General features: G+C 35.5%; 116 protein-coding genes and 1 pseudogene. 98 read left to right on the top strand and 19 right to left on the bottom strand.

All coding sequences use genetic code 11. From position 1 onward, the window contains the following. Positions 1-187: 187 nt before the first annotated feature. Positions 188-1129: an aldo/keto reductase family protein gene (locus DFR57_RS02695; protein ID WP_114351612.1), complete on the bottom strand. Its 942-nt coding sequence runs from the start codon at positions 1127-1129 to the stop codon at positions 188-190. A gap of 81 nt (positions 1130-1210) precedes the next feature. Further along, on the bottom strand, positions 1211-2512 hold the full coding sequence (locus tag DFR57_RS02690; RefSeq protein ID WP_114351611.1) for an APC family permease: 1302 nt from the start codon (positions 2510-2512) through the stop codon (positions 1211-1213). 185 nt (positions 2513-2697) lie between these two features. On the opposite strand from DFR57_RS02690, the gene DFR57_RS02685 reads away from it, so the two are divergent. Genes DFR57_RS02685 through DFR57_RS02675 form a run of 3 tightly spaced genes read left to right on the top strand, consistent with a single transcriptional unit; the run spans position 2698 to position 6016 of the window. Then, positions 2698-3630: an ABC transporter ATP-binding protein gene (locus DFR57_RS02685; RefSeq protein WP_114351610.1), complete on the top strand. Its 933-nt coding sequence runs from the start codon at positions 2698-2700 to the stop codon at positions 3628-3630. An 11-nt stretch (positions 3631-3641) separates the two neighbouring features. Beyond that, the gene (locus DFR57_RS02680) at positions 3642-4916 is read left to right on the top strand and encodes an ABC transporter permease (RefSeq protein ID WP_114351609.1); all 1275 of its coding nucleotides are present in this window, start codon (positions 3642-3644) and stop codon (positions 4914-4916) included. Further along, the gene (locus DFR57_RS02675) at positions 4913-6016 is read left to right on the top strand and encodes an ABC transporter permease (RefSeq protein WP_114351608.1); all 1104 of its coding nucleotides are present in this window, start codon (positions 4913-4915) and stop codon (positions 6014-6016) included. Before DFR57_RS02680 ends, DFR57_RS02675 begins: the two co-directional genes overlap by 4 nt. A gap of 104 nt (positions 6017-6120) precedes the next feature. Here DFR57_RS02675 and DFR57_RS02670 read toward each other — a convergent pair whose 3' ends face one another. Together DFR57_RS02670 and DFR57_RS02665 are read right to left on the bottom strand one after the other, a co-directional pair. After that, positions 6121-6855, bottom strand: coding sequence for a TspO/MBR family protein (locus DFR57_RS02670; protein ID WP_114351607.1), 735 nt, complete (start codon positions 6853-6855; stop codon positions 6121-6123). Beyond that, entirely contained in the window at positions 6848-8296 is a 1449-nt protein-coding gene (locus DFR57_RS02665) for a cryptochrome/photolyase family protein (RefSeq protein WP_114351606.1), read from the bottom strand. The genes DFR57_RS02670 and DFR57_RS02665 overlap by 8 nt, the downstream gene beginning before the upstream one ends. Before the next feature lie 119 nt (positions 8297-8415). On the opposite strand from DFR57_RS02665, the gene DFR57_RS02660 reads away from it, so the two are divergent. From DFR57_RS02660 to DFR57_RS02650, 3 genes are all read left to right on the top strand, one after another. After that, positions 8416-8877, top strand: a complete 462-nt coding sequence (locus tag DFR57_RS02660; protein WP_114351605.1) for an SRPBCC family protein — start codon at positions 8416-8418, stop codon at positions 8875-8877. 16 nt (positions 8878-8893) lie between these two features. After that, positions 8894-9355, top strand: a complete 462-nt coding sequence (locus DFR57_RS02655; protein ID WP_114351604.1) for a DUF1722 domain-containing protein — start codon at positions 8894-8896, stop codon at positions 9353-9355. Between the two features lie 382 nt (positions 9356-9737). Then, the gene (locus tag DFR57_RS02650) at positions 9738-10709 is read left to right on the top strand and encodes an EAL domain-containing protein (protein ID WP_114351817.1); all 972 of its coding nucleotides are present in this window, start codon (positions 9738-9740) and stop codon (positions 10707-10709) included. Positions 10710-10778: 69 nt separating this feature from the next. Here the strand turns inward: DFR57_RS02650 and gdhA are convergent, their stop codons facing one another. After that, positions 10779-12140 (bottom strand): NADP-specific glutamate dehydrogenase, encoded by a 1362-nt coding sequence (gdhA, locus tag DFR57_RS02645; RefSeq protein WP_114351603.1) that lies wholly within the window; start codon positions 12138-12140, stop codon positions 10779-10781. Between the two features lie 235 nt (positions 12141-12375). Next, positions 12376-13647, bottom strand: coding sequence for an MFS transporter (locus tag DFR57_RS02640; protein ID WP_245937379.1), 1272 nt, complete (start codon positions 13645-13647; stop codon positions 12376-12378). Between the two features lie 169 nt (positions 13648-13816). Between DFR57_RS02640 and DFR57_RS02635 the strand changes: the two genes are divergently transcribed. From DFR57_RS02635 to treR, 4 genes are all read left to right on the top strand, one after another. Further along, a complete protein-coding gene (locus DFR57_RS02635; protein WP_114351601.1) occupies positions 13817-14167 on the top strand; it encodes a hypothetical protein in 351 nt (116 codons plus the stop codon). Between the two features lie 354 nt (positions 14168-14521). After that, positions 14522-15955 carry a PTS system trehalose-specific EIIBC component gene (gene treP / locus DFR57_RS02630; RefSeq protein ID WP_114351600.1) on the top strand — a complete coding sequence of 478 codons (1434 nt, stop codon included), beginning with the start codon at positions 14522-14524 and terminating at the stop codon, positions 15953-15955. Between the two features lie 73 nt (positions 15956-16028). Beyond that, positions 16029-17717: an alpha,alpha-phosphotrehalase gene (gene treC, locus DFR57_RS02625; protein WP_114351599.1), complete on the top strand. Its 1689-nt coding sequence runs from the start codon at positions 16029-16031 to the stop codon at positions 17715-17717. Positions 17718-17727: 10 nt separating this feature from the next. Continuing rightward, positions 17728-18441 carry a trehalose operon repressor gene (gene treR, locus DFR57_RS02620; protein ID WP_114351598.1) on the top strand — a complete coding sequence of 238 codons (714 nt, stop codon included), beginning with the start codon at positions 17728-17730 and terminating at the stop codon, positions 18439-18441. Positions 18442-18471: 30 nt separating this feature from the next. On the opposite strand, the gene DFR57_RS02615 is transcribed toward treR, so the two are convergent. Then, complete coding sequence (locus DFR57_RS02615; protein WP_114351597.1) at positions 18472-19488, bottom strand: FecCD family ABC transporter permease; 1017 nt, start codon at positions 19486-19488, stop codon at positions 18472-18474. Beyond that, positions 19485-20510, bottom strand: coding sequence for a FecCD family ABC transporter permease (locus DFR57_RS02610; RefSeq protein ID WP_114351596.1), 1026 nt, complete (start codon positions 20508-20510; stop codon positions 19485-19487). Before DFR57_RS02610 ends, DFR57_RS02615 begins: the two co-directional genes overlap by 4 nt. A gap of 188 nt (positions 20511-20698) precedes the next feature. On the opposite strand from DFR57_RS02610, the gene DFR57_RS02605 reads away from it, so the two are divergent. The 25 genes and pseudogenes from DFR57_RS02605 to DFR57_RS02495 all read left to right on the top strand — a co-directional run bounded on the left by DFR57_RS02605 (position 20699) and on the right by DFR57_RS02495 (position 37454). After that, on the top strand, positions 20699-21682 hold the full coding sequence (locus DFR57_RS02605) for an ABC transporter substrate-binding protein (RefSeq protein WP_170132885.1): 984 nt from the start codon (positions 20699-20701) through the stop codon (positions 21680-21682). Positions 21683-21912: 230 nt separating this feature from the next. Then, positions 21913-22920: a ketoacyl-ACP synthase III gene (locus DFR57_RS02600; protein ID WP_114351595.1), complete on the top strand. Its 1008-nt coding sequence runs from the start codon at positions 21913-21915 to the stop codon at positions 22918-22920. Between the two features lie 380 nt (positions 22921-23300). Beyond that, the gene (locus DFR57_RS02595) at positions 23301-23537 is read left to right on the top strand and encodes a hypothetical protein (protein WP_114351594.1); all 237 of its coding nucleotides are present in this window, start codon (positions 23301-23303) and stop codon (positions 23535-23537) included. 30 nt (positions 23538-23567) lie between these two features. Further along, a complete protein-coding gene (locus DFR57_RS02590; protein ID WP_114351593.1) occupies positions 23568-24380 on the top strand; it encodes an aminoglycoside adenylyltransferase domain-containing protein in 813 nt (270 codons plus the stop codon). A gap of 99 nt (positions 24381-24479) precedes the next feature. Further along, the gene (locus DFR57_RS02585) at positions 24480-25142 is read left to right on the top strand and encodes an HAD family hydrolase (RefSeq protein WP_114351592.1); all 663 of its coding nucleotides are present in this window, start codon (positions 24480-24482) and stop codon (positions 25140-25142) included. 147 nt (positions 25143-25289) lie between these two features. Further along, positions 25290-25826, top strand: a pseudogene (locus DFR57_RS02580) (DinB family protein). A 108-nt stretch (positions 25827-25934) separates the two neighbouring features. After that, positions 25935-26114, top strand: a complete 180-nt coding sequence (locus tag DFR57_RS02575; protein WP_114351591.1) for a hypothetical protein — start codon at positions 25935-25937, stop codon at positions 26112-26114. Between the two features lie 368 nt (positions 26115-26482). Further along, complete coding sequence (locus tag DFR57_RS02570; RefSeq protein ID WP_114351590.1) at positions 26483-26818, top strand: hypothetical protein; 336 nt, start codon at positions 26483-26485, stop codon at positions 26816-26818. A gap of 95 nt (positions 26819-26913) precedes the next feature. Continuing rightward, a complete protein-coding gene (locus tag DFR57_RS02565) occupies positions 26914-27477 on the top strand; it encodes a nucleotidyltransferase family protein (RefSeq protein WP_170132884.1) in 564 nt (187 codons plus the stop codon). A gap of 133 nt (positions 27478-27610) precedes the next feature. Then, positions 27611-28042, top strand: a complete 432-nt coding sequence (locus DFR57_RS02560; protein WP_114351589.1) for an NUDIX hydrolase — start codon at positions 27611-27613, stop codon at positions 28040-28042. A gap of 128 nt (positions 28043-28170) precedes the next feature. Beyond that, complete coding sequence (locus DFR57_RS02555) at positions 28171-28818, top strand: uridine kinase family protein (protein WP_114351588.1); 648 nt, start codon at positions 28171-28173, stop codon at positions 28816-28818. A gap of 59 nt (positions 28819-28877) precedes the next feature. Then, entirely contained in the window at positions 28878-29537 is a 660-nt protein-coding gene (locus DFR57_RS02550; protein WP_114351587.1) for an HAD family hydrolase, read from the top strand. A 235-nt stretch (positions 29538-29772) separates the two neighbouring features. Beyond that, positions 29773-30168 carry a hypothetical protein gene (locus tag DFR57_RS02545; protein ID WP_114351586.1) on the top strand — a complete coding sequence of 132 codons (396 nt, stop codon included), beginning with the start codon at positions 29773-29775 and terminating at the stop codon, positions 30166-30168. 111 nt (positions 30169-30279) lie between these two features. Next, positions 30280-30741, top strand: coding sequence for a GNAT family N-acetyltransferase (locus tag DFR57_RS02540; protein WP_114351585.1), 462 nt, complete (start codon positions 30280-30282; stop codon positions 30739-30741). Between the two features lie 673 nt (positions 30742-31414). Beyond that, positions 31415-32437: a serine hydrolase domain-containing protein gene (locus DFR57_RS02535; RefSeq protein ID WP_114351814.1), complete on the top strand. Its 1023-nt coding sequence runs from the start codon at positions 31415-31417 to the stop codon at positions 32435-32437. 132 nt (positions 32438-32569) lie between these two features. After that, positions 32570-32863, top strand: coding sequence for an inner-membrane translocator (locus tag DFR57_RS02530; protein WP_114351584.1), 294 nt, complete (start codon positions 32570-32572; stop codon positions 32861-32863). Positions 32864-32956: 93 nt separating this feature from the next. Further along, complete coding sequence (locus tag DFR57_RS18640) at positions 32957-33244, top strand: TIGR04104 family putative zinc finger protein (RefSeq protein ID WP_170132883.1); 288 nt, start codon at positions 32957-32959, stop codon at positions 33242-33244. A gap of 583 nt (positions 33245-33827) precedes the next feature. Next, the gene (locus DFR57_RS02520; RefSeq protein ID WP_114351582.1) at positions 33828-34607 is read left to right on the top strand and encodes an alpha/beta fold hydrolase; all 780 of its coding nucleotides are present in this window, start codon (positions 33828-33830) and stop codon (positions 34605-34607) included. Between the two features lie 121 nt (positions 34608-34728). After that, positions 34729-34983 (top strand): hypothetical protein, encoded by a 255-nt coding sequence (locus tag DFR57_RS02515; protein WP_114351581.1) that lies wholly within the window; start codon positions 34729-34731, stop codon positions 34981-34983. 304 nt (positions 34984-35287) lie between these two features. Beyond that, the gene (locus DFR57_RS02510; protein WP_114351580.1) at positions 35288-35557 is read left to right on the top strand and encodes a hypothetical protein; all 270 of its coding nucleotides are present in this window, start codon (positions 35288-35290) and stop codon (positions 35555-35557) included. A 20-nt stretch (positions 35558-35577) separates the two neighbouring features. Then, positions 35578-35826 (top strand): hypothetical protein, encoded by a 249-nt coding sequence (locus tag DFR57_RS02505; protein ID WP_114351579.1) that lies wholly within the window; start codon positions 35578-35580, stop codon positions 35824-35826. 223 nt (positions 35827-36049) lie between these two features. Continuing rightward, on the top strand, positions 36050-36493 hold the full coding sequence (locus DFR57_RS02500; RefSeq protein ID WP_114351578.1) for a YrvL family regulatory protein: 444 nt from the start codon (positions 36050-36052) through the stop codon (positions 36491-36493). A 106-nt stretch (positions 36494-36599) separates the two neighbouring features. Then, positions 36600-36761 carry a hypothetical protein gene (locus tag DFR57_RS18190; protein WP_170132882.1) on the top strand — a complete coding sequence of 54 codons (162 nt, stop codon included), beginning with the start codon at positions 36600-36602 and terminating at the stop codon, positions 36759-36761. A gap of 158 nt (positions 36762-36919) precedes the next feature. After that, positions 36920-37090, top strand: coding sequence for a hypothetical protein (locus DFR57_RS18185; protein WP_170132881.1), 171 nt, complete (start codon positions 36920-36922; stop codon positions 37088-37090). Positions 37091-37163: 73 nt separating this feature from the next. After that, positions 37164-37454, top strand: a complete 291-nt coding sequence (locus DFR57_RS02495; protein ID WP_114351577.1) for a hypothetical protein — start codon at positions 37164-37166, stop codon at positions 37452-37454. 143 nt (positions 37455-37597) lie between these two features. On the opposite strand, the gene trhA is transcribed toward DFR57_RS02495, so the two are convergent. Then, the gene (gene trhA / locus DFR57_RS02490; protein ID WP_114351576.1) at positions 37598-38245 is read right to left on the bottom strand and encodes a PAQR family membrane homeostasis protein TrhA; all 648 of its coding nucleotides are present in this window, start codon (positions 38243-38245) and stop codon (positions 37598-37600) included. Between the two features lie 132 nt (positions 38246-38377). Between trhA and DFR57_RS02485 the strand changes: the two genes are divergently transcribed. Beyond that, on the top strand, positions 38378-38959 hold the full coding sequence (locus DFR57_RS02485; protein WP_114351575.1) for a DUF1836 domain-containing protein: 582 nt from the start codon (positions 38378-38380) through the stop codon (positions 38957-38959). 65 nt (positions 38960-39024) lie between these two features. Here the strand turns inward: DFR57_RS02485 and DFR57_RS02480 are convergent, their stop codons facing one another. Continuing rightward, positions 39025-39276, bottom strand: a complete 252-nt coding sequence (locus DFR57_RS02480) for a hypothetical protein (RefSeq protein ID WP_114351574.1) — start codon at positions 39274-39276, stop codon at positions 39025-39027. 75 nt (positions 39277-39351) lie between these two features. Beyond that, positions 39352-40152, bottom strand: a complete 801-nt coding sequence (locus DFR57_RS02475; protein ID WP_114351573.1) for a DUF2268 domain-containing putative Zn-dependent protease — start codon at positions 40150-40152, stop codon at positions 39352-39354. A gap of 131 nt (positions 40153-40283) precedes the next feature. On the opposite strand from DFR57_RS02475, the gene DFR57_RS02470 reads away from it, so the two are divergent. The 3 genes from DFR57_RS02470 (at position 40284) to DFR57_RS02460 (ending at position 43362) form a co-directional block, all read left to right on the top strand. Continuing rightward, positions 40284-40781, top strand: a complete 498-nt coding sequence (locus DFR57_RS02470; protein ID WP_114351572.1) for an Lrp/AsnC family transcriptional regulator — start codon at positions 40284-40286, stop codon at positions 40779-40781. Next, the gene (locus DFR57_RS02465; RefSeq protein ID WP_114351571.1) at positions 40778-41944 is read left to right on the top strand and encodes an aminotransferase; all 1167 of its coding nucleotides are present in this window, start codon (positions 40778-40780) and stop codon (positions 41942-41944) included. The genes DFR57_RS02470 and DFR57_RS02465 overlap by 4 nt, the downstream gene beginning before the upstream one ends. Positions 41945-42201: 257 nt before the next feature. Beyond that, positions 42202-43362 carry a family 43 glycosylhydrolase gene (locus DFR57_RS02460; RefSeq protein ID WP_114351570.1) on the top strand — a complete coding sequence of 387 codons (1161 nt, stop codon included), beginning with the start codon at positions 42202-42204 and terminating at the stop codon, positions 43360-43362. A gap of 58 nt (positions 43363-43420) precedes the next feature. Here DFR57_RS02460 and DFR57_RS02455 read toward each other — a convergent pair whose 3' ends face one another. Next, positions 43421-43711 (bottom strand): HesB/YadR/YfhF family protein, encoded by a 291-nt coding sequence (locus DFR57_RS02455; protein ID WP_114351569.1) that lies wholly within the window; start codon positions 43709-43711, stop codon positions 43421-43423. Positions 43712-43927: 216 nt separating this feature from the next. Between DFR57_RS02455 and DFR57_RS02450 the strand changes: the two genes are divergently transcribed. After that, positions 43928-44251 (top strand): MerR family transcriptional regulator, encoded by a 324-nt coding sequence (locus DFR57_RS02450; RefSeq protein WP_114351568.1) that lies wholly within the window; start codon positions 43928-43930, stop codon positions 44249-44251. Positions 44252-44280: 29 nt separating this feature from the next. On the opposite strand, the gene DFR57_RS02445 is transcribed toward DFR57_RS02450, so the two are convergent. Further along, complete coding sequence (locus DFR57_RS02445) at positions 44281-44511, bottom strand: Fur-regulated basic protein FbpA (RefSeq protein ID WP_114351567.1); 231 nt, start codon at positions 44509-44511, stop codon at positions 44281-44283. Positions 44512-44843: 332 nt separating this feature from the next. Between DFR57_RS02445 and DFR57_RS02440 the strand changes: the two genes are divergently transcribed. Next, positions 44844-45656, top strand: coding sequence for a glycosyltransferase family 2 protein (locus DFR57_RS02440; protein WP_114351566.1), 813 nt, complete (start codon positions 44844-44846; stop codon positions 45654-45656). A 16-nt stretch (positions 45657-45672) separates the two neighbouring features. Beyond that, on the top strand, positions 45673-47019 hold the full coding sequence (locus DFR57_RS02435; protein ID WP_114351565.1) for an MATE family efflux transporter: 1347 nt from the start codon (positions 45673-45675) through the stop codon (positions 47017-47019). A gap of 117 nt (positions 47020-47136) precedes the next feature. Here the strand turns inward: DFR57_RS02435 and DFR57_RS02430 are convergent, their stop codons facing one another. Further along, positions 47137-47736, bottom strand: coding sequence for a hypothetical protein (locus tag DFR57_RS02430; RefSeq protein WP_114351564.1), 600 nt, complete (start codon positions 47734-47736; stop codon positions 47137-47139). Between the two features lie 142 nt (positions 47737-47878). Here DFR57_RS02430 and DFR57_RS02425 point away from each other — a divergent pair, with 142 nt between their 5' ends. Beyond that, positions 47879-48850 (top strand): Gfo/Idh/MocA family protein, encoded by a 972-nt coding sequence (locus DFR57_RS02425; RefSeq protein WP_170132880.1) that lies wholly within the window; start codon positions 47879-47881, stop codon positions 48848-48850. Between the two features lie 383 nt (positions 48851-49233). On the opposite strand, the gene DFR57_RS02420 is transcribed toward DFR57_RS02425, so the two are convergent. Both DFR57_RS02420 and DFR57_RS02415 read right to left on the bottom strand, forming a co-directional pair. Beyond that, the gene (locus DFR57_RS02420; RefSeq protein WP_114351562.1) at positions 49234-50142 is read right to left on the bottom strand and encodes a S66 peptidase family protein; all 909 of its coding nucleotides are present in this window, start codon (positions 50140-50142) and stop codon (positions 49234-49236) included. Positions 50143-50738: 596 nt separating this feature from the next. Continuing rightward, the gene (locus DFR57_RS02415; protein WP_114351561.1) at positions 50739-51410 is read right to left on the bottom strand and encodes an HAD family hydrolase; all 672 of its coding nucleotides are present in this window, start codon (positions 51408-51410) and stop codon (positions 50739-50741) included. 296 nt (positions 51411-51706) lie between these two features. On the opposite strand from DFR57_RS02415, the gene DFR57_RS02410 reads away from it, so the two are divergent. From DFR57_RS02410 to DFR57_RS02265, 30 genes are all read left to right on the top strand, one after another. Next, positions 51707-52018 (top strand): hypothetical protein, encoded by a 312-nt coding sequence (locus tag DFR57_RS02410; protein ID WP_114351560.1) that lies wholly within the window; start codon positions 51707-51709, stop codon positions 52016-52018. 189 nt (positions 52019-52207) lie between these two features. After that, on the top strand, positions 52208-52900 hold the full coding sequence (locus DFR57_RS02405; RefSeq protein ID WP_114351559.1) for an aspartate/glutamate racemase family protein: 693 nt from the start codon (positions 52208-52210) through the stop codon (positions 52898-52900). A 366-nt stretch (positions 52901-53266) separates the two neighbouring features. Continuing rightward, positions 53267-53815, top strand: coding sequence for a class I SAM-dependent methyltransferase (locus DFR57_RS02400; protein ID WP_114351558.1), 549 nt, complete (start codon positions 53267-53269; stop codon positions 53813-53815). Positions 53816-53914: 99 nt separating this feature from the next. Then, entirely contained in the window at positions 53915-54373 is a 459-nt protein-coding gene (locus DFR57_RS02395; protein ID WP_114351557.1) for a GNAT family N-acetyltransferase, read from the top strand. A 118-nt stretch (positions 54374-54491) separates the two neighbouring features. Then, complete coding sequence (locus DFR57_RS02390; protein ID WP_114351556.1) at positions 54492-54962, top strand: GNAT family N-acetyltransferase; 471 nt, start codon at positions 54492-54494, stop codon at positions 54960-54962. A gap of 65 nt (positions 54963-55027) precedes the next feature. Next, positions 55028-55330, top strand: a complete 303-nt coding sequence (locus DFR57_RS02385; protein ID WP_114351555.1) for a hypothetical protein — start codon at positions 55028-55030, stop codon at positions 55328-55330. Between the two features lie 145 nt (positions 55331-55475). Further along, positions 55476-56174, top strand: a complete 699-nt coding sequence (locus DFR57_RS02380) for a CAP domain-containing protein (RefSeq protein ID WP_114351554.1) — start codon at positions 55476-55478, stop codon at positions 56172-56174. A 106-nt stretch (positions 56175-56280) separates the two neighbouring features. Continuing rightward, positions 56281-56715, top strand: a complete 435-nt coding sequence (locus DFR57_RS02375) for a MarR family winged helix-turn-helix transcriptional regulator (protein ID WP_170132879.1) — start codon at positions 56281-56283, stop codon at positions 56713-56715. Positions 56716-56726: 11 nt separating this feature from the next. Further along, complete coding sequence (locus tag DFR57_RS02370; RefSeq protein ID WP_114351552.1) at positions 56727-57698, top strand: ATP-binding cassette domain-containing protein; 972 nt, start codon at positions 56727-56729, stop codon at positions 57696-57698. A gap of 1 nt (position 57699) precedes the next feature. Then, entirely contained in the window at positions 57700-58530 is an 831-nt protein-coding gene (locus DFR57_RS02365; protein ID WP_114351551.1) for an ABC transporter permease, read from the top strand. 208 nt (positions 58531-58738) lie between these two features. Further along, positions 58739-59890, top strand: a complete 1152-nt coding sequence (locus tag DFR57_RS02360) for an MFS transporter (protein WP_114351550.1) — start codon at positions 58739-58741, stop codon at positions 59888-59890. Positions 59891-59920: 30 nt separating this feature from the next. Beyond that, positions 59921-60826 carry an AEC family transporter gene (locus DFR57_RS02355; protein ID WP_114351549.1) on the top strand — a complete coding sequence of 302 codons (906 nt, stop codon included), beginning with the start codon at positions 59921-59923 and terminating at the stop codon, positions 60824-60826. 195 nt (positions 60827-61021) lie between these two features. Next, the gene (locus DFR57_RS02350) at positions 61022-61801 is read left to right on the top strand and encodes a basic amino acid ABC transporter substrate-binding protein (RefSeq protein ID WP_114351548.1); all 780 of its coding nucleotides are present in this window, start codon (positions 61022-61024) and stop codon (positions 61799-61801) included. A gap of 232 nt (positions 61802-62033) precedes the next feature. Then, a complete protein-coding gene (locus tag DFR57_RS02345; protein ID WP_114351813.1) occupies positions 62034-62690 on the top strand; it encodes an amino acid ABC transporter permease in 657 nt (218 codons plus the stop codon). Beyond that, entirely contained in the window at positions 62687-63409 is a 723-nt protein-coding gene (locus tag DFR57_RS02340) for an amino acid ABC transporter ATP-binding protein (protein WP_114351547.1), read from the top strand. The genes DFR57_RS02345 and DFR57_RS02340 overlap by 4 nt, the downstream gene beginning before the upstream one ends. A gap of 218 nt (positions 63410-63627) precedes the next feature. Then, positions 63628-64545 carry a fumarylacetoacetate hydrolase family protein gene (locus tag DFR57_RS02335; protein ID WP_114351546.1) on the top strand — a complete coding sequence of 306 codons (918 nt, stop codon included), beginning with the start codon at positions 63628-63630 and terminating at the stop codon, positions 64543-64545. A 280-nt stretch (positions 64546-64825) separates the two neighbouring features. Beyond that, complete coding sequence (gene argC / locus DFR57_RS02330; protein WP_114351545.1) at positions 64826-65875, top strand: N-acetyl-gamma-glutamyl-phosphate reductase; 1050 nt, start codon at positions 64826-64828, stop codon at positions 65873-65875. 13 nt (positions 65876-65888) lie between these two features. Further along, positions 65889-67127 carry a bifunctional ornithine acetyltransferase/N-acetylglutamate synthase gene (argJ, locus tag DFR57_RS02325; protein ID WP_114351544.1) on the top strand — a complete coding sequence of 413 codons (1239 nt, stop codon included), beginning with the start codon at positions 65889-65891 and terminating at the stop codon, positions 67125-67127. A gap of 13 nt (positions 67128-67140) precedes the next feature. After that, positions 67141-67947, top strand: coding sequence for an acetylglutamate kinase (gene argB / locus DFR57_RS02320; protein ID WP_114351543.1), 807 nt, complete (start codon positions 67141-67143; stop codon positions 67945-67947). After that, positions 67937-69115 (top strand): acetylornithine transaminase, encoded by a 1179-nt coding sequence (locus DFR57_RS02315; RefSeq protein ID WP_114351542.1) that lies wholly within the window; start codon positions 67937-67939, stop codon positions 69113-69115. Before argB ends, DFR57_RS02315 begins: the two co-directional genes overlap by 11 nt. A gap of 284 nt (positions 69116-69399) precedes the next feature. Further along, positions 69400-70299: a formyltetrahydrofolate deformylase gene (gene purU, locus DFR57_RS02310; RefSeq protein ID WP_114351812.1), complete on the top strand. Its 900-nt coding sequence runs from the start codon at positions 69400-69402 to the stop codon at positions 70297-70299. 150 nt (positions 70300-70449) lie between these two features. After that, on the top strand, positions 70450-71445 hold the full coding sequence (locus DFR57_RS02305) for an acrylyl-CoA reductase family protein (RefSeq protein WP_114351541.1): 996 nt from the start codon (positions 70450-70452) through the stop codon (positions 71443-71445). A gap of 233 nt (positions 71446-71678) precedes the next feature. Beyond that, positions 71679-72374: an L-ribulose-5-phosphate 4-epimerase gene (gene araD, locus DFR57_RS02300; protein ID WP_114351540.1), complete on the top strand. Its 696-nt coding sequence runs from the start codon at positions 71679-71681 to the stop codon at positions 72372-72374. Between the two features lie 18 nt (positions 72375-72392). After that, positions 72393-74060, top strand: coding sequence for a ribulokinase (locus DFR57_RS02295; protein ID WP_114351539.1), 1668 nt, complete (start codon positions 72393-72395; stop codon positions 74058-74060). Between the two features lie 18 nt (positions 74061-74078). After that, the gene (gene araA, locus DFR57_RS02290) at positions 74079-75563 is read left to right on the top strand and encodes an L-arabinose isomerase (protein WP_114351538.1); all 1485 of its coding nucleotides are present in this window, start codon (positions 74079-74081) and stop codon (positions 75561-75563) included. Positions 75564-75859: 296 nt separating this feature from the next. After that, entirely contained in the window at positions 75860-76978 is a 1119-nt protein-coding gene (locus DFR57_RS02285) for a GntR family transcriptional regulator (protein WP_114351537.1), read from the top strand. 381 nt (positions 76979-77359) lie between these two features. Continuing rightward, on the top strand, positions 77360-78484 hold the full coding sequence (locus tag DFR57_RS02280; RefSeq protein ID WP_114351536.1) for a GntR family transcriptional regulator: 1125 nt from the start codon (positions 77360-77362) through the stop codon (positions 78482-78484). Positions 78485-79034: 550 nt separating this feature from the next. Beyond that, complete coding sequence (locus DFR57_RS02275; protein WP_114351535.1) at positions 79035-80657, top strand: type 2 periplasmic-binding domain-containing protein; 1623 nt, start codon at positions 79035-79037, stop codon at positions 80655-80657. Between the two features lie 176 nt (positions 80658-80833). Further along, positions 80834-81691 (top strand): ABC transporter permease, encoded by an 858-nt coding sequence (locus DFR57_RS02270; protein ID WP_245937378.1) that lies wholly within the window; start codon positions 80834-80836, stop codon positions 81689-81691. A gap of 41 nt (positions 81692-81732) precedes the next feature. Continuing rightward, a complete protein-coding gene (locus DFR57_RS02265; protein WP_114351533.1) occupies positions 81733-82647 on the top strand; it encodes a carbohydrate ABC transporter permease in 915 nt (304 codons plus the stop codon). A 215-nt stretch (positions 82648-82862) separates the two neighbouring features. Here the strand turns inward: DFR57_RS02265 and DFR57_RS02260 are convergent, their stop codons facing one another. Next, complete coding sequence (locus DFR57_RS02260; protein WP_114351532.1) at positions 82863-83486, bottom strand: YesL family protein; 624 nt, start codon at positions 83484-83486, stop codon at positions 82863-82865. A 446-nt stretch (positions 83487-83932) separates the two neighbouring features. On the opposite strand from DFR57_RS02260, the gene DFR57_RS02255 reads away from it, so the two are divergent. From DFR57_RS02255 to larC, 9 genes are all read left to right on the top strand, one after another. Further along, complete coding sequence (locus DFR57_RS02255) at positions 83933-85264, top strand: glycoside hydrolase family 27 protein (protein WP_114351531.1); 1332 nt, start codon at positions 83933-83935, stop codon at positions 85262-85264. A 21-nt stretch (positions 85265-85285) separates the two neighbouring features. After that, entirely contained in the window at positions 85286-86776 is a 1491-nt protein-coding gene (locus DFR57_RS02250; protein WP_114351530.1) for an alpha-N-arabinofuranosidase, read from the top strand. 79 nt (positions 86777-86855) lie between these two features. Next, a complete protein-coding gene (locus tag DFR57_RS02245; RefSeq protein ID WP_114351529.1) occupies positions 86856-88067 on the top strand; it encodes a sn-glycerol-1-phosphate dehydrogenase in 1212 nt (403 codons plus the stop codon). A 386-nt stretch (positions 88068-88453) separates the two neighbouring features. After that, positions 88454-90004, top strand: a complete 1551-nt coding sequence (gene arfA, locus DFR57_RS02240) for an arabinosylfuranosidase ArfA (protein ID WP_114351528.1) — start codon at positions 88454-88456, stop codon at positions 90002-90004. A 46-nt stretch (positions 90005-90050) separates the two neighbouring features. Further along, positions 90051-90983, top strand: a complete 933-nt coding sequence (locus DFR57_RS02235; RefSeq protein ID WP_114351527.1) for a carbohydrate ABC transporter permease — start codon at positions 90051-90053, stop codon at positions 90981-90983. Next, positions 90983-91828: a carbohydrate ABC transporter permease gene (locus tag DFR57_RS02230; RefSeq protein ID WP_114351526.1), complete on the top strand. Its 846-nt coding sequence runs from the start codon at positions 90983-90985 to the stop codon at positions 91826-91828. The genes DFR57_RS02235 and DFR57_RS02230 overlap by 1 nt, the downstream gene beginning before the upstream one ends. A gap of 26 nt (positions 91829-91854) precedes the next feature. After that, positions 91855-92493: a YesL family protein gene (locus DFR57_RS02225; protein ID WP_114351525.1), complete on the top strand. Its 639-nt coding sequence runs from the start codon at positions 91855-91857 to the stop codon at positions 92491-92493. 406 nt (positions 92494-92899) lie between these two features. Continuing rightward, positions 92900-94231, top strand: coding sequence for an ABC transporter substrate-binding protein (locus DFR57_RS02220; protein WP_114351524.1), 1332 nt, complete (start codon positions 92900-92902; stop codon positions 94229-94231). A 281-nt stretch (positions 94232-94512) separates the two neighbouring features. Further along, the gene (gene larC, locus DFR57_RS02215; protein WP_114351523.1) at positions 94513-95358 is read left to right on the top strand and encodes a nickel pincer cofactor biosynthesis protein LarC; all 846 of its coding nucleotides are present in this window, start codon (positions 94513-94515) and stop codon (positions 95356-95358) included. Between the two features lie 321 nt (positions 95359-95679). Here larC and DFR57_RS02210 read toward each other — a convergent pair whose 3' ends face one another. Both DFR57_RS02210 and DFR57_RS02205 read right to left on the bottom strand, forming a co-directional pair. Next, a complete protein-coding gene (locus DFR57_RS02210) occupies positions 95680-97962 on the bottom strand; it encodes an AraC family transcriptional regulator (RefSeq protein WP_114351522.1) in 2283 nt (760 codons plus the stop codon). Between the two features lie 40 nt (positions 97963-98002). Then, positions 98003-98662, bottom strand: a complete 660-nt coding sequence (locus DFR57_RS02205) for a YesL family protein (protein ID WP_114351521.1) — start codon at positions 98660-98662, stop codon at positions 98003-98005. Positions 98663-99046: 384 nt separating this feature from the next. Between DFR57_RS02205 and DFR57_RS02200 the strand changes: the two genes are divergently transcribed. The 16 genes from DFR57_RS02200 (at position 99047) to larC2 (ending at position 115224) form a co-directional block, all read left to right on the top strand. After that, positions 99047-100591, top strand: a complete 1545-nt coding sequence (locus tag DFR57_RS02200) for an extracellular solute-binding protein (RefSeq protein WP_425450934.1) — start codon at positions 99047-99049, stop codon at positions 100589-100591. A gap of 368 nt (positions 100592-100959) precedes the next feature. Further along, the gene (locus tag DFR57_RS02195) at positions 100960-101871 is read left to right on the top strand and encodes an ABC transporter permease (RefSeq protein WP_245937377.1); all 912 of its coding nucleotides are present in this window, start codon (positions 100960-100962) and stop codon (positions 101869-101871) included. Between the two features lie 29 nt (positions 101872-101900). Beyond that, entirely contained in the window at positions 101901-102785 is an 885-nt protein-coding gene (locus DFR57_RS02190; protein WP_211315335.1) for a carbohydrate ABC transporter permease, read from the top strand. 24 nt (positions 102786-102809) lie between these two features. After that, complete coding sequence (locus DFR57_RS02185; RefSeq protein ID WP_211315334.1) at positions 102810-103907, top strand: hypothetical protein; 1098 nt, start codon at positions 102810-102812, stop codon at positions 103905-103907. Between the two features lie 23 nt (positions 103908-103930). Then, positions 103931-105145: an MFS transporter gene (locus tag DFR57_RS02180; RefSeq protein ID WP_114351519.1), complete on the top strand. Its 1215-nt coding sequence runs from the start codon at positions 103931-103933 to the stop codon at positions 105143-105145. Further along, positions 105146-105460, top strand: coding sequence for a cupin domain-containing protein (locus tag DFR57_RS02175; RefSeq protein WP_114351518.1), 315 nt, complete (start codon positions 105146-105148; stop codon positions 105458-105460). Positions 105461-105471: 11 nt separating this feature from the next. After that, positions 105472-106977, top strand: coding sequence for a glycoside hydrolase family 28 protein (locus DFR57_RS02170; protein WP_114351517.1), 1506 nt, complete (start codon positions 105472-105474; stop codon positions 106975-106977). Beyond that, positions 106974-108542: a glycoside hydrolase family 43 protein gene (locus tag DFR57_RS02165; protein ID WP_114351516.1), complete on the top strand. Its 1569-nt coding sequence runs from the start codon at positions 106974-106976 to the stop codon at positions 108540-108542. Before DFR57_RS02170 ends, DFR57_RS02165 begins: the two co-directional genes overlap by 4 nt. Before the next feature lie 14 nt (positions 108543-108556). Next, complete coding sequence (locus tag DFR57_RS02160; RefSeq protein ID WP_114351515.1) at positions 108557-109651, top strand: glycoside hydrolase family 88/105 protein; 1095 nt, start codon at positions 108557-108559, stop codon at positions 109649-109651. A 10-nt stretch (positions 109652-109661) separates the two neighbouring features. Next, positions 109662-110333: a rhamnogalacturonan acetylesterase gene (locus tag DFR57_RS02155; protein WP_245937376.1), complete on the top strand. Its 672-nt coding sequence runs from the start codon at positions 109662-109664 to the stop codon at positions 110331-110333. A 14-nt stretch (positions 110334-110347) separates the two neighbouring features. Then, positions 110348-110992: a bifunctional 2-keto-4-hydroxyglutarate aldolase/2-keto-3-deoxy-6-phosphogluconate aldolase gene (locus DFR57_RS02150; RefSeq protein ID WP_114351513.1), complete on the top strand. Its 645-nt coding sequence runs from the start codon at positions 110348-110350 to the stop codon at positions 110990-110992. Then, positions 110989-111996, top strand: coding sequence for a sugar kinase (locus DFR57_RS02145; RefSeq protein WP_114351512.1), 1008 nt, complete (start codon positions 110989-110991; stop codon positions 111994-111996). Before DFR57_RS02150 ends, DFR57_RS02145 begins: the two co-directional genes overlap by 4 nt. A gap of 23 nt (positions 111997-112019) precedes the next feature. Beyond that, a complete protein-coding gene (gene kduI / locus DFR57_RS02140) occupies positions 112020-112850 on the top strand; it encodes a 5-dehydro-4-deoxy-D-glucuronate isomerase (protein WP_114351511.1) in 831 nt (276 codons plus the stop codon). A 14-nt stretch (positions 112851-112864) separates the two neighbouring features. Further along, complete coding sequence (gene kduD, locus DFR57_RS02135; RefSeq protein WP_114351510.1) at positions 112865-113647, top strand: 2-dehydro-3-deoxy-D-gluconate 5-dehydrogenase KduD; 783 nt, start codon at positions 112865-112867, stop codon at positions 113645-113647. A gap of 188 nt (positions 113648-113835) precedes the next feature. After that, a complete protein-coding gene (locus DFR57_RS02130; protein ID WP_114351509.1) occupies positions 113836-114678 on the top strand; it encodes a sugar phosphate isomerase/epimerase family protein in 843 nt (280 codons plus the stop codon). Positions 114679-114744: 66 nt separating this feature from the next. After that, positions 114745-115224: a nickel pincer cofactor biosynthesis protein LarC2 gene (gene larC2, locus DFR57_RS02125; protein WP_114351508.1), complete on the top strand. Its 480-nt coding sequence runs from the start codon at positions 114745-114747 to the stop codon at positions 115222-115224. Positions 115225-115343 lie beyond the last annotated feature (119 nt).

Raw genomic sequence — 115343 nt, 5'->3', positions numbered from 1 at the left:
CTAATCGATTTATAAAAATCAATATACTAAATAGCGCAAACTTTGTATTTTTACGTGGTGATTTCATCCAAATTCGAATTTCAGCAATCCATAATTAACGATATACATAAAAAAGAGACCAAACCACACGTGATTTGGTCTCCATATTCGTAAAAATGCCTAATCAAGACGACAATGTCTATTCCTTTTAATTTAAAATATCTTCAATTTTAGCAAGGGTTTCTTGGGACAATTGAACACCAGAAGCTGCTACGTTTTCTTCTAGCTGTTCTGGTCTGCTCGCACCAACTAGTGCGCTTGCTACATTTTGTTGACGTAAGATCCAAGCGATTGCAAGCTGCGCGATGGTTAAGTTTTCATTGGCCGCGATTCCTTTTAAAGCCTCGACGCGATCAAGATTACCTTCTGTTAATACACGAGAAAGATCTAAATCCTTCTGAGCAGCACGACTACCTTCAGGTGGTGCTTCACCTTTTTTATATTTTCCTGTCAGCACCCCTTGTGCTAATGGAGAAAATACAACTTGTCCAATCCCATGCTTTTCACTAACTGGAATGACTTCCTTCTCAATGTACCGGTGAAGCATGCTATAGTTTGGCTGATTGACAACAATACGATCTAATAACCTTTTATCCGCAAGATTCACCGCTTCAGTCATTTGCTCTGCTGTCCATTCGCTTACACCGATATAGTGAACTTTCCCTTGTCGAACTAAATCATCTAACGCACGTAAGGTCTCATCTAATGGTGTGTCTTTATGGAATCGGTGGCAATAATAGATATCGACATAATCCATACCTAAACGCTGCAAGCTTGCATCTGCCTGCTCCATAATATGCTTGCGAGACAAACCACGATCATTTGGACCATCACCCATATCACCAAACACTTTTGTTGCAAGGACATAAGAACTTCTTGGGTATTTGCGTAAAGCTTTTCCGACTACTTTTTCTGCTTCCCCGCGCATATAAACGTTCGCAGTATCAAAGAAATTAATTCCTAAATCATATGCTTTATCAATGGAGGCAGTGGCTTTTTGTTCTTCAACATATCCACCGTATGTTAGCCAGCTACCAAGACTAATTTCACTTACTTTCAAGCCTGTATTGCCGAGTCTACGATATTCCATTTTGTATTCACTCCTTCTTTTGGATGAAAAATAAGCGTTTTCATAACAACTATACTACAGGAAAACGTTCTGTTCTATTAATTAAGCTTCTTGCTGCCGCTTGTTTAAGAAGAAATATTCTCCAGTAAAGACGAGGACAATCGTAATAACAGAAACAATTACGATCATTGGGTCACTTGTGAGTTTTACCCACATAAACGCCGCAAGTACGATTCCGTCAAAAATAAGGGCAGTCATTACGATAACGGGATTTGCTTTTACGGTATCCCTTAGATGTTTAAATACTCCCCAATGGATCATCATGTCCATTACAAGATAGAGAATTGCCCCCATGGACGCTATTCGACTTAAATCAAATAACACGGTTAGAATTAAAGCGATCACAATCGTATAAACAAGGGTATGCTTTTGAATACTTCCAGGCATACCAAAATGCTTGTGTGGAATTAATTCCATATCTGATAGCATGGCAAGCATTCTGGATACCGCGAATACACTCGCTATAATTCCAGTAATGGTTGCAATAATCGCGATGATTACAGTAAACCATAAACCAAAGCCACCTAAAAGTGGACGTGCTGCTTCTGCTAATGCATAGTCTCTAGCTTCAATAATTTCTGTTAAAGATAAATTGCTAGAAACAGCCCAAGCTAACAGTAAATAAACAATTAAGCTAATAGAAATTGACCAAATAATTGCTCTTCCCACATTTTTCTTTGGTTCTTTTATTTCCCCACCACTATTTGTGATCGTTGTAAAACCTTTAAAGGCTAAAATAGTTAAGGCAATTGCTGCAATTGAGCTTGTAAGACCCGTTTCAGGTGGGTTGTTCCCAGCTTCAGCCGGTTCAAAGGTAAATCCAACAATCCATAAAGCGCCTATTGCAAAAATAAGTAGACCGATAATTTTCACCAAAGATGCAATCGAAGTAAACGATTGGATAAAACTATTTCCTGAAATATTTACAAGAAAAGCAAAAATAAGAAGTCCTACACCTAATAGTGGAACAAGAAAGCTAGTAGCTTCCATATCAAATAATTGAAGCGTATACGTACCAAACGTTCTTGCCACCAAACTTTGGTTGATTACCATCGATAACGCCATTAAAAGCGCAGCACCTGCTGTAATGGTACTTTTCCCATAAGCTTTAACAAGAAACATACCGATGCCACCTGCTGATGGGTATTGCTGACTCATTTTTGCATAGGAGTATGCACTGAATCCAGTAACGATCCCACCTATAATGAAAATGAGTGGAAACCATTTACCTGAGAGCTCTGCTACCTGCCCTAAAAGAGCGAATATACCAGCACTAATCATGACCCCTGTCCCAAGTCCAACGGCTCCTGTTAGTGTAATACTATTTTTATTATAATTTTCCAAGTTTAAAGCTCCTTTCTTCAAAAATAAGACTATGCTTTTGTTATTCCTCAAAAAAATAATTTAAAACACCAGACTAGGACTTCTTTTCTGGGAAAAACATGCTATATTTAAATTAAATGGATATTTTTGAATATTGCGTTTATTAGAAAACAACATTGCTCATTATTAAACAAGGAGGGATTGAATTGCTAGAAACGATCGGCTTGAAGAAGACGTTTAAAAGGCATGTGGCGGTGGATGATGCAAATCTTCTATTAAAAAAAGGGGAATCAATTGGTTTATTGGGACCTAACGGCGCGGGTAAATCTACCTTGATTTCGATGATCGAAACCTTGATCAAACCAACAGAAGGAGACGTTACCTGGAATGAAAAGAGTATTATAAAGCAGCCAGATTTATTGCGTCCAGTATTAGGTGTAGTACCCCAGGAAATAGCATTATATAAAGAGTTATCAGCCTATGAAAATGTGAAATTTTTCGGAAAAATTTATAAGCTTACAGGAAAGGAATTAGAGGAACGAGCCGAGGCAGTGCTGAAATTAGTAGGTTTAAGTGACCGCCAAAAGGATTTAGTTAAAACTTTTTCAGGCGGAATGCAGCGCAGACTTAATATTGCAGTAGCACTTCTGCATGAACCTGAAGTCATCATCATGGATGAACCCACGGTAGGAATTGATCCGCAATCTAGAAATTACATATTAGAAATGGTGCGAGATTTAAATAGAGAGCAAGGGTTGACTGTTTTATATACCTCCCATTACATGGAAGAAGTAGAACGCCTATGTGACCGCATTTATATCATGGATAATGGAAAAGTTATCGCAAATGGTACAAAAGAAGAATTAATTGCTATTTTGTCTGAAGAGGAAAGTATTGAGCTTGTCTTAGAGAAACCTATTTCCACTTTTAAAGAAGCTTTAGAAATGGAGCCTTCCATTTTGCGTGTCACACAAGAAAGTAATGGCTTAAAATTAATCGTACCAAAAAACAATAGAAAACTAACACGAATTTTCCAGCTTGCTGAACAACATGATGCTTCTATTACGAATGTGAATATACAAATTCCGTCGCTTGAAGATGTGTTTTTACATTTAACAGGTAAGAAGTTGAGGGACTAGGGGGGATAGAAGTGTGGAATTTTTTTGTGAAAGATGTAAAAGTTCTGTGGCGTGATAGAACAGAATTAATGGTCATGTTTTTAATGCCGTTTGTCTTAATGACAATCTTAGGCTTTGCGTTGCAGGGTGTAATGGGTGGCAGCTCAGAAAGCTTTGAAATGGAAGTTGCACTTGTGGTGCAGGATGAAGAAGAAGAGGGAAAAGAGAAGCTTGAAATCGACCTAAGTGAAAGTCAGCTCCCAGAACAAGCTAGAAGCGCCCTTTTAGAAGTAAGCAATAATTTTTCGCCTGCTAGCATTCTTGACGAACTCTTAACAGAAGATTTACAGGATCAATTAAGTGTCACGCAAATGAGGGAGGAAGAAGCTAAAACGGCAATTGATCAGCAAGAAATAGATGCGATGCTTATCATTCCAGATGATTTTACCTATGATACGTTAAAAAATATGCTTCTAGGTGAAGAAGTATCGAGTACACTTAAAATTGTAAAAGGTCCACATGCCAATTTTTCTGCTAGTATTTTTCATACGATTATAGAGCAATTTAGTGAAAGTTTTAATTTAGAAGCAGCAATTACAAAAGCAACAGGTACACAGGTGGCATCCAGCCCCTCTGTTGAGATGGAAGTGAACGGGGAGACGTTGTCAGTGACAGAGCGTGATCCGGTAAGCTCAATGGAGTATTATACAATTGGGATGGCAGCTATGTTTGCATTTTTCACCGCTTCTACCATTGCTAGTAAAGCTTTTACCGAAACCCAACAGCAGGTTTTCTCAAGAATTTTAATCTCAGGTAAACGCCCAAGTGCTTATTTAAGCGGGAAAGCTTTAGCTGTGTTTCTTACTGTTTTACTCCAATTGGGGGTCTTATTTAGTCTATCAAGTATTATATTTGGTTCTTTTCGGCCTTTATCTATAGAGGATATGATAGGCATGACAACCATTAGTATTTTTTATGCGTTAGCTATCGCAGGTATAGGTGCATTGCTAACAACCTTAACGGTAAAGTATCAATCGAATACCATTGCTGGTGTTTTTTCTGGTGCGATTGTTAGTATATTTGCACTTCTTGGAGGAAGCTTTATTCCTACGGCCGGTTTTCCGGAAGCTGTGCAGAAATTAGGTGATTGGACACCGAATGGGATGGCGATGAATGCCTATATGCAAAGCATGCAGGGACTTGGTGCTGATTACATCATTACAAACATTTGGAAGCTTAGTGGATTTATTTTAATCATGGTCCTATTAAGTCTCGTCTTATATCCAAGAAAGAAGGTGGGCGCATGAGAGCGATCTTTCTGTTACAGTGGCAGCGCTTAAGAAGAGAACCTTTTCTGCTTCTTTCCATGTTTGTTTTAACCGTTGTATTCGTCTTGTTTATGGGCGGGACCAATCCAAACGGGGAAGCAACCATTCCGACTACATTTTCACAATCTATGACAGAGAATGAAAAATCGGACTTATTAGATGAATTAAATCAACTTGAGGGATACAATTTTGTAGAATCAAATGAACAGAACGTAATCGAAGAGAAGATAGCCCTTGGGGAAGTAGCTTTTGGTTTATCCTTAAAGACAGACGGATATACTTTTTTGATTGCTACGGATAATCCGAACCAAGCTATTGTTGAACAACATTTACAGTCCATCTACCGGGAAAAAGTAAGGATAGTTCAAGTAATGCAAAATTCATCCGATCAAGATATAGCACCCAAAATCCAAGCCAATCTTGAAAGTCCGCCTATTTTGGTAGAAGCGCAAGTCGGAGAAACGAACGAGGATTTCTTCGTATTTGATAACCAGCTACAATCTCTGTTTGGTATGACGTTATTTTTTGTTATTTACACCGTGGTCTTTAGTTTAAGTAAAGTGGCAGAGGAAAAACAACTTGGTAGCTGGAATAGAATCATTATTTCTCCAACAAAAAAGTGGCAGGTGTATGGTGGGTACTTGTCATATGCTTTTATCATTGGTTTTCTTCAGATCTTTGTTATCTTCTTCATGTTCGATAATTTACTGAATTTTGATTTAGGGAACAATTGGTTGGGGCTTATCATGATTATGATTGCCTACACATTTACAATAGTGGCACTTGGTTTATTGTTATTAGCATTTGTTTCTAAAACATCTCAATTAAATGCTGTCGTACCAATCGTAGCAGTAAGTATGGCGATGATCGGTGGTGCATATTGGCCAATTGAAATTGTAGACAATCCAATTGTTTTACAGCTAGCTAACTTCATGCCAATTAAGTATGCTATGGAGGCCTTAAAAGAAATAACGATTTACCAAGGAGTAATAACAGACATCATTCCAGAAACACTTATTCTATTTGCGATGGGTATTGTAATGATGGGGGTAGGGATTCCGCTTATGGAAAAAAGATAATAAGAAACCGCGACATTTTTCCAGAAAAATTGTCGCGGTTTTTTCATCTTTTTTTGATAGTGAAGCCCCTTCATGTATTAGAAAATGAGCTCTCCCTACTAAAATCAAGGTCGAGCGAAGACTTTTTTAAATCCAAAAATCAAGATAACGATAGCTAGAAAAACAGAAAGGCCGTAAGCAGTATAACTAACGCTCGTAGTTTCAGGCATGTTTCTTACACCAACTCCGATAAGTGCCCAAATAATAACAAGTGGGAAAACTAAATCCTTCTCTTTTAATACAAAAATTACTCCTAATAAAATAGCCACAAAAAGCATGATAATAGTCCAAGCGACCTGAGATATTCCAATGCCATTCCAATCGATTTTGACTAGGTAATAACTAATGTTGGCTATCGTTGCTACGCTTATCCAGCCTAGATATACAGAAAAAGGAAGCCGGTCATAAAACGTTTGATGTAGACGCTTCGCCGTTTCGTAAATTTTGATTAACGTCAGTAACAACCCTAGCATAATAACAATGGAAATAGCGGTAAACTCATAATGCCAGCTTAATAACCAACTTACATTTAATAAACAACTTAACCAAAACCAAGGATTGACCGCGTTATAAAGAGCAGAATCTTTTCGGTTGGATGTAAATCCAATGATTACCCATATTGATAATAAGATATAAATAACTCCCCAAATGCTAAAAACATAACCAGCCGGTGTAAATAAAACATCGAGCTGATTGGATATTTCTCCCGTAGTTTTATCGTTAATAGGAAGAATGTTTGCTAGGGCATTTACTACAATAACCAATAGTAATGCGAGTAAATTTATTACGGCATTACGCATTTTTATTTTCCTCCTTCATTTGTTGATAAGCAGAAAGAGCTCGTTTTCTAGCGAAGTCATGTTCCACAATGGGTTCAGGGTAATCTACTCCAATTTTAATATTAGCATTTTCCAATATTTCTGTGGGAGCTTTCCATGGTTCGACTAAATATTTCCCGGGCAATAATCTAAGCTCCGGCAACCATTTTTTAATATATGTTCCATCCGGATCAAATCTTTCCGCCTGTTTTATTGGGTTAAATATTCTGAAAAATGGAGATGAATCAAATCCTGTTCCTGCCACCCACTGCCACCCCATGGTGTTATTAGCTAAATCTGCATCTACTAACGTATCCTCAAACCAAGCAGATCCTTCTTTCCAATGATATAAAAGGTGTTTTACTAGGAATGATCCCACTACCATTCTTACGCGATTATGCATCCAGCCTGTTTCCCATAATTCTCGCATGCCTGCATCGATTAATGGATAACCTGTTTGTCCTTTTTTCCAGGCTTCTAGGGTATCTTCTTCCACCTTATTCCACGGGAAGGAGAGGTATGCCTGTTGTAAAGGTTTATCAACGATGTGAGGGAAATCAACTAACTGGTGATATGCAAAATCCCTCCACACCAGCTGTCTCAGGAAACCCTCTACACTTTCCTGCTGTTCCTCGTTAAGATTTTCTATTTCACTTAGCTCCTCTAATTCTTTACTCTCATGCCAAATGAGTCGAGGGCTTATTTCTCCGAAGGCAAGATGTGGAGATAATAACGAAGTGGCATCTAGTACGGGATCATTGCGATAAGTTAAATAATCGTGGATGTCTACTTCAGCAAAGGTACGCCATTTTTTAAGTGTAGCGTCCTCACCAGGCTCCCAGTATTGTTCCAATTTTTGATGCCAATTTGTAGCAGAAACTAATTCTAGCTCCTCTAATTTACATGATTCTATCTTATTTTCATCCCAGTTTATATTAGCTGGTACGGGTAATGGTGCTTGTACCGGAATTTGTTTGCATGTTTTCCAAAAAGAAGTGAAAACCTTATACGGGTTACCTTGCTTATTTCGAATAGAGCCAGGTTCAAAAAGTAAATTCGTATGAAAAGTATTTACGTGAACGCCGTGTTCTTTTAGTTCTGTAATCAAAATTTTATCATTTTCCAAGTGGTGAGGTTCATACCGGTTATTAAAGTAAACAGCAGTTGCACCAGTACGAGATGCAAGTTCTTTCAACACTTGATGTGGATTACCTTTTTTGAGTATTAAATTTGCTCCTAAACTGTCCAATTTTTCTTTAAAGGAGCGAAGAGATAGATCGAGCCACCAAGCGCTGGCACTCCCAATTTGATCTTCTTTTATGTACACAGGAATAATGACACCATCTTGGGAAGCTTCATACATAGCTGGGTTGTCTAAAAGCCTTAAATCCTGTCTAAACCAAACGATAATTTTATGTTTCAACTGGAATTCACGTCCTAACTACAGATGTATTTGTCTAATTCTCTTATACCCTAATGATGATTTTATAAGCCCTAAAGAAGATGAATGTGCTAAAATATAAAGAAAGGAGTTGGCTTTAGATGGAATGGGATAAAGCGATTTTAATAGATGCTCCTATAGAAGTAGTATGGAATTTATTTAGCGACGAAAACATACAACGAATTATGCCGAATATTATTGAACATACATTATTAGAAAAAAAGGAAAATGAAATAGGGTCAACATATAAACAGAAATATCGAGAAGGAAGAAGGATTGAGACCTATATTCTTGAGATTACTGCTTATGAAGACCAGCCCACCTACAAATACAAGACGACTCAATTTGTGTTAGCTAAATCTTTTCGAATTGAAACAACGTATAGCTGTGAAGTAGTTGAAATAAACAAAACCAAGCTTGAATATAAAGGCAAAAATGAAGGCTTAAATATATTTATTCGAGCTCTTTTAAAGTTATCTAGTCTTAGAAAAAATCAAAAAGTTGTTGATGATTTCTTGGAAAAAGTAAAAGCTGAAGCGGAAAAAGATAGAACTACTATTTAGTTGGAGGACCAAGAAAATGGATGAGCGTCTACAAACATCTCTGAAAAAAATAATACGAGAAGAGTACGCCTTCATCATGTTCAATCCTTCGATATCGAAATTAATTATTTTTCAAAAATATCATAAATATGCCTTAATGGCCTTTCAGCCTGCCTTGCAAAAAGAACTCGGACAACTGGTGGCAAACAAAGGCAAATTAGAAGTCCGATTGGTTGTAAATCATTATGAAGCAGTATTAGAAAAATTATTAGCTACTCCGATTTCAAAAGGGAAAATAACGAATGCCCTCATGCACATCTTTGGATACTTCAAGGATAAGATCACAGCGCAAGAAAAGGAAATATTTTTAAAAGACATAGATGCCTTTTATAATGGTAAAAACAATTATGAAAGAATTACGGAAAAATTAGTAGAATGGGCAAAGGAATATAATGTTGAATATATTGAAGGCCAATCCATGTTAAAACTTTTTCGTTAAATTTTCTGCATTTGAAATAGACTTTCCCTCAGCAGATCCAAGCATATCAGGATGCTGCAAATCAAAAATCGTGACACCATATGGTATTTCCTCTCTTAATAGCTTTTGAAAAATTTATTAACATATTACCCCCAAAGAGAACTCCCTAGTCATCATTAATTTTTCGTATAGTAACTACCTTCTGTTTTAAGTGAAGAATCAAAGCTTTATTATGCTTCAAACTTAAGTTTTAGAAAAAAGTGAGAAATGATGATAAAAAAGTCTCATATATCGCAAAAAAAGACAAAATATGATAAAATTAATAAAATACTTTTTGATTTATAGTGATAATTACCTAAAATAATTGAAGGTGGGGACTTTTTTGCCTTGTGAGAATTGTTCGATGAAAAATCAGCAAATTAAAGTAAAAGTTGTAGATGATAATAAAAAGATAATGGAAATGATGGAAAAATATCTAATAAGATTAGATATTCCTGTAGAAAAAGATAAAAATATTCTAAAAGTGAATGAAATAGGAGCGAGCGATTTATTAGATTTCAGTCAAGATCATCTGCAGGATGAAACGGTTGAATTTCAACTTTTAGATCGTGAGTGGAAGTCAATAGATGAGATTAATGATTTTTTGGAAGCAGAATGGATAGATGAGGTAATTAATAACAAACATATTCATTGTCACTATCAACCAATAGTGACACGACACAAAGAAATATATGCGTACGAATTACTCGCCCGTTTTAAAAATGAGGATGGTACGATTATTTATCCAAATGAAATATTTGAAGCAGCTAATAATCGAGGAAGAATTTATGCGCTAGATCGTTTATGCAGAATGACAGCAGTTCGTCATGCTACGAAAATTGTTAATGGTGCGAAAGCATTTATTAATTTTATTCCAACTTCTATTTATGCGCCGGAATTTTGTTTGCGTTCGACTACCTCGCTTGCTAAAGAGTTAAATATTGATACGGCTGACTTAGTATTTGAGGTGGTGGAAACAGAGCAGGTAGAGGATGTTAAACATTTAAAAAGTATTCTCCATTATTACAGGGAACGGGGCTTTCAGTATGCCCTAGATGATGTAGGTGCTGGATATAATACAATAGACTTATTAGCAGATCTTTCCCCTCGCTATATGAAGTTGGATATGCAATATGTTCAAGGTGTAGCAGAAGACAAGGAAAAACAGATAGTAGCACTAAAATTTTTAGAAAAAGCAGAAGAACTAGGTGCGACTTCTTTAGCAGAAGGAATTGAGAATGAGCAAGATTTTATTTGGTTGAAGCAAAAAGGATATCAATTATTTCAAGGTTATTATTTTGGAAAGCCTGAAGCAGAACCGAAGTTAGTTATCTAATCACATGTAATTAACAGAAAAAAGGTGTTAGCAAAAAGTTGCTAACACCCTTTTTATATAGATTTAATCTTAAATGACACCTTGTGCAACCATTGCGTCTGCTACTTTTAAGAAACCTGCAATGTTAGCTCCGACAACTAAGTTGCCAGGGTGACCATATACTTCTGAAGCTTGTACACTGTTTTTGTAAATGTCCTTCATGATCTCTTGAAGTTTTTCATCAACTTCTTCAAATTTCCATGATAGGCGACCACTATTTTGAGCCATTTCAAGTGCTGATACAGCAACACCACCAGCGTTAGCTGCTTTGGCTGGGCCAAATAGTACTTTTTTGTCTAAGAAGATATCAATTGCTTCTAATGTAGAAGGCATATTCGCACCTTCACCAACAGCTTTTACGCCATTAGCTACAAGTGTTTTAGCTGATTCTTCGTTTAACTCATTTTGTGTAGCACATGGAAGAGCGATATCACAAGGAGTATTCCAAATGCCTTCAAATCCTGCAGTATATTCTGCTTCAGGATGCTCGTTAACATATTCTTTAATACGTTTACGTTCTACCTCTTTTAAACGTTTAACTGTTTCTAGATTAATTCCGTTTTTGTCATAGATATATCCGCTAGAATCACTACAAGCTACTACTTTAGCGCCTAGTTCAGTTGCTTTTTGGATAGCATAGATAGATACGTTTCCAGAACCAGATACAACTACTGTTTTACCTTCGAAGCTATCACCGTTACCTTTAAGCATTTCTTGTACAAAATAAACAGTACCATAACCAGTTGCTTCTGTACGAGCTAAGCTTCCACCAAAGTTTAAGCCTTTACCAGTTAAGACACCAGCTTGGTATCCACCGCGCATTTTTTTGTATTGACCAAATAGGTAACCAATTTCACGAGCACCAACACCGATATCACCAGCTGGTACGTCCGTATCTGGTCCGATGTGTTTAGAAAGCTCACTCATGAAGCTTTGGCAAAAACGCATAATTTCTCCATCAGATTTACCTTTTGGATCAAAATCAGATCCACCTTTACCGCCACCGATTGGTTGGCCAGTTAAAGAATTTTTGAAAATCTGTTCGAAACCTAAGAATTTAATAATACTAGCATTTACAGATGGATGGAAACGTAATCCGCCTTTATAAGGTCCAATTGCACTGTTGAATTGAACGCGGAAACCACGGTTTACTTGTACTTTACCTTCGTCATTAACCCATGGTACACGGAACGAGATAATGCGTTCAGGCTCAGACATTCTTTCTAGAATACCTTGCTCCATGTATACGGGGTGTTTTTCAAATACTGGAACAAGTGAATCGAAAATTTCTTTGACAGCTTGATGAAACTCACTTTCGTTGGGGTTACGTTTAGTGACTGTTTCGTACACTTCATCGACGTAATTTCTTGCAACTTGATTTGCATTTGTCATATCTTATTTTCTCTCCTTACTCAGATTTGTTATATGTTAAGCATAAGCGTGACACCTAAATGAGATAATTATCGAACAATTTCGATAAAACAATCATCAACTATTAGTTTAGTATAGCGAATTGATCTAAACAATATTGATCTGAGAACAAACCCATATCGATTTTAGATCAATCTTTTTTAGGCATCATAATTATCACGGTGCTAAGTGCGCTGTGAGAGACTGTTCGTCAGTGTTACGCGCTTTGTTCTTGATCTAATAATTTATCAGAGGGTACAAATTTTAGTATAACCATCCCGATGAAAAAAAGTACAATTAGACTTAAGATTCCAGCATTGGATCTACCTGTTAGCTGGGCAGTGACCCCTAAGAGTAGTGGCCCGGTGATTGACGCAAATTTGCCGAAAATATTGTAGAAACCAAAAAATTCATTTGCGTTATTTTTGGGAATTAATTTAGCAAAGTAAGATCTGCTTAATGCTTGAATACCACCTTGAGAAGAAGCTACAAGCATAGCAAGCACCCAAAAATCAGCAGCAGTCTCTAAAAAGTATCCATAAATACAGACAATAATATAAACAGAAATACCGACATATAACATCGACTTCGCCGAAAAACGATCTGCTAATTTTCCGTAAATAAGTGCAAAAGGTGCGGCGACTATTTGTGTGACAAATAAAACCACCAACAATAACGTACTGCTAAGTCCAACATCTGTGCCATACGCAGTAGACATCGCAATGATAGTACCAACGCCATCTATATAGAAGAAATAGGCAATCAAAAATAATGTTAAGGATTTATATTGCTTGATATTTTTCATGGTTTTTAACAGTCGTTTAAAGCTCTGTCTAATAGGCTGCTGGTCAGGCTCTACGTAAAACTTTTGCGTCACATGCCTGATTAATGGAATAGAAAAGACTCCCCACCATACACAGGTAATAAGAAAAGCAATCTTACTTGCGAAAACACTTGATATCGGAAGAATACCTTGCTGTGCTAATAAAATAATGGCGATACTAATGAAGAAAGGAATCGTACTCCCAATATAGCCTAAACTAAAACCGCGTGCCGATACCTGATTCATTCGCTTATCAGTGGTCACATCTACTAAGAAGGCATCGTAGAAAATATTAGCACCAGTGGAGCCTAAGGAGGCTAATGTGAAGCAAATAAGTAGAAAAAGCCATTGGCCCTCTGGGATGAAAACAAGAAATCCAGTTGAAATAAGTCCGAGTCCCAGAAAAAAGAGAAAGAACCGTTTTTTCAAACCACGATAATCCGCAATAGTTCCAAGAATCGGTCCAAGCATTGCTAAAATAAAGGTGAAAATAGAAATAGTATATCCTAGGTAAGCTGTGGAATTCGCAGCTGAAACTCCTGCTTCTGTCGCTTGTGCTTTGTAATAGATCGGGAAAATAGCAGTAGTAATAATAATTGAAAAAGCAGAGCTTCCCCAATCATAGACCATCCAACTTTTTTCTTCCTGCTTAAATTTACCCATTATCGGCCACCTACTTTAAAGGAATAATTACTTTTAGATTAACATCAGTGTAATTGATTTCCTTTATATAAACTAGCTTTCGTATATAAAATTAACTTTTCGTTTACATTGGTTTATTTTTTGAAGGAAGAGGGTACATTATAACCAACAAAACAGAAAGGATGATCGCAGTATGACTAAACACGTACAAGCATTCTTTAAAACTGAAAATGACGCAGAGGATGTAAAATCCCATCTTCAAACCCTTAAGGTTGATGATGCACGCGTTGATACTTTACCAGACGCTGATAATAAAATGATTCTTACCCCTCTCGCTTTTTCTGGAAATAATACACATGGCATGGGAGCAGGCGGTGGAATTGTAGCTACATTTGATGCAAAAGACGGGACGCCAGCAGACGATTCTCCGCGTCCAAATTCACTAGAATTTTCCGTTGCAGATGATGATTATCAAGAAGCATTGAAGATTATCATGGAAAATGATGGACACGTAAGTAAAGAAATTTACGATGAAAATAAGTAGAAGCGTAGACAAAGGATTATACTTTCCTTTGTCTTTTTTTGATTTCGTATATAAAGGAACCCAGTTCGTCATATTGATTAGTAAGAGAATTTAGAAGTGTTGTGTTAGAAGTTCCTCACTCGATGGATAGGTGAAAGAGTTTAAACAACCATCTTTTTTACTCCAGATCATAACTGGATAATACATTCTGTTTTCCTCTATAACAGTGCCATATAAAAAGAGGATTTTAAATAAAATATAAACAGTTGACAAACTTGTATATACAAGATAGAATGAAAACGTAATCATTAACTTGTATATACAAGTTTGTTGTGTTTTATTAGTAAATTTCAACAATGAAGGAGGAGAAAGTGGATGAGTAAGTATACAGATCAAGCCAAAGAGCTACTTGAGCATGTTGGTGGAAGTGAAAATATTTCGGTTGTGACACATTGTGCAACTCGAATGCGCTTTGTTCTGCATGATACAGATAAAGCTGATGTGACAGCAGTGGAAGATATTGATTTAGTCAAAGGAACTTTTACACAAGCAGGTCAATTCCAAGTCATTATTGGAAACGAAGTAGCTTCCTTTTATAATGAATTCACAAAAATTGCGGGTGTAGGTGACACTTCTAAGGATGAAGCGAAACAGGCAGCAAAGCAAAACATGAATATTTTGCAACGTCTTGTCTCCCATTTAGCTGATATATTTACACCTATTATTCCGGCACTAGTTGTTGGGGGGTTAATCTTAGGTTTCCGTAATGTTATTGGTGACATTGAGATGTTGAATGATGGTACACAAACTTTAGCTGAATCTTCGCAGTTTTGGGCTGGAGTTTATTCCTTTCTATGGTTAATAGGGGAAGCTATATTCCACTTCTTACCAGTCGCCCTCACCTGGGCCATCGCTCGTAAGATGGGTACGACTCAGGTTCTTGGTATTGTTCTAGGTATTACACTAGTATCACCACAATTACTGAATGCTTATGGTGTGGCAGGTGCCGATAGTATTCCTGTGTGGGATTTCGGATTTGCACAAGTTGATATGATTGGTTATCAAGCACAAGTAATTCCGGCTATCTTAGCAGGTTTTGTATTATCTTATTTAGAAATATGGTTGCGTAAGATAATTCCACAAGTTGTTTCGATGATATTTGTACCTTTCTTTGCCTTAGTACCAGCGGTTTTAATTGCACACGTTGTATTAGGTCCGATTGGTTGGGAAATTGGTTCTTGGATTTCTAATGTGGTATATTCTGGTTTAACCTCTGCATTTGGCTGGTTGTTTGCCGCATTATTTGGTTTTGCGTATGCGCCGCTCGTTATAACCGGTCTGCACCACATGACTAATGCGATTGATTTACAGCTCATGAGTGAGTTTGATGGAACAAACCTCTGGCCAATGATTGCACTTTCCAATATTGCGCAAGGTTCAGCCGTTGTTGCGATGATATATTTAAATAGAAAAGATAAAAAAGAACAACAGGTTTCCGTACCGGCAGCTATCTCTTGTTATCTCGGTGTAACAGAACCAGCGATGTTTGGGATTAACCTAAAGTACCTGTTTCCATTTCTCGCAGCGATGATTGGTTCATCCATTGCAGCAGTGATTTCAGTTGGTACAGGAGTAATGGCCAATTCCATTGGTGTCGGCGGTATTCCGGGAATTCTATCAATCCAAGTTGCAGATATGCTTATGTTTACGGTATCAATGCTTGTAGCGATTGTTATTCCATTTACGCTAACGGTTATTTTAGCCCGTACGAAAATGGGTAAAGATGCATATGAGCGTTTAGGAAAATAAAAAGCAGAAGAGGAGTGATCGCTCCTCTTTTTGCTATTAAAAAAGCCAATAGATAAAGAAGGAGGTCAAACATATGCAAGAAGCTTGGTGGAAAAAATCAGTTGTGTATCAAATTTATCCAAAAAGCTTTCGCGATACGACAGGAAATGGTGTAGGCGATATTCAAGGAATCATTGAAAGGTTAGATTATTTAAAAGAATTAGGTGTTGATGTGCTGTGGTTAACTCCTATTTACGCTTCACCACAAAAAGATAATGGGTATGACATTTCAGATTACTTTTCCATCCACCCGGAATATGGAACAATGGAAGATTTTGAACAACTATTAGAAGAAGCGCATCAACGTGACTTAAAAATAATCATGGATATTGTGATAAATCACACGTCAACTGACCATAAATGGTTTCAAGAATCCCGCAAATCCATGGATAATGCTTATCGAGATTATTATATTTGGAAGGATGGAAAAAATAATGGTCCTCCAACGAATTGGCAATCAAAATTTGGTGGCAATGCGTGGGAGTTTGATGAAAAAACAAAGCAATACTATTTGCATTTATTTGATGTCACCCAGGCTGACTTAAATTGGGAAAATGAACATGTAAGAACAGCGGTTTACGATATGATGAAATTCTGGCTGGATAAAGGTGTAGACGGTTTTCGCTTAGATGTTATTAATCTTATTTCTAAAGATCAACGTTTTCCAGATGATGATGGCTCCGTCGCACAAGGGGATGGTCGGAAATTTTATACAGATGGCCCCAGAGTGCATGATTTTATGCATGAGATGAATGAAGTGGTATTTAAAGGCCATCAAACGTTAACCGTAGGGGAAATGTCCTCTACAACAATTGAGGACTGTATTAAATATACAAATCCAAATGGAGAAGAGCTCGATATGACCTTTAATTTCCATCATTTAAAAGTTGATTATCCAAATGGTGAAAAATGGACAAAGGCTGATTTTGATTTCCAGCAATTAAAGCAAATTTTATCAAAATGGCAGGTCGAAATGCACCGGGGTGGAGGCTGGAATGCACTATTTTGGTGCAATCATGACCAACCTCGTATTGTCTCACGCTTTGGAGATGATCAAGAATATCACAGGGAATCGGCAAAAATGCTAGCGACAACGATTCATATGATGCAAGGGACCCCGTATATTTATCAGGGAGAAGAGTTTGGTATGACTAATCCTGGCTTTGATTCGATTGAAAAATATCGAGATGTAGAATCTTTAAATATGTACAAAATGAAAAAGGAAGAAGGAATGGATGAAGCGGAAATACTAGAAATTTTAAAACAAAAATCCCGTGACAATTCCAGAACGCCTGTGCAATGGAATGATTCCAAGCATGCTGGATTTTCAGACGGAACACCTTGGATTGAGGAAGCACCTAATTACAAAACAATTAATGCAAGACAAGCTTTAAAGGATAAATCTTCTATTTTTTATCATTATCAGGCTTTAATTAGCTTGCGAAAAAAATATCAGGTGATTACAGATGGAGATTTTAAGATGCTGTCTTTTGATGATCCAAATATCTTTGCCTATATTCGTGAAAATGACCGGGAGCAACTATTGGTCGTCAATAATTTCTATGCACAACAAGTAGACTTTACGTTGCCAACAGATAGTGGTATAACAGAGAAACAGGGTGAAATGCTGTTATCTAACTACCCAGATGCAACGAGGGATACTCACGATATGACTTTGCGTCCCTATGAGTCACGAATATTATATATAAAAAAAGATAAATGAGGATTTTGACATGCGTACTAAATATTTAACGATCTATAATGAGATCGTAGAAAAAATGGAAGCAGGTATTTATAAACCAAACTCACTTTTAGCATCTGAGCATGAATTAAAAGAGCAATATGATACCTCTAGGGAGACAATTCGAAAAGCATTGAATCTACTTGCGCAAAATGGTTATATTCAAAAAATACGTGGTAAAGGCTCGATGGTTATTGATCGGAATAAATTTGATTTCCCTGTTTCAGGTCTAGTTAGCTTTAAGGAACTAGCTAGTAGTATGGCTGAAAGTCCAGAAACAGAGGTTCATACGTGCGAGCTCATTACTTCAAGTAAAGAGCTAGAGCAACAATTACAGTTGAAATCTAGCGACAATGTTTGGGAAATCATTCGTACCCGCTCTTTTTCAGGCTCTAAAATTATTTTAGATAAAGACTATTTACTAGAAAAATATGTGCCAACCATTACACGTGAACATGCGGAAGATTCTATCTATGCTTATTTAGAAAATGAGCTTAAGCTAGCTATTAGTTTTGCCAAGAAAGAAATAGTTGTCGAGGAGCCGACCGAAGAGGATCGTGCATTATTAGATTTAGAGGGATTTCATAATATTGTCGTGATAAAAAATTATGTCTATCTAGATGATGCCAGCTTATTTCAGTATACAGAATCTAGACATCGACCAGATAAATTCCGATTTGTAGATTTTGCTAGAAGACAGCACTAAACGTGGAGAGGTCATCTCTCCACGTTTTTTTCATGCTTTCATTAACAAATAAATAAAATAAGGTGTACTTAAAATGGCTATAATCACACCAACCGGTAACGCTGTTGGTGAAAGTAAATTGTTCGCAATCATATCTGCTGTGATTAATATGAAGGCGCCAATAAGTGTGGTCAAAGGGATCATATATTGATGAAGCGGTCCAATCATTCTTCTCGCAATATGTGGCGCAACTAAACCTAAAAAGGCAATTCCTCCACCAGCAGCAACCGAAGCACCAGCTAATGCGACGGCAAAAATGAGTAATATTCGGCGTTCCACTTCCACATTTGACCCTAATCCAGAGGCAACTTCATCACTCAAGTGCATAAGGTTTAATGTACTTGCTTTTAATAGAACAAGTGGCACTAAAATAATAATCCATGGAGCTAATGCATAGACAAAGCTCCAATTGGCATTCCAAATATCACCTGTTAGCCACACGGTGACTTGACGAAAGTCCTGGGGGTCCATCTTTAATTGAAAAATTATCAAAATAGCATTAAATCCAGCATTTACCCCAATACCCACTAGTATCAGTCGAATTGGACTAACCCCGCGTTTCCAGGATAGGATGTAAATCAATATTGCGGCGGTAAAGGCTCCTAGTAATGCAAATAGGGGCATAATAAAGATAGAAAGCCCTTCTGACATAGACATCGTATTTTGAAAAAAGAAGATAAATAATACAATGGCAAGACCAGCACCAGCGTTAATTCCCAATATTCCAGGCTCAGCTAGGTCATTTTGTGTGATACTTTGCAAGACCGCACCTGAAACAGCTAAGCCAATTCCGATTAATATGGCAAGTGTAATCCTAGGTAACCTGAATTGGAATAATACAAGCTCCTGTTGCTCTGTGCCATTTCCAAGTATCGTTTGCCAGACTTCTAACGGCGAAATAGTTATAATGCCAAGGTTTAAGCTTAAAAGACTACTACAGACGATCGCTATAAGAAGTATGATAGATGATAAAATAAATTTTTTTCTTAGCTTTGCTTTAGCTGTCATGCTTTAGCTACCCCCTTTCCTCTAGCTAGATATAAGAAGAAGGGCACGCCTATAATGGAGGTGATTGCTCCGACTGGTGTTTCAAATGGTGCATTAATCATTCTTGCTACGATATCAGCATTCACAAGTAAGATACCGCCTAACACACCAGATATTGGAATGATCCATCTATAATCATTTCCGATTAAAAATCGAGTAATATGTGGAATAATAAGTCCAAGAAACCCAACTGCACCGGCTGTCGTTACTGCTGCGCCAGTGAGCATAAATACCGCAATAATCGCGACTATTTTAATAAGGGTGTTATTTTGCCCAAGCCCGGTAGCAATGTCTTCACCAAGACTTAAGATTGTAAGTGATTTTGAAATCGTTAAAGCTAAAACAACGCCAATAATTCCAGCTATAAACAAGATATAAACAGCATTCCATGTCGTATTAGCAAGTCCACCTGCAATCCAAAAGCTTAATTGCTTTTCAAGCTGAAAATGTAGTGCGAAAATAGAAGAGAGTGATTGAACCAGTGTTCCAATGGCAACACCGGCAAGTGCTAATTTAACTGGTGTTAAGCCTGTTTTTGAAGCGGAGCCAATAGCAAATACAATGATAACGGTAAGCCCAGCTCCAACAAAAGCCGCTAGTGTTTGCGTTAAAGTTGTAGCCATTGGTAAGAATGCAAGTACCATAACTATGCCAAATGCTGCACCATCTGTTACACCCATAATCGAAGGCGAGGCTAGCGGATTTCTAGTCATGCCCTGCATAATAGCGCCTGACATAGCTAAAAAAGCCCCAACAAGTGCGGAACCAAGTCCTCTTGGTAACCGAATTTCTTGGATCACTTGATGGGAGGTATTAGCTGAATCAAAATTAAATAAGCTTTGCCATACCGTTAAAAGATCTATATCTGTTGCACCATAAGCAATTGATACACCAATCGAAAAAACCAATAAAAAAAGTCCGCCAAAAAGCAGTGCCGAGCTTCTTTTATGCTTAGTCTGAATCGTATTATCCGTACGTTCCATTAAAAAGTTCCTTTCGTAGCAAAAAAGAATTTTTCATCTATTTAAAAATAGTGTGTTTTAATTTCGCTATAAGTATATAGGAAAGTATATCGGTTTAATCTTAATACATCAATATTTTCAGAATGCTTGACATCATAATTGAAAATGAATATCATCATCATTAGAGAGAACACCAAGGAGGCAATCAAATGCGTACAATTAAACAATCGATTTTTCTTCTAGCCTTATTTGCATTATTATTTCTTGTTGCATGTGGAAACGAAGAAAATAACGAAGAGAATACTAGTAATGAAGAAACAAATGAAGAAGAAAATGTTGAAGAAGGGGAAGCTGAAAGCAGCGAGCCAGTAACTATGGAAGATGCAAACGGAGAGGTAGAAATCCCGGCTAACCCTGAGAATATTATTGCACCATTTATGGAAGATGCTTTAGTGGCATTAGATGTAACACCAGCAGCGCAATGGGCAATTGGTGAAAGTGTGCAGGATTATCTACAAGATGATTTAGAAGGTGTCGAGAAAATCGAATGGAATTTACCTGTAGAACAGGTATTAAGTTATAATCCAGATTTAATCATTGCAAGTACACTTGATTCAATGGAAGGTCAGCTTTCTGATTATGAAAATATTGCACCAACCTATGTTTTTAAACCTGAAGATCATGCGGATTTCCGCACCCAATTAACATTAATTGGTGAAATGTTAGGAAAAAAAGCAGTAGCTGAAGAAAGACTTGCAGCTTATGACGAAAAGGTAGAAGCAGCTAAAGAAGAAGTTTCTGAAGCGGTAGGAGACGAGACAGTTGCAATTATCTGGGTGACAGGTGATCAATACTTTATGCTTGAAGAAGATCGCCATGCTGCCAGAGTTGTTTATGAAGGTCTAGGCTTAGCACCTTCAGCTCTTACAGAAGAATTAGGAGAAGCGGGTGAAACATGGGATCCGATCTCTCTTGAAAAATTATCAGAATTAGATGCAGATCATGTTTTCTTACTAGGAGAAGATGGATCTGAAGGGCTAGAAACCTTAAATAACAGCTCTGTATGGCAAGGAATTAATGCGGTAGAAAATGATCAAGTATATCGTTATACAGATGCAAGTAACTGGACAAATAAAGGTGTCATTGCATTTGAAAAAACGATTGATGAAGTACTCGAGTCATTAGTGGAATAGAAATAGATAATAACAGGTTTCTCTAGTGCTTATATAAAAAAATGACCACTAAATTGCATAGCAGTTTAGTGGTCATTTTTTTGATTGAAGCAATATACTTTTATTAAGTAGCTATAATTAATCTACAGTTCTTTTCAGTTTATTAAATGGAAATATATTGATTTATACCTCCCGTTTTAGATATAATTAGTACCAGATAATAACACCAACCATAAAAAGGGGTGGAATGAATGATTGGAACAAGAATAACGGCTATTGGGACATATGTTCCAGAAAAAAAGTTAACAAACTTTGACCTTGAGAAAATGGTGGATACAAATAACGACTGGATTATTCAAAGAACAGGAATTAAAGAACGTAGAATAGCTCGTCCTGATGAGTTTACAAGTGATTTGTGCATTTCAGCTGTAAAAGATCTAATGCAAAGATACAATAAAAATCTTGATGACGTAGATATGATTATTGTGGCAACTAGCACACCAGATTTCCCATTCCCATCTGTCGCAAGTATCATACAGGAGAATTTAGGTATAAAAGAAGCAGGCGCCATCGATTTAAGTGCAGCTTGTGCTGGGTTTGTTTACGCACTACACACAGCACACAGTTATATTGCAGCTGGGCTTCATAAAAAGGTTTTGGTGATTGGGGCAGATGCACTTTCAAAAATCACAGATTATACGGATAGAAGTACATGCATCATATTTGGAGATGGAGCAGGTGCAGTATTAGTTGAGAAAGACGAAAGTTCCAAATCTTTTATTGGTTTCCATTTAGGAAGTGATGGAAGTGGAGCGCAACATGTATATCGCATCGGGCTATCAAAAAAGGTAAATGATACAGAACTATTAGATACACAATACCTTGTCCAAAACGGTAGAGAAGTTTTTCGTTGGGTTGTAAGGAATGTTCCTGATAATATTAGAAAAATGTTTAAAAAAACTAAAACGAGTTTAAATGACGTGGATTGGTTTATTCCTCACAGTGCAAACCTACGATTAATAGAGCCAATATGTGAAAAATTGGATTATCCAATGGGGAAAACATTATACAGTTTAGTAAACTTTGGAAATACCTCTGCCGCTACAATCCCTTTAGCGCTTGATCTTGGTATTCGTGAAGGGAAAGTGAAAAATGGGGACAGAGTTCTAATGTACGGTTTTGGTTCTGGTTTGGTTCACGCTGGGCAACTATTAGAAGTGAATTTTGATGAAGTGAAGAATGAATCAAGATTTCTATGATTTTTTAAACAAGAATATTCTACGAGAATAATGAATTAAGCTTTATTTCTTATTTAGCTAAAGGTAGTTTTAGTTGAATAGAAAAAGATAAGAAGCTAAATTTCAATAACGGGTTCTTATATCTATCGCTAACATATAAAATACGGCTTTAAATGACTACTAAATTTAAAATCAGGTTAGTAGTCATTTTTATACCTTCATTTCGTTTTTAATTAATATTCATCAGTAAAAAAATAAATAACTGTTAAAAGACCATATGGATATTTATGTTAAAATTATAGTGAAAATTGAAAAGAAATATACTTAGATTAAAGTCACAGGTTAATGGAAGAGTCCACATTTTAACATTAAACTAATATACGAGATAAGGAGGAGGTTTGATGTTATCTTGGGTTTCTTGGATTGCATTGGGACTTATTGTAGCTGTATTAGTTTATGCAATTTTTAACATGTATTTTAAAAAACAGATAGGCATGTATATTGCTGCGGTCTGTCATCTTGTTTTAGGGATTTTGTCACTTCCATCAATTGGATTATATGTCTTAGGATTAGCGGTTCTTGAATTAATCGTAGGAATTGCAATGACTGTAGAATATCGTCGTACACAGACTAATTAACGGTGTGTTTCTTCAAAAGGGGGATCTTAAATGAGTAACAATCGGAATACGTATTCCTCTAATATAAAAGTTATTATTACTCAACTTCAAAAGGAGATTACAAGAATAATAGAAGAAGATTTGGTTGGTTTTTATATTCACGGTTCTTTGGCGATGGGAGGATTTAACCCAAAAAGTAGCGATATTGATTTATTGGTAATCACAAACAAGCCTATTACAATTCAAACTAAAAGGAAATTAGCAAAGTTTCTTTTAATGTGTTCTAATTCCCCATATCCAGTTGAAATTAGTTTTCTATATAAGGAACAATTAAAAGACTGGAAACATCCTTGTCCATTTGATTTTCATTTCAGTGAATTCTGGAGAGAAAGGTATGAAAATGATCTATTAAAGGGAACATACAAATTTCTTAATGGAGATATTAACACTGATACAGATTTAGCAGCTCATATTACTATAATTAATAATAGAGGAATATGTGTAGTAGGTACACCAATTAGTGAGGTTTTCCCACTAGTTCCACAGTCGGATTATACATCCTCAATAATGGGTGATTTTAAGGATTGTTTAGAAAATATTGAAGATGACCCAATATACTGTACATTAAATATGATCAGAGTGTTTTGGTACCTAAAAGAAAGAGTGATTTCTTCAAAGCTAGAAGCTGGTAACTGGGGTGTATTAACATTCCCCAAAGAGTTGAGCATTACTATTGAAAAAGTGGTCAATTGTTATTCTAATTGCAAAGATGCTTATGACTTTGAGAAGGATGAACTTCTGTTGATAAGGAATTATATTTTGGAAAATATTCAGAAGTTATTAAACGAGAAGCGTTTACTTTAACAGGGAGTCTTCGATAAATTTTGAATTTGAAAATGTAAACTAGCGATTGTTTACATAATTCGAGAAAGGCTGTGAAATTCTTTGAGAGGTTCAAAAGCAATGCTATTTGATTTAGATGATACCTTACTTAATAGGGGTAATGCAGTAGATAAAATGTTTTTCATTATTTTAGAAAAGTGTTATAGCGATGTTAAAGATTCAAAGAAAAGTGAAATGCTACAAAAATTCAAAGAATATGACAATAGAAGCTATGGAAATGGTGATAAAGCAAAAGTTTTGGAGTCGTTTTTTGATGAATTTCCACCAGTATATAGACTGCCACGCAGTGACCTTCAGGGTTTTTGGAACGTTAATTTCCCCCATTGTTTTTCAGCAGACCCAAATACTATAAAAATCGTAAATGGTATAAAGAGGCATGTTAAAGTTGCAATTATTACAAACGGTTCAACTCAGAGACAAAAGGCTAAAATTATAAACACTAATTTAAATAGTTTGTTTGATAATATCATTATTTCTGAGGAAGTAGGATGTAGTAAACCTAATAAACGCATATTCGAATTAGCCTTAACTAAGATTAATGTGTTACCAGAAGACACTTTATTCGTTGGAGATGACATAGAAAAGGATATTGGTGGTTGTCAAAATGCAAATATAAAGGGAATATGGTTTAATCCTCATAGGGTAAAGAATGATACCGAAATAAAACCATATGCCGAGATCAATACTTTTGATAGATTATTAAGTTTTTTACATAATAAGTAGTTGTTTTAATTCACGATTTTTTAAATGGACTATCAAAAATAAATATACATTTTTGATAGTGATTACATGGTTTCACTTCAATTCTCCAGTTTTCTGTACTGCGTAAAGGATTGATTATATAAATAAAGCTAGAGAGGAAAATCAGATATGTTTAAAGATTTAAAAGGTGAAGCAGATATGTCACCAATGGTAGGAATATTTTATTCTGCTGTGATTGAAAATAGCCAACGATTAAGGTTTATTACTGCGGGGATGTCATAAGAAGAATTAGATTATAAAGGACCAACTAACAACTTTAATAGTACCGCCCAGTTAATTAGACATATCATGTATGTTGACCTTAATTGGGTTTATAGAATAAAAAAACAGCCAATTCCTGATTCTCTAAAAGATCAATATGGACCCATGATAGATACAAATAATAGACTTCCAATAATCAAAGGGAAGTCTTTAAATACCCTTATATCTGAATATGAAGGAGTATTAAATAAATTTGAAGATATATGTAAACAATTAGCAGATGCCGCACTAGATAAAGTTGTCACTTTTGGCCATGAAAACGAAAAGCAAGCTACGATTCGATGGGGAATATGGCATATGGCTGATCATAGCCGCTACCATCAAGCTCATATTAATCAGCTTAGAAAGTGGTATAAAGAAAAAACCTTTCAAACGAAGGTGTAAATACTACAAAATAGGCTTTGTGTTTTTTCAATTTAATTCACCAAAAATCTAAGATGAATTTTAAAAATTTAGCTTCATTTTTGCCTATGTATAGAAGTGGTATTAGGTATGAAAAAATTTTTATCCAATTTAATAAGTGCTGTTTTTATAGCAATTTTGGCATTTCTTGTTTTGCAAATTTTAATCACTATAATCCTCAATATGGTAACTGAAAATGAGCACGAAAAAGAACATAGAGGTGGACAGCAGCAAATTGAGGAAACTAAGGAAGTAATCACCTTTTATTGATAAAATTTAAATGGAATTTCATCCTAACGAAGCAGCCTATTCAATGAAGAACATTGTTCGTGAATAAGATTTGACGGTGGGAAGTGAGTTTGTTGGAAATCTTAATCAGTTTTAGTATAGGGATTTTGTTTTTAGCGGTTGGTTTTATTGATTTCTTCATTCGTTCTAAAATGAATCGGATCATTAGATTTATCATAAGATTTATTATCATATTTATCGGTACGGGATTTTCTTTATATGCTTTATTAAGGCTTTTCGTATTAGTCTCTTTTTAAAGTAAACAGGTACGAATACTGAAAAAGGGTATTCGCCTTTTCTTGTTGAAGTTAAGAAGAGTTAAAAAATGAATAGGAAAGGTGAATGCTAAAATGTTAAAAAGCAAGGCACTCTTTATTGTAGCCTTAATGCCTGTTCTGATAAGTTGTTCACAAACGGATGAAGAGTATTTGATAGAAGGAATTATCATAGAAATCAACGAAAACTCTGGAAATGTTGAAGTAGAAGGATCGATGACTTTGATTAAATCAGCAACTTCAAAAGAGGCAGTTGGTAATAAAACGGAGTCAATGATACATACAATTCGGGTTTCAAATCCAGAAGAGTATAATGTAGGGCAAAAAGTTAAGGTAAATGTTTTCAGTAACTATGATGAAGATGTTTGGGATGTAAATCGGTTAAAATTCGAAGTAGAAGAGGTTGGTTAGATTTCGCAATTTAACGGGTACACCCTCTTGATGAAGACTTCCACCTAGAAGATAAAAATTTTATAATTTCTTAGTTCATGAAGGGGTATATTATTATGTTTAATGAGGATGAAATCACGACTCTTATAGATGAAGATGATTGGATGATGGAAATATTAAAAGCTGCTAAGTCATTAAATTTATCAGATTGGTGGATCTGTGCGGGCTTTGTTAGATCAAAAGTTTGGGATATTTTACATGGTTTTAGTGTAAGAACACCGATACCTGATATTGATGTAATCTATTTTGATCCGACAACACTTAGTGAATTAGAAGAAAAGAAGTCAGAAGGTAAACTCAAATCTCTTTTACCAAATATTCCTTGGTCGATAAAGAATGAAGCCAGAATGCACCTTAGAAATAATGTTGAACCATACTCTTCTTCTGTTGACGCCATTTCAAAGTTTCCAGAAACAGCAACCGCATTGGGAGTAAAGTTAGATGACTGGAATCAAGTTATATTAACAGCTCCTTGTGGAATTAGTGATGTTGTCAGCTTGATAGTAAAACCGACTCCATATTTTCTTGAAAACACAGACCTATCATTAATTTACAATCAGCGTATTATTAAAAAAGATTGGAAGGCTACTTGGAATAAGTTAATCATTCATCAAATATAAACCTTGATCTTTAACTGAGGGTGAGATAGAGCAAGAAGCTAGGTGCTTGCCCTTTCGCACCTACTTATTGTAATACCGGGCAGGATTGTTAAAAAAGAACTGAAAATTAGTCATTAAAAAGAGGAGGAATTTTATGGGGAGAAGTGAATCACAAATTTACACACCACCAAAACACATAGTTTCGGCTGCCACTATTGTTCTCAATGAGGATAAGGAAATTCTATTAATCAGGGGACCCAAAAGAGGCTGGGAAATGCCAGGTGGGCAAGTTGAAGAAGGTGAGTCTTTAAGCGATGCAGCAATAAGAGAAACTAAAGAGGAGTCAGGTATTGATATTACAGATTTAATATTTTGTGGAATATTTCAAAACGTGAAAAAATCAATTTGTAATTCATTGTTCTTAGCTAAACCAGTTGGAGGGAAATTAACGACTTCACCAGAGAGTTTGGAAGTTGGGTTCTATCCTATTGAGCAGGCTTTGGAAATGGTAACTGTGGGGAATTTCAGACAAAGAATTGAATATTGTTTGGATGAAAATACTCACCCTTTCTATATAAAATTTTAATATTTTGAAATTCTTTATAGAATGAGTGATGGGAGTGTTGATGAGATTAGAGTTCCTATGCTTATTAAAGTAACAGTGGGAATTCTTTAAGAAAGATATTAAATAAGTTAACAAAAAGGCAGGGAATTATGGACAAGATATTAAATAAGATAGCTAGATTTGCCAGCAGTAAAAAAAGGAAAATCATAATTGGTATCTCGGGGCATGGTGCTTCTGGAAAGACAACGTTTGCAAATAACCTTATAAAATTATTAGGACATAGTGATGTTAATTATATTAATACTGATCCATATATTATCGGCTCATCTAATATTAGAAATTACTCTATGATTAATTATGAATATAAGAATGAAAATCACCAGGGTAAGATGACAGCTTGTCACCCAGGGGCACATAATATACAAGCTTTAGAACGAGACATACATATGATTAGAGATGGATTAGATATTTATACAATAGGTACCCACTATAAAAAGAGTAATTTAATCTCTTCTAAAAACAATGTAAATATTATTGAAGGGATGAGTGTAGCATTTGCTAATCCTAATTTATTAGATTTAAAAGTATACTTATATACGGATGGCGAAACTGAATTTACAAGAAGGTCTTATCGTGATGTTGCTGAAAGAGGAAGAAATATAGATTTTTTAAGACAATCTCATGAAGAGCGTAGAATTCAATATGAATTATTTATGCATCCTTATCATCGAAATTTTAATATTGTATTAAAAAATTCCGATGAAGAGTATTTTCTAGAAAAAGATGACTTAATTTAAATTGTAATTTTTACTATTAAATTAAAAGGTGCATCACTTTAATAGGGAGAGAAAAAATAATGTCTCAATCATTAATTTTTGATATGGATGGAACGCTATTTCAAACGAATAAAATTTTAGAAGTATCTCTTGAAGATACTTTTAACCACTTACGTTCACTAGAAAAGTGGGATGCAGTGACTCCTATTAATAAATACCGTGAAATTATGGGAGTGCCTCTACCAAAAGTATGGGAAACTTTGTTACCTAATCATTCGGCAGAAGAAAGAGAGCAAACAGATGCTTATTTTCTAGAAAAACTAATTGAAAATATAAGAAGTGGAAAAGGTTCTTTATATCCTAATGTAAAAGAAGTTTTTAGTTGTTTGAAAAAGAGTAATTGTTCAATATACATAGCGAGCAATGGTTTAAGAGGTTATTTAAAAGCGATTGTCAATTATTATCATTTGGATAAATGGGTTACGGAAACATTTAGTATCCAACAAATTAAATCTTTGAATAAATCGGATTTGGTCCAGAGTATCATAGAAAAATACGATATCACTAATGGAGCAGTGATTGGAGACCGAATTTCAGATATAAATGCAGCCAAAGATAATGGGTTAGTTTCTATTGGATGCAACTTTGATTTTGCACAAGAAGATGAACTTTCTCAAGCCGATATCGTAATTAACGATTTGAAAGAGCTACAAACAATATTCCCTATATTACAGAAATAGATTATGGAACTAATGATACCTCGTATTTAATAATACAAATACCACTTTGTGCTACTAACTTAGCGTTAGAGTTTAATAAGAAGGCAGACGAAAAGTCAGTCAATCTTTACTCGGAATCTAATTAATGCAAATTGGAACATTATGTTAACATTAAATGTAGATATTGAACCAACCCATCAGATTTCTTAATTAAGCATGCTGTTAATTTCATAGAGAGTGAAGGGGATTGATATAGGTGGATAAAGTTAATATATCTAAAATTTTAGGCGGTCTTTGTGTATTAGTATTATTAGTTTTGATAATTCCGAAATATAATTATTTAGAAAATGTTAGTGGGGAAAGTGAGCTGTTGTTTTTTGGTATAGGTATATTATACTTTTTATTTGGGGTTTTATTGGAGTTAGATAAGTTGTTAGGTGTTCTAACTTCAAGGAAGCTTAGATTTAATTGGAGTATTTTGATACCCACAGTTATTCTAACTCTATTAGTATTTATACCGACTACCAATTGGATTAAATGGTTTGGTACAGGTTCTCATTTTCCTTATAATCCGTTTATCTATTCAGAATTGAGAGCAATACTGACTGTCGTTTGTGGAATTATATTCATTCGTTCATTTGAAAGAGACTAAATTAATAATCTTCAACAAACCGTTAGCTTTCCACGAATAAGGAATGGTTTTCATGTTCAACGATGCAGTTTAGCAGAAACAGCAACAAATGATTAAGGAGAGGAAGTAAGCGTGAATATTAGGCTTGCAGAAATAAAAGACATTAAGCAATTAATAGAAATGAGATGGGAATTTACTATTGAATATGATGAAAGTAAGAGGAAGTCATCATTTGATGATTTTGAAAAGGAATGTCAATCTTTTTTAGAGAATGCAATTGAAAGTGATCAATGGTTTATTTGGGTTGCTGAGGAAAATGGAAAAGTTGTATCACACATATACATAGAGTTAATACAAAAAGTACCAAGACCAGGTAAAGTAACATATCCATTTGCTTATATGACCAATGTATATACAGTTCCAAAAATCCGAAATATGGGTGTCGGAAGTAACATACTTAAAACAGTAAATAAATGGATTGAACAAAACAATTATGAATTTGTCATTGTATGGCCAAGTGATGATTCTATTAATTATTATAAGAAAAACGGTTACGTACATTGCACAGAACCTATGGAATATTTCCCTTCTTGAACGAAAGGGTTGCGAGAGTGCAAGAAGCTAATCGCTTGACCTTTAGCACCTAATTCCTATTGGATAATACATGCAACAATCAGGCGCAATTCTCTAATAAGAATCGCGCTTTTTTTGTGGGTAGAGGTAGATTGCAGAATAAGTAGGTTATTGAAATTTGAAATTAAATTGGAAAATTTATGTTAATATGATAATAAAGAACCTGAGAATTTGTGATTTTGACAATCAAATTAATGTAGCGGATTATCTATTAAGAACTGGAATGGATAAAAATTTCTAAAGAAAATAAACAACTATATTTAAATATGGTTATTGGTTCAATTGCGATGGTTATGGTTGGGTTAGGTATTTTGAGGTATTTCTCATTGATGTATGATTCGCAAGGGTTCGGATTATCGCTCATAGGTATTACATTTCTTAATAGTTATGTGTTCTATTTAGAAAAGAAAGCTGGAGTTAGTAACAAATTATTGTGGATAAAGCAATCTATAATTGTTGTAGCTTTTGTAATTTTATCCTACATTTTATATCTATAATAATATAATTATTAAACAAAGCGCTTAGCAATAGTTGAATAAGATGTGGCTGCTGTCATGGTTTAAACGGGAACAATCCAGACCACTTCAATTAAGGAGTAGCTAAAATGAAAAAGCAAAGTAATGGAGGGATTTTATTGAAAAGCAACATTCTAAATCGTATAGCCAGTATACAAGAAGAGTTTAATTTCTCCGGAAGCGTTCTTGTCAAAGAAGATAATAATATTTTAATAGAGTTAAGCCATGGTTTCGCTAATCGTTCTGAGCAAATTTTAAATAGTACCCAAACAAAATTTGGCATAGCTTCTGGTTGCAAACTTTTTACGGCAATTGCAATATGTCAACTTGTAGAAACAGGGGAACTTTCTTTTGACGCAAAATTAGAAGATTGCCTTGACGAGCTTTTCCCATACTTTGATAAAGAAATAACTATTCATCATCTTTTAACGCATACATCTGGAATACCAGATTATTTTGATGAAGAGGTTATGCAAGATTTTGAAGAATTGTGGGTTAAAAAACCAATGTATCTTATTAGAACCTTAGAAGACTTTCTACCCCTTTTTCAGGACAAACCAATGAAATTAAAAGCTGGAGAAAGATTTCATTATAACAATGCTGGTTATATTTTACTTGGTTTAATTGTAGAACGAGCGAGCAAGCTTGAATTTTCAAAATACATAGAAGAAAATATTTTCAAAAAAGCGCAGATGTATAACTCTGGCTACTTTGAATTTGATTCTCTCCCCAAACATACAGCACTTGGTTATATTGCCCTTCCAAATGGTAAATGGAAAACAAATATCTATTCATTGCCTGTAAAAGGCGGTTCAGATGGAGGAGCCTTTGTAACTGTAAATGATATGTCAAACTTGTGGGATTCCCTCATCCATAACCAATTACTTGATGAAAAACACACTAAAATGTTACTAACTCCGCATGTTCGAACAGGGGAACAAAATGGTTTTTATGGTTATGGAGTATGGATAGATAAAAATGAGGATGGAATTTTCAAATTTCATATTATGGGTTATGACCCAGGGGTTAGTTTCCATTCTGCTTTCTATCCCAAAACATCAATAAAAACAGTAGTATGCTCAAATAAATCCCAGGGTGCATTTGATATTATGAGTGAGATTGAGGAAGTAATTTCACACTAAATTAATCTTCTTAATAAAGGAACTGAAATAATCAAAAAATGAATCGTCGAAACCTTATCAAAATAATGTAGCAGAATTAATTAATAAGTTTTAGTTGTTTGTATAAATTCAACCGATAAAAGGGGATAAGTTATGGAAGGATTAATTTTGACATTATTTATCATAGTTTTATTAATTCTTAATGTTATTTCTTTTACTTTGTTTAAAAAGGATAAATTAAATCTTATAGTATTAGGCACCATTATGATGGTGCTTGCTCCAGTGTTTGGCTTTTTAAGCGGTGCATTATTTCTTCATTTTTATTATTGGAGTTCGGGAGGTACAGGAGAAGGTGCAGGTTATGGTGGAGCGTTTTTAGGACTTATAACATTAGCTAATGGTTTTCTTACTGTTGTGGTTGGAATGATAAGGTGGGTTCTAAATTAAGTGAAAAAATAATTGTCCTTTCTTATTAAGATAGCAAGAGCTTAAATACATAATTACATTATTCAAGATACTCTAATAACGAGGTGTTTTATTTTGCAGAAATGCGATAAATGTAATACTCCATTTAGCTGGAGTAAAATCTATAAATCTTTTGTATTGAAATACAAACCAATTACGTGTAATAAATGTGGAACGGAACATAATATAACCAAATTGGGGAGGTTAGCTTTTGTTTTTTGCACAATTGTGCCTTTCTTTATATTTGTAAATTTCCTGGCCTCTTTTGAAAATTTCATTCTTACTCTTGTAATAGGGTTAATTATACTCTTGCTAGGTTCGCTATTAGCCCCATTTTTTATAAAGTATAAGGGTATATTATGAGGCTTTTCAATTAATTTAATGGAAGCGATTCATCAATTAATCATTGGGTAAATCCGGCTGTTTTCATGATTCAATCGAATTCTTAAATTAGACAAGAACTCACGTTTATATACTCTCAAATATAGACCGTTCAGATATTTTGGCAGTTATCAAACTTCATCAGTTATCGGTTAAGGATGTAATTACAAGTGAGGACGTGAAGTCATATAAGCCTCATCCAAAAATGCTTGATATTCTTTAAAGATTGGTGAGTTGACTCCACTTTTAATTCCCATTTTATTTGAAACAGCAATATCACTACATAACGAGTCACCAACATATGGCTTAATAGAAATCAGAGTGAAATAAAGGGCAACGTTAAACCGGATTATGAAGTCATAAATTTAAAAGAGGTATTAAAAATTCAAACCTTAGTCAATGATTAAGCAAACATATAAACCTGAAAAATACTGGCAAACATTCAAACTTCTGTTATTTATCTAAAGGGTACAATAGTGGAACAAGAAGCTGAGGAGTCTAAGGTTCCTATGCTTTTTCAGCGGACAGTTACTTTTATAACAAATCAAATTAAGAGGTGAAAGAGTTGGTTTTAAATTATCAAGAGTACGGAGATAAGAATGCTTCATTACTAGTGTTTTTACACGGAGGTGGCGTAAGTAGCTGGATGTGGGATAGACAGGTTGAATATTTTAGTAATTATCATTGCATTACAATAGATTTACCCGAACAAGGAGATAGTGAAGATACAGAAGAATTTTCAATTCAATTAAGTGCGGAAAAAATAAATGATTTAATAGAAAAAATAGCTAACGATAAAAAAGTTACTGTTGTTGGTTTTTCTTTAGGTGCACAAGTGATCATTCAAATGTTGAGTCTTAATTCCAGTTTAGCTGATTATGCGATAATTAACAGCGCACTGGTAAGACCAAACTCTATTATCAGAAAAATTATAAAACCGTCGATAAAAATATCTTACCCCTTAGTAAAAAATAAATCATTTTCAAAACTTCAAGCGAAAACCCTCTATATTGGAGAGGAATATTTTGATACATATTACAAAGAAAGTTCCCAAATGAAACCAGATACACTTATTAGAATATTAGAAGAAAATATGTCTTTTAAAATTCCCGAAACCTTTAATAAAGCTAAATGTAAGATATTGGTTACTGTTGGAGATAAAGAAAAATCAGTAATGAAAAAATCAGCGATAGATTTAGTTTCGAGTAACTCTAATTGTACTGGGATTATTATTCCTAAAGTTGGACATGGAATCAGTTTAGTAAATCCTGTTTTCTTTAATCAATTGATAGAAAATTGGATACAAAAAAATACAATAACTGAAGATGTAATAACAATACAGTAAAATGTTTTAAAACAAACGAATGTGAGTATTCAAAAAGATAGAAATCTGTTCTTATGCTAAAGACATAGATATGTATAGCAAGGTATAATTTTAAATCAAAAAATAATGGAGGTGGAATATAATGAGAAGGAAAATAGGCTCATTTTCAAGCATTCTATTTTTCATTGGATTATCATCCTACCTTATTGCTCTTGTATTTGCTATCGATATTTTTATGATATGTGGAGTCATTGCATCTGGAATTGGTTTTATATTAGCATTATTTGCAGAAAAAGGCGTATCTAGAAAGAATGGATTGATTGGAAATGGTGTCCTTATATTTATAACAGTTGTTCTTCCTTTCTTAGTGAGAACATTATATTGGACTGGACCATAACATAATTGTGACAAAAATAATTAAAGCAACCATGCAATTTCTTTAATAAAGGTGAAGCGTGTTTTGCCTATTTACATACCAACGATAGAAAAAAATATTATTAAAATTTGTTGTTCAAGTGATATGTATGGTCATGAAAAGGTTGTTATATTAGTGAATCTTATTCTATTTATATTCGTATGAAATTATTAAGAGTAAAAATGATTGTGTTGAGGTGAAATATGGCTGATCTACAAACTAATAATCAAGAGGGACTGTTGCTAGTCAAAAGAATGTAAATATAAAGTTTTCAAAAATAATAAAAATGATAGCTATAATTATTTTCAGTTTATGTGCTAGTGTGTTAATTGGTTTATGGACTAGAGTTCACCAGGTAGAAGTTGAGAATACTGAATTACTTGAAAAATATAAAGGTGAACACAGAGATGAGTATTTTGTGAATATTGATGGTGAAGAGATACATGTTGAAAAGCATGTGTGGTATTTAGTCGAGGCTAATGAAACATATAATATAGAATATAAATGGTCTCATTATCATGGGGCTAAACTAATACACATTGAAAAATCAGACTGAACCAACTGAGGAGGGGTTAGTTGGAAATTAAAAAACTCCACTATCTATTTGCTGTGGTGTCATATATTTTCACAATTTTTCATTTTATTTTTACAGATTACCCTAAAGAATACTTTATCTCAGGCATAGTATTTTTTTCTGTTGCTTATGTTGTTTACATTTTATTTGTGTATTTATATTTTAAAAATAACAAAGGTGAAAAAGTTGTAATATTAGGGCTTTTCTTATTGTTTATATGTTTTGTAATACTTTTTTTCATAACAATTTAAAGAATGTGAACAATTATATTTAATCAAATGGATGCAATAGTGGAACAAAATGTGAATGCTATTATATCGAGGATGGTTTAGTAAGAAATTTCAGCACTTACTGGTGGCTCTTTTCAGAAGTGAGATTAAAAGTGTCTATCGTAACCTTACTAATCTTGTTTAATTTTAATAAGCAGGAGTTCTTTTTCGTTAATGAAGTACTATTTAAAGGAGAAACAAGCCTATGCCAGAACATAAAAATGATGCATTTCGTGATATGAATATAAAAGGAAAGATAGCAACAGTTGCGGGAATAGCACTTCTCATTATCCTGGTAATAGGCTTTGTATTAGGGTTTTATTTCTTTGGCATGGTGGGAATTTTTGAACTGTTGGGAGTTCAGTATAAATCTATTTGGTCATTGGTTGTTTTTGTTGTCAGTTTCTTTTTTCTAGGTCTTATTGTCGACTTGATTTCGAAAGTAATTTACAAGCTGTTTGTTAGAAATATAACAGCGAAAGTAAAGATGTTTCTTATCCGATTCAGTATAGAAAGTGCATCGAACTGGATCCTCCTTTTCACAGTGGATGAGTTTATGAATAGTATTGCACTTTCCTTGAAAATAGAAATTGTTATTGCATTGCTTCTGGCTGTTCTAGAAACAGTTTTCGATAGTGATAAGGATTAAGCTACCAATATTGATTGTCTCCTTCACGTAATAAAAGTTTAAGTATTGAATTAATACGTTAATGAAGGGAGGACCTAAATCTAAATAAGAAAGGAGACTTTAGATTATGGAGAATCAATTTTTTGTAGGATGGGGTACGCTAGCGTTGATAAATGCTGGACTTGCTCAAGGAAAGAATAGAAGAGGAATTAACTGGTTTTTACTATCTCTTTTGCTAGGTCCACTAGCAACACTAATTTTGTTATTTGTTGAAAAGAGAGAACGGTAGTCTTATGATTCAACATAATAAAAATAAGTTAATAAAGTAGGAGATTTAACAACTTAAGAATCTAGCTTTTTAAGCTTACAGGGTACTTTTCCTTGAATGAAGAGTTATCGTATATTCTTTTAATTGCCTATTAAAATGATTTATAAAGGATGAGCTAAATGAAAAAAACAAGAATCTTATTTTTTGCTGGTTTGCTATTATTGATGCTTGGAATATACTTATCCAGTTTATTATTGACTCATTGGGTTATAATCGGAACATTACTTGGAGTATCGGGTGGATTGTTAATGGGTGCTAGCTCATATTTCTTGCCGAAACCAAAAGAATAATATATTTACTAGGGAATTTTCAACTGTACATATTCTTGATGTTTTCGTACAGAAACAGAGGAGGAATGAATTAATGGAATACATATTTATAAGTATTGCTTTACTCGTAGCATTTGTAGTTTATTCTTTAATGATTAAGGTGGATAAATTAGAGGGCCGAATAAAATTGATGCAGCACACGTTAGATCAAGTGGCAGATCATCTAAAAATACCTGAGCATCCAATTAATAATGAATTACGTAAACTAATAAAGGAAGGTGAAGATATAAAAGCTGTCAAAAAAGCAAGAGAAACTTTAGGTCTGTCTTTGTTAGAAGGAAAACAATATATTGATAAGCTAAAAATTGAGATAGATAATACGTAACTTATTTAAATTAACATAGTGACTTTAATTTTAGAAAAATATCACCAAAACAACCCAGTTCTTTCCAAACTGGGTTATTTTTGAGTGAAAATAACGCTGCAAAATGTTACCTGCAGCGTTAAATGAATTTTTACGATCGATAATCAAATAACATACAAATATACACTCAAGAAGTGTGCGAGACTACCTAATAAAATGAATATATGAAAGATCTCATGAAATCCTAACCATCTGGATTGTAAAAATGCTGGTTTTGCTCCATATATAACACCGCCGATTGTGTATAGAAGCCCCCCTGCGATTAACAAAACAAATCCTGTCGTATCCATTAGATTGCTAAGCGGAAAAGAAAAAAATACAATTAACCATCCCATTCCAATGTAAATCCCAGTTGATAACCACCTCGGAGAATGAAACCACACCATTTTAAAAATAACCCCGCTGATAGCCATAGCTGTAATGATAAAAAACAAAATCCAGCCAGTCGTTCCGTTCAATGTAATCAAACAAAATGGTGTATATGTTCCTGCAATCAGAATATAAATCATCGAATGGTCTAACTTTCGTAACCATGCAATGACGTTACTTTTTGAAATAACCCAGTGATAAGTAGTAGAAGCGCTGTAAAGTAAAAGCATGCTCAATCCAAAAATGATCACAGCTGTAATATCTATTGTTGAAGCGGTATTGTGTGTTGTTTTAATGATCATGGCAATTAAGGCAATAATAGAAAAAACAGCACCGGCCATGTGGGTTAATGCGTTTATTGGTTCGCGAATGAAATGTTGCATTAAATGTTTCCACCTCTTTATGTAGTTTTTAATACTATGTATTATAATACTACTACATTGTTATGTAGTCAATGTTTACTTAATCTGTTATTTTAGCTATACTATAGGAAAATGGAAATGGGGTAATTAGAGATGGACAAGCTAGCAGAGATGTTAAAATCGTTGGAGTTAGATCAACAACTTAATATAGAAGAAATCCCTACCATTGACCTTTATATGGATCAAGTGACACAATTATTTGAACGCGCATATGGAGAGGGCAAACGAAAGCCTGATGATAAAATTTTAACCAAAACAATGATAAATAATTATGCAAAAGGAAAATTATTGTTTCCGATTAAAAATAAGAAATATTCCAAAGAGCATGTAATGTTAATTAATATGATTTACCAACTTAAAGGCACTTTGTCCATTAATGATGTAAAAGATGTGTTAGATCCACTAAATACACAAACAGAAGCGGAACCAGAAAAACTTTCTTCGGTATATGAGGATTATTTGTCTGTTGTTCATAAGAGTCATGAAAGATTAATGAATGAGGTAGACATTCTAGTTCAGGATGTACAAGACAAAAAGAAGGATAATAGTGACCTTAACAGTGACTATTTAGAACAATTTTTGTTGATCGCTTCCTTTGCACATATGAGTAATAGCTACCGAAAAATGGCAGAGAAATTAGTGGATGAATTAGAAGAAAAGCATGAAAAAAAATAACAGAAGATCCCTGTTCGCTAAGGGATCTTCTTTATTTTACTTTAAGAAAATATTATTTTTTCACTCTAAAAGAAAAACGGTAGAAAAGCGATGGTAGCAATGGCACCAAGTGCTATTCCGATACCTAGACCGCTTCCGTATCCGGGGAATCCCCAGAATCCCATCCCAAATCCACCAAAGCCAGTGTTAATTGGATCAATGAAGACGTGAGAGCGATCAACGTGTCTAATATATCCGCGGTGAACTTCCCCGTTAGAGGTAATTATTTTTGCTGGTTTTCCGATATTTTGACAGCACAAATCATAATGTGAAGACATAACGAAACTCCCTTCTATTCTAGACTGATAATAGTGTATGTCTATAGAAGAGCATGTGGTTGGATGTTTGTCCGTTTATGAAGAGAGATTCCGGAAAAATTCTTGCGTAGGAGTTGCAATGAGTTTCTCTATTGTAGTTGGTCTATATTTGCACACAATAGAATAACCAATTTTATATCCTAATAGTAAGGGGACTTGTTTCCCTCCATACATCAGCTGATGGGCTATAAGCTCTGTTGATGCATGGTTTTGATAAGGCTGGATCCATTTATGGTAAAGATAAAAGAGCATTTCATCTTCTAACATTTGAATATTTTTATTACCATAACTATCCCCACAAAGCTCTCTCACCGTGTATTCTGCCGTCCCTTCTAATATGATACTGTCCAACAATGAAAGGCTCGTTTCTAACGGATGCAGTAAATGAAGGCGACAGATATGATGGTATTCGTGGGTGAAGAGTGCTTTCATTCGTTTGTGCTCATATTTCATCGGTATAAATAAGAAGCATTTATCGTGAAAAGACAGACCACTGTAACCGTAGAAATCCCGTTGTAAGATGTTATTTTTCTCATGAGATGGCAGGATGAAAATAGGAATATCAGGGCCGTTCCATTCTTTTTTAAAATTAGAAAACAGAGTAAAAAAATCAATGTTTTCCATCATTTTTACCCACTGTAGAAGCTTAAAGGAATCGTCTTTTTCAGGAAGGAATAGTCCATAGCCTTGTAAAAGAATTTGAATGTCCTTTGCGCTAGCATTAGGGAAATAAGGAACAATTGGTTCTATGATCGATAATCGTTGGGATATTAAGGGATCACTTTCAATTGAATCGAGGTATTTTTTTATGCTAATCTCTGTATCTATGATGTTCATAGGACTTGCCTCCCTTTAAGACATGCGAAAAATAATAGTTCTGAGGTTTATATTTGATATGGTTTGTAGTAAGATAAAGTATAATTGTCTTTCAAATATAATATACTGACGTATTAGAGAAGGTGAAGGAATTGGAAGAAAAAGAGATTGAATTATTAAAATTGTTAGAAAAGAATGGCAGATTAGAATCAGAAACAATTGCGAAAATGATCGAGCTTACTACCGAACAGGTGGAAGAGATGATCGCAAAATTAGAAAAAGAAAATAAAATTATGGGTTACTCTACACTTGTAAACTGGTCAAATGTGTATGAGTACGAAGGTGTAACAGCAATGATCGATGTAAAAGTTACACCGATGCGTAGTGTCGGCTTTGATAATATCGCATCACGTGTCTACCGTTTTCCGGAAGTAAAAGCTGTCTATCTTATGTCGGGAGCATATGATTTAAGCGTTTCAGTGGAGGGGAAAACGATGATGGACGTAAGTCGCTTCGTTTCCGAAAAATTATCAACCCTAGATACTGTTATTTCAACGACTACCCACTTTGTGTTAAAGAAATATAAACATGATGGTATTATTTTTAGTGATGACGATGATAAAGATAAAAGGATTATGGTTTCGCCATGAGTTCGTCCTATATTTCTTCCAACGTGCAAACACTAAAACCATCGGGTATTCGTAAATTTTTTGATTTAGCTTCCAAAATGGATAATGTTATTTCTTTAGGTGTAGGAGAACCGGATTTTGTGACACCGTGGAATGTGATTGAAGCGAGCTATCATTCTTTAGAGCAAGGCTATACTGCTTATACGGCTAACGCAGGATTACTAGAACTTCGTGAGGAAATTAGTATTTATCTTAATGATAAGTTCCATGTGACATACCATCCGGAAACCCAAGTGCTTGTTACAGTAGGCGCGAGCCAAGCAATTGATTTAGCACTTCGGGCAGTTTTAGATCCATTAGACGAGGTTATTGTAGTAGAACCGTGCTTTGTTTCTTATGCACCAACAGTAAATCTTGCTGGTGGAAAAGCGGTAACGGTTCAAGCAAAACCTGAAAATGAATTTAAAATTTTACCGAGTGAAGTAGAGGCGGCAATAACAGAAAAGACAAAGGCTATTATTATATGTAGTCCCAATAATCCAACAGGTACAGTTCTAAATAAAGAAGAGTTAACAGCTATTGCTGAAGTTGTGAAAAAACATGACTTACTGGTTATTTCAGATGAAATTTACGCAGAGCTTGCTTATGACGAAAGAGCTACAAGTATTGCAGCTGTTGAAGATATGATCGATCGTACCATCTTAGTCTCTGGATTTTCAAAAGCATTTGCGATGACTGGCTGGAGATTAGGTTATGTAACCGGACCAAAAGAAATTATTCAAGCGATGACTAAAATTCATCAGTATACCATGATGTGTGCGCCGACAATGGCTCAACATGGTGCACTAGAAGCACTTCGAAATGGAAATGAAAGTGTGCTAGAAATGAAGGTAAGTTATCGTCAACGTCGTAATTTTGTCGTAGATGCCCTTAATGATATGGGTCTTTCCTGTCACCTTCCTGGTGGAGCATTTTATGTGTTCCCTTCTATAAAGGAAACAGGGATGAATTCAGAAGAATTTGCAGAGCGCTTATTGGAGGAACAAAGAGTAGCTGTTGTTCCAGGCCATGTATTTGGAGAAAGCGGAGAAGGGCATATAAGATGTTCGTATGCTACTTCGATGAAACAATTGGATGAATCAATGAAACGATTACGAAAATTTGTTGAAAAATATACTGATTAAAGCCAGAGTAACTTACTCTCGGCTTTTTTCTATGTTTAAGCTTGTATTGTATCAAAATATCTAGCTATAAAGTGGCTTTCAATAGGATAAACTAGTTAGAAAGCACATTGTCTATGAAGAAAAATTGTAAACATTTTATGGACAAAGAAAACTTATTAGTATGAGTTTAGTTATTTCTAGCTATAAAACATTGCTTGTAAGTACAAATATAATTATACTATAATTAAAGCTAGAAGATAGTAGAGAGGATGTCTAAAGTGGAAATAAAGCGAGTACATGAAGTTGAAATCGCAACAGAAGTAAATCAAAAACCATCTTTACCTAAACGTGTAAATGTTGATTTGGAGGATAACATTACTGCTGAATTCACGGTGGAATGGGATGATATTGATCAAGCGAAGCTACAAGAAGCTGGAACGATAGAAGTTGAGGGTAACGTAAAGCATAAAAATTATCCGCGTCCCTTTATCGAAAAACGTGCCGATCCATATCTATACAAACATACTGATGGGTATTATTATTTTACTGGGTCTTATCCTTTATATGATCGTGTAGTGCTTCGTCGTGCTAAAACAATTGATGAATTACCACAGGCTGAAGAAAAAGTAATTTGGGAAAAGCATGAATCTGGAATCATGTCAGAGCATATTTGGGCACCAGAACTCCATCATATTGATGGTAAATGGTATGTGCATGTTGCTGCTGGTGACAAAGATGACGTCTGGGCAATTAGACCATATGTCTTAGAATGTGATGCAGAAAATCCTCTTGAAGGTGAATGGGTAGAAAAAGGTCAAGTTAATACTGAATTTCAAAGCTTTTCACTAGATGCTACAACGTTTGAGCATAATGGAAAACGTTATCTCGTTTGGGCGCAAAAAGTGGAGAATGATACTATTTCAAATCTATATATTGCAGAAATGGAAAATCCTTGGACAATTAAGAAGCAAATCTTTTTATCCACACCTGAATATAAGTGGGAAATTCAAGGGTTTGATGTCAACGAAGGCCCGGCTATGATTACACAGGGAGATAAAATTTTTATAGCGTTCTCCGGTAGTGCTACGGATGAGCGATATGCGGTTGGTCTGTTGCATGCGGATATTAACGCGGACTTATTAGATCCTGACGTGTGGATAAAAGAAGAGCAACCAGTATTCGTGTCCAGTGATGAAACAGGCGAATATGGCCCAGGTCATAACAGCTTTAGCGAGGACGAAGAAGGGTATGACTTGTTAGTATATCACGCACGTCCTTATAAAGGCTTTGAAACCGAAAATCCTTTATATGATCATAATCGCCATGCAAGAATTCAACGTCTATTCTGGACAAATGATGGCATGCCGTATTTTGGGAAGCCAGGTTATCAATTAGATTTCACGAATCATAAGGCAAAAGCAATTGTGACAGTTAAATAATTTAGCATCAAAAAACACCGATAAAAGGTAATTTGTAGCCTTCTATCGGTGTTTTCATTTAGTTGGCAATGATAAATTCAACCTCTTCATTTTTTCTGGAAAATTTAATATGAAAGTTTTGGTTATCAAAATACCATAGATCTGTTTCTTCTACAAAAAAAGTAATACCCATTTCCTTTACTTGCATTGCTGGTTTATCTGGCGTGTCTACAGATAATGCCAATGAAAAGCCACTTTGAACACCACCGTGACCACCGTATCTTACATAAAACCTTACAGCATCACCTTTTTTCAAGGAAAGTTCGTTCATATACCATTTTGCAGCTGGTTGCGTAATTGTCATTTCCATCGAACTACCTCCTTTTTTCCACTATAGCAAATACAAATGTACTTGCCTACTTATACCCTATATTCATCCTGTTAAAAAGTTTGTAAGATTATCTTACATCCTTTTTCGCTTTCATCTAAATTTCTGTATAATAGTGAGTAGGTAAAGAATTCTGACAATATTAAGGTGCTATTTTTTAAGAAAAGTTATGCGTTAAAAAATCGGGCGGTGAAGAAAATGGCGGATATTCCTTCCTACAAACAACGAAAAGTAATCACAATTGGTGTAGTAAGTGAATTAACGGGACTTTCGGAGAGACAAATTCGTTATTATGAAGAGCGAAAGTTAATCTTTCCAGAACGCGCACCAAAAGGGAATCGAAAATATTCCTTTGCAGATGTGGAACAACTAATAGATATTGCAAACAAGCGAGAAGAGGGCGTACAGACCTATGAAATAAGACAGGATATGCTAAGAGCAGAACGGAAGAAAGAAAAGCGCATGCGTAGAGATCTTCTACGTGGTGAAATTAATGCGCGATTCGGAATTCAAAAGGAATAATTTTATATGTAAAAGAAAAACAGAGAAGCCTAGTGTAGACCAGGCTTCTCTGTTTTTTGCGGTTCCATTACCCGAGTGAATCGTAAAACATTATTACTACTTTTTTCAATATCTAGACAATACCTTTCATAATCATGAACAATTTCGCTGATTGATTTTTGGTAAAGTTCTTCTTCCGTGCCATCGACAACACCTTTGTTAATCAACTGTTGGATTAAATAGACTTTTTGTCTCTCCACCGCTTCACGTAAAAAAGCCATACACATTGCCTCCTTAGAATTGTTTTCGTCTTCGCCTTCAGCAGCTGCTAGTTTAAGTATTTCCAACTTTTGTTAAAGGTAAACCATATAAGTGTATGCAGGTCTTCTAGAAAACGTTCCAACAATCTGAAAAGGTTTTTAAGAATAGTGAAAGTAAGAATACTGTTACGATGAATGACTATGAGATATAATGTGGCATAGGTTCATTGGCGTGTTGACATTTGGTTGGAAGGCTTCGAACGATTTAATTACCTTTAGCTTACCTGCCTTATGTAAGGATGTCAGCCGTTTTGTTATATAATCTAGCACACTTTTTGATAGGAGATTAGAAAATGAATCCCAAAATATCTATTTTAACCCCAACTTACAACAGAAAAACTGCATTAGCAGAACTTTTGGAAGCTTTACTATCACAAACCTTTCAGGATTTTGAAATCATTATTGTCAATGATGCTGGGGAAGAAGTAGAGAGCATCTGTGCACTTTATCCTGAAATTAAATCTAAAGTGATCAACTTAAAAGAAAACCATTATCATGTATATGCAAGAAATCGTGCATTAGAACAAGCAGAAGGAGAATTTATCATGTTTATGGATGATGACGATTTGCCTTTGCCGACGCATCTAGAAAGAATGGTAGACGCAATTCAAAGTGCTGATCTTGTATATTCCGATGTGGAAATTGTTGATTATGAAGAAAATCCAGGGCGCAGAATACCTAAGAAAAGGTTCCTATTTGCTTATGATAGTGATCTTGCCGCCATGCGAAAGTTCTCTACCTATGTACCGTCTGGAAGTATGTATCGTAAGTCGATACATAAAAGGTTAGGAGAATTTGATGAATACGTGAGGAATTATTGGGATTGGGACTTTTTCTTACGTGTAGCATCTTCCTATCGTGTGAAAAGAGTTCCAGTTGCAAGTGTATTATATGAATTTTCCTCGAGTGGTAACAATCAATCGAAGGATTTAAATAAGATGCGCAAGTATTTAGATAGATTAGCTCATAAGCATAATCTCGGTGAGTTACCCACAAAAAACTTTTTTGTTTTATTAGAAGAACCTGAAATTAAAAAAAGAGAAGCACAGACAGAGAGAATCTGGGACGGCAAAATACTGCAGTCTCGTTTTTACAAATCCCTCTAAGGAAGGAGAACATCCTTTGAATAACCAACGAGATTTCACAACAGGTAGTATATGGAAAGCTTTATTTTTCTTTTCAGGACCAATTATGTTAGCGAACTTACTTCAGGTAAGCTACCAAGTGATTGATAGCTTGTGGGTAGGAAATTTAATTGGTGCAAATGCGTTAGGGTCTGTAGCCGTATCGGGAACTGTAATTTTTACGATACTATCTTTTATCATTGGTATAAATAATACGACGTTAACCGTCTTGTCTCAGCAAAAAGGTAAGAAAAATGAGACAGGGTTGAAACGATATTTAAATGCCTTTGTCGTAACATTGTTAGTGATGGGGCTGGTGATGGGATTACTTGGATACATACTTGCAGAGCCAATACTTCGACTGTTGGGAACTCCAGAAACGATGCTAACGGATGCGGTCTCTTACTTAAGAATTAATGCGATAGGTATTGTGTTTTTAGTAGGATATAACTTTATCAGTACAGTAATGCGGGCAATGGGTGATAGTAAAACACCACTAAAATTTGTCGCACTTGCCGTAATCTTAAATATATTCTTAGATCCATTGTTTATCGCTTATTTTGACTTAGGGGTAGAAGGTGCTGCCTATGCAACGATAGTTTCTCAGGGTTCTGCCTTTTTATATGGGCTAATATTTATTTTAAGGAAAAAATTAGCACCGTTTCAGATGCCATTTTTACCTGCTTTAGAAGAAGTGAAATTAATCTTACACCTCGGGATACCATCTGGTTTGCAAATGTCAGTCATTGCAGCTGGTTCAGCAGCAATTATGAGTGTAGTTACCTCGCACGGGGAAGCGGTAGTGGCGGGTTATAGTGCTGCTCAGAGGCTAGACAGTTTATTCTTATTACCTGCTCATGCCTTAAGTACGGCAGTCAATAGTATGGCCGGGCAAAATATTGGTGTGAATCAATGGGATCGTGTAAAGAAAATCGCCTTATATGGTGTCTTGTATAATAGTATTGTAATGCTTTCCTTTACTGTGCTGATTGTTTTATTTGCACCTTTTGGTATTAAGCTTTTTATCCAAGAGGAAGCTGCCGTATCATTCGGAGCAGAATATTTAATGATTATCGCATTCTTCTATCCGTTCTTAGGGATCAATTTTGTTTTAAATGGTGTGGTTCGAGCGTCCGGGGCAATGTATCAGATCTTAATTTTGAATATCCTCTCATTTTGGGTGTTGAGGTACCCGCTTACCTATCTATTTTCCGAGTTATTTGGGGAAAAAGGGATAGGCATTGGAATTGGTGTCAGCTTTGTTATTAGTAGTTTGATAGCATTTTTATATTACCGTTTTGGAAAATGGAGAGAGAAGCGAATTTTTAAGAATAAGGAAGATTAAGTGTCATTGGTTAATTGGGAGTATGCGATCGAATAGAATTTCACTTTTTATTATGAATTATTGATATGACCATAAGGCTAAGTTTTCATCTAGTGACTCATGAAAACTTAGACTTAGCTATTTTGTCATCAAATCTCTTATTTCATCTACTCCAAAATAATAAGAATCAAACGCGCCATTTTGAACTGAAATCATCGTTGGTGTACCTACTATTTCTAATTCTTCAGTGGATTTCGGAGCAGTTTTAGGGTATGGTGTGTTATGGCTTGCGATGATTTTTTTATCTTCTGTTTCTTCTATACTCCAATTGATTTCTGCATCATTTGTATAATCTGCTAAATCGATTCCGTCTTGATATACTTCCTTACCATCTTTTATTTTTCCGATTACAACATCAAATTTATCATGATGGAATTCCCAGTCATACCAAGCATGAAAATTCGCTTCTTTTTTCATATCTACCACATAAACAGGAATAGAACTGTCATTGGCATAGGTTACTATATCTGGTTCAACTTCGATACAATACTTACATCCTTCTTGCCAAAAATAAACAAGGTAATTTTGATCACTTTGAGTAAATACATCCTGTGCTGGGATTTTTTGAATATCTTCGAAGGTTTTCGTGGAAGAAGAGGTGAAGGCGAATAGGACAGCGGAAAAGACGATAACAAAAACTAATAACAAAATGAGTTTAAACAATGCTTTGGTTTTCACAAATAATCTCCATTCTACTTTTAATGATAGTAAACACACTAATTATAATGTGAAAATAATCACAAGTAAAGTTTTTTTGAAGCAGGAATCTGACACTTTTACGTCGAAAGGGTCGTGTAGAAAGAAAAGGAGCTGAATGAAATTGACATTAAATATAGGTTTTATAGGGACAGGTGGTTTCACAACACATCATTTAAATATACTAAAGAAGAGAGATGATGTGAAAATAGTTGCTTTCTTAGGTACAAGCCAAGAAAAAGCAGATCGATTTGCCGAGCAGTATGCTGACGCAACAGGTTATACAGTATTAGAGGATATGTTGGAAAATGAAACCTTAGATGCGGCCTACCTTTGTGTACCACCAATGGCACATGGAGCATATGAATTAAAGCTAATAGAAGCTGGAATTCCTTTCTTAGTAGAAAAGCCATTAGGCGTGGATATGGAAACTGTTAAATCGATCGAAGAAGCATTGAATAAGAAAAAAGTGATTACGTCTGTGGGGTATCATTTTCGCTACCAGGATATTGTGGAAAAATGGAAGGGAATGCAGGATGAAGCTCAAACAGGTCTTGTTATTGCTAAATGGATGGGTGGATTACCGGGTGCTCCTTGGTGGAAAAACCAAGCTCAATCAGGTGGACAATTTAATGAACAGACCACACATTTAGTTGATATGATCCGTTACTTATACGGGGAAGTTGCAACGGTTTATGCACAGGAATCATCAAGAATATTAGCCAAGGAAAATGCTGATGTAACAGTCGCTGAAGCGGGATCTTTCACGTTAACGATGAAAAGTGGAGTCGTAGTACAAGTGGCGAATACTTGTCTTTTACCAGACGGTGTAGGAGAAGTAGAAATAACCGCTTATACCGATCAAGGTATAGAGAAATGGACTCCTAGTTCACTTTCGTTAGATCGTGTGCAGGAAAAGGTAGAAATTAAAGTGAAAGACAACCCGTATGAAAAAGAAACAGATGCTTTTTTACATGCTATCAAAACAGGTGATGAATCTAAAATATTATCCTCCTATCAAGATGGTGTGAAGTCGTTTGAAATTGCCGTTCTTGCATGGCAGTCGTTAGAGGAAAAAAGAGCTATTCATGTATAAAGAATGATCTTTCTAAAAGAAATGAATAAAACTACGCAATATTATGAAGATGATTCCTGTTGACCAGGGATCATCTTTTTTAAAATATAATTACCACAAGGAGTAAAAGAAATAGAATTACTGTTAACAAAAAACGTACGAATATGGGCCTTATTTCATTTTCGCTTATTGCTTTCTTCATATCTTTTTTGTATTTCCTCCAATCGAAAAATAATGAAATTATAAATAATATTAATACTAAATATTCTAATTTCATCGTCATTCCTCCCTCACCTCTACATACTATCATAAGAACTTTTTCCATTCTAAGTTAGATATAGAGAAGTACTAAATACTAAAACCTCTTCAAAGTAACCCTTCAAACTTAAAGCTTATTAAGGGATTCAGGTCACACCAGATTCGATCATCAATCGAGGTGGTGACGTTGTTAGTTTTGCCTGTACTCCGAGTGGCACGCCATAATTAGGCTTACAATGGCCGATTGGAAAATTCTCCACAACAGGAAAAGGCGCTTCCGCAAACAAATCCTGTAGCACTTTTTTAATCTTTGGATATTGGTCTGGCTCTACCTGGAGGGTGCCGATAACCAATCCTTCGAGATTATCAAATAACCCTGCCTGTTTGAGCTGTGTTAGCATCGCATCAATCCGGAACGCCGGCTCTGCCACCTCCTCAATTAGCAGAATGTTTCCATCCGTATTAATTTGAAAAGGCGTTCCTAACCCATTGGTGAGGAGAGTGAGATTCCCTCCAACCAACTGTCCTTCTCCTGTGCCGTGGGCTAATGCAATGAGAGGTGATTTGCTAGAATCAAAGTTTAAATCTTCCTTGGTGAATAGTTCGAAAAAGGAGGATTCCGTCTCAACTGTTCTTTGTTCGTCATGCAAATCTGAGGCAATCATTGGTCCATGGAAGGTAACCAAGTTACTAAAGTTTTGAATGGCGTTAAGCAGATAAGTAATGTCACTGTACCCCCAGAATATCTTAGGGTTTCTTTGAATCTTTGCATAATCAATCATAGGAGCAATTCTTGCTGACCCAAATCCTCCATTAGCACAAAAAATTCCACGGATAGAAGGATCACAAAAAGCCTCATGTAAGTCAGCAACTCGTTTTTGATCTAGAGCTGCTAGATCTCCCTCCCCATCGAACACGTATCGACCAATGCTGACCTCAAGTCCCATTTTTTCTAATACACGTTTTCCCTCTATCAACTTCTCTCTATCAGGTGGACCGGCAGGGGCAATAATTGCTACCCGATCCCCTTCTTTTAACGCGCATGGTTTAATCATAAGTTTTGTTCCCCTTTTTATAATTAAGAGATGACTTATTTTCTAACTTTATTTTAACTGTAATTTTTTTGAACTAGTTCTAGAATAATTTTCAACTATTAAAATATATTTTGGATAATCATCTTTAATACAAAATAGATAGCAATTCCTGCTAGAAATCCTAGAAGAGTTATCCTATGTTTCCTTTTCATAGAAATCCTCCTTGTATTTATATGATTTAAACAAACCGTCAAAATGGTAAAAATCTTTATTATCTTGCTCTGACTGCTGAAATGCATTTTTTCATGATTTGTTTGGAAATAGTTTAATACCTATTAAATAACCAATAAAAGCAGATAATCCAGAAAATGCAACTCTGATAACAAGACTTGTCTCAGGGATTAAATACTCCATTAAAAAACTATAAACTCAACAAATATACCAGTAAACAAAGCCACTCGTGTGATTGCTGTTTTCAAAAAATAATCTCCAAGGAAAAACTTAAAAATTATATAACTATTATTTTTACGACTAATGCTGTTAAAATGATTCATTTTCTATAAAAAGTTACGCTATCCGTAAGCTGAGAAACAAGTGATAGATGAATGAAAAAAACATCAATTTAGTATTGGAACTAGCTCCTCGAGATTATGAATAACTTTTATATCCTGGTGTGTTGCGTTATTTTTTCGATTTAACCATATTCCAATCATCCCTGCTTCTTTACTCCCTAAGGCGTCTGTTTCAAGTCTATCGCCTATATAATAACTTTTATGCACTTGGACATTTGCTTCCTTGCATGCTTTTTGAAAGATAATAAGGTTTGGTTTAGACACACCTATTTCACTTGAAGTGAAAATACAATCAAAAAAATTATGTATTCCTAGGCTTACTAATTTTTCTAGCTGTTGCTTATAATCACCGTTACTAATAATGCCAAGGCGATGTCCTAGTTGCTTTAACTGCTCTAAGCAAGTAATTACATCGTCGTATGGCCCCCAATTTCTTTTGTACAAATTCAAGTAACTTTTGAATTTGCTGTCTGCGTGTTCATTGCTTAATTGATGTCCAAACATATCTTTCATTCGCATTCTTCTTTGGTCTTGAAAGGAGAGTTCTTTTGTTAAGAATTTTTCGAAATATTTTATGGATAAGTTATACCATATCTCACCAAATTCAGCTTCACTATATTCTAATTCTTGTCCAAAAGCCTTATAAAAATCGATAGCTGCCATTTTTTCTGCTTCTTCATGGTCAAGTAAAGTTCCATCTATATCAAAAAATATCACGATTCTACTCTCCCTCTGTTCCATTTCTAGACAAAAGATTATTTTTTATTTTTTTAAATAATATTACGATGCTTTATATTATTATATTAGCATAAATTTGAAGTTTTCCTAAAATTACCATAAAATATAAATTGAGAGAAATATATTTTTGATGTGAGATTTCTACTAGAATTGTTTCTATTGAAAAACGTTTTGTACTCAAGAAACCACCTGAGTTTTTGCGGATTCCAAATTGAATCTTTTGAAACTTATGATTCAATTGTTGAAGAATGAAGAAAAAATAAAGGGGATTAGATATGATTGGTTGGCTAAATGTTGGCAGTCTCGTTCTTGGTCTAATTGCTTGGATACTTCCTATTGTTAATCTTAAGAGTTTTACGAAGCATTTTCATAATAATTGGGTTGCTCTTTCCATGATGAGCATGAGTGCTTGTGCTATTTCGCTATTTTTCCAAATATTAAATAGTTATAATCGTGTGAAAATGGAGGACTTTTCTGCTCTTATGGACATAATGGGCGTTAGGGTGTTCGTCGTAGCAATACTTCTCATCGGTACTATTATATTGAACGTAATGACTCTAATTGTATATCGTAATAGAGTAGTATAATGGAAGATTGTTAGAGAGTGTAGTTAAATTTATTGGTGTTTAACTGTAATAACCAAATAGGCTTCTTCAAGTGATTGAAGATCTAATATTGAATAAATTATAAATATGGAATTTTTAATATTTATACAGAGTTATAAAAAATAAGATTAGTAACATTTGATAATAGGTAATTGTGAAGGGGGAAAAGGGATGAAAACTATTGGACTAATAGGTGGAATGAGCTGGGAATCTTCAGCAGAGTATTACCGAATAATAAATGAAGAGGTAAAAGGAAAGTTAGGTGGTCTGCATTCAGCGAAGTGTCTGTTATATAGTGTTGACTTTGACGAGATTGAACGCTATCAAGCTGGAGGCGATTGGCAAAGTGCGGGTAAAGCGTTAGGCGAAGTGGCAGCATCATTAGAAAAAGCAGGTGCAGATTTCATAGTGATTTGTACAAATACGATGCACAAAGTAATTAATTATATCGAAGGAAAAATAAACATTCCTGTCTTACATATTGCTGATGCAACAGCGAATCAAATCCAAAAATCCAATATAAAAAAAGTTGGCTTACTTGGAACGAAATATACAATGGAGCAAGACTTTTATAAATCCCGCATCGAATCTAACAGAATTAACGTGTTAGTTCCAGATAAGGAAGAACGAAATAATGTTAATAAAGTTATTTACAAAGAATTGTGTTTAGGACAAATTAAACAATCATCCAAGGATTATTATAAAAGTGTTATTCAACATTTGGTGGATAAAGGGGCTGAAGGAATCATCTTGGGTTGTACAGAAATTGGGTTATTAGTTAAACCCGAAGATTCAGAAGTCCCATTATTTGATACAACAGCTATTCATGCAATTGAAGCAGTAAATACTGCTTTTAAAAAATAATACTTATAGAATGATGTTCTATGCAAAACGGTTCTAAAAATTGATTTCACTTATTTGCGAATAAATGAGGGGATTTCTATGCTTATTTTTGGATTTCTTGCGTTGTTTATAACTCTTTTTTCTATTGAATCACAACTTAGAAAATCAAATAAACAGAATGATGAAATAATAGATTTATTAATGAAATTAAATGAAAAACATTAGCTGCAAATTATACTTTTACTTAATAGTCAGTAGCACTTTCTTTAAGTAATAAAAATAACCGGCTGAATAAAATACAGAGTAAAATTCATTGATTTCAGAAGTTATATATAGTAATTGATAAGATTTTTAGCAAAATAACTAATTGTTAGAAGGTGCATTTGATTGAATAACATTAAGGTAGTTATCGGGGCTGGTGAATATGTTAATAATCCTGGCTGGACACATACACAGGAAGAAGAATTAAGCTTATTGTACGAAAATATGTGGAAAGAAAAGTTTAATCCGAATTCAATAAAAGCTATTTTGGCTGAACATGTCTGGGAGCATCTTACATATGAAGAAGGTACTAAAGCGGCAAGACTGTGCTATAAATACTTAAAAAAGGATGGATATATTCGCTGTGCAGTACCTGATGGTTATTTTCCAAATGAATCCTATCAAAATATTGTACAGGTAGGAGGGCCTGGTCCATTAGATCATCCAGCCGCTAGTCATAAAATAGTATTTAATTATAAAACCTTAACTAAAATGTTCGAAACAGTAGGGTATGAGGTAAAATTACTTGAATATTGCGATGAAGAAGGAAAATTTCATCAAAATGAATGGAATGGCGCTGAAGGTGTTATATTTCGTTCCAAGAAATATGACCCAAGAAATCAAGGAGAAAAACTAATTTTTCCTTCACTTATCATAGATGCTGTGAAGTTATAGCTTTAGAAGCCTATAAGAAGGTTAATTAATGCTAGAAAGTAAAGGTAGTCAATTAAAATTAGCAATATCTACTATTCGATAAAAAGAAGGAATAAGAAAATGGCTTTGTATCAAATAAAGAAATTAAATATAAATGATTATGATAAGTGCAGTAATATTTGGGATATGGATAAGAACCCAAAGATGACTAAATTGTTTTATGAAGAGTTAGTAAGTGGAAACAGGATTACCTTTATTTATTCAGAAAATGATGAGTATATAGGAGAAGGGTCATTGGTTTTTACGCACTCTGATCCTGATTATAGAGTTGAGGATAGAAGGATTTATTTATCTCGTATGATTGTTAAAAGTGAACATCGAAATCGTGGAATAGGCGGTATTATGCTTGATTATTTAATTACTTACGCACAACAAATGGGGTATGAGGAAATTTCGCTTGGTGTAGATACAGTAAATTCACCTGCAAGACATCTATACGAAAAGAAAGGTTTTACAAAAGTATTATATTTTGGGAAAGATAATTATGGTGAATATGTAAAACTGCTTAAGATATTATGATAAATTCACCTCGAATATGTGCAAATTAGTGAACTACTTGAGGTTTTTACTAAATTAATAAAACTTCGCAAAAAAATAAATGAGTGTTCAATTAAAGTTGTTAAGGTTGGTGAAGTTAATGGAGGTACGGTTGGAAAAAGCACTTGAAAATGATGCGCAATCAATACTTGATATTCAAATTAAAGCGTTTAATCCTTTACTAGAAAAGTATAAAGATTATGAAACCAATCCAGCAAATGAAACAATCGAAAGAGTAATTGAGAGAATAAATAATTCTAATGGTGCATTTTATAAAATATTAGCTAACAACACATTTGTAGGAGCTATCTATGTTTTTTGGAAAGATGACATTCATTATTGGATAAGTCCAATGTTTATTCTTCCTATATATCAAGGGAAAGGTATAGCCCAGAAAGCTATAACTTTAATTGAAGAGATGTGCTCTAAAGCACTCACATGGGAACTAGCTACCATATTGGAGGAAGAAGGTAACTGTCACGTATATGAAAAAATGCGCTATTCCAAAACAGGATTCAGCAAAAAATTGAATGATAGTGCAACTCTTATTTATTACAAAAAGGATACATAATGATTATATTTGATCCAGCTAAATAAATATAAAAGAATTTAAAAGTAAACTCTAGGTGGGTTATTATGAAAGGCAATATTAATTTTATACTGGGTATTTTGGTTGGTCTATTGTTAGCAGTATTTTTGTATGATGATTTTGGTGTCTTTTATATTAAATTTGCACTTAGCTTAATTGGGGTCTTTGTCTATGCTGTATTGGTCTTCAAAAAAGGATTCAGCATTAAAAAATTAGTACTCGGTCTCACGGGGATTTTAGTAATACAAATCATTCTAACGTTTATTGCTGATATGGATTTCGCTTTGATAGGTTTATTTCTTGCAATTTTCTTAGTTGAAGCAATGAACAAAAAGAAAGAAGCTAAATAACTTTTATACATAAGCTTTAAATGCGTTTTCGCGGAACAAAGTTTAGGTTTTTATTTTCCCCAATTCTCATAAAAATATTTAAGTATGAAATGAACGAAGTTTGGAAAACTACAGGTACATCCCAGTTTAAAATGGAGGTACCTAAATGAAATATATTTATCGCTTGGTGTTTTTAGTTATTTTGTTTGCGTTTATTACCGCTTGTAACCAAACTGAAATGGGGCGCGATAAGGATGTGGATCAACTAGGACAGTCACACCCTCTTTCGTATCCAAACAACGTAAATTATCAAGAAGATCAAAGAGAAGATCGGATACCAGTGAATCCTGGTCGAGAGCAAAATATTTTTGAAGAAGAACGAGAGCTAACAGAAGATCGAATTCCAGTTAACCCTGGCGAAGAGCAAAACAATTTTAAAGAAGATGAAGATCTCACAAATCGTCCCAAGGTAACGAATCAAAATGGTAACCAGGATTATCTTGAGCGGATTGTGCAGCTAACAAATCAAGAACGTGAGCTCGAAGGCTTACCTCCGTTAAAGATAGATCCTTCTTTAGAAGAAGTGGCAAGTGTAAAAGCAAAGGATATGCAGGAAAAGAATTATTTCTCACACACTTCACCAACCTACGGCTCCCCCTTTGATATGTTAAAGGAGTTTGGTGTGTCCTACACAAAGGCTTCTGAAAATATCGCAAAAGGTCAACCGACACCTGGTGTGGTAATTGAGGCTTGGATGAAAAGTGATGGACATCGCAGAAACATAATGGATCCTGAAATGACTCATATTGGTGTTGGCTACGATACAAAAGGAGATTATTGGACACAGTTTTTTATTCGCAAATAGAAGAAAAGGATGCTTCGTAAAAAGTTACTGGGCATCCTTTTTTTAATGTGGTAAAATAGTTCGTATACGAATAATTCGGATGCGAATAGATTGGGGAATTTGCAGAATGGTACAGGATAACGGAAGAGAAATAGCTAATTTAATCAGGAGAGTTAATGCGGATTTGAATCGTCATATTCGAAAGGCGTTCAAGGATACGACTATCACTCCCCCACAAATGATGATCATTTTAATGCTGCTTGAAGAAACACGGATGACTACGAGTGCGATAAGTGAAAAAATGCATTTAGCCAAAAGTACGGTCTCAGGTATTTTAGATCGTTTAGAACAACAAGATTTAATTGTTCGGGAGAGAAGTAAGGAAGATAAGCGAGTTGTTTGGATTAAAATTACGGAAAAAACGAGAGAATTAGCAGAGTATCACCATAGTACGGTATCAGATCTTTTAAATGAATTAGTTGGGGACGCAGAACATAAAGAAGTAAAAGAGATTGTACAAGGTCTCAGCTTGTTAAGTGAACGATTAAAGCAGGAAGAATAGGGGGGAAGAAGATGAACGCTATACTAGAAGTAAAAGGATTAACGAAGAATTATAAGGATTTTCAAGCGGTAAAAGGCATTGATCTTGAAGTAGAAGAAGGTGAAATATTTGGCTTTTTGGGGCCGAATGGTGCCGGAAAAAGTACGACCATTAACATGCTTTCTACGATAATTAAGCCTTCTACAGGCTATGCAAAGGTAAATGGCTTCGATAATGTAAAAGAGAAAAACAAAGTGCGAGCAAGTATTGGCTTGATTTTTCAAGAATCAACGCTTGATGAAAAATTAACCGCTAATGAAAATCTGATGCTGCATTGTAAGTTCTATGGTATTGAAAAAAGTATTCGAGAAGAACGCATTGTAGAAGTATTAGAAATTGTAGATTTAGTTGATAAACGCAAAAATATTGTAGAAACTTTTTCAGGGGGAATGAAAAGGCGTTTAGAAATAGCTAGAGGACTTTTACATTATCCGCGTGTCTTATTCTTAGATGAACCTACTGTTGGGCTTGACCCACAAACAAGAGCCCATATTTGGGAATATATTTTGAAATTAAAAGAAAAGGCAGGCATCACTATCTTCTTAACCACGCATTACATGGATGAAGCTGAGATTTGTGATCGTGTAGCTGTAATGGATCATGGGAAACTGATTGCGCTCAATACACCAGAAGCACTAAAAGCAAAGGTTGGTGGGGATATTATTGAAATTACTGCTGAAGATTTACCTAAGGCAAAAGAAATTATTGAGAGCAGCTACAATTTAGAGGTTCAAAAAAAGGATGACAAATTAAGCTTCCAAGTAGAAAAGGGAAGTGAATTCTTAGTTCAATTAGTAAGAGAAATGGATATTGCCATAACAAGTGTAAACCTTCGAAGACCCACATTGAATGATGTATTCCTGCATTTAACTGGTAGAGAAATTCGCGAAGAATCTGTATCGAAAAAAGATATGATGCGAAAAAGTATGAGGGGGCCACACTAGGATGGAAGGTATATTAGCTGTTTGGCAGCGTGATGTTATTAAATTTTTTAGAAATCGAGCGCAATTAATTGGTTCATTTGCAATGCCGTTTATGTTTCTTATCCTATTTGGAAGCGGAATGAGCGGTGCGATGTCCTCGATGCTTGGAGGTGGAGGAGAATCAGGAGCGCTTGCTGAGTTCGACTTTGTTCAATTTATGTTTCCAGGTATCATAGGAATGACCGTATTTAATACAGCAATTTTTTCAGCTTTGTCCGTAGTGCAAGATAAAGAATTTGGATATATGCGAGAAATATTAGTTTCACCAATGTCTAGAGTTTCCGTTGCGATTGGAAAAGTCCTTGGTGGAAGCACAGTAGCAGTATTTCAAGGCTTAATGATGCTTATATTTGTGCCATTTATAGGTGTGTCCATTACAATCAGTATGGTGCTACAATTGATCCCAATCATGTTTTTGGTCGCATTTGCTTTATCTTCGATTGGATTATTAATTGCTACAGCTTTAAAGACAGCACAAGGCTTTCAAATGGTTATTCAAGTATTAATTTTTCCGATGTTATTTCTTTCAGGTGCGTTATTTCCGTTAAATGGATTGCCAACTTGGATGGATATATTAGTGAAAATTAATCCACTTACCTACTCAGTTGATATGTTCAAAAAAATTATTTTAGAGCCGGAAAAAATGGATCCAGCATTAAGACAAGCGATGGGACTTGATATTGAAGTCTTTAATCATGTTATCACTTTTACAGATGAAATCATTGCTGTTTCTATATTGAGTATTGTATTCGTCGTACTAGCCACGATAAGATTTAATAAGGCCGAGGCTTAAAGAAGAAGCATCACGTTTGTGGTGCTTTTTACTATTTTTGAAGAGGAAAAGGTTTCTTTCTAGAAATGATAATCGTATAATATAGAATTAGAGTCTAGATGTACGGATAAATTTATTCATAGTGCGAATACAATCAGTGAGAGCAGATGCTGATAACAGTCTCACATTATTGATTTTACATAAGGCTTCACGAGAGGAGGCACCATAGATGTCAAAGGGACCATCAATATTACCACTTAAAATGCTTTTGTTTTGTTTTCACGGAGCAAATACAATCATTGTTAGCTTCTTACCTTTATATTTACAGCACAAAGGGTTAACGGGAAAAGAAATAGGCTGGGTTATGGCAATTGGACCGTTAGCTGCTATTTTTTCTCAACCCTTCTGGGGATATATGAGTGATAAATACCAAACCGTTAAAAGGATTTTGATGATCTGTATCGTCGGAATCATTATTACGAGTGTTATATTCTTGCAGATGTCAGTCTTACCGCTACTTCTAACCTTTGGGGCAACCTTCTTCTTTTTTGCGGCGCCTATTGGTGCACTTGGAGATAGTTTGTCTCAAAGACGTGCTGATTCACTAGGCATTTCATTTGGATCGATTCGTATGTGGGGATCGATTGGATTTGCAACCTCTTCTTTATTAGTGGGAGAATTACTTTCCTATACTGGTATTGAATACATTATGTGGCCATATTTAGTACTAGCTATCGCTGCTTTGATTGTCACTACACAACTAGTTGATGTGAAAATCGAAGCACCACCCATTCAGTTGGGGGATATAAAAATACTGGCTCGAAAAAAGCCTTTTATTATTTTCTTAGTTTTAATCACGTTTATTACGATCGCACACCGGGCTAATGATAGCTTTATTGGTATTTATATAGCGCAGCTCGGTGGTTCAGAAGACTTAATTGGGTATGCCTGGTTTGCAGGTGTTGCTAGTGAAGCGATTGTTTTTGCTACAGCTGGACTATGGTTTAGAAAATTTCATCCACTTATTTTTATCATTGGAGCGGGGCTTTTGTATTCGATTCGTTGGTTTTTATACTCTAGCTTTGAGGATCCAATTTTCATAGTGGCACTTCAATTTTTACATGGTTTAACATTTGGGATTTTTTATTTGACCGCATTTCAATATGTAACACGATTAATTCCACGCGTATTGCAATCAACAGGGCATCTTGTCTTTGTTTCCGTGTTTTTTGGGATTTCTGGAATTATCGGTTCTCTTATTGGAGGATCCTTGATTGACTCGATGGGTGGCGGTTCCCTATACTTCTTTATGGGTTCTTTAACCTTACTAGGTTCGATCTTTTTAACTGTTTATCATCTACTTCCTTTTTGGAAATCATAAATGAAATAGCTCATTTCAAGGAGATGCATCATGGGTTTTATTCAAGTACTATTGCCAATCTTTAGTATCTTTGCGGTTGGATTTATTGGAATCAAATTTTTAAAGTTTGAGATTAAGACGATTTCAACGATGGCGCTTTATTTAATGTCGCCATTTTTGGCATTTCAAACATTTTATCAAAATGAATTAAATATGGACTACGTATACTTAGGGGCTTTTTTACTTGCACTTAGTGTGATTAGTATTGGCTTTTGTTACCTTATTAGCTTTATTAATCGCTGGGATAAATCTGTTCGAAGCGGATTTATGCTAGCTTCCGTTTTTATGAATAACGGTAATTACGGAGCACCGCTTGTGTTATTAGTGTTTGGTGAAGAAGGGTTTCGATATGCAGTAATTCTTATGGTGTTGCAAACACTAATTATGAGCACGATTGGCATTTATATTGCCGCATCAGGTTCTACTATTAGTAATAAAATGTCGTTTTCCCCTATCAAAGAAGTGCTCAAAGTGCCTATAGTGTATGGTGCGTTATTAGGGATTTTATTTAATGGCATGGAAATTGAAATTAACGATCAGATGATGACGGCAGTGGGAATGATAGCAGATGCCGCTATTCCTACCATTATGATTGTGCTAGGTATGCAATTAGCACTGATTCGTTTAGGGGATATTGAAGTTGGCAAATTATCATTAGCACTTGTATTTCGTTTATTAATCGCTCCTGTCATTGCTTATTTTCTAGTTATGCCTATTCCGATGGATGAAATGGTAAAGGATATATTGATCTTGATGGCGGCTATGCCAACTGCTGCTAATACAACGATGTACGCCCTGCAGTTTGGTGCAAGGCCGGGATTCGTCTCTAGTGTGACATTAATCAGTACCTTGATGAGTATTGTGACACTACCAATTTTAATGTGGATTTTATTATAAGGACGTCTCATTCCTCTTCATTTATTTAAAAAATGGAGAGGATTTTTAGTGCATTATTCGAAATAATGTATAATATACATAATTTTCAGAACAATTTTAATAAATAGATTTTTTGTAAACCACTTGTACATAAGGGATAATTAATATATGATTAGTTTCATGAAAATGTATAAATACTAATTGGAGTGAATAAATATGAATAAATTATTAAAATTACTAGTCTTAATGAGCATCATTCTTTTAGCAGCGTGTGGCACAGATTCAAAAGATAAATTAACAGTTGCAACAGACGCAGCCTTTGCCCCTTTTGAATATATGGATAAAGGTGAAATGGTTGGATTTGATGTAGATCTTCTAGCAGCAGTGATGGAAGAAGCGGGATTTGACTATGAGCTTAAAAATACTGGCTGGGAGCCAATGCTAGCTTCAGTGCAAGGTGGCGATGCGGATTTAGCTATTGCAGCGATTACAATTAATGATGATCGTAAAGAATCGTATGATTTTTCTTCTCCTTATTTTGAATCAACACACATGGTTGTCTTTCCAGAGGGGGAGAACATTACAAGTGCTGAAGATATTAAAGGATTGAAAATTGGCGTGCAAACTGGCACAACCGGAGCGGACGCTGCTGAGAAAATCGTTGGAAAAAATGATGAGAGTATTTCAAAATATGAATCCAATTCATTAGCGTTTATGTCTTTAGGTAGTGGAGATGTGGATGTAGTTGTTACAGACAATGTAGTGGCTTCTGAATACGTAAAAAATAATCCGGAAGCTGAAGTAGATATGATTAATGATCAAGAAGCTTTTGAATCTGAATTTTATGGGTTAATGTTTCCTAAGGATAGTGAAGTTAGAGCTGAAATAGATGCAGCTCTTCAAACAGTAATTGAGGACGGAACCTATGCTGAAATTTATGAAGAATGGTTTGGGACTGAGCCTAATCTTGATGCATTAAAATCTGCTAGTAAATAATAATATCAAATAAAGGAGCGTAGCATTCGTGCTACGCTTTCAATCTTGTACGGCAGGAAAGCATTAATTTTTCACGCAGAAGTCTAATCGATCTAGTGAAAATTTATCCCAACAAGTATAATGAAAATTAACACGCTTGTTAAAGGAAAAGCGAATACGAGTTTTACTAATTTTGAAAGCTTACTTTATGGGGAATACTAACGCAAAAAACGGAAGAAGGAGAATAGATATGATTGATTTTCGTTTTGAAATTATTATAGAATACCTACCTTTTTTTATGAAAGGGATGCTTTGGACCATTATGATGTCTCTTATAGGGGTTTTGATGGGGACGATCCTTGGCTTTTTTATCGCTTTAGGGAAAATGCTTCCATCAAAGCTTTTACGTCTTCCTTTTATTTGGTATATTAACTTCTTTAGAGGTACACCTTTACTCGTGCAATTATTCTTATTTCATTTTGCAGTCTTACCTGCTATTTTAGATTCTGTTAATCCGATTGTATCGGTCGTTGTTACTTTATCTCTAAACTCAGCTGCTTATGTAGCAGAGATATTTAGAGCGGGAATCCAGTCGATTGATCGTGGACAAGCAGAAGCTGCTCATTCACTAGGGATGAACAAAATACAAGTAATGCGTTATGTTATTTTGCCACAGGCATTTAGAAGAATGATCCCGCCACTTGGCAATGAATTTATCGTTTTATTAAAAGATTCTTCATTAGGAGCTATTATTGCAGCTCCTGAGCTGTTATATTGGGGAAGAGCAGCAACAGGTCAATACTACAGGGTATGGGAACCATATCTTACGGTTGCGCTCATTTATTTAATATTAACGCTCACATTAACATACTTACTTAATTATGTAGAAAGAAGGTTTGCAACGACATGATTTCTGTTAAAAATTTAAAAAAATCATTTGGTGATCTTGAAGTATTAAAAGATATTAATGTGGAAATCAAACCGAAGGAAGTGGTAGTTGTGATCGGCCCATCTGGGTCTGGTAAATCTACTTTTTTACGTTGTTTAAATCTTATTGAATCCATAACAGGTGGATCGGTTGAAATTGAAGGAAAAGATATTACCGCTAAAAAAACAGATATTAACAAACTAAGAGCAGAAGTGGGAATGGTGTTTCAGCAATTTAACCTTTTTCCACACAAAACAGTGATAGAAAACATAACGCTGCCAATGATGACAGTACGAAAATGGAAAAAGGAAGCTGCCATCCAAAAAGCGAAGGAATTATTAGATAAGGTTGGATTGAAAGAAAAAGCCGATGTATACCCAGACTCATTATCTGGTGGACAAAAGCAAAGAGTAGCCATCGCAAGAGCGCTTGGAATGGAACCAAAGGTGATGCTTTTTGATGAACCAACGTCTGCACTTGATCCTGAAATGGTCGGAGAAGTACTGGAAGTAATGAAACAACTTGCTTTAGAAGGAATGACGATGGTAGTTGTAACCCATGAGATGGGCTTTGCTCGTGAAGTTGGTGACAGGGTTTTATTTATGGACGAAGGATACATTGTGGAGGAAAATGAACCACAAGCTTTATTTGGTAATCCGCAACATGAAAGAACACAGGCCTTTTTAAGTAAAGTTTTATAATAGAAGACGTATTATCCGCGATTATTTAAATATTTCCGCGGTAATGCGTCTTTTTTCGGTTGAATATCTTATATATCCGTAAAACTTTAAATAAATCCGCTAAAAAATCTTTATATCCGCGATTCACTCCTCAACTCATAAAAATGAAGGTTCAAATGAGAGCGTTTTATTCAAGGTTTTGGTAAACTAGAGATAATAGTCTACAGAGGAGGGTTTTCATGAAATTAGTTAATTACAGCTTAAAACACCCATTTGCCGCAAACCGAATAGGATTTATTTTATATGATAAAATTGTAGACCTTCATGCTACATACGAAGAAATGATAGCTACTGATACTAAATTAGGAGGAACGCATGTCACCTCAAATCCTGATGCATTTTATGCTTTAGGGAGTAAAGGGATAGAATTAGCACAAAAAGTAGAGCGTTATGTAAAGGACAAGGGAGCGACAAATAGCTTTTCAAGAGAAGAAGTGATCCTTCACACCCCGATTCCAAACCCATCTAAAATAATATGCATTGGGACAAATTATGCGGACCATGTGGCTGAAATGAAGGGTGAAATTCCTGAATTCCCGGTGCTTTTTGCTAAATTTAATAATGCATTAATTGGACCAGAGGATACGATTCAAAAAGCGAAATTAACCGAGAAATTGGATTATGAAGTGGAATTAGCAGTAGTGATTGGCGAGCGCGCAACAAATGTAGCAGAGGCAGATGCTTTTGATTATATAGCAGGCTACACAATCGGAAATGATATATCTGCACGAGATTTACAAAAAAGAACGCCGCAATGGCTCCAAGGAAAATCTTTAGATAAAAGTACACCTGTTGGTCCATGGCTTGTGACCAAAGATGAAATTACAGATCCTGCAAATTTAACAGTTAGGTCTTATGTAAATGATGAATTAAGACAATCATCGAATACTGAGAATTTGATTTTTAATATACCGCATTTGATTTCTTTCATTTCGAATCTGATTACATTAGAACCTGGAGACATCATACTTACAGGTACTCCAGACGGGGTAGGTTTAGCAATGGATCCTCCGAAATTATTGCATGATGGAGATGTTGTGCGCCTAGAAATTGAATCAATTGGTACATTAACAAATACAGTTAAAGACGAAAGGTAACACTTAAATCCTCCTCTTATTTAGAGGGGGATTTTTTATACGTTATGAAAGCAAGTTCTTCTAATGGTTAAAGATAATTATAAATATTCATCCTTATGCATATAAAAGGTTGCAGGGGTATACACCTATTTTATAAAGGGAATAGTGCATAAAACATACAATTATAAATAATGAAAACAAAGAAAAAAGGATATTTTTTTGAAAAAAACGAAAAAGATTATTGTATAAACATGCAAAATAAAGTATAATAATAAACTAATCCCATTCGGAATTATTAGGAGTGAATATAATCGTGAAAGTAGCAATTGTTGGTGGAACTGGATACGGCGCAGTTGAATTAATACGACTTTTAAATAATCATCCACATGTAACAGTGGAAAAAATATTATCTCATTCTAGTAGCGGCACGAAACTATCAGAGGTTTATCCGCATTTATCAGATATAATAGATTTAGAAATGGATGCTTTGGACGTGGAAGCACTCAGTAAACAGGTAGATCTTGTCTTTTTCGCTACCCCTTCTAATATAAGTAAAGATTATATTCCAAAGTTTTTTGAGCTTGGAATAAGGTGTATTGACTTATCGGGTGACTTTCGTTTAGAAGATGAAGCGGAGTACCGTTTATATTATGAGGATAGCCTTGCAGATGAAAAGTATATTAAAGAAGCTGTATACGGATTACCTGAAATAAATAAAGAAAAAATTAAAGACACAAAGATTCTTGCAAATCCTGGATGCTATCCGACTGCAACGCTTTTAGGGTTATTACCAGCATTTAAGCATGATTTAGTGGAACAAGATAATATCATTATTGACGCTAAGACTGGTGTCTCAGGAGCGGGACGTGGGTTATCGTTAAATGTTCATTTCTCCGAGATGAATGAAAACTTTAAAGCATACAAATTGGGTTCACATAAGCATATACCGGAAATTGAGCAAGAATTAACCACAGCAGCAGGTGAAACGATTCAGGTAACTTTTACACCACATATCGTGCCAATGACGCGTGGAATCATGAGTACGATATATGTTAATTTAAAAGAACATCATTCGAGTGAAGAGATTATCTCGTTATATCAGAAATATTATAAAGATCATCCTTTTGTGAGGGTGCGAAATGAGGGGATTATCCCTTCTACAAGAGAGGTATATGGAAGTAATTATTGTGATATTGGCATTTTTTCAGATGAGCGAACAGGTAAACTAACGATCGTTTCAGTGATAGATAATTTAGTAAAAGGAGCATCGGGGCAGGCGATTCAAAATATGAATCTTATGTGTGGCTGGGACGAAACAACAGGCATTACACAGCTTCCGATCTATCCATAAGGGGGATTTTAAAATGGTAGACACGAATCAAGAGTTGAAGGCAGGGAGCTTTCAAACGATACAGAACGGAAATATAGCAAGTGCAAAAGGGTATAAAGCAGGGGGGTTACATTGTGGTATTCGTAAAAAGAAGCTTGACTTAGGCTGGGTTTACTCCGATAAACCAGCAGTAGCTGCAGGGGTCTATACTACGAATTCCTTTCAGGCACCACCACTAAAGGTTACACAAGAGAGTATAGCAAAAGAAAGTAAGATTCAAGCAATCTTGGTTAACTCGGGGATAGCCAATGCGTGTACAGGAGAACAAGGATTTACTGATGCGTATGACATGCGTCAGGCTTTTGCAGAATCAATTGGTGTGGAAGAACACTACGCAGCTGTTGCTTCTACTGGATTGATCGGTGAACTTTTACCAATGGATAAAATTCATGCCGGTATCAGCCAATTAAATGATGCGACTCATGCTGGAGCGGAGAAATTTGAGTCAGCGATTTTAACAACCGATACGCGTGAAAAAGGAATTGCTATTTCGCTTACCATTGATGGGAAAGAAGTAACGATTGGTGGAGCTGCAAAGGGCTCTGGAATGATTCATCCGAACATGGCAACGATGCTTAGTTTTATTACAACCGATGCAGAAATTGAAGCAGAGGAACTCACAAAAGCGCTTAAATCGATCACGAATAAATCCTTTAATATGATCACCGTTGATGGAGATACAAGTACGAATGATATGGTGCTAGTCTTGGCCAATGGCTTAGCTGGAAATCATACCTTAAACGGGTCCCACTCGGAATGGGATAACTTCTATCAGGCACTCACGTATGTATGTGAATACCTTGCAAAAGAGATTGCGCGTGACGGTGAGGGTGCAAGTAAATTAGTAGAGGTTAATGTCTCAGGCGCAAGTACAGAGAAAGCTGCACAGGCTATTGCTAAAGCCATTATTTCTTCTAATCTAGTAAAAACAGCGATTCACGGTGCTGATGCTAACTGGGGTAGAATTATAACGGCAATTGGATACAGTGGAGAAGAACTAAATCCAAATGAAGTAGGCATTTCATTGGGGGATATCCCGGTTGTGAAAAAAGGGGTTCCATATCCATTTGATGAGGATGAAGCAAAAAAATATTTACTTCAGGATAATATTTCAATAAATGCAACACTTGGTGACGGTGACGGTGTATCGAAGGCTTGGGGCTGTGATCTCTCTTATGAATATGTCAGAATTAACGCTTCATATCGAACGTAAGGAGGAAAAAGCGATGAAATATGTCGTGATTAAATGTGGAGGTAGTGTATTTGAAAGACTTCCACAATCTTTTTATCAAACTATTGTGGATCTGAAAAATACGGGAAACTATCATCCGATCATTGTTCATGGTGGTGGACCGCTTATTTCTCAGCTTTTAGATCAAGCAGGAGTAAAATCCCAATTTGTAAATGGCTTACGAGTAACAACAGATGAAGTGTTAGACGTCGTAGAAATGGCTCTAAGTGGATCGATGAATAAAAAAATTGTAAGATTTCTTGCGAAAGCTGGTGGAAAAGCAGTTGGTATTAGTGGCGTTGATGGCAATTTATTAACAGCTGTTCCAGCAGATCCTTCAGGGAAATTAGGGTTTGTGGGAAAAGTAGCAAACGTTCAAACATCGATGCTTAACTTGATTGCGAATGATGATGCTATTCCGGTGATATCCCCCTTAGCGATGGATGAGACTGGTCAACGCTATAATATTAATGCAGATATGGCAGCTTCAGCTGTTGCAGAGGCGTTAGGTGCGAAGCTGTGCTTTATCAGTGATATACCAGGCATTTATGAAGAAATTGATGGAGAGAAAAAGGTTTTTCATCAGTTAAATGAATACGATATTAATCAGTTGATTAAAGAAGAGGTTATTTTCGGTGGTATGATTCCAAAAGTAGAATCTGCACTAAGTGCTCTTAATAAGAATGTTCCAGAGGTTTCGATTGTAAATGGAATGGATCCTTCCGCATTTCTTTCCTTTATGCAAGGGAAGGAAGTAGGAACAAGAATACTATTAGAAAAGGAGATGCCATATGCCAAATGAAACAATGACAGAAAGCGTCATGCAAACTTATAATCGTTTTCCATTAACCTTAGTAAAAGGAAAAGGAAGCTATGTGTGGGATGATGCAGGTGAGAAATATTTAGACTTTTCCTCTGGTCTTGCTACTTGTAATTTAGGCCATGTACCGGAAAAGGTAGAGCAAGCTGTGAAGGAGCAATTGGGTGAGCTTTGGCATTGTTCCAATTTATTTCACATTCCTTCTCAACAACAATTAGCAAAATTATTAGCAGATAATAGCTCTTTAGATCAGGTTTTTTTCTGTAATAGTGGTGCAGAAGCGAATGAAGCAGCGATTAAAATTGCTAGAAGATATGCACAAGAAGAAGCTAAAAATGGACGCCATGAAATTGTGACATTTACACAGTCCTTTCATGGAAGAACACTTACAACACTGTCTGCTACGGCACAAGAGAAAATTCAGCAAGGCTTCGCACCATTAACCCCAGGATTTCACTATTTACCTTTTAATGATTTCGATGCAATTAAAGAGGTTGCTGATCGTAAACCATGTGCAATTTTAGTTGAAATGGTACAAGGGGAAGGTGGAGTAAATCCAGCTTCAAAGGAATGGATGCAGGCATTAGCACAAACCTGTAAGGAAAATGATATTTTATTTATGATAGATGAAATTCAAACAGGATTTGGAAGAACGGGTACGTTATTTGCTTATGAGCAGTATGAAGTCGATCCAGACGTGATTACCTTAGCAAAAGGCTTAGGATCAGGCCTCCCAATTGGAGCAATGCTCGCAAAGGAGCAGGTTGCTAAAGCATTTAGTCCCGGCACACACGGAAGTACTTTTGGTGGTAATCCTATTGTGACAACTTCTGGGCTAGCTACGTTAAAAGAGATTGCTGAAACATCTCTACTCTCAGATATAAAGCCCTTAATTGATCAATTATGGCAAGGCTTAGAGCAGATTGCTTCTAAATACGATGTTATTAAAGAAGTACGCGGGAAAGGCTTCTTGATTGGTGTGGAAGTTGAGGGTCAAGCAATTGATTATATTACAAAAGCAAGAGAAGAATACCAAACCTTGATTATTGTAGCGGGACCAAATGTTATTCGAATTCTTCCACCTTTAACAACGAATAAAGAAGAAATAGAAGCATTCTTAAATACATTTGAAAAGTTATTTGCTGAATAAATAAGAAAACGGTCGCTAAACCTCCTGATGAGTTTTGCTGAACATCAGTGAAAAAAACCTTCACTGATGGAAGTCTCACTTTATCACAGCGTTAAGCGTCCGTAGTTTTAAGGTAAGATGATAATGTTACGCCAAGAAAACGGTCGCTAAACTTCCTGATAAGTTTCGCTAACCATCAGTGAAAAAAACCTTCACTGATGGAAGTCTCACTTTAATTAAGCTATCTTTTGCGCTATAATTTATCGAGGAAGTCAAATATGTATAAGAAACAAAGAGGGATTAACATGAAAAGCTATATAAAAGAAAAATTAGATTCCTTTCAATCAGAGAATAAGAATCGTGCAAGATTATTAATTAACTGTGCAGACCAGCCGGGTATTGTCGCAGCTGTTTCAAAGTTTTTGTTTGATCATGGGGCGAATATTATTGAGTCAAATCAATATTCAACCGACCCTCATGGTGGAGAATTTTTCATTCGAATCGAATTTGAAATTCCTAATTTAAAAGAGAAAGCGAAAGAGCTGGAGTCTGATTTTACAGCTATTAAAGAACAATTCGCTTTAGAAGCAACGTTCAAATATGTGAGTGAAGTAAAAAAGATAGCTGTTTTTGTATCAAAAGAGCCACACTGCTTACTCGAGTTGTTATGGGAATGGCAAAGTGGAGATTTAATGGCAGATATTTCTCTAGTGATTAGTAATCATGAAACATCTAGAGAGATGGTGGAGTCGCTAGGCATCCCGTATTACTATATTCCTGCTAACAAAGAAATTAGAAGAGAAGTAGAAGAGAAACAAAAAGAACTTATCGAAAAATATCAAGTTGATGTTTTGATCTTAGCAAGATATATGCAGATTTTAACACCTGATTTTGTTAAAACGTATCAGCATCAAATTATAAATATTCACCATTCCTTTTTGCCAGCATTCATCGGGGCAAAGCCTTATGAACGCGCCTATAATCGAGGAGTTAAATTGATTGGCGCCACCTCGCATTATGTAACGAATGATCTTGATGAAGGACCAATCATAGAGCAAGACATCAGTAGAGTAGATCACAGAGACAATGCAGAAGCAATGAAAAAAATTGGGCAATCAATCGAAAGAAGTGTTTTAGCAAGGGCTGTTAAATGGCACCTTGAAGATCGTATTATTGTATATGGGAATAAAACCATTGTTTTTTAACGGTTTTATGAAAACTTGATTCACATTTGAATCAAGTTTTTTTCATTTTCTTCACCTCTACATACCTTCTGTGTTACATTTTAAAATAAGAAGAAAATTATCGGATTTAATCTAGAAATAGAAATAAATGAACTGAAGGAGCTGTTTTTAATGGAAGCAATTAATCGTGCTTTTCAATTATCAGAAGAGGGTGACAACGTAACCGGAAGTTACATTAATAAGGAGAAAATTGGTTTAAAAGACAACGAAGTTCGCGTACAGGTGAAATATTCTAGTGTGAATTATAAAGATGCATTGGCAAGTGAGAAAAGTAGTAGAGTAGTGAAAAGCTATCCAATTATTCCAGGAATCGATCTATCTGGAGTAGTAACAGAATCAAAACATCCCTCGTTTCAATCTGGAGATAAAGTTGTAGCAACTGGGTTTGGATTAGGTGTTTCGCGTGACGGCGGATATCAAATGGATGCTGTGTTGCCAGGAGATTGGCTTGTATCTTTACCGAAAGACTTGTCTTTGAAAGAAGCAATGGTGTATGGGACGGCTGGATTTACTGCGGCATTGTCTATTGAAGCAATTTTAGAAAAAGGAATCAAACCAGAGGATGGAAAGGTATTAGTCACGGGCGCAACAGGAGGGGTAGGCTCTCTTGCGATAACGATGTTGAAAGAAAAAGGATTTCAAATTGTTGCTAGCAGTGGAAAAGGAGACGAAATAACTTATTTAAAAGAGCTTGGAGCAAGTGAAGTAATTAGTAGAGAAGATGTATTATCGGATAAAAATAGAATGATTGATAAGAGCACTTATATAGCTGCTGTTGATCCAGTTGGCGGAAATACGCTAGCATCTATTTTAAGTCAGATAAGTTATCAAGGGGTAGTTGCATTAAGCGGCTTAGCAGGAGGCACGAATGTCGATACAAGCGTTTTTCCGTTTATTCTAAGAGGCGTATCTTTAGTGGGAATTGATTCTGTTCAATATCCTATTGAAAAAAGAGCGTACATTTGGAAACAAATTGAGACCTATGCTAAAAATGCTAATCTAAAAACCTTGACCAAAGAAATTGATTTAACAGAAATAGAAGAAGTCTTTACAAAGTTCAAAACTGAGAAAGTCGTTGGAAGGTATGTCGTGAAAGCTAATGAGTAGCGCGTTGTAAAATATATTAATAGCAAAACTTTTTCATCATTTTGCTTAATGAAAATAAATTATTAGGCGAAATGGTGAAAAAAGTATAAATTTTTAGTGCAAGTATACAATATTTTATGAATATTTATATTCTTATTGAATGTACGTACGAATTGTATTATTATAAAATTAAACACGTTTACACATACGTACAAGGATAAACCTTGTAAATTTTTAGAAAGGTTTGGTGACGCATGCTTGAAAAGCTGAAGCAAGAAGTACTTGAAGCAAACTTGGCACTGCCAAAATACGGTCTAGTAACATTTACTTGGGGTAATGTAAGCGGTTACGATAAAGAGAGTGGTTTAATGGTTATTAAACCAAGTGGAGTGGATTATGACCAACTAAAAGCGGAGGATTTAGTCGTTTTAGATTTAGATGGAAATATTGTAGAGGGTGATTTAAAACCTTCATCTGATACACCAACACATCGATTACTTTATCAAAAGTTTCCAAATATCGGTGGTGTTGTGCATACACATTCTCCATGGGCGACTAGCTGGGCTCAAGCTGGTAAAGGTATTCCAGCTTTAGGTACAACGCAAGCGGATTACTTTTACGGAGAGATCCCTTGTACGAGAAGAATGACAGAAGAAGAAGTAACAGGAGAATATGAATGGGAAACAGGTAAAGTGATTGTAGAAACATTCCAGGCTATAGATCCAAATCGAATCCCAAGTGTACTCGTGCATAGTCATGCACCGTTCAACTGGGGTAAAGACCCCAATGAAGCGGTTCATAATGCAGTAGTAGTGGAAGAAGTAGCTAAAATGGCACTGAGAGCGTATCAAATTAATCCAGATACAAAACCTATGGACCAATACTTATTAGATAAACATTACTTAAGAAAGCATGGAGCAAATGCTTATTATGGGCAAGATAAAAAATAATTTTTAGGATGTATCAGCATGGTAAATAAGTACGTGATAGGTGTTGACTATGGAACTGAATCAGGAAGAGCTGTATTAGTATCATTAAAAGATGGCTCAGAAATAGCGGATCACGTCACTCCCTATTTTCATGGGGTTATTGAGAAAAAGCTCCCTAACTCTGAAGTGAATTTAGGGTATGATTGGGCATTAGAGCATGCAGCTGATTATATCGAAGTGTTAACAAATTCTATTCCGGCAGTAATGAAGGAATCTGGAGTAGACCCAGATGACGTAATTGGTTTAGGGATTGATTTCACAGCCTGTACCATGCTTCCTGTAGATGAGAACAGAGTGCCATTAATGTTTGACTCAAAGTGGAAGGATAACCCCCATAGCTGGGTTAAACTGTGGAAACACCACGCAGCACAACGTCATGCGAACCAAATGAATGAAGTGGCAGCAAAGAGAAATGAAGATTTTTTGCCCCGTTATGGAGGTAAAATTTCCTCAGAGTGGATGATTGCTAAAGTATGGGAAACACTTGAAGAAGCTCCCGAAATATACGACGCAGCAGATAAATTTGTCGAAGCTACTGATTGGGTGGTTTCGCAATTATCTGGCACCCTAGTTAGAAACAGCTGTACTGCTGGTTATAAATCGATGTGGCATAAACAAAAGGGTTATCCGAGCAAAGGTTACTTTAAAGCTTTAGATTCTAGACTAGAAGATGTAATGGAAACAAAGCTTCGTGGTGACGTCGTCGCTATCGGGACGAAAGCTGGGGAACTAACTGCTGAAATGGCGAATGCTATCGGATTAAGGGAAGGTGTTGCGATAGCTGTGGGGAACGTTGATGCGCATGTTTCCGTTCCAGCGGTCGGCGTGACTACACCTGGAAAAATGGTTATGACGATGGGTACATCTATTTGCCACCTAGTGCTAAGTGAAGAAGAAAAAGAAGTAGAAGGCATGTGTGGGGTTGTAGAAGACGGCATCCTTCCTGGGATGTATGGCTATGAGGCTGGTCAATCAGCAGTAGGTGATATTTTCGCTTGGTTTGTTGATCAGGCAGTCCCGGGATATGTGAAAGATAGCGCCAAACAAGAAGGAATAAATGTGCATCAATTTTTAGAAAGAGAAGCGTCTAAATATCGTCCGGGTGAAACTGGATTAATAGCGCTTGATTGGTGGAATGGAAATCGTTCCGTATTGGTTGATACAGAGCTTAGTGGACTAATCATAGGCACGACCTTACAAACGAAACCTGAAGAAATTTACAGAACCTTATTGGAAGCCACAGCTTTTGGAACAAGAAAAGTAATAGATGCTTTCGAGAATAATGGTGTAGCTGTTGAAGAATTGTATGTATGCGGAGGCTTGCCACAAAAAAATGCACTCTTGATGCAAATCTATGCAGATGTAACCAATCGCACGATAAAAATTGCAGCTTCTAAGCAAACACCGGCATTAGGTGCAGCTATGTTTGGTGCGGTAGCAGCGGGAACAAAAGCTGGTGGTTTTGACACCATCACAGATGCTGCGAAGGCAATGGCTCGCGTGAAAAAAGAAGTAATTAAACCAAATCCAGAGAATGTAGCTATATATGAAAAGCTTTATCAAGAATATGCTAAGCTGCATGATTACTTTGGACGCGGTGAAAATAATGTAATGAAACGCCTTAAAGCAATTCGTTTAGAAGGATAATAAAAGGAGGAAATTAATATGTTAAAAGTACAGCCTTATAAATTTTGGTTTGTAACAGGGAGCCAACACCTATATGGACCAGAAACGATAGAAGAAGTTGCAGATAATTCACGAAATGTAGTGGAGGGGTTAAATAAAGAAGGAAATCTTGCGTATGAAATTGAATTTAAAGATGTTCTTACTACCTCTAAGGATATCCATAGCCTAGTTTTAAAGGCAAATGCGGATGAAAATTGTGCAGGTCTAATTACATGGATGCACACATTTTCTCCATCAAAAATGTGGATTTTAGGATTGAAATCATTACAGAAACCATTGCTACACCTTCATACACAGCATAATCGTGATATCCCATGGGATTCAATTGACATGGACTTCATGAACACTAACCAAGCCGCTCATGGTGACCGAGAATATGGTTTTATTGGAACGCGTATGAATATTTCTCGTAAAGTAGTAGTAGGTCATTGGCAAGATAAAAATGTGAGTAAAAAGGTTTCCGATTGGATGAAGACTGCTGTAGCAGTATCAGAAAGTGCAAACATTCGCGTAGCGCGTTTCGGAGATAACATGCGTAACGTTGCAGTTACAGATGGAGATAAAGTAGAAGCTCAAATTAAATTTGGATGGACAGTGGATTACTATGGTATTGGTGACTTAGTAGAAGAAATGAATAAAGTAACCGACCAGGAACTAGATGCTTTGTTTGCGGAATACGAAGAGTTGTATGAAATTCCTGAAGAAGCAAAACAACCAGGTGCAGTGCGTGATTCTATTATAGAACAAGGGCGCATTGAATTAGGATTAAAATCCTTCCTTGCTAAAGGTAATTACACTGCATTTACTACTAACTTTGAAGATTTACATGGTATGAAGCAGCTTCCAGGTCTTGCTGCACAGCGTCTAATGGCTGAAGGGTATGGCTTTGCAGGCGAAGGTGATTGGAGAACGGCGGCATTACTTCGTTTTATGAAGATAATTTCAGATAACAAAGGTACTTCATTTATGGAGGATTACACGTATCACCTAGAGCCAGGTAATGAAATGGTATTAGGTTCTCACATGCTTGAAATCTGTCCTACAGTTTCAGCTACAAAACCTAAGATTGTTGTGAATCCTTTAGGTATTGGTGGTAAAGAAGATCCAGCACGTCTTGTATTTGACGGACGCGGAGGAGATGCTCTAAACGCTTCATTAGTAGAAATGGGTGGACGTTATCGTCTTGTTATTAACGAAGTAAAAGCAGAACAGCCTAAAATTGATACACCTAATTTACCAGTAGCAAAAGTGCTTTGGAGACCTGAGCCATCTTTAAGCGAAGGAACAGAGGCTTGGATTTATGCAGGTGGAGCACACCATACTGTGTTCTCATTTGATGTAACTACAGAACAATTATATGATTTTGCAGATATGGCTAAGATTGAGTGTGTTGTCATTGATGAAGACACCAAAATACGTCAATTTAGAAATGAATTAAAATGGAATGAAGCTACTTACAGATAAGCTTAAAAACATAGTAATGCAGAGATTTACTTTTTGTAAATCTCTGCATTATTTATACACATCCTAATAGTATAAAATTCTACTAAGATATACATCAACAAAATATGCTTATATAATAAGTTTGATTTACCCTTCCATTAAATTCTTCTATAGCATGTATACAACATTTTTCTACTTATTACGCAAGATTGCTTGACACTCTATGTTATTGCTTTATGCTTATAATAGGCAAATTACGTTATAAATAAGGATGATGCACATCCTTCTACTAAGTGACGGTTCTGAGGTGTAAGAAAATGCAAACAAAATATAGTATTGTAAAACAAGCTATTAAATCACAAATATTAAACGGTACTTTCCAACCGCATGAAAAAATAAGTTCTGAAAGTGAATTAATGAAAGAATTTGGTGTGAGCAGACATACGGTACGGTTGGCAATTGGTGACTTGGTAAATCAAGGATGGCTGTATCGTGAACAGGGTGCAGGGACTTTTTGTGCGGATAGGTCTAAAGATGAGGAAAATGCTAAACCTGGAAATCATAAAAATATAGCGATTATAACGACGCATATTTCTGACTATATCTTTCCATCTATTATTCGAGGAGCAGAATCCCATTTAAGTCAGCAAGGTTATCAAGTGAGTTTATTTAGTACAAATAATGATCATGAAAATGAGCGTAAATTTTTAGAGAAAATTCTTACGCAGCATTTTGATGGTGTTATTATCGAGCCAACTAGAAGTGCTTTATCTAATCCAAATATTAATTATTACTTAAATTTAGAAAGACAGAATATACCTTATATCATGATTAACGCTTATTACGATGAGCTAGAGCCAATAAGTATTACGATTGATGATGAAAAAGGTGGATTGCTGCAAACGGAGCACCTTATTGAACTAGGCCATCGACATATTGCTGGTTTTTTTAAAAATGATGATATCCAAGGCACGAAGCGAATGAAAGGGTATTTGAAGGCGCACAGAATGAATGGTGTAGATATTCAACCTAATAACATAGTGACCTATAGTAGTCAGGAAAAAGCAACGAAACCAATAGAAATGCTGCGCAAGTTTTTAGCAGAGTCAAGTGGCAATAAACCAACAGCTATTGTTTGCTACAATGATGAATTAGCTATAAAGCTACTAGACGTTATTAGAGAATTCCAATTAAAAATTCCTGAAGATATTTCCATAGTCGGCTTTGATAATTCGTTTATGGCAGAATTAACGGAAATAAAGCTTACAACTGTCGATCATCCTAAAAGTAAAATGGGTGAAGTTGCAGCGAAAGTGATCTTAGACATGGTAAAATCTTCGAAGGGTATACAACGAAAAGATCAAAAGACACAAGAATCTATCCAATTTGAGCCAAAATTAGTTAACAGAAGCTCAACTGGTGCGAATAAGAAATAAAATGCAAGGCTATTCGTTAATGAGTAGCCTTTTTGTTTTACTTAATTAAATAAAAGCTAGACTAAAAAAGATGCTTTAAAGCCATTGAATATAATGTCTAAACTTAAAGAACTACCAATGAATTATTATAACTATGTAAAGTATATCTGAACAACCTATTGTAAAAACACTTGATTTTGATATAATATTAGTACGTACAAATAATTTAAAGCTACATGAACTCATCGTTGAAAACGCTATCATTTGTTGTATCTAAGGTTATTGATTAGGAAATACAAGTTTATATAATCATTTATAGCACCATTTCTTTAATTTTCTTAATTTGTTTAACAAACTATGATTAGAAGTGCTATTTATGCTTCATAAAGGGGGGGATTTGTGTTGGAAGCTAAATATAAAAAAATAAAACATGCGATAAAATCTAAAATTTTAGAAGGGTTAATTAATCCGCATGAAAAAATAAGTTCCGAAAGTGAATTAATGAAAAAGTTTAGCGTGAGTCGGCACACAGTAAGACTAGCAATTGGGGAGCTAGTTAATGAAGGATGGTTATATAGAGAGCAAGGAGCAGGAACATTTTGTGCTGATAGAGCCAATATAGAAAGCAATAAAAGAACAAACAAGACTCAAAAAAATATTGCGATTGTTACAACTTTTATTTCAGAATATATATTTCCTTCTATCATTCGGGGAGCGGAATCCTACTTAAGCGAAAATGGTTACCACGTGAGTATATTTAATACACATAACGAATATGAAAAAGAGCGTCAAATATTAACCACGCTACTAACTGGAAACTATGATGGTGTAATCATTGAACCAACCAATAGCGCCTCTGCTAATCCGAATCTCAATTATTATCTGCAGTTAGAGAATATGAATAAGCCATTTGTCATGATAAACGCCGTGTATGATGAATTAGAGCCTATTAGTTTTATGCTAGATGACGTGCAAGGGGGCTTCTTGCAGACGGAGCATTTAATTCAACTAGGTCACCAAAATATTGTTTGTATGCATAAAACAGATGATTCACAAGGTCAAAAAAGATTAAAGGGTTACATTAAAGCACATCGTAAATATAATGTACCAATTGATCCTAAAAATATCGTTACCTACAATACTTTGGATGAAATGACAAAGCCAGTAGAAGAATTAGAAAAAATATTATCACGTAAAATAAATTGTCCAACAGGATTGGTTGGATATAATGATCAATTGATATTGAATGTAATGCAAATCATTCGTGATAAAGATTTAAGTGTCCCTAAGGATATATCAGTTGTGGGTTATGATGACTCTCCACTTGCTGAACTTTCAGAGGTTAAATTCACATCTGTTAAGCATCCAAAGAGTCAATTAGGGTTAGATGCCGCTAAAGCAATTGTTAAAATGGTGGAAAATCAACAACCCGGTAAAATAATCGATATTAAGTCCATAACGTATGTACCAGAGCTAAATATAAGACAATCAACTTCTAATTTTAAATCAGGATTAATAATCTCATAAAAACACAGTAGCTATAATAGCTACTGTGTTTTTATGTTTAGGAAATTATAAATAAAGTAAGTATTATTAGAAATGTTAACTCAAAGCACTAAAATATAGGCAATTTCAAAAAAACATCCTAAGACAAGTAGTCGCATAACTCCTCTATCTCTGTAGTTTCGTTTATCACCTATATTTTAAGCTTTTGTTCCGCCGATATAATCTTCTGGGAATGAATATTTCTTCTCTTATCTGCTTCAAAAAAACTGGGGCGTGCATCTGATTTCTTTTCTAAGTAAAAAATCCAAAAAATATTATAAATCCAAAAATAAGATATGAAATCTAAATAAAATTGAATTCACATGAGTAATTTAAGGTGGCATACTATAAATAAGTTCTAAGCAAGATTTAAATTATTTGTACGTGCAAGGATCAAGTTTAAGTAGAGAAAGCCTTAATTTTAGCAACGATGTGTAAGCGTTATCAAAATTGAAAAGGAGGCGGAGTTGAATCTTTCAGTGTTGAAAAGCGTTGTGGAAGTATTTTATTAAAATGCAATGGGGGTATTTAGATGAAAAAGTATGTATCTTTATTTTTATTAATAACTTTTTTAGTGGTTGGATTAGTAGCTTGTAGCAATGATGATGAAACTTCTTCAGAAGGAAATGAAGAAACAGAAGATGGAAAAGTTGTGCTCACTGGTTTGATTACAAAGCACCCACTTACAAAGGATTTAGAGGATATGGAATGGCTACAGGAAATTGAGGATAAAGCTGGTGTAGAAATTAAATGGGAAGAAGTGACCGCTGACTGGGATCAGAAAAAAGGTGCGATGCTAGCAGGTGGAGATATCCCTGATATTATCGTTGGCCCGAATGCCATCACTGATGCGGATTTTGCAAAATTTACTGGGTTATTTGAGGATTTGGCTCCATTAATCGAAGAACATGGTCCGAATGTACAAGCAATGTTTGATCAACAGCCAAAAACAAAAGCTTTAGCAACACAAGATGATGGTCAAATTTTCGGATTACCAAAATATCAACGTTTCTGGCCAGAAACTGCTACCATGCAGTTTATCAACCAAGAATGGTTGGATAATTTAGGGCTTGAAACACCAACTAATTGGGATGAATTATTTGATGTGTTAATGGCATTTAAAGAAGAAGATGCTAATGGTAATGGCGATGCGAATGACGAAATACCGATGGACTTTGCTCCAATTGGTACAGGTGGATTTGGGTTCTTCCATCCAACAGTTTTACTCGGTAGTACAGGGATGACAATTTCTGGCGGTGGTGGCCAAGGCTACTTCCTAGAAGATGGTGAAGTGAAAAACTTCTTTGTCGATGAGCGCTATAAAGAAATGGTAGTATTTATGAATCGCTTATATTCTAATGGTTTAATAAACGAAGAAGCATTTACGCAGGATTATACAAAATATCAATCTGTAGCGCGTGGTGAAGGTGAAAATGCTAAAGTCGGTTATACCTATGGTTGGGAAAGAACAGACCGATTCGGTTTAAATGTTGCGGATCAGTATGTTTCATTTGATCCAATGGCAAAGTCAGCTGATTATAGCGGAGATATTTCTTGGTCTTACGATTACGACAACCTAAACTTCGGTCTTAACTTAATTCAAATGTCTTCTCAAACAGAAAACAAAGAAGCAGCAATGAAATTTATCAATGAATTATATGATCCAGAAGTAAGTCTTCAAGTTTTGTTTGGTTCTATTGGGCCAAATATTGAAAAAGCGGATGATGGTTCCTACACTATTCTTCCTCCACAAGACGAAGAGATGGATCCAGGAACGTGGAAATGGACTTCTTCATGGGCGGATAATGGTCCAATGTTCATCTCGGATGAGTTAGAGGTGGAATTAGGCGAAGACATGAAAGCAGTTGGAGAGCAACAACAGCCATTCATTGATGCATTTGAAGGTTTAGATAAAGAAAATGATGTATTCCCTGGAATGTTTATCAAGTACTCTGATGCTGATAACAATCAAATGAGTTTGACGAATACAGACATGATGAACCTTACCTTATCTAAATTTGCTGAATGGATTACATCAGGCGGAATTGAAGACGAGTGGGATAGCTATGTGCAAGAAGTAGAAGCAATTGGTCTTCAAAATAATTTGGATATTATGCAAGGCTACTATGATGATTATAAAAGTAGTATGGAATAAAACGTGAGTATATAAAAAATAAGAGAGGTGTTAACGATGTTCGTTAATGCCTCTCTTATAATAAAGGAGAATGATTTATGGCCTTTATTTCTGGGGCGAAATCTGCTCAAGATACCAAACAATTAAAAAAACCTACCGTTGTGAGTACATTTAAAAGAGATTATCAGCTCTGGCTGATGATCTTACCAGCAATTATAACGGTTATTATATTTAATTATATCCCAATGTACGGGGTACAACTAGCTTTTAGAGAGTATGACTTTACTGCTGGTTTAACTGGTGGAGATTTTGTCGGTTTAAAATACTTCGAACAATTTATTAATAGTCATATGTTCTGGGACTTGATTCGAAATACATTACTAATCAGTATAACGACCATCGTGGTTGGTTTCCCCGCACCTATTATACTAGCATTGTTAATAAACCAAATAAGATGGAAACGCGGGAAAAAGATTTTACAAACTACCGTTTACTTACCACATTTTATTTCTATCGTAGTGTTAGTTGGTTTGTTAAATGTTTTATTATCACCAAACACCGGGTTGTTAGGATTATTGATAGAAAGAATGGGCTTTGAAGGGACTAATTTATTAGCTTCCATAAAGGCATTTGTTCCTGTTTATGTTATTTCAGATATTTGGCAGCACGTTGGGTGGAATAGTATTATCTACTTGGCAGCACTAGCAAGCGTAGATCCACAACTTTATGATGCAGCAAAAATTGATGGAGCAAATAGATGGCAAATTATTAGAAACGTAGAAATCCCAGCGATCATTCCTACTATTATCATTCTGTTAATCCTTAATATGGGGACAGTGATTAGTACTGGTTTTGAGAAGATATTCCTGATGCAAAATTCGCTTAACTTACCTATATCAGAAGTAATAGAAACGTATGTTTATAAGGTAGGTATTATCTCCAATCAGTTTAGCTATGCTGCTGCAATTGGATTATTTAATACCTTAATTAATTTCAGTTTACTTCTTATTATGAATACGATAGCGAAGCGTGTATCTAGAATTAGTCTTTGGTAACCAACTAATAAACTGTAAAAAATATTAAGGGGGAAAGAAAAATGGCATCCGTTTCCATGGAGAGAATCAAAAACAAAAAGCCAGGGGACCTACTCTTTGATGTGGTCGTCTATAGTGTCTGTATTTTTATCTTTTTTGTAGTGGCGTATCCGCTATATTTTATCGTAATCGCTTCTGTTAGTGATCCAACATTTGTAGCTACAGGGAAAGTAATCTTTTTCCCTAAAGGCTTTAGCTTCTTTGGTTATGAGCAAATCTTTCAGGATTCGCGTGTTTGGATAGGTTATAGAAATACGTTATTCTATGCCATATTCGGTACATTTATTAATCTATTATTCACACTTCCTGCAGCATATGTTTTATCGAGACAAGAGTTTCGTGCAAGAAGATTTCTCATGTTTTTCTTTGTATTTACGATGTTTTTTAATGGTGGGTTAATTCCAACTTACTTGTTAATGAAAGATCTTAGCTTAATCGATACGCCGTGGGTATTTATCTTTAATCCATTAACGGTAAATGTATTTAATTTAATTATTGCTAGAACTTTCTTTGAAAGTAATATTCCGAATGAAATGTATGAAGCTGCTACGATAGATGGTTGTACGCATTTTTCATTCTTTCAAAAAGTAGTATTGCCCTTATCAAAGGCGGTCATTTCTGTTATAGGGTTGTATTATTTGGTATGGCACTGGAATGATTTTTTCACAGGCCTAATCTATATTAGGAATTATGACCTCCAACCACTGCAAATTGTCCTAAGAGACATTTTGTTATCAAACCAAGTGTTTGCCGAAGGTGCAGGTAGCGGAGGTACTGGCGGTGGTTATGCGCAACGTTATGCTGATCAGGTGAAATACGGAATTATAATCGTTTCAACCTTGCCTATTTTAATGCTTTATCCATTTATTCAGAAGTATTTTGAAAAAGGGGTATTGATTGGTTCGGTGAAAGGATAAAATGATAGTACAGTATTTTTTCAAAAAAACAAAAATAAGATAGGTCTTTAGGGTGTGAAAGGAATAGGTAATATTTTCTACCTTAAGGATGATAAAAAAATACTCACCCATTTATTTCATTAAAAAATGGGTGAGTTTTCAGTATGTAGCGTTATGTTAATAAAAAAGAAGGAGCACTAGAAAATAAAGAACCACTGCACCTTCCATGTGAAAATTTAATTACTTATACTTTCCTCTTCTTTTTTAGCAAATGATGATAAAGCAATTTTCATTAATACATAGGCTATAATGCTGGAGCCAACTACCGGTATTAGTCCGGGTACCATGTAAAAACCTGTAAAGATACCTGCAATCAACAGGACAGAAACTATAGTATGTAAAGGTTTCCCTATTATTAAAACGGAAGAATATTTAATATATTCAAGAAATCTAAGTTGGAAATGGACGAATACTGGAAAAATATAAATAGCAATTAGAGCTAAGATTGCCAATAAGATATAGGTGACCACCATTAAAATAGAATTTAAAATGGACCCTTCTAATTGTCCAAGCACCCTGATGTTAAAGATTAAAAGGCCGCCAATGATAGTTAAAAAGTAACCGAGTAGATTAGCTTTTAGAAAATCAGTCTTAAAATAATGCCAAAAGGTTGAGAATAACTTTATATCTTTTTCTTCTATTAGATCTTTTCTTATCGTAGCAAATAAAGCGGCAGTGGCAGGAAATATTCCAAATAATCCTAAGCCAGCAATCATAAATAAAAACCAAAAAAGGTTAAGGATTATAACTTTAAATAACCACTCACCAATAACAATATATCCGGCAGTAAAGTTTCGCATAAAATTCCTCCATTGATGACTTTAACTTTCATGATATAAGCATACCTTAAACAGAGTTGTACGTAAATTTATATGAAGGAAAATGACGTAGCTTATAGAAGTATTTATTATGGAGAGAAAATATTAATAATATTGAAAAAACTAAGTGTCGATATAAGTAAAAGACTTAAAATAAGTTCAAGATAAAGAAAGGCCATATTTATTATTTTTATTTCATCATAGAAGGAGCTTGATACCTTGACAAAGGCGATTATTTTTCATAATCTTAACATACGTACAAATGATATTAAATCAGAACTTTCACATAAAATGTCCGTTCAAGTTAATTGGTGTAAATCACAAGTGAAAAACTAGAGATGTTGATGTAAGCGTTTAAAAATAGTGTTTTGCTATTCTAACAAAAGCAGGAGTAAGATCAATAAGAAATTGGAAGGCAGGTAATTTATTTGAAGCATCATACACATGCATTAACACCGCCGATGGGCTGGAATAGTTGGGATTGTTACGGTGCAACTGTAACAGAGGACGAAGTGAAAGGTAATGCTGATTACATGGCAAAAAACTTAAAAGAATATGGTTGGGAATACGTTGTCGTAGATATACAGTGGTCAGAAGCTGGTGCTGTATCAAGTGCATATCGTCCGTTTATCCCTTTAGAAATGGATGAATATTCGAGATTAATACCTGCCACAAACCGTTTTCCGTCTTCTAAGGATGGACAGGGTTTTAAACCGTTAGCTGACTACGTTCATAAGCTTGGGCTGAAATTTGGCATACATATTATGAGAGGTATTCCCAGGCAGGCAGTACATCAAAATACAGCTATTATGAATACTGAAACGACTGCAAGGGAAATTGCTAAACCAAACTCGATATGTCCATGGAATACAGATATGTATGGGTTAGATGAAAATAAAGAGGCTTCACAAAAGTATTATGATTCCCTATTCCAGTTATACGCTGAATGGGAAGTTGATTTTGTGAAAGTAGATGATATTGCAGACTCCAAGCTTTATGGTATTCATAAAGAAGAAATAAAAATGATTCGTAAAGCTATTGATAAATCTGGAAGGCCGATGGTATTAAGTTTATCTCCTGGTCCAGCGCCGCTTGAGCATGCTAGCTTATTAGAGGAAAATGCTAACATGTGGAGAATGACAGATGATTTTTGGGATATATGGCCTTTGCTTTATGATATGTTTGAGCGTTGTTATAAATGGAGTAAAAATGTTGGTCCAGGGCATTGGCCGGATGCAGACATGCTTCCATTAGGCCATATTGGAATAAGATCCGTTGACGGCGGGGCAAGTGACCGTTATACGAGATTTACAAAGGATGAACAGCTTTCCATGATGACATTGTGGTCTGTGTTTCGCTCCCCGTTAATGTTTGGTGGAGAGTTGCGAGACAATGATGAATGGACATTGTCCTTATTAACAAATGAAGAAGTACTTGAAATCCATCAAAATGGATTTGGAGCGAGACAGGTTTATAGAGAAAATGATCGAGTTGTTTGGTCCGCTTTAGGAGATGACTCAACGATATATGTTGCGTTATTCAATCTATCTGACCACGCTCAAAAAGTTACGGCTTCATTTGAGCAGCTTTGTTTTGAAGTAGAACAAGAAGTTGAAATTAGGGATTTATGGAAAAAAGAAGATTTAAAACCAATAGTGGATGAAGTTAGTGCGGTTTTAGAGCCGCATGCTTGTAAATTATTTAAACTAACAAGTGAAAAAATTGTCCACTGTCAAAATGTTGCACAATTAAATTTATAATAAATTAGAAGAGGTGGAAAAATGAGTAATAAAATTGTAGTAAACGCAGATGTAGGTCAAGGTACAATAAACAAGAATATTTATGGTCATTTTGCAGAGCATTTAGGTCGTTGTATTTATGAAGGATTTTGGGTTGGAGAAGACTCTTCCATTCCCAATACGAATGGAATTAGAAATGATGTAGTGGATGCACTTAAAAAATTAAATATTCCAGTACTACGTTGGCCAGGCGGTTGTTTTGCTGATGAATATCACTGGAAAGATGGTATTGGTCCAAAAGAAAACCGCAAGCGTATGGTAAATACGCATTGGGGTGGTGTTATTGAAAACAATCACTTTGGTACGCATGAATTTTTAATGCTGTGTGACATGTTAGATACAGAGCCGTATATAAATGGTAACGTTGGTAGCGGAACTGTTCAGGAAATGTCTGAGTGGGTTGAATATATGACATTTAACGGGGAATCTCCAATGGCTAATTTACGTAAAGAAAATGGCCAGGAAGAACCTTGGGCAGTAAAATATTTTGGTGTAGGTAATGAAAATTGGGGCTGTGGTGGAAATATGCGTCCTCAATATTACGCAGATTTGTACCGTCGTTTTCAAACATACGTGAGAAATTATGGAGACAACAAGATTTATCGTATCGCAGGTGGACCGAATGTGGATGATTATAATTGGACTGAGGTCTTAATGCGCGAAGCAGCAGAATATATGGATGGACTAAGTGTTCACTATTATGTGCATGCAGGTCCAAATGGTGGAGGTTTCTGGGATAAAGGCTCAGCACTAGATTTTTCTGAAAATGAATGGGATATGGCAATGCAGAAAACATATCACACTGAGGAACTAATTGAAAAGCACAGTACGATTATGGATAAATATGATCCAGAGAAAAGAATTGGAATGATATTTGATGAGTGGGGTGCATGGCATGACGTGGAACCAGGCACAAATCCAGGATTTTTATATCAACAAAACTCTGTTCGTGATGCATTAATCGCTGGTGTATCTTTAAATATTTTCAATAATCATAATGACCGTGTGCAAATGGCTAACATTGCTCAAACAATTAATGTAATCCAATCCATGATTTTAACAGACAAAGAAAAAATGATTCTTACGCCAACATATCATGTATTTGAAATGTATAAAGTCCACCAAGATGCAGAAAGAATTCATTTAGACATTCAATCAGAAACTTTGAAATTTGATGGTAAAGAATTCCCACAAGTAAGTGGTTCTGCTTCAAAAGCTAATGATGGCACCGTTAATATTAGCCTATGTAATGTAGACAAAGACAACTCTGCTAAGTTTACGATGGATTTAAGAGGTATGGATGTATCAGACATTTCAGGTCGTATTTTAACCGATTCTAAAATGAATGCACATAATACCTTTGAACAACCAGATAATGTTGCACCAACTAATTTCACTGGATTTACCGTAAAAGAAAATGAACTTGAATTAGAATTACCAGCAAAATCTGTAGTTGTATTAGCAGTAAAGTAAGTTAGTAGTTTAAATCAGAGTCGATAGGGGAGGTCCTGTCGACTCTTTTTTCCTTAAATGTACAAACTAGGAGGTAAATATGAATTTTAATGAAGAAATTCAATTGTTGATGAAGGAATGGGAAATGGAGAATATTGTTTTACCTGAAATATTTGTAGAAAAAAATATAATGGAACAAATTCCTGCTTATCTAACAAAAAATGATTTTAAAAATGTCGTGTTAGCAGTAGATGACAACACTTGGCAAGCTACAGGCGATAGATTAGCAACTCTTTTAACTGACGGCGGTATAGAAGTAAAAGTTGTACGGTTACATGAAACAGAGCATCAACAAGTTATTGCTGATGAAAAAACTCTGGTGCAACTACTTATCGAAACAGAGCAAAATACTGATTTAATCATTGCGGTAGGATCAGGGACAATTCATGATATCGTCCGGTTTGCTGGTTTTAAAATGAACATTCCATTTCTATCAGTTCCAACAGCAGCTTCTGTGGATGGTTTTACCTCAAAAGGCGCACCTCTCATTTTAAAAGGCGTAAAACAAACAATTCAAACGGCATCACCTATTGCTGTTTTTGCGGACTTAAAAGTATTAACAGAGGCACCGCCAGAACTTACTGCAGCTGGGTTTGGGGATATTCTGGGAAAATACACTTCCTTACTTGATTGGAAAATTTCTGATTGGGTAGCGGAGGAGCCATATAATGAAAGAGCTGCGAGTCTTACAAAACAATCGCTTGAACAATGTATGGAAAATGTTGATAAAATAGCACGCCACGATGAAGCGGGTGTGGAGGTATTAATTCGTGCTTTAATTGAATCCGGTATTGTGATGTTAGTGTTAGACTTTTCAAGACCAGCTTCAGGTGGAGAGCATCATTTATCTCACTACTGGGAAATGGATATGCTTGATAAAAATCTTAAACAACATCTCCACGGAGCAAAGGTTGGCGTAACTACTACTATCATCATCGATGTGTACAAGCAATTTGCTAATCAATGGCAATTAAATGAGTTGGATCCGAAATACAAACAAAACATAGAAAAACATTGGAGTAAAATTGTAGAAGAGATCAATAATCTCCCTAGCCCAGAAATTTTACAAGAGACATTAAGAAAGCTGGGGGGCCCTGATACCCCACAAGCTTTACGTATAACTAAAGAGCTCGTTCAAGAAAGTTTGAATAATGCACAGCACCTAAGAGATAGGTGCACAGGTTTATTGCTTATTAATCTTCATAAAAAAGATGATATTCCATATCCAATAGGAGAACTTTCTTTAAAATAAATAATAGCTTCCCTTCTTAGAATAGAAGGAGAAGCTATATTTTTTGAATTAGTTCGTTAAAACGGGCTGTTATTAAGCAATAAGGTTAATCAAATAAGTAATCATTTATAGCTATTATCATAATAATTTATTAAAGTTAATAAAAAAGATTGAAAAAAGTTATGCAGTTATATATAATATAAGAAACCGTTACTTATACGTACGATTTAATTTATTTTAAAAAACTCGTATAAGGGAGTGTTCATAATTTGGAAACGACAGCTTAGAAAAATAGTCGAGCGTTGTATGTTTGTAAGCGCATACAAGAAAGGTAGTTTTATGTTACTATACAATTGCTTGGCTTGCAACAAAAAACTTGATTAACTCATTGTTATTTGGAGAAGCTAATGCGTGTCGTTGTTACAACAAAAAAAGGAGTGGAAATTTTGGCTGACCAATTAAAAGCAAAAGTTATCGTTGACAAGGATTATCAAATCGCTAAGGTAGATGAAAGAATTTACGGTTCATTTATCGAGCATTTAGGTCGTGCTGTATATGGAGGTATATACGAGCCAGAGCATCCAGAAGCAGATGAAAATGGTTTTCGTAAAGATGTAATTGAATTAGTAAAAGAATTGCAAGTACCAATCGTTCGTTATCCGGGTGGTAACATGGTTTCTGCTTATAACTGGGAAGATGGGGTAGGACCAAAAGAAGATCGTCCGCGTCGATTAGAACTGGCATGGCGTACCATTGAAACAAACCAAGTAGGTACAAACGAATTTGCAGATTGGGCTAAAAAAGCAAATACAGAAGTTATGATGGCAGTGAACCTAGGTACAAGAGGAATAGACGCTGCAAGAAACTTATTAGAGTATACCAATCACCCTGGTGGAACTTATTGGAGTGATTTACGTAAATCCCATGGTTATGAACAACCACATAACATTAAAACATGGTGTTTAGGAAACGAAATGGATGGACCATGGCAAGTTGGGCATAAAACTGCTCACGAATATGGTCGTCTCGCACAAGAGACTGCAAAGGCAATGCGTCTAGTAGATCCAAGTATTGAATTAGTAGTTTGTGGAAGCTCAAATACTGGTATGCCAACATTTCCAGAATATGAAGCAACTTCTCTAGATCATGCTTACGAAGAAGTAGATTACATTTCCTTGCACCAGTATTATGGAAATAGAACAAACGATACAGCGAACTATTTAGCAAAAAATCTAGATATGGATCACTTTATCAAAACAGTTACTTCTACTTGTGATTATATTAAAGCTAAAAAACGCAGTAAAAAGACAATAAACTTAAGCTTCGATGAGTGGAATGTTTGGTATCATTCTAACCAACAAGATAAAGAGATTGAACCTTGGACAGTAGCACCTCCGCAATTAGAAGATCAGTATAATTTTGAAGATGCACTTTTAGTAGGTAGTATGCTCATCACATTCTTACAACATGCGGATCGTGTGAAAATGGCTTGTATGGCACAGCTTGTTAACGTTATTGCGCCAATCATGACTGAGAACAACGGTCGTTCTTGGAAACAAACTATTTTCTATCCATATATGCATACTTCTGTATTTGGTCGAGGAATAGCATTGAAACCAATCGTACATGCACCTAAATATGATAGTAAAGATTTCACAGATGTACCTTATATCGACAGTGCAGCTGTATATAACGAAGAAACAGAAGAAGTAACGATATTTATGGTTAACAAACATTTAACAGACTCTATTTCTTTATCAGTAGATTTAAGAAGTTTTGAAGGTTATGAATTAGATCAGCATATCGTTTTAGAAAATGATGATTTAAAAGCAGTTAATACTGCAGATAATCAAAAAGTAAAACCACATACAAATGGCAATGCAAAAATGGATAACGGAATGTTAGAAGCAAATGTTTCTAAAACATCATGGAATGTTATCCGTTTGAAAAAGAAATAAATTTTCACTTAGAAAGAGGATTTAACCACTGAAGGAGGGGTTGTAAATGGCAACTGCACAAGAAACGGCTAGTTCACCAAAAGGGCCGAATAAATTCATGAGGTTTCTAAACTCGAAAAAAGTTGTACCTTATGTTTTTGTATCACCGTTTATTATTTCATTTTTAGTTTTAACGTTTTATCCAGCGGTACGAGGTATTATTATGAGTTTTCAAAGCGTACTACCTGGTCAGGTTAATTTTATTGGTATGGAAAACTATGAACGTGTATTTAACCCAACATTTTATAAAGCGCTCACCAATACGACAATTTATGTGGTGCTGACCGTAACGATATTAACGATATTACCGATCATTTTAGCGGTAATATTGGATTCGAGATTTATTAAATTAAAAACTTTGTTCCGTGCATCTTTATTTATGCCGGCTTTAGCTTCTACAATCGTAGCTGGTATGATATTCCGATTGATGTTTGGGGAAACAGATTCAGCAGCAGCTAACCAAATTTTAAACTGGTTAGGGATGCAATCAGTCGATTGGCGGTATCAAGCCTGGTCTGGGATGTTCTTGATGGTTATGCTTTGTGTGTGGCGTTGGTTAGGGGTTAATATACTTTACTTCCTAGCAGCACTTCAAAACGTACCAACAGAATTATATGAAGCATCTGAAATAGATGGAGCATCGATTTTCCAAAAGTTCTGGTATGTTACTTTACCATTCTTAAAGCCAGTAACGATTTTCGTTGTAACTATCTCTATCATCAATGGTTTTCGAATGTTTGAGGAAAGCTTCGTATTCTGGGAAGCAGGTTCCCCAGGTAACATTGGTTTAACAGTTGTAGGTTATATCTATCAACAAGGTATTCAACAAAATGACATGGGCTTTGGTGCTGCAATAGGCGTAATCCTAATGTTAATTATATTTGTAGTTAGTTTTATTCAATTAATTCTAACAGGTGCATTTAAGCGAGGTGACGAATAATGAAAAAGAGAAATAAAAATAGCCCTTCTTTAAAATGGTTAGCAAATGTCTCGATGGCAATTATTTGTTTGATTGCGTTATTTCCAATCATTATTTTAATTATATCATCTTTCAGACCTTCTTCTGAATTGCTTAGAACTGGTATTAGTTTAACATTTGATACAAGTGTCATGAACATCTCTAACTATACGTATATTTTCACTCAAGCTAGTCAATATTGGCAGTGGTATATGAATAGTTTGGCAATCTCAGCTATTACAGTTGTACTGTCATTGTTCTTTTCTTCTATGGTCGGATATGCTTTAGCAGTGTATGACTTTAGAGGTAAAAACTTATTTTTCACATTCGTAGTATTTATTCTTATGGTACCATTTGAAATTTTAATGCTTCCATTATTTCAAATGATGATTAATTTCCAATTAGTAAACTCATATGCAGGGGTAATCTTGCCGATGGTTGTAGCACCAATAGCAGTTTTCTTCTTTAGACAATATGCAATTGGTTTACCTGTCCAGTTAATGGATGCAGCACGAATCGATGGTTCAACGGAATATGGTATCTTCTTTAAAATTATGTTACCGTTAATGACACCATCTCTTGGTGCGATGGCAATTTTACAAGGTTTAGGAAGCTGGAATAACTTCTTATGGCCATTAATCGTATTGCGTTCAAATGATATGTTTACTTTACCTATTGGTTTGGCTACATTATTAACACCTTATGGTAATAACTATGACGTATTAATTGCTGGTTCGATTATGACCATTATTCCAATTATTATTCTGTTTATCTTCTTCCAGCGTTATTTCGTAGCTGGTCTCACAGTCGGTGGGGTAAAAGGATAAAGGTAAATATACTGAGGTGGTAGCAAATGTTCGGACAACAATTAGTCGATTCTTTGGATCAATTTTTAAAATGGGTACTAAGAATTGCTTGGCTTAATTTTCTTTGGATTATATTTTCATTATTAGGGCTCTTTGTTGCAGGGGTTTTCCCTGCGACAGTTGCTGCTCTAAATGTCTCTAGAAAATGGAGATTGAAAGACACGGAGTTTTCTGTGTGGAAGGTGTTTAAATCAACTTATCGAAAAGAGTTTAAGACGGCTAATATTATAGGTTGGATTTTCACATTAATCGCAGGGGTACTTTATCTTAATTATCAAGTGACGATAGCCTTAGGTGATACATTACCAATTGTTGTTCCATTTGCTTTTTATTTTATCGTTTTTCTATATATGATTACAGTACTTTGGATATTCCCATTAATTACACATTATGAAACCAACATAAAGCAATATATCAAACATGCTTTCATTATTGGAATATCAAAGCTTCATTTTACATTCGGTATTGGTGTGGTTGTATTCTTAATGTTATATCTTTCTTTAGATTTACCAAGTATGTTTTTCTTTATTACATTTAGTCTGATCAGTGTTGGAACTATGCTAGTAGCATTTCCGGTGTTTAATAAAATAGATAAGCATGAAGAACAAGTTGTTGAAACAAAGTGATTTTGATTATTGTACGGACTAATTTATTAATTTGTTAAAACTTATTGAAAGTTATCAAAAATAATAGTAATTTTATAGAAAAGTTATTGACGTATTATTAATATGGTGGTAATCTATAACTAGTAACAAGCGCTAGATTAAATGAAGTTTATTTACTAAATTACTTGTACGTACTTTACGATTAATGTATTGGTTAACTGTAAATGATAGCTTCATTTAATTATTCGTACCGTTTGTAAGCGGTTACGATGTATGTACAAGTTGTGGCACTATTCATTGTTTCTAAAAATCCATAATAAAAGTCTTAATTATGTGCATACTTTTAGGGAGGTGAGGCATCCACAACGGAATGAAGGCTGGTTGCTGGCAATTAGTTTTAAAATGAAAAACAGGGGGTAAGACCAAGATGAAAAAAGGTTTATTAGCACTATTATTTGGTTTAATGGCAATGTTCCTCATCGCATGTGGTGGTGATGGTGACTCCGGTGAAGAGGCTACTGATAGCGCTTCAGCTGGTGACGATATTGAAAATGCAACAGAATTATCAATGTGGACTTTTGTGGAATTACACATGGAGTTCTTTATGGACGCTGCTGACAGGTGGAATGAAGAAAATCCAGATAACCCAATTAAATTGACTGCTGAAACATATCCATACGATCAAATGCATAATAACTTATTATTAGCACTACAATCAGGTACAGGTGCTCCGGATATTGCTGATATTGAAATTGGGCGTTTCCCGAACTTCTTAGAAGGGGAGCCACAGTTACTTCCAATGAATGAATATGTAGAACCTGAATTAGAAAACTTTGTAGAATCACGTTTCGAAATTTATTCTAAAGATGGTAACTATTACGGCATGCCAACACACGTGGGTGCATCTGTAATGTACTATAACACTGAGATTTTAGATGAAGCTGGTGTTGATCCTGATACAATTGTTACATGGGATGACTTTATTGAAGCAGGTAAGAAAGTGGTAGAAAACACTGATTCAATGATGTTTAACGTTCACACAGATGACTATTTACCAATATGGCAAATGATGACTCAACAAGAATCGGATTTCTTTAGTCCTGATGGAGAATTAACTGCTAATGCTCCTGAAAATGTAGAAACTTTACAAATGTTACATGATATGATGTTTGAGCATGGTATTGCTGAACTTTCACCAGGTGGGGCACCACATGCGGAAGAATTCTATCAATACATGAACGAAGGTGGAGCAGCAGCTGTTACAATGCCAGCATGGTATATGGGCCGCTTCACAGACTACATGACAGATCTTGAAGGTAAAGTAATTGTACGACCACTACCTGCATTTGAAGAAGGTGGAAATCGTTCAGCTGGTATGGGTGGTACTGGTACAGTTGTAACCAACCAAACTGAGGAAGAAGAACTTGCTAAAGAATTCTTAGCTTTTGCTAAACTTTCTAAAGATGCTAACATTAAACTATGGACAGTGCTTGGATTTGACCCTCCACGTCATGACGTTTGGGATGATCCAAAAGTACTTGAAGATAACAAGTTCTTCCAATTCTTTGGAGATGACATTTTCGATACACTAGATGATATTAAAGACGAGATTTATCCAGTAAACATTACTGAATATACTCCGGATGTTGCAACTGAAATGAATACGAATGTACTAAACAACGTATTCAGACAAGAAACTGCAACTCCACAAGAAGCTTTAGATCAAATGCAAGAGACTATTGAAGGTAATATGCAATAAATACCAGAAAGAGACTGCCATAAAATTAGGCAGTCTCTTTTTGTCTAGCTCATTTTAAATTATGCCTTGTACATAAAGTAAATAGTATTAGTAACCTTTAGAACGATTAGTCAATACTAGGTAATGATCTACACAATGGGTAATTCAATTGGTTAACTCACCGTATATTTAACTCAGTTGCTTAGGTCTAATCGAATAAGTTTTAAGCATTGTTTTCGATCGCATATATAGTCTAATCATGCTAAAATATAGAAGGAATTCATTACAGAAGGGTGAAGAAAATGAGAACACTTTATATAGATTGTTTTTCAGGAGTAAGTGGTGATATGACCATTGCGGCATTATTAGATTTAGGACTAAATATGAAGGATTTAGAAAAAGAACTCACCTTGTTAAAACTGGATGGAGAATATACTTTATCGGTTAAAAAACTTGTAAAGAATGGAATTACAGCTACTAAGTTTGATGTGAATTTATCAGCTGAATCTGATAAAAATAAAGACATACATACACATGACGGTCCTGATGACATTCATGTCCATAACGGACACCATCACCATCATCATGATCACCATGATCATTCACATACTCACCATCACGGGGATCATGAACATCACCATCGAACTTATCAAGATATAGTGAAGATGATAAAGACTAGCGAACTGTCAGATAAAGTAAAAGATAAGTCATTACAAATGTTTAAAGTAATTGGAGAGGCGGAAGCTAAGATCCATGGAATGACGCTTGAAGATGTACATTTTCATGAAGTAGGAGCAATAGACTCCATCATAGATATTGTTGGTGTAGCAATATTAGTGGAAAAGTTAAAGGTCGACAAAATTGTTGCTGCTAAAGTTCCGGTGGGGTCTGGACATATTCATATTGATCATGGAGTTTACCCAGTACCAGCACCTGCGACGCTTGAAGTGTTAAAAGGAGTTCCAATTAAAAATACAAATATTAAATCTGAACTTACTACACCAACTGGAGCAGCAATTATTAAAGTATTAGTAGATGAATTTAGTACTTTTCCAGAAATGAAAGTACAAGATATTGGCTACGGTGCAGGAACAAAAACTTTCCCTGAGCATCCGAATGTATTACGTCTGGTTCTTGGGGAACAATAATCAAACCATCCATGTATTAATGAAGATAAAAAAGCAATTCTATGAGGTGGTAGAGTATTTGATCAAACCACTTTAATAAGAATTGCTTTTTTTATAAAGATAAAATCTCTCAAGAGAAATACAGATCAAAAAAAGAATGATGCAAGCATAAGGACATAGACGCGTTCATATCATGGTGATTGAATACGTCTATGTTTTTATATGTCTGTAAGCTTGATCTATGAAAAAACTATAAAACAAGCTTTCAATCATACATTCTAGCGCCTTTTGATGAGTTAAAGACATGTATAACCTTTTTGTATGTTATCTGTAGGAGAATGCCTAATTTTTAAACTCTGAACGATACTTACCAGGTGTAATTCCCTCGATTTTTCGGAAAGACCGTATAAAGTTCTGGGAATTGTTATACTGTAATTCCTCAGCAATTTCCTTTACGGACTTATTAGTAGAGGTCAACCATTCTTTTGCCTTATTTAATCGATAGCGCAATAAATATTCACTAAAAGAATAATGTGTTTCTTTTTGGAAAATACTACTCAAATAATTTGGATTGTAATGAAGTTCTGCTGCAATTCTATCCAATGAAATATCCTTATCATAATTCTCATGAATAAGTTTGATCATTCTATCTGAAATTTTCTTATTCTTTGAATCGGTTCGTTCATCAACATGATCGATCAGTGGCATAATAATTTCACTATGCAGCCAATTTTTTATTTCAGTTAGCGTATTAAATTGCTGATAATCCTTTACCATTTCAGTAGAAGAAAAGCCTTCAATATTAACCCCTAACATCTCTTTTAATTCAAACAACTCATATAAAAAGCGTGATAATATAATATCTAATTGATGATGATACATATCGTGATGATCGATATATTCAAAAAGTCGATTCAATTCATATTTTGCATTATCCTTATCACTTAATTTAATTGCATCAAATAGTTTATTTTTGATAGCAGAAGGATAAGGAGGAACTTTTGAGTATTTACGATTAAGATTTTCATAATAAATAATCGAGGCTTCACCCATTTTTAAACGATATTTTAAAGCCTCTTTACTTTCTGCAAAAGCTGTTTTTGTTTCAGTTAATTCCTTGAATCGTTGACTTATTCCAATACTGACTGATAGGTGAAATAAGGATTCTACTTTCTCTTGGATCAGTTGAGCTGTTTGATTAATATGATGAGTGTAGGCCGAATCTGAATCACAAACAGTCAACACGGTTGTTACTTGAATATCATTCATCACAACAGGTGTAAAACGTTTATCTTCACCTAATAAATCTTCCATTAAATTATTAATGGCAAACAACAAAAGATCCTGATCATTCTTGTTAAATTTGTCTTTATCAACAGAATCAATTTGTAAAGAAAAAACGGTCATCCATGTCCAAGTTTGGCTATAATTAAAAGCTTTCACTTTCACAGGGATTTCATTTTCTGAAACTTTCCCTTGATAAAGTCTCATCATAAATAATTGCTTAAGTTGCGTAATTTGTTTTTGCATTCGTTTTTCAAGCTGATCATTTTGATTTAATAGGTTCTCAATGTGAGTTTCAATTAAAACAAATTCATTTTCATTATCTAGTTGATTATCCTCGTGATGGATGAGTCCTTTTAACTTCTTGATAGGTTGATAGAGGACACGACTGCCAATAAAGGCGAAAAATAGAGAGAGTACTAAAAGAATGCTACAAATGATAATAGTTAACCAGCCAATCGCGCTTGATTTCATATGCAAATCACTTAGCTTAACAAAAGAAATATATGTCCAATCATTATAATCGGATGATTGGTAGATAACTTTGTAGCTCAACCCATTTAGGTCATATTCGAACTGACCTTCATCAGCACTTCTATCGATTTTCTCATACAATGCATTTGGTATATAACCATCTTCACCAATATATGTAGTATTGCTATGTGCAATTGTTTGATTGTCACCGTCTAGTATCAGAAAGGATTCACTATCTGTATTTTGTCCCATAATTTCAGTTAATTCACAGCTTGGAATAAGTGCACTAATCATTCCTTCAGTAGTGGATGACAATAACGGTAGCCGTTTCACTAGATTAATATAGTGTGAACAGCTTTTCTTTGTCGCATTTTCAAATCCAATCTCATCTGCTTCTTCCATTACCCATGTTGACTTTTGAGGTAAAGATAAATATTGACTGTTTATCTTTTCGTAGTCTGTTTGTTCAAGATTAACTAAACCATCGTTATTAATTAACCACCGCTTGTCAAAGCTTACGAGCACTATATCTTCTATCCCGGTTTCTAAGGTTTGAAGGTGGTTTAAGTCCCTTCTAAGTTTATGAAAATCAGCGAACTGAGCCGCTTTCATATCTTGATTTAAAAATTCTTGCGTTTGTGTAGAACGAACAAAATAAGTAATCGATAGATCTACATACTTTAATACCTGCTCCACATTTGTTTGTATTTGATAAATATTTTGCTTCTTTTCATCATTAGAATAATCAACAATGGCTTTGGATGACTGCCAATAAGAAAGTGTACCAGTAATAATTACTGGTACGGTGCTTAGCACAATTAAAAAAGCAATAATTTTATAGTAATGTTTCATTGAAAAACGTTTCATAGGCATACTTCCCTCTGTATACTCCGCGTTTCACGCAGGATTAGCTAGCTACTGCTTCTTTAGTGGACTCTATTTGTTGCTGTTGTTTTTTTAATAACTGCGTAAATCCGATGTTAGCTAAAAACATGATAATGTATGCACTTATACTAAAGCTAAACGCTATGATAAGGCCAGGGTAGGTAAATGATATAAAATAAACGCCTGCTAATAGAGTTAAGGCACATATGGAAAAGTGTAAATTAGTAACACCAATCATAATCGCATATTTTATATATTGCCAAAAGGAAAGTTCAAAATGTACAAATACCGGTCCAATATACAATATTAGCATTACATATAAGAAAGCAGCTATCACGAATAATCCTAATAAAAGAGGGTATAGATTGCTTTCATTCATTAATCCAGTATATTTTAAATTTATAGACAAAATATATCCGAAGATAAAAATAACGATGCCAAAAAGATTTGAGCGGATAAAATTACTTTTGAATGCTTTGAAAAAAGTTTGAAAGATCGGTATGTCCACTTCTTTTTGCACCCATTTTCTAGTTACTGTAAACATAGCAATAGTTGCTGGCATCAAACCAAAAAAGATTAAACCCAATAATGTGAAGCTTAACCATAATATATTCAGCCATGCAAAACGAGTAACCCATAGACTTAAACGATAGAAGCCTCCCCAAACACCTGTCATTTCCATTTGTATCATCACCTTACTTTTATAGTATAGTTTATTCTGTGTGGTATATAAATAGGATACAAATAAATTCCAGTTTCGTAAATGGCGTTTTTAAAGCGCTTACATAAAAATGATCATTATGTTAGTAGATAAAACATAGATATATCAAGGAATTTTATTGTTTTTGTCACCAAAATAATCATTTCATTATGACATTTTTAATACTAAAATGTAATGATTATTTTAATAAATATTCACAAAATTTCCACATGCAAGAGTAAGCGTTTACAATAATAATGAAAAAGTGATTATATACATCCATCTACTATTTAAATAATATGAAGTTGTACCGCAAATACAAATCGGTACGAAACAAAAATCATACACTTTTGGAGGTTGGTAGTTTTGAGTAATTGGAAAAAGTTAATGGGGTTAATGCTGGTATTATTTGTACTTATCTTTGTTACTGCGTGTAATAGCGAGAGCGCTTCAGAGAATGAGGAGAATAATGCCGAAGGTTCATCAGATGATGGATCAGAAGAGAGTGATGGAGATGGAGATTCTGAACCTTTTGCCTTTTCTTTAATGGCAAACCTTCATACACCTGAGGTGCCAGATGAAAAAGTTTTAGAAGAGATTGAAGCAGCAACAAACACAGATGTTGAAATTCAATGGGTGCCGGACAATAACTATGAAGACAGATTGAATACGGCATTTGCAACAAGCTCTTTACCAGATGCAGTTTTTCTAAAGAACCAAACTACATTTATTCAATTTCGTGATGCTATCCAAGATGATCAGTTTTGGGAAATTGGTTCTTATTTAGATGAATTTGAGAATTTATCTAAATTAAAGGAAAATGTGCTTGATAATACGAGAGTGGATGGAGATTTGTATACGATTTATCAAGGACGACCTTTATCACGTCAAGGACTCATTTATCGAAAAGACTGGGCTGACAATTTAGGTTTAGAAGCTCCTACTACTACGGATGAATTCATGGAAATGGCTAGAGCCTTTACAGAAGATGATCCAGATGGAAATGGAAAAGATGATACATTTGGTTTAACGGATAGAAGTGACCTTGTATATGGTGCTTTTAAAACTGTATCCTCTTGGTTTGGTACTCCAAATGAATGGGGCGAAAAAGACGGAAAGTTATTACCAGAATTTATGTTTGATGAATATAAAGACACAATGGATTTCTTTAAAGAAATGCATGAAAAAGGATATATTAACCAAGACTTTCCGGTTACAAGTAAAGTGGACCAACAAGAATTCATTAAAAATGGAACAGCGGGTATTTATGTAGGTTCTATGGGTGACGTAATAAGTCTATATAATGACGCAGAAGCAATTAACCCGGATGTTGAATTTGATGTACACAACTATGTTGAAGGTCCGGATGGAGAATTCGGTGTTTGGGCAATTCCTGGGTACGGTAACTTAGTGATGTTTCCGAAAAGCTCTGTTGAAACAGAAGAAGATTTAAAGAAGATCCTTGGATTCTTTGATCAAATGATGACACCAGAAGTGGCTAATATGGCTTATTGGGGAATTGAAGGAGAACATTATGAAGTAATAGATGGTGCAGCAAAAACAACGGATGACCAAGCAATATTCGACCGTGAAGTGAAACCATATCAAGCAATTGAAGTTGGCGAGCCAGAAACAAATGGTCGTTATGAAGGTTTCTTCGAATATGCACCTAAAGCAAAATCAGAAAAATTATTCAAAGATAATGAAAACTATTTAATCGAAGATCCAACTGTACCACTTTATTCTGAGACTTTTGTGCAAGACGGTTCACGTCTAAAACAAATAATTGTTGATGCCACATATCAATATATTTTAGGTCAAACGGATGAAGCAGGATTCCAAGATGCGATTGATAATTGGAAATCTCAAGGTGGAGATGCAATTATCGAAGAGTACAATGCAGCTGAATGATGAGTTGGTATAGAAAATAGTAGGGATAGGGCTCTTAAGATAAGTTTTAAGAGCCCGCACTATCTCATTTGAATAACGGAGATGATCATTATGTTATGTGAGTTGCAATCAAAAAACAAACAACTCTATGATAGCGCTTAAAAAGTAGTGATAGTGGTAACTCGTAAGATAATGATTATTTACGTTACACCATATCTAACATACGATTGGCGTAACCTCATTTTGATTAAATAATCATCCAGAGAAATCTAAATATTTTAAGAAGATAAGATTTGATTACTATTTAAAGAGAAAGGATACTGCTTATGGAAACCACAACGAATGCTAAAGTGAAAACACCGCTCAGTGAAGCAAGAGAAATAAAACGAATGAAAAGAGCGGATACCTGGAAGAAAATCAAACGTAATAAATTAATTTACCTAATGATTTTACCAGGGTTAATTTATTTTCTTATTTACAAGTATTTACCAATGTATGGGTTAATCATCTCATTTCAAGATTACAAGCCGTATAAAGGAATTAGGGAAAGTGAATGGGTAGGGTTAGAGCATTTTGAGAGATTATTCGCTAGCGCTGAATTTTGGATGATTTTTAAAAACACCTTAATCTTGTTCGGGTTACAGGTATTTGTGTTTTTCCCAATTCCGATTATTATTTCTTTAATGTTAAATGAGGTTAGACACGGATTTTTCAAGCGTGGAGTGCAAACACTGATTTATATTCCGCATTTTATGTCTTGGGTAGTTATTGTCTCGATTAGTTACGTGTTACTTACGTTAGATGGTGGAATTATCAATGAAATTTTAGATTCCATAGGTTTAGGAAAGATAAACTTTTTAATGAATGATGAATGGTTTAGGCCAATGTATATCTTGCAGGTTATTTGGCGAGAAGCTGGTTGGGGAACGATTATCTTCCTAGCAGCAATTACAGCGGTAGATCCTCAGCTGTATGAAGCAGCACGAATGGATGGAGCAAATCGCTTCCGTCAAATGTGGCACATTACGATACCAGCTATTCGTAACGTTATTATCGTATTGTTAATTCTAAAAATTGGTGACGTTTTAGAGCTAGGTTTTGAACACGTTTACTTGCTACTGAATTCTTCTAATAGAAATGTAGCGGAAATTTTCGATACGTACGTTTATGTTGCAGGTCTCCAGCAGGGTCAATTTAGTTATAGTACGGCAGTTGGTTTCTTTAAAGGTGGCGTTGGGTTACTGATGGTTGTCTTTGCAAACTGGTTAGCTAAACGATTTAACGAAGAAGGAATATACTAATTATTTGATATAAAAAAGAGGTGAAAAAAGTGGCAAAAGAAAAACAAAGAATTTCCACTGGAAGTAGAGTTTTTGATTTTTTTAACTATCTCTTGTTAGGGTTACTGGGCATTATAACCATTCTGCCCTTCATTCACGTGTTAGGAAGCTCTTTTGCGACGAGTGCTGAGATTGCTAACACTAAATTTTTAATTTTTCCTACTGAATTCTCTTTAAGTGCGTATCGTTATATTTTTTCAACAGATACCATTTTTAGGGCACTGTTTGTCTCCATTGTGGTGACACTTGGAGGAACGCTTTGGAGTATGCTGTTCTCTACTTTAACTGCATACGGTCTTTCTAGAAGAGATCTTGTAGGACGCCGGGCGATTAACTTTATGATTGTATTTACCTTACTTTTTAATGGTGGGATGATTCCAACATTCTTAGTTGTACAACAAACAGGCTTATTAAATTCATTGTGGGCACTTGTTATTCCGGTGACGATTAATGCGTTTAACATGATTATTTTACGAAGCTTCTTTATGAATATACCAGCAGGATTAGAAGAGTCAGCGAAAATTGATGGAGCAAATGATTTCAGTATACTATTTCGAATTGTCATACCGATATCACTTCCTGCTATCGCAACGATTTCTTTATTCTACGCGGTAACTTATTGGAATACTTATATGCACGCCATTCTTTATCTAGCAGATGCTGATAAATGGCCTGTACAGGTACTATTAAGACAAATTGTGGTATTAGCAAGTGGTATTAACTATGACGGAGCGTCATATACAGATGTTCCACCACCAGAGGTAACCGTTAAAATGGCAACAATTGTGGTGGCTACGGTTCCTGTATTACTTGTATATCCATTCTTACAGAAGTACTTCGCTAAAGGTGCATTACTTGGTTCTGTAAAAGGTTAAGCAAGAGAGAGGACGGATGGATGCATGGAAAAAGATACAGCTATTTTAAAGGACTTAGATCAACTGTTTAGCGGTTTAACAGAGTGGATGCGTCGTCAATATGATCCAACGTCTGGAGGTTATTTCTATGCTGCAAGTTCAAAATCGAGTGGACTTTTCCAGCCCGATATTGAATCAACAGCACAGGCACTGAATATTTTAATCAGAAACGATTGCCTTTTAAATATTCCAAAGGATATTAAGAATAAGATGATCTCCTTTTTTCAGCATAAACAAGATCCCAAAACTGGTTACTTTTTTGATGAACATCCTGCAATGCGAAAAGATGAAGTAATGGTGCACCGGGCTTTGGGTTATTCTATAAATTCACTACGTAGACTTGGAAGTGTGCCACTCTACGAGCAACCTGTGGCAAAAAATGAAGCACCAAGCTACACAGAGTCAATCACGGCATACCGGAAAAAATGGGAAAGTATTGATTTAAGGAATAGTTGGAGAGGCTGTGATTTACTAGCCTCTTCCACTGTTTATATTGGACAAATGGATGAGAAGAAAAGAAATGCGTGCGTTGATGCGATGGCTCATTTTTTAGAAGAAATCCAAGACCCACAAACTGGATTATGGGGGGAGGGTTCTCTGTACGTAAAAATATCTGGAACGTTTAAACTTCACACCTTTTACAAGCGGTTTGACTTACCTATGCCAAATCAAGAAAAGATTTATCAAAGTATTATGACTTGCCTGCGGACTGAAAAGGCAGTTGATATGTGTTATATCAGAAACCCAATCGATCTACTAGCCTATTTAGAAGTAAACATGACTAATGAGGAGTTAAATGAAATTGCAGAAATTACTATTAAAAATATGAAAAAGCTTAAACGGAGTGATGGGGCTTTTTCAAGAGAGCTTAAACACTCCCCGAAAGCACCGAACGTCGCACAAATTAAAGCGAATGAATATTATCCAAATATGCCAGAAGCAGTGCCATTAAGCTTAGGGAAAGTAGAAGGGGATATGAACGCTACAACGCAAGCCACCTTAATAAGGCTGCAATTATATAAATTTTATAAGAAGGATGTTTTCCCTGTTATTGATTGCGATTCTCTTTACCAGACCAGTTAACTCTATAGAAAGAAGTGTACATCTTGCGTCTGACTTTAAAACTAGATAAAAAGAAACAATTATCCTCGCATGCTATTAATATATTAATCAACCATGCCATTTTTCAATTCGGTGGAGCGCTATCGATCATTTTTGTGAATTTGTATTTGTGGCGGTTGACCAATAGTTTATGGGTTAATGGCCTTTATAATTTAATTGCTATTTTAGCGCAAGCCTTTACTACTTTTTTTATTGGAAAAGTCTCAAAGAAAAAAGGTAGAACGTTGATCTATCGATATGGAATTTTCATGACTGCTCTTTTTTACTTGCTCATCATTATCGTGCAGGAAAATATAGTTACCTTTTTTTATTTATTTGCTTTATTACGAGGTGTCGCACAAGGCTTATATTGGGTGGCGTATTTTACCATTGTGCATGAAGTGTCTTCTGATGAAAACAGGCACAGATACTTAGGCTGGAATCAAATTGTAATGGGTTCCTCTAATCTAGTAGCACCGGCCCTTGCGGGGTTCATCATTGGCCAATTTGTAGGGTTAACGGGCTATATGATTGTCTTTTTAGTAGCCTTTATCATGTTTTTTGTGGCAACAGTGGGTAGTTTCAGAATGAAAAAAGAATCGATAAGACATAGAAACTATTACATGAAGTATTTAGGCCAGATTTTAAAGAAGCATCCTGATTTCAAAAAAGCATTGATTGGATGGTTTGTAATTGGTTTTCCTCAAGGCATTCTCATGTACATTCCAGCTATATTGATATATAGCATTTTTGAAAGTGAAGATGTAGTTGGTTATTTGAATGCATTTTTCCTATCGATTTCTATTTTATCTAGCTATATTATTTCTAGATTTGCAGATATATCTCATACCAAGTTATATATGTGGATTGCAGGTTGTGGCCTCGTTATAGCAGCTTCATTCTTGACGATTGAAATTGCAATTTGGAGCGTGATTGTATTTATGTGCGTTCAAAACATTTTTAAGCCGCTTCAGGCAAATGGTTATGCAGCTTATTATTTTGAATGGATTAATAGACTTCCGCTTCAGTCTGAGTTTCGTGTGGAGTCAGTCGTCTTACGGGAAACAATCATTAATATTGGTAGAGGACTAGGCATTATATTATTTATGATTTTTTCAAATGGAATTGATTCCTCCACAGCCAGCTATGTCATATTAGGCGCAATGGGAATTCAATTGGCACTACCGTTTTTGATAAAAAGTCAAGAAGGAGGAAAATAAATGGGTAACATAAATGAGTGGGAACAAGCGGAAGAAGGAGTAAAAAGAAAGATTCATTCACCGGGAGAAAAGGTCATGATGATGGAAGTGGTATTTGAAAAAGGTGCAAAAGGATCCAAACACGCACATCCTCATGAACAATTAACCTATTGCTTAAAAGGAAAACTAAGGTTTGAAATTGCTGGTGAAGAAGTAGTACTGGCTGAAGGTGAATCTGTACATATTCCGTCTAATAAAGAACACGGCGTAACAGCACTTGAGGAAAGTAAATTACTAGATGTTTTCACACCTCTGCGAGAGGATTTATTAAGCTAGGAGGCAACAGAATGGTATTTCATAATATTACAAGCTACGGTGCAAAATCAGATATAGCTATAGACAGTACAGATGCTATTCAAACCGCAATAGACGCCTGTGAAAATGAGGGTGGTGGAACGGTTTTTGTTCCGTCTGGTAGGTTTCTTACAGGACCAATCGCGTTAAAAAGTAATCTAACGTTACACCTGGAAAAAGGCGCGATCCTTTTATTTACAGATGATTTTGAAAAGTATCCAGTGGTGAAAACGCGCTGGTCCGGTTATGTATGTCATGCTTTTATGCCACTTATTTTTGCTGACCATGTGGAAAACACTTCTATTACAGGAGAAGGGGTGATCGACGGTCAAGGGATGAGCTGGTGGAAAATTAATCGTGCTTTAAGGGAAGGAAAATCCTACTCCTCAAATAAAACGGAAGTAATTAGAGAAGCTAACAGAAATTTCACAGAACCCGCCGATACGAATCTAGTAGAATGGCCATCTCAATTCTTACGACCTCCTCTTGTGCAATTCTATCATGCAAAACACGTGACAATCTCAGGAGTTACGGTCAAAAACTCTCCATTTTGGAATACACATTTGGTTTTCTGCCAAGACGTATCCATTCACAACGTTACATTTTTAAATCCTTCCAATACGCCGAATGGAGACGGACTCGACATCGATTCCTGTGAGAATGTAAGAATCTCTGATTGCCACTTTGACGTAGGCGACGATTGTGTTGTTTTAAAATCAGGAATTAATGAGGATGGGCGCAGATACAACGTACCGACAAAAAATATCGTGGTTACCAATTGTACGATGCAGCATGGCCATGGTGGTGTAGTGCTTGGAAGCGAGAGTTCTGGTGGGATTGAAAACATTACCGTTTCTAATTGTGTGTTTGATGGGACGGACCGAGGAATTCGGATCAAAACGAATCGAGAACGCGGCAGCTATATTCGTAATCTGTTAGTGTCTAATATTTATATGGAAAATGTGCTATGCCCGTTAGCAATTAATTCCTTTTATCGTCATGGGGTAAGTAAGAGTAATCCAGAGTTGTTGGATGCGAAAGCCATTCCTGTAACAGAAAAGACTCCGGTGGTAGAAAATATTTATCTTACTCAAGTGATTGCAAAAAATTGTCGGGCAGCTGCTGGGTTTATTTATGGTTTACCTGAGATGCCTATTAAAGAAGTTCGTATTAGCCACAGTAGCTTCGAAATGAACGGGGCAAAAGTTGATGGCGGGGAACCAGATATGGTTAGAGAAGAAATATATATGGAAGGCGAAGGGATATTTGCTAAATATGTAGAGGACCTCAGACTTCATGACGTTCAAATCCAAACGCGAATAGGCCCTGCCCTTATTTTAAAAGAAAGTAAGGATATCGCACTTGAGCAATTCGAGCTTAAAAACAAGCAAAAAGATGCGCATGTAGTTGATGCGGAAGCGGTAAAAAGTCTCTATATCGAAGGGAGACAATATGAAACCGAAAAAAATTCCTATCTTAAAGAAGGTGAGCGTGCATGAAAACTTTTAAAAACCCTATTCTCCCCGGCTTTTATCCAGACCCATCTATTTGTAGGGTGGGGGAGGATTATTATTTAGTAACATCCAGTTTTGAGTATTTCCCTGGAGTACCAATCTTTCATAGTAAGGATCTTGTCAATTGGAGACAGATTGGTCATGTATTAGACCGACCAGAGCAACTCAATCTTGATCAAACACCAAATTCCAGAGGGATATATGCACCAACTATTCGTTACCATGACGGAATTTTTTACATGATTACAACCTTTGTAGTTAGTCAGACAGGAGCAAGACGGAATTTTTATGTTACAGCAACAGATCCAAGTGGCCCTTGGTCTGATCCAAATTGGTTGGAGGATGCTCCAGGAATTGATCCATCCCTTCTTTTTGATGATGATGGAAAGGTTTATTATACCGGAAATAGAAAACCGCCAGAAGGACCGAAGTATAAAAAACATAATGAAATATGGTTACAGGAATTAGATTTAAAGAAGAAGCAACTAGTTGGTGATAAGTATAGTCTGTGGGATGGTGCACTTAAGAATGCGCATGCACAAGAAGCGCCGCATCTTTACAAAATAAATGGCTGGTATTACTTAATTATTGCAGAAGGTGGAACAGGGCATACGCATGCCGTTACGATTGCTAGAAGTAAAAAGGTGACAGGACCTTATGAAATGACGGAAACCAATCCAATCTTAACGCATCGTCATCTTGGGAATGATCATCCGATTGTTAATGTCGGTCATGCAGATATTGTGGAAACATCGGCTGGTGATTGGTGGATGGTTTGCTTAGCATCAAGACCTTACGGAGGATACTACAGAAATTTAGGAAGAGAGTCCTTCCTTGTACCATTTACTTGGGAAGATGGTTGGCCGGTTGTGAACCCTGGTAAAGGGATGATCGAAGAAGAAATGGCATTTCCTAATTTAAAAGAACATAAATGGCCAGAAAAGTCCTATATGGATCCTTTTGAATCGAAAAAGTTAGACGATCAATGGAATTTTTTACGCACTCCTCGAGGTGACTTTTGGTCATTGTCAGAAAGACCGGGTTACTTACGTTTAAAGCTAAAAAAAGAGAGTATTTTAGAAGAGGAAAACCCTTCTTTTGTGGCAAGAAGACAGCAGCATAAAAGCTTTATTGCGGTAACAAAAATGGAGTTTAAGGCCCAAACAAATAATGAATCAGCTGGGTTAGTTCTTCTGCAGAATCATAATTATCAATTTAGAATGGAATACAGAAAAAATGACGCAGGTAATTTCCTATGTCTTGTAAGCCGGGAAGATGGGAAGGACGAAACCAAAGGGAAAGTGGCAACTGATGTAGATACATTGTATCTAAAGGTAGAAGCAATTGGGCAATCCTATACGTTTTCTTATGCTACCACCTATAACAAGTGGGAAATATTAGCCGAGAATATCGACGGGACCATTTTAAGTACAGATGTAGCTGGAGGGTTTATTGGTGCTTATCTAGGATTATATGCTTCTGCTAACGGAGAAAAAAGCAAGAATTATGCAGATTTTGATTGGTTTGAATATCACGGAATTAACGAGTGATGGAGGGGAAATAGATGACCTATAACGGAAAATCAGCACTAGATTGGGCGATCAGTGCATGTGAAACACTGATGGATCAATATGAACCAGTAAAATTACCACCAAAAGACAGATGGCACTATCATCAAGGGGTATTTTTATGCGGCATGCTAGATGTTTGGAAGCAAACGAACGAAAAAAAGTATTTTGATTATTTTAAAGAATACGTTGATAAGCTTGTGGATGAAGAAGGAAATTTTTACTTTGCGAGAAGTGAGCTAGATGCGATTCAACCCGGATTATTATTGCTTCCGTTGTATGAAGAGACAAAGGAAGATAAGTACCAAATAGCTGCAGCAAAGTTGCGAAATTTACTTCGCACCCTTAATAAGACAAAAGAAGGCGGCTATTGGCATAAGGATAAATATCCTTATCAAATGTGGTTAGATGGATTATACATGGCAGGTCCATTTACCATCCGGTATGGACAATTATTTGATGAGCCTGAATTAACAGAGCTAGTGTTGGAGCAAGAAAAATTGATGCGTGAGCATACAAGAAAAGAAAATGGTTTATATTATCATGGCTACGATGAAAGCAAAAATGCACCATGGGCAACCGAAAAGGGCCATGCTCCAGAAGTTTGGGGAAGAGCTCTAGGCTGGTACAGCATGGTAACAACTAACTTCATCGAGATGTTGGTTGAAAATCATCCGAAAAGAGAGGAATTAAAGGGTGTAGTAGTAGAGTTAATGGAAGCTCTTATTAGGTATCAAGATGAAGAAACTGGTCTATGGTACCAGGTAGTCGATAAAGGTGATCAAGCAGATAACTGGTTAGAAGCTTCCTGTTCTTGTCTTTTTACGTATTCAATCGCAAAGGCTGTTAATATGGGCTACCTCGATTCTAGTTATTTGAAATATGCAGAAAAAGCTTATCAAGGACTTATCAATCATAAGGTAAAAACAACCAATGAAAATAAAGTGGAATTACATGATATTTGTATTGGAACCTCAATTGGAACCTACGATTATTATGTGAACCGAGAGACAAGTGAGAATGACCTGCACGGAGTAGGAGCTTTTATTTTAGCAAGTGTACAGATGCATCTGGCGAGTGAGGCGAAATAAATTGAAGGAAATGCAGCTCTTTTTAACAGGCGATTCAACGATGTCAGATTATGAATCGGAAGTCTATCCAAGAATGGGATGGGGTCAAGTTCTTTCTAATTATGTGGATGCTTCTATATTAGTTAGAAATCATGCCACCTCAGGGAGAAGCACCAAGTCATTTACCGATGAAAATCGTTGGGAGCATGCTGAAGAACAATTTACCCCAGGAGATATTGTTGTGATTCAATTTGGACACAATGACCAAAAAGAAGATGTTGAAAGGCACACAGATGCCTTTTCAAGCTATCAAGACAACTTACGCTTTTTTATTGACCGAGCACGTAGTAAAGATGTAGAACCAATTCTATTAACATCGGTTGCCCGCAGGCACTTTGATAAAAAAGGGCTACTTGAAGAAACACATGGTGATTATCCGAGTGCTGTAAGACAAGTAGCAGTCGAAGAAGGGGTTCCTTTTGTCGATATGGAAAGACTGACAATGGCTTATTTGCAGGAGCTTGGTGATGAGAAATCGAAAGAATTATTTATGTGGGTGAAACCAGCTGAGTTCGGCGCCTACCCTGAAGGAGAACAAGATAATACGCACTTTCGTGAAGAAGGTGCTAAAAAAATAGCTGAAATATTTGTATCAGAATTGAAACGGTTAAAACATCCATTAGCAGAAAGAATAATTGACTGAATTGAGGTGACAATGTGAAAAAAGTAAGAGTGTTAACAGCGTTAGAAGAACAAAAAATAGTGGCTGTCATTCGAGCTGATGATGTAGACCAAGCTGTAAAAATATCCGAGGCTTGTATCAACGGTGGGATAAACATCATCGAGCTAACCTACTCGATTCCGTGCGTTGAAGCTGCAGTAGAAAAATTGTTGAACTTATACAAAGGAAATGACGAAGTGGTTATAGGGGTAGGGACGGTTCTAGATCCATACACCGCAAGAGAAGCTATCTTTGCCGGCGCGAATTTTATCGTTGGACCATCCTTTGACCTGACAACAGCCTCGTTATGTAACTTATATCAAGTACCTTATATGCCGGGATGCTTAACAGTGACGGAAATAAAGGAAGCGATGGAAGCTGGAGCTGATGTTGTAAAAATATTCCCTGGAAGTAATGTTGATCCGAGCTTTATAAAAGCTGTAAAAGCTCCGATCCCACAGGCTAATATGATGCCAACAGGTGGAGTGAACATCGATAATATTGATGCTTGGATCAAGCAAGGTGCAGTAGCGGTTGGTGTTGGTGGAAACTTAGTAGCCCCAGCAAAAACAGGGGACTTTAAACAGATTACTAAGCTAGCATCTGAATATGTTGCAAAAGTAAAAGAGGCATCGTCATGAAGGTGATTACATTTGGAGAGCCACTACTAAGATTTACGACGGAGGCAGAAAAACGACTGCATCAAGTAGATCAACTTGCCTTTTATTTTGGTGGAGCGGAAGCAAATCTAGCTGTTTCTCTAGCAAACTTCGGACATGAGGTCGAATTTGTTAGTGCAATTCCGCCTAATAGTTTAGGAAGTGCCTGCAGGAAATATTTAAAGGCTAATAGTGTAAAAACAAATTTTTTAAGAGAACAAGGATCGAGACTCGGAACCTATTATGTAGAAGCGGGAATTGGAAATCGTCAAGCAAATGTTACCTATGATCGAGCATATTCGAGCTTTCATTTAGTAGATGAGTCTATATTTGATTGGGATCAAATCTTTTTAGATGTAGATCATTTTCACACAACAGGGATAACACTAGCTTTATCCGATAAACTTCGTGAAATTACGTTAGTAGCTATGCAAAAAGCGAAGGAAAAAGGTATTTCAGTGAGCTTTGATTTTAATTATCGCGCAAAGCTATGGTCGCAGAGTGAAGCAAGGGATGCGATACAAAAGGTCTTACCCTATGTAGATGTTGCCTTTTGTAATCAGTTAGATGCCATTCATTTCTTAGATATAGAAGAATCGAAAAGTGAAAAGCATGAAGATAAGCTAAAAGAATACTACCAAAACATCGTAGAGAAATACCCAAATATCAGTGCTCTTTCTTCAACGAAACGAGCGGTTCACTCATCAAATAAGCATGAGTTAGAGGGGTATTTTTATGATAAACAGCAATTAGTAAAAAGTAAGAGTTATGTTATTGATCCAGTAGTAGATCGAATTGGTGGGGGGGATGCCTATGCCGCAGCCATTTTACACGGATGGTTGAATCAATGGCCTTTAACAGACACCGTAGATTTTGCGACTGCAAGTTCCGTGTTAAAGCACACGATAAAAGGCGATAGTAATGCTTTTACAGAACTTGAGGTAAAAAGCTATCTTTCCTTGTTAGATCAAGAGATTAGTAGATAAACAAAAATGGAGGAGGATGCAAGATGGAAGTACGTTATGCGAATCACCCAGAGGAAATTAAAAGGTACAATACAACAGAATTGCGCGAGAAATTTTTAGTGGAGAAGCTATTTGAAGCTGGGAAGGTCAACTTAACTTATACCCACGTAGATCGTATGATTTTTGGAGGTGTTACACCAGCTTCAACGGAACTCACGATCACGTTAGATAAACAGTTAGGAGTAACTTACTTTCTTGAACGAAGAGAGTTAGGCATCATCAATATTGGAAATGATGGCTACGTCATATTGGACGGAAAGAAATATGATATGAAACGTCACGATGGATTGTATGTAAGCAGAGGAACGAAAGAAGTTTTATTTGGATCAAATGATGCAAGTAATCCTGCTAAATTTTACATTAATTCAGCACCTGCACACCATACCTATCCAACCGTGAAGATTGATATTAAAGATATTAAGCCGCTTGAATTAGGAAAACCGGGAACATTAAACGAACGAAAAATTCATCAATATATTCATCCAAATATGTGTGAAAGCTGTCAATTGCAAATGGGTCTAACGATGCTGATGCCAGGTAGTGTATGGAATACCATGCCAGCTCATACTCATGATCGTAGAAGTGAAGTATATTTATACTTTGATATGGAAGAAAGTACAAGAGCTTTTCATTTTATGGGGGAACCAGATGAAACAAGACATCTTGTACTAAAAAATGAGCAAGCAGTTATATCTCCAAGCTGGTCAATCCATAGTGGTACAGCAACAAGTAACTATACCTTTATTTGGGGTATGTGTGGTGAGAATATAACGTACACAGACATGGATCACGTCAAAATGGATCAATTACGCTAAAGGAGGATGACGGAATGAACGAAAAAGCAGTAGATTTTTCACTAGACTTTTTTTCACTAAAAGGAAAAACAGCAATCGTAACTGGAGCAAATACAGGGCTTGGGCAGGCATATGCTGTCGCATTAGCAAAAGTTGGTGCAAATGTTTTTGCGGTTTCTCGTGAAATTGATTGGACCGACACCAAAGCGTTAATCGATCATGACGGTGGGAATGCAACTTATTATGAAGCGGACCTTTCAGACAGGTCAAGCATCCAGGGTATTGTAGATACATGTGTGGAAACCTATGGTTCTGTAGATATTTTAGTGAACAATGCAGGATTAATTAAACGAAATCCTCTCTTAGAATTTAAAGTAGAAGACTGGGACTCAGTGATGGCGGTTAACTTAGATGCTGTTTACTTGTTGAGCCAAGCTTGCGCCAAGGTGATGGTAGAGCAAGGATCTGGCAAAATTATAAATATTGCATCGATGCTTTCCTTCCAAGGTGGAAAATTCATTCCCCCATATACCGCAAGTAAGCATGCTGTAGCGGGATTAACCAAGTCCTTTGCTAATGAACTTGCCCATCATGGTATTCAGGTGAATGCTATCGCACCAGGTTACATTGCGACAAATAATACCGCACCAATTCGTGCAGATGAAAAGAGAAATGCAGAAATCTTGGCCCGTATTCCTGCTGGTTACTGGGCAGATCCTAGTGACTTGATGGGAACGGTAGTCTTTTTATCTAGTCGCGCATCTGACTATATGAACGGACACGTTCTAGCTGTCGATGGTGGCTGGTTAGCAAGGTAAGAGGGAGAGAGGAGACTAGCGAGCAGCTAGTCTTTTCTGTTTTTAAAAAAAGTCTGGCGGGAAAAAGTTGATTAGTGGCGGAATTACTTGTTAGGGTGGCGGAATTACGAATACTTACGGCGGAATAACTTACAGCCACGGCGGAATTCTCCAATTAATTCAAGAAAATAAAGTATAGGAGGTCAAAAATGAAGCTGAACCTCGGAATTAGAGGACACGATATCAACAAGAATGATCCGAATGATATAGCGGAAGATATTAGACAGCATAATCTAGGCTGCATGCAACTAGCGTTAAAGAAATCATTTCCTGATTTAAATATAAACACGGGCACATTTAGTCCAGGATTCGCACGTCATATAGCAAAGACATTTCACAATAAAGATATCGATATTACAGTATTAGGCTGCTATATTAATATGATTCATCCGAACACGGAAGAGAGAGAAAAGTTGCTAGAATATTTTAAAGCCCACATTCGTTATGCATACCTTTTTGGTTGTCCACTGGTTGGCTCGGAGACTGGTAATATCAATGAAAAGATGGGTTATACAGAAGATAATTTTACAGAGGAAGCCTTCCGAAAAGTAGTGAAAAGCGTAAAAGAATTGGTGAAGGAAGCGGAAAAATGGGGCGTGGTTGTTGCGATAGAAGGTGGTATTAATCACCCTATTCATACGCCTGAAAAATTAAAACGCCTCATTAAGGAAGTCGATTCGAGTCATTTACAAGTGATTTTTGACCCTGCTAATTTTATGACATTAGAAAATTATAAAAATCAAGAAGATGTATTTAAAAGAGCATTCCGATTATTCGGTGACCAAATCGTAATTGTACATGCAAAGGATTTTGTTATAGAGGATAATTGGATCAAAATGGTTCCGGTTGGAAAAGGGTTGCTGAGGTATGACTTATTATTTAAATGGATAAAGGAAGTGAAACCTGGAATCGAAGTTTTACTTGAGAATACAAAAGAACCATATATTAAAGAGAGTATCGACTATTTACATCAGGAATACGAAAAGGTGTAAGGAAGTGCAACGCAAATACGCATGTGATAAAATGATGGCACAAAAGCGTGAGAATTTGATAATGAGGTGAAGACGTTGCTTCCTCCCGATTATGAACATGTAGATAGTGAAATGTTGAAGGTAGAAGTTAATTTAGATGATACACCTGGTGAATGGCTGGGATATGTAATGGACAAATTATTTGAAGCCGGAGCCAATGATGTTTATTATACGCCGATTTATATGAAGAAAAATCGACCTGCTGTACTTTTGCAGTTATTGTGTAGTGAAGATAAATTAGATGACATGAAAGAAATATTATTGTCAGAGACAACCACGCTAGGCTTTCGTTATTATCCGTTACATGTGTTTCGCATGGAACGTAGTACAAGAGTCATTGATACAAAATGGGGACCAGTAACCTTAAAAGAAGGATGGCAAGATGGTAAAGTCATCAAAGCCTCTCCTGAATATGAGGATTGCAGAAAATTAGCTGAGAAAAATCAGATAGCCTTGAAGGATATCTATCAAGCAGTGTGGGAAGTAGTGGAAAAAGAGAAACAATAATGATAGAAAAGCTTGTGTCTAATTTAAAATGTACCCTATAGAGTAGACACTTTAAAAAAAGTCTACCTATAGGGTGCTTTTGTGTATAATTAAGAAAAAATAGTAAATGGGGAAAGAAA

The organism is Saliterribacillus persicus (assembly GCF_003337485.1).
Lineage (GTDB): Bacteria > Bacillota > Bacilli > Bacillales > Amphibacillaceae > Saliterribacillus > Saliterribacillus persicus.
The sequence above is the reverse complement of the archived record's forward strand: the minus strand, read 5'-3'. Positions and strand labels throughout refer to the sequence as shown.

Bases quoted from the DNA above. Each gene is read 5' to 3' on its own strand.
- DFR57_RS02695 (WP_114351612.1), bottom strand. From the start codon at position 1,129: ATGGAATATCGTAGACTCGGCAATACAGGCTTGAAAGTAAGTGAAATT.
- DFR57_RS02675 (WP_114351608.1), top strand. From the start codon at position 4,913: ATGAGAGCGATCTTTCTGTTACAGTGGCAGCGCTTAAGAAGAGAACCT.
- DFR57_RS02670 (WP_114351607.1), bottom strand. From the start codon at position 6,855: ATGCGTAATGCCGTAATAAATTTACTCGCATTACTATTGGTTATTGTA.
- DFR57_RS02660 (WP_114351605.1), top strand. From the start codon at position 8,416: ATGGAATGGGATAAAGCGATTTTAATAGATGCTCCTATAGAAGTAGTA.
- DFR57_RS02655 (WP_114351604.1), top strand. From the start codon at position 8,894: ATGGATGAGCGTCTACAAACATCTCTGAAAAAAATAATACGAGAAGAG.
- DFR57_RS02650 (WP_114351817.1), top strand. From the start codon at position 9,738: ATGAAAAATCAGCAAATTAAAGTAAAAGTTGTAGATGATAATAAAAAG.
- gdhA (WP_114351603.1), bottom strand. From the start codon at position 12,140: ATGACAAATGCAAATCAAGTTGCAAGAAATTACGTCGATGAAGTGTAC.
- DFR57_RS02635 (WP_114351601.1), top strand. From the start codon at position 13,817: ATGACTAAACACGTACAAGCATTCTTTAAAACTGAAAATGACGCAGAG.
- treP (WP_114351600.1), top strand. From the start codon at position 14,522: ATGAGTAAGTATACAGATCAAGCCAAAGAGCTACTTGAGCATGTTGGT.
- treC (WP_114351599.1), top strand. From the start codon at position 16,029: ATGCAAGAAGCTTGGTGGAAAAAATCAGTTGTGTATCAAATTTATCCA.
- treR (WP_114351598.1), top strand. From the start codon at position 17,728: ATGCGTACTAAATATTTAACGATCTATAATGAGATCGTAGAAAAAATG.
- DFR57_RS02615 (WP_114351597.1), bottom strand. From the start codon at position 19,488: ATGACAGCTAAAGCAAAGCTAAGAAAAAAATTTATTTTATCATCTATC.
- DFR57_RS02610 (WP_114351596.1), bottom strand. From the start codon at position 20,510: ATGGAACGTACGGATAATACGATTCAGACTAAGCATAAAAGAAGCTCG.
- DFR57_RS02605 (WP_170132885.1), top strand. From the start codon at position 20,699: ATGCGTACAATTAAACAATCGATTTTTCTTCTAGCCTTATTTGCATTA.
- DFR57_RS02600 (WP_114351595.1), top strand. From the start codon at position 21,913: ATGATTGGAACAAGAATAACGGCTATTGGGACATATGTTCCAGAAAAA.
- DFR57_RS02595 (WP_114351594.1), top strand. From the start codon at position 23,301: ATGTTATCTTGGGTTTCTTGGATTGCATTGGGACTTATTGTAGCTGTA.
- DFR57_RS02590 (WP_114351593.1), top strand. From the start codon at position 23,568: ATGAGTAACAATCGGAATACGTATTCCTCTAATATAAAAGTTATTATT.
- DFR57_RS02585 (WP_114351592.1), top strand. From the start codon at position 24,480: ATGCTATTTGATTTAGATGATACCTTACTTAATAGGGGTAATGCAGTA.
- DFR57_RS02575 (WP_114351591.1), top strand. From the start codon at position 25,935: ATGAAAAAATTTTTATCCAATTTAATAAGTGCTGTTTTTATAGCAATT.
- DFR57_RS02570 (WP_114351590.1), top strand. From the start codon at position 26,483: ATGTTAAAAAGCAAGGCACTCTTTATTGTAGCCTTAATGCCTGTTCTG.
- DFR57_RS02565 (WP_170132884.1), top strand. From the start codon at position 26,914: ATGTTTAATGAGGATGAAATCACGACTCTTATAGATGAAGATGATTGG.
- DFR57_RS02560 (WP_114351589.1), top strand. From the start codon at position 27,611: ATGGGGAGAAGTGAATCACAAATTTACACACCACCAAAACACATAGTT.
- DFR57_RS02555 (WP_114351588.1), top strand. From the start codon at position 28,171: ATGGACAAGATATTAAATAAGATAGCTAGATTTGCCAGCAGTAAAAAA.
- DFR57_RS02550 (WP_114351587.1), top strand. From the start codon at position 28,878: ATGTCTCAATCATTAATTTTTGATATGGATGGAACGCTATTTCAAACG.
- DFR57_RS02530 (WP_114351584.1), top strand. From the start codon at position 32,570: ATGGAAGGATTAATTTTGACATTATTTATCATAGTTTTATTAATTCTT.
- DFR57_RS02515 (WP_114351581.1), top strand. From the start codon at position 34,729: ATGAGAAGGAAAATAGGCTCATTTTCAAGCATTCTATTTTTCATTGGA.
- DFR57_RS02510 (WP_114351580.1), top strand. From the start codon at position 35,288: ATGATAGCTATAATTATTTTCAGTTTATGTGCTAGTGTGTTAATTGGT.
- DFR57_RS02500 (WP_114351578.1), top strand. From the start codon at position 36,050: ATGCCAGAACATAAAAATGATGCATTTCGTGATATGAATATAAAAGGA.
- DFR57_RS18190 (WP_170132882.1), top strand. From the start codon at position 36,600: ATGGAGAATCAATTTTTTGTAGGATGGGGTACGCTAGCGTTGATAAAT.
- DFR57_RS18185 (WP_170132881.1), top strand. From the start codon at position 36,920: ATGAAAAAAACAAGAATCTTATTTTTTGCTGGTTTGCTATTATTGATG.
- DFR57_RS02495 (WP_114351577.1), top strand. From the start codon at position 37,164: ATGGAATACATATTTATAAGTATTGCTTTACTCGTAGCATTTGTAGTT.
- trhA (WP_114351576.1), bottom strand. From the start codon at position 38,245: ATGCAACATTTCATTCGCGAACCAATAAACGCATTAACCCACATGGCC.
- DFR57_RS02485 (WP_114351575.1), top strand. From the start codon at position 38,378: ATGGACAAGCTAGCAGAGATGTTAAAATCGTTGGAGTTAGATCAACAA.
- DFR57_RS02480 (WP_114351574.1), bottom strand. From the start codon at position 39,276: ATGTCTTCACATTATGATTTGTGCTGTCAAAATATCGGAAAACCAGCA.
- DFR57_RS02475 (WP_114351573.1), bottom strand. From the start codon at position 40,152: ATGAACATCATAGATACAGAGATTAGCATAAAAAAATACCTCGATTCA.
- DFR57_RS02465 (WP_114351571.1), top strand. From the start codon at position 40,778: ATGAGTTCGTCCTATATTTCTTCCAACGTGCAAACACTAAAACCATCG.
- DFR57_RS02455 (WP_114351569.1), bottom strand. From the start codon at position 43,711: ATGGAAATGACAATTACGCAACCAGCTGCAAAATGGTATATGAACGAA.
- DFR57_RS02450 (WP_114351568.1), top strand. From the start codon at position 43,928: ATGGCGGATATTCCTTCCTACAAACAACGAAAAGTAATCACAATTGGT.
- DFR57_RS02445 (WP_114351567.1), bottom strand. From the start codon at position 44,511: ATGGCTTTTTTACGTGAAGCGGTGGAGAGACAAAAAGTCTATTTAATC.
- DFR57_RS02440 (WP_114351566.1), top strand. From the start codon at position 44,844: ATGAATCCCAAAATATCTATTTTAACCCCAACTTACAACAGAAAAACT.
- DFR57_RS02420 (WP_114351562.1), bottom strand. From the start codon at position 50,142: ATGATTAAACCATGCGCGTTAAAAGAAGGGGATCGGGTAGCAATTATT.
- DFR57_RS02410 (WP_114351560.1), top strand. From the start codon at position 51,707: ATGATTGGTTGGCTAAATGTTGGCAGTCTCGTTCTTGGTCTAATTGCT.
- DFR57_RS02405 (WP_114351559.1), top strand. From the start codon at position 52,208: ATGAAAACTATTGGACTAATAGGTGGAATGAGCTGGGAATCTTCAGCA.
- DFR57_RS02395 (WP_114351557.1), top strand. From the start codon at position 53,915: ATGGCTTTGTATCAAATAAAGAAATTAAATATAAATGATTATGATAAG.
- DFR57_RS02390 (WP_114351556.1), top strand. From the start codon at position 54,492: ATGGAGGTACGGTTGGAAAAAGCACTTGAAAATGATGCGCAATCAATA.
- DFR57_RS02385 (WP_114351555.1), top strand. From the start codon at position 55,028: ATGAAAGGCAATATTAATTTTATACTGGGTATTTTGGTTGGTCTATTG.
- DFR57_RS02380 (WP_114351554.1), top strand. From the start codon at position 55,476: ATGAAATATATTTATCGCTTGGTGTTTTTAGTTATTTTGTTTGCGTTT.
- DFR57_RS02375 (WP_170132879.1), top strand. From the start codon at position 56,281: ATGGTACAGGATAACGGAAGAGAAATAGCTAATTTAATCAGGAGAGTT.
- DFR57_RS02370 (WP_114351552.1), top strand. From the start codon at position 56,727: ATGAACGCTATACTAGAAGTAAAAGGATTAACGAAGAATTATAAGGAT.
- DFR57_RS02365 (WP_114351551.1), top strand. From the start codon at position 57,700: ATGGAAGGTATATTAGCTGTTTGGCAGCGTGATGTTATTAAATTTTTT.
- DFR57_RS02360 (WP_114351550.1), top strand. From the start codon at position 58,739: ATGTCAAAGGGACCATCAATATTACCACTTAAAATGCTTTTGTTTTGT.
- DFR57_RS02355 (WP_114351549.1), top strand. From the start codon at position 59,921: ATGGGTTTTATTCAAGTACTATTGCCAATCTTTAGTATCTTTGCGGTT.
- DFR57_RS02350 (WP_114351548.1), top strand. From the start codon at position 61,022: ATGAATAAATTATTAAAATTACTAGTCTTAATGAGCATCATTCTTTTA.
- DFR57_RS02340 (WP_114351547.1), top strand. From the start codon at position 62,687: ATGATTTCTGTTAAAAATTTAAAAAAATCATTTGGTGATCTTGAAGTA.
- DFR57_RS02335 (WP_114351546.1), top strand. From the start codon at position 63,628: ATGAAATTAGTTAATTACAGCTTAAAACACCCATTTGCCGCAAACCGA.
- argJ (WP_114351544.1), top strand. From the start codon at position 65,889: ATGGTAGACACGAATCAAGAGTTGAAGGCAGGGAGCTTTCAAACGATA.
- argB (WP_114351543.1), top strand. From the start codon at position 67,141: ATGAAATATGTCGTGATTAAATGTGGAGGTAGTGTATTTGAAAGACTT.
- DFR57_RS02315 (WP_114351542.1), top strand. From the start codon at position 67,937: ATGCCAAATGAAACAATGACAGAAAGCGTCATGCAAACTTATAATCGT.
- purU (WP_114351812.1), top strand. From the start codon at position 69,400: ATGAAAAGCTATATAAAAGAAAAATTAGATTCCTTTCAATCAGAGAAT.
- DFR57_RS02305 (WP_114351541.1), top strand. From the start codon at position 70,450: ATGGAAGCAATTAATCGTGCTTTTCAATTATCAGAAGAGGGTGACAAC.
- araD (WP_114351540.1), top strand. From the start codon at position 71,679: ATGCTTGAAAAGCTGAAGCAAGAAGTACTTGAAGCAAACTTGGCACTG.
- DFR57_RS02295 (WP_114351539.1), top strand. From the start codon at position 72,393: ATGGTAAATAAGTACGTGATAGGTGTTGACTATGGAACTGAATCAGGA.
- araA (WP_114351538.1), top strand. From the start codon at position 74,079: ATGTTAAAAGTACAGCCTTATAAATTTTGGTTTGTAACAGGGAGCCAA.
- DFR57_RS02285 (WP_114351537.1), top strand. From the start codon at position 75,860: ATGCAAACAAAATATAGTATTGTAAAACAAGCTATTAAATCACAAATA.
- DFR57_RS02275 (WP_114351535.1), top strand. From the start codon at position 79,035: ATGAAAAAGTATGTATCTTTATTTTTATTAATAACTTTTTTAGTGGTT.
- DFR57_RS02270 (WP_245937378.1), top strand. From the start codon at position 80,834: ATGATCTTACCAGCAATTATAACGGTTATTATATTTAATTATATCCCA.
- DFR57_RS02265 (WP_114351533.1), top strand. From the start codon at position 81,733: ATGGCATCCGTTTCCATGGAGAGAATCAAAAACAAAAAGCCAGGGGAC.
- DFR57_RS02260 (WP_114351532.1), bottom strand. From the start codon at position 83,486: ATGCGAAACTTTACTGCCGGATATATTGTTATTGGTGAGTGGTTATTT.
- DFR57_RS02250 (WP_114351530.1), top strand. From the start codon at position 85,286: ATGAGTAATAAAATTGTAGTAAACGCAGATGTAGGTCAAGGTACAATA.
- DFR57_RS02245 (WP_114351529.1), top strand. From the start codon at position 86,856: ATGAATTTTAATGAAGAAATTCAATTGTTGATGAAGGAATGGGAAATG.
- arfA (WP_114351528.1), top strand. From the start codon at position 88,454: ATGCGTGTCGTTGTTACAACAAAAAAAGGAGTGGAAATTTTGGCTGAC.
- DFR57_RS02235 (WP_114351527.1), top strand. From the start codon at position 90,051: ATGGCAACTGCACAAGAAACGGCTAGTTCACCAAAAGGGCCGAATAAA.
- DFR57_RS02230 (WP_114351526.1), top strand. From the start codon at position 90,983: ATGAAAAAGAGAAATAAAAATAGCCCTTCTTTAAAATGGTTAGCAAAT.
- DFR57_RS02225 (WP_114351525.1), top strand. From the start codon at position 91,855: ATGTTCGGACAACAATTAGTCGATTCTTTGGATCAATTTTTAAAATGG.
- DFR57_RS02220 (WP_114351524.1), top strand. From the start codon at position 92,900: ATGAAAAAAGGTTTATTAGCACTATTATTTGGTTTAATGGCAATGTTC.
- larC (WP_114351523.1), top strand. From the start codon at position 94,513: ATGAGAACACTTTATATAGATTGTTTTTCAGGAGTAAGTGGTGATATG.
- DFR57_RS02210 (WP_114351522.1), bottom strand. From the start codon at position 97,962: ATGAAACGTTTTTCAATGAAACATTACTATAAAATTATTGCTTTTTTA.
- DFR57_RS02205 (WP_114351521.1), bottom strand. From the start codon at position 98,662: ATGGAAATGACAGGTGTTTGGGGAGGCTTCTATCGTTTAAGTCTATGG.
- DFR57_RS02195 (WP_245937377.1), top strand. From the start codon at position 100,960: ATGAAAAGAGCGGATACCTGGAAGAAAATCAAACGTAATAAATTAATT.
- DFR57_RS02185 (WP_211315334.1), top strand. From the start codon at position 102,810: ATGGAAAAAGATACAGCTATTTTAAAGGACTTAGATCAACTGTTTAGC.
- DFR57_RS02175 (WP_114351518.1), top strand. From the start codon at position 105,146: ATGGGTAACATAAATGAGTGGGAACAAGCGGAAGAAGGAGTAAAAAGA.
- DFR57_RS02170 (WP_114351517.1), top strand. From the start codon at position 105,472: ATGGTATTTCATAATATTACAAGCTACGGTGCAAAATCAGATATAGCT.
- DFR57_RS02165 (WP_114351516.1), top strand. From the start codon at position 106,974: ATGAAAACTTTTAAAAACCCTATTCTCCCCGGCTTTTATCCAGACCCA.
- DFR57_RS02160 (WP_114351515.1), top strand. From the start codon at position 108,557: ATGACCTATAACGGAAAATCAGCACTAGATTGGGCGATCAGTGCATGT.
- DFR57_RS02155 (WP_245937376.1), top strand. From the start codon at position 109,662: ATGCAGCTCTTTTTAACAGGCGATTCAACGATGTCAGATTATGAATCG.
- DFR57_RS02145 (WP_114351512.1), top strand. From the start codon at position 110,989: ATGAAGGTGATTACATTTGGAGAGCCACTACTAAGATTTACGACGGAG.
- kduI (WP_114351511.1), top strand. From the start codon at position 112,020: ATGGAAGTACGTTATGCGAATCACCCAGAGGAAATTAAAAGGTACAAT.
- kduD (WP_114351510.1), top strand. From the start codon at position 112,865: ATGAACGAAAAAGCAGTAGATTTTTCACTAGACTTTTTTTCACTAAAA.
- DFR57_RS02130 (WP_114351509.1), top strand. From the start codon at position 113,836: ATGAAGCTGAACCTCGGAATTAGAGGACACGATATCAACAAGAATGAT.